The organism is Nonomuraea sp. NPDC050153, from assembly GCF_044460125.1.
Classification (GTDB): domain Bacteria; phylum Actinomycetota; class Actinomycetes; order Streptosporangiales; family Streptosporangiaceae; genus Nonomuraea.
The window spans coordinates 1-112,459 of the sequence record NZ_JBITJQ010000027.1; the positions used below are offsets into that span (position 1 = coordinate 1).

Genomic DNA, 112,459 nt, shown 5'->3' on the forward strand with positions numbered 1-112,459 from the left:
GGAGCCCGCTCCTGTCCGCAGGTGTGACACACCGGGAGAACCGCCGAGATCGCCCCAACTCGGCCGTACCGACCAAACCCTTTGTCAGCAGGCTCATAGAGGCGGTTACCAGCAGGGGTCACGGCGATCCCGTGCGGGACGGCGCTTCCGCCCAGATCGAGCTTTTCGCGGAAGGCGTGACTTCCGTTGCTCCTTCGCTCAATCACCGAGACGGTTCCGGCGAACGCGCTGGTCACGTAAATGCGCCCCTTGAAGGCAGCTATTCCGTACGGCCCGCTGGAGGGACCGCCGAGCGTGATGGTTTCGACGACATTGTTGGTGGACCGTTTGATGACCGAGACGGTGTTGCCGCCGGTGTCGGCCGCGTACGCGAATCCCACGCCGTCGAAAACGCTCAGGACGTTGTTGTAGAAGAGCCACCGGAAGAAGTCGAAAAACCCACTGCCGCGAACGAAGTCTCTGGGAGCCACGACGTTCTCCGGACTCGATCCGACGGAAATCGTCCGGACCAGAGGATCCGTGGACCAGTCGAACACCGCCACCGCCCCCGGCGCGCGGGCGTCGGTCACGTACAGGCGACCACCGGCGGGAGTGATCGCGATCCCGTGCGGGACGAAGCCCGGGGTGAGCGGAATCGGGCCCAACGCGAGATCGGAGGGCGTGATCGCGGTCAGAGAGCCGTCCAGCGCGTCGGTCACGTAGGCGCAGACCGGTATGTCTCTCGCCGCCCGTGGCAGGACAGCGTCTCGGCGGATGACCGGACGGAGGAAGGAAAATCCGCGCGGGCCCGGTGTCACCACTCCCCACGGGCCGTTGTTCTGGGCACCGCCCAGCGTGATTGTCGCTCTCGCGCCATGGGTGTCGGTGCTCGCGTTGCGCTGGATCACCGAAACGGTGCCGGCCAGTGAATTGGCCACGTAAATGCTGCCCTGCGGGTGCACGGCCAATCCGACCGGCCCTCGGCCGACCGGGATCTTTTCGACGACCGGCTGACTGGCCGATCCGTTCCTGATCACCACCAGGTTGCCGAACTGGTTCTCGGTGACGTAGACGAATCGTCCGTCCGGGCTCACCGCCACGCTTTCCGGCTGCGCACCCGTGTCGAGAGCGATCGTGTTGGTCACCGCCAGCGCCGGCTCGGCCCTCTCCATCTGCTGCTCGAATGTGCGATCGGCTTTCTGCTTCGTCCGCATGACCATCGCGATTTCCCCACTTCCGCGAGTTACTTCCAGGCTAAGGACAGGGAGCATGTGCCCGCATCCGGAGAGGCCTAGGAAACGCGCGAAGAACGACAAAAGAGCAACCCGGAAGATGAAAGAGGGAGTTGGGCCGGCGCAACAATTCAGCCAACGTGCGGGTGGCGGTGCCCCGCCGTACAAGGAAAGGGGGCTCTTCACGCTTGATCGGGGAAGCGGGGTACGGGTGAAGGCCAAGGCGCCCGCCCCGAGTCGCGCCGCCGCTGGGGCGGACACGAGGTCTCCGGTGCTCAGGTTCTTCTCGGTCGATGAACCCTTTACCGGAGACCTCAGTTACTTCACGATCACGACACGCCCGTCACACCGGACTTCAAAGCGGGCTGAGGCGGGCCTTGAGCAGGCAGAACTCATTGCCTTCCGGGTCGGCCAGGACATGCCACTGCTCCTGCCCTGTCTGACCGATGTCGGCCGGGCGAGCACCGAGCTTCAGAAGGCGTTCGAGCTCGGCGTCCTGATCGCGGTCGGTGGCGTTGACGTCGATGTGCAGCCGGGACTTCCCCTGCTCCGGCTCATCCCTGCGGCTGAGGATGATCGTCGGCTGCGGACCTCCGAACCCTTCGCGCGGCCCGATCTCCAGTGAGCCGTCGTCCTCGCGATCGAGCACGACGAAGTCCAGGACCTCGCACCAGAACCGCGCCAGCGCCTCAGGGTCACGGCAACCGAGCACGAGCTCACTGATACGACAGGCCATTGACGAAACCTACTCTCAGCCGGGGAGCCGCACGGGAGGCCACGCACGAACCTCATGGTTCCCAGCAGCGAAAACGATCTCGCGACCGTACCAAACGAGGCCGGCGCGGTCGAAATGATTTCCGGGCGGCCCTGTCCGGGCAGCCGGGCAAGGTCGGCCATGCAGTCGGGAGCCTGACTTTGAGACCTGACCTAACGCCGGCAGCGCCCATAGTCGACCACGAACGTCCCACCGCCCGCCGCGCCCGCGCCGGCCGGGTCCGCCGCTCCCGCCGCCGCGCCGATTCCCACGTCGGTCAGCGTCGGGCTCAGGACAATCTGGCGGTGGCCGTACGTGCTGACGTACACCCACCAATGGACGGCGGCCCGCGGCGTGCCCGACCCTCCCCAGCCGGTGTAGGTGGTCTCGGCGTAGGCCCAGGAGAGCGGGTTCGGGCAGTAGCCCGCGCCCGTGATTCGGCTGTACGGCGTCGAACCGGTCTGCGGGTTGGTGTGCGAGTCCGCGCCCGGCCGCCACCACTTCAGGGTCGCCGCGGCGCCGGCGTGCGCGGCCGCCGCGGTGTCGAGTTGGCTGTTGCGCGTGAGCGGGGCCAGCCCGGCCCTGGCGCGCTCAGCGTCGAGGAGACAGTGCACCGCCTGCCGCACCATCGTGAGGTTGCCGCTGGTGGGAGCCTGGTCGTAATACGCTGATGCGGCAGCGCAGTTCGGCGCGGCAGCGGCCGGGGCGCTCGCCATGGCGCTCAGCGTCGTGAGGCCGGCGGCGGCGGCACCGAGCAGGCGGACGGTGCGCGACAGGACGGCGGGGAGCTGGGGCCGCCGCCGGATGGATGGTGACAGATCGCTCATGAGAGGACTCCCTTCGTTGAGCCTCCAGTGAAACGGCAGCTCCCGGGCGGGCGCCTGAGTAAGCCCTACTCAGATGCCTGCGGGCCGGAGCCCGCCGGAGCGGTGTCGGCCGGCCCGCGCGATCGGGCCATGCGGTCATCGCAGGCCGCGATCACGCCGCAGCCCGCAGCGACGACGAGCAGAGTTTCCCGGCGACGGGTGGTGACCCCCGGTGCCCGAGACCGGCCCCGATGCTCCGGGGTACTGGACTCCTTCAAGCCGGGCGGCATCGAACTGCGCGACATCCCCTACGCGGGCCGGTCGCTGATCCTGGGGCGCGGGCGCAGCACCCCTATGTCCTCCCAGATTCCGAAAGTTTCGAGATTTATGCTCGCATATTCCCAGCTGAGCGACATATAAAAAGATCAGCTCTTGAAATATTTCGATCGTATATTGACATGTTTCGGGCGGATTCCCAGACTGATCGCCAACACGCCACCCGGAAGGGAGAGCTCTGGTGATCACCAGCTTGGCCCGCTCCAAGATCCGTTCGAGGGTCGTCGCGCTGACAGTGGCGGCGGCGCTGTCGATCGCCGGTGCGGTAACGGCAGGACCCCCCGAAGCCGTCGCGGCCGCCGGAGTCGAGGACGAGGGCGCCGACTGCGCGGTGACCGGCCTGCCCGACACCGGATCCCTGCCCACCGACGCCAAGCTTCCCGATCCCTTCAAGAAGCTGAACGCCACGCGCATCTCCGCCAAGTCCGAGTGGCGGTGCCGACGGCAAGAGATCAAGAAGCTGGCGGAGAAGTTCGTCTACGGCGAGAAACCCGGAAAGCCCGCGAGCGTCACAGGAACGGTTTCGAGAACCGGCATCACCGTGAACGTGAACCACAACGGCAGGAGCTCGAGTTTCTCGGCGGGCGTCGACCTGCCGAGCGGTTCGGGGCCTTTCCCGGCGGTCGTCGTCGTGGGCGGATTCGGCGCGGACACGGCCGCCATCAAAGCGGCCGGCGCCGCCGTCATCAATTACGACCCCTACGCGGTCGGGAAAGAGGGCACGCCGCGTAACAACAAACAAGGCGCCTTCTACAGCATCTACGGCTCCTCCAGCAGCACCGGGCTGCTCGTCGCCTGGGCCTGGGGCGTGAGCCGGATCATCGACGTCATCGAACAGTCCGGCGGCGGCATTCTCAAAGCGGATGCGACCGGCGTCACGGGATGCTCGCGGTTCGGGAAAGGCGCCTTCGTGATCGGCGCGTTCGACCAGCGCATCGCCTTGACCATGCCGATCGAGTCGGGCAGCGCCGGCGTCCCCATTTTCCGCGGGATTCCCGGGGAAGGCGCCCAGAGCCTGAGCAGTGCCTATGGTGAGCAGCCGTGGCTGGGTGACGCGTTCGGCTCCTTCACGGGCAGCCCGGCCAGACTGCCGGTGGACACCCACGAAATGGTGGCCATGGTCGCGCCGCGCGGGCTGTTCATCATGGACAATCCGCACATCGCCAATCTGGGCCCCAAGTCCGCGAGCGTGGCGGCCCTGGGCGGGGCGGAGGTCTACAAGGCGCTCGGCGCGGGAGACAACATCACGTACTGGTCCGACATCCAGGACGGCAACCACTGCGCCAACAGGGCTGAATGGCGGACCCCGTTGCAGCAGAACATCCAGAGGTTCCTGCTGAAGACGGGCAACGCGCCCGGCGCGATCAGGATCTCGGCCAAGGCGCTCGGCAACCTGGCCGAGTGGAGAGACTGGCAGACTCCCACCCTCGGCGATGCGACCGACACCATCCCGCCGAGCACGCCCGGCACCCCGGCCGCCGCCAACGTGACCGCCACCGGCGCCACGCTGACCTGGGCCGCGTCCACCGACCAGGGCGGCTCCGGCGTCGCCGGCTACGACGTCCTGCGCGCGCCCGGCGCGAGCGGCGGCACGTTCACCCAGGTCGGCACCTCGACCGCGACCTCGTTCAGCGACACGGGCCTGACCCCGAGCACCACCTACCGCTACCAGGTCAGGGCGCGCGACGGCGCGGGCAACACCTCGCCGGTCTCGAACACCGCGCAGGTCACCACCCAGCCCGGCACCTCCACCGGAACGTGCACGGCCGTCCCCACCGTACAGACCCAGTGGGCCACCGGGTACGTCATCCAGCCGCTGACCATCACCAACACCGGCACCTCGACGATCACCGGATGGACGGTCACCTTCACCCTGCCGGCCGGCCACACGCTGAGCGGCTCCTGGAACGGCACCGCCACCGTCAGCGGGCAGAGCGTGACCATCAAGAACGTCAGCCACAACGGCACCCTCGCCCCCGGAGCCGGCACCACCAGCGTCGGATTCCAGGCGATCCGCCCGAACGGCAACACCGCCCTCCCGTCCGGCTACACCTGCGCCTGACCACCGGCCACGCCCGGCCCGTCGGCAGGTGGGCCGGCGCGCCGGTGACCGGCGCGTCAGCGGCCTTCTCAGGCGGACCGGGCGGTGACCTCGCGGCCCGCCCAGTTGAGCGCGACCTCGCCGTTCGCCAGGAAGTCCAGCTCGACCTCGCCCTTCATCCGGGCGAAGAAGCGGGTCTCCGACATCGGGCGCAGCTCCGTCCTGACCAGCCCTTGCACCTCCACCATGAGCTGTTCGCCCTCCCGCGTGACGTCCATCGTGGAGGTGCGTCCCATGTACCGCATGGTGTAGCGGCCGGTGTACCGGTCGAGGAGGTCCGGGGCGAGGGTGACGAAGACGCGCCGGCTCGGCAGCTCGTACGGCTCGCCGCGGGCGATAGCCGCCAGCGCGGACTCGATCTCGGAGGAGGCAGCGTTCTCGATGTTGGACAGAACGGTCACGAACAAGTCGTCGTCCCCGTAGCGGGCTGAGACGCTGACGAATCCGATGGTGCCGCCCGCGCTCTCCACCCGGTCCGCGCTCACCGCGCAGCCGTAGCCGTACCCGGTGCCGTCGGCCTCGACGTGCGGCCTGAACAGCTCCGTCAGCGACTCGCGCCGCAGCAGCCGGGGCAAGCCGCGGTCCCAGCGGTGCAGGTCCTCGACCGTCGAGTGGAGCGCTCCGGCAGCGTCCTGGTTGGAGTTGTCCAGGTACGGGGTCCTGGCGAGCCGGCCGTCGACCGACATGTAGCCGACGGCGGTCCCGGCGCCGCCGGCCAGGCCGCTGCGCTCCATGGTCAAGGGGACGAAGACGTTCCGGCGCAGGTATTCGCCGTAGGTCAGGCCGGACAGCCGCTCGATCACCTCGCCCAGCAGGATCCAGCCCGAATTGCTGTAACTCATCCGCGCGCCCGGCTCGAACAGCAGGGGCCGGTCCTTGAAGCCGTCGATGAGTTGCCGCCGGGTGCGCGGCGTCCCCATGACGCGGGTGAAGTCGCCCGCCGTGACGTAGTCCGGGATGCCCGAGGTGTTGGTCAGCAGGTGGTGCAGGGTGATCTGCGCGCCGTGCGGGTAGCCGGGCAGGTGGCGGGCGATCGGGTCGGTGACGCGGAGCGTGCCCTGCTCCCGTAACCGCAGGATCGCGATCGCGGTGAACGTCTTGGTCTGCGATCCGATGCGGAACACCGTTGCCGGCGTGTTGGCCACGCCGTGCTCATGGTCGGCGTGGCCGTACCCCTTGGCGAACAGCCGCCGGTCGCCGCGGGCGACCAGCACCGCACCGCTGAACCTGCCCAGTTGCGCGTACGCGCTCACGAGCGCGTCCATCCGGCGCGAGAGGCGGGAGAACATGAGAACCTCCAATTTGATTAATCTAGTTTGACTATATGAGCATGGGGCGGCTGATATGGTCAACCTTGACTATCGTGTGGAGGTGTTGGGTGTCGTCGACCCGGATGCTCGTCCTGGGGCTGCTCAACGAGGGGCCGCGGCACGGATACGAGATCAACCAGCTCGTCACGGCCGGGGCGCTGGAGCGATGGACCGACGTGAAGCCAGGATCGGTCTACCACGCGCTGGCCAAGCTGGAGGCCGAGGGGCTGGCGGAGACCCATTCCGAGGAGCGCACCGGCGATCGGCTGCGCCGCGTCTACGCGATCACACCCGAGGGCCGGCGCACGCTCCGCGACCTGCTGCGCAAGGCGCTCGCCGCGCCTCCGCACTCCACGAGATCCGACTTCGCGCTGGCGCTGCGCTGGCACGCGCTCCTGGGGTCCGGCGAGGCACGGGACCTGGTGGCGGCCTCGTTCCGGGCGCTGGAGGCCCAACGGGTGGCGCTTGCCGCCGGGCGCGAGGCGAAAGCGGGGCTGTCACCGCTGGCCGACGCCCTGTTCGACAACGCCGAGGCGCATCTGGCGGCCGACGTGAAACTCCTGGAGGACGTCCAGCGTTTGCTGGACGGCTGAACGCCCGGCATGCCGGTGCGATGCTACTTGACGGCGCCGCTGGTGATGCCCGAGATGATCTTGCGTTGGGCGACGGCGAAGACCACGACCAGCGGCAGGCTCATCAGGATCACGTACGCGAAGATCAGATGCCAGTTGTTGAGATACAGCCCGGCGCTGGCCACCCGGAAGAGGTTGAGGGGAAGGGTGTCCAGGCGCCCGCCGATCACGAAGAAGGCGTAGAAGACGTCGTTCCACACGTACAGGCAGACCAGGATGGTGGCCGTGGCCAGCACCGGGCGCAGCAACGGCAGCACCACCAGCCAGAACACCCGCATCGGGCTCGCCCCGTCGAGCTGTGCCGCCTCCTCCAGGGAGGTGGGGATGGTGCGCACGAAGCCGGTGACGAAGAAGATCACCGTGGACATGTAGATGCCCATGTAGACGCCGATCATCCCGACCGCGCTCCCGGCCAGGCCGAGCTGGCGCAGCAGCAGCACGACGGTGACGACGGCGGGCGGGAGCACGATGCCGCTGATCGCCAGCGCGTACAGGACGGCGTTGAGGCGGGTGGTGCGGCGGGCCAGGATCCAGGCCGCCATCGAGCCGAACAGCAGCACCCCGATCACCGAGGGCACGACGACCAGCAGGCTGCCCAGCGACGCCCGCAGGACCTCGCCGTCGCCCCACACCTGCCCCAGGTTATCCAGCAGGTGCCACTCGGACGGCAGCGACAGGTCCGGCGTGAGCGCCTCGCCGCGGGACTTGGCGGCCGTGACCAGCACCAGCCACAGCGGGATGCCGATGGACAGCGCCACCAGCACGAACGTGACCAGGGGCTGGAGCCGGCGCCACACGGGCGCGTCGCTCACACCGCGACGGTCGGGCACGACGGGGGTCACAGGATCTCCTCCCGCTTGCGCAGCACGTAGATGACGGGGAAGGCCATGAGGGCCACCAGCAGGAACAGCACCAGGCTCATCGTCGTGGCCTGCGCGAACAACCCCTGGCCGAAGGTGCGGTAGATGAAGATGTTCAGGATCTCCGTGGTGCGGGCGGGCCCGCCGCCGGTGGTGGCCTGGGCGATGTCGAAGCCGTTCATCGAGCCCAGCAGCGCCGTGGCGACGTTGAACGTGATCGCGGGCGCGAGCAGCGGGAAGCGGACCGCCCAGAACGTACGCCACCGCGACGCGCCGTCGATGTGGGCGGCCTCCACGATGTCGTCCGGGATGGTCTTCAGCCCCGCCAGGTAGATCAGCATCGACAGCCCCATCCACTTCCACGCGTGGATCAGCGCGACGACCACGACCGTCCAGGTGGTGTCGCCCAGCCAGGCGTAGTCGATGCCGAGGAGTTGGTTGAGGCCGCCCGTCGGCTTGAGCAGGGCCTGGAAGATGTAGCCGACGGCCAGCGCGGACATCAGCACCGGGACGAGGAAGAAGACCCTGGCCATCCGGTTGAGCCAGGTGTCGCGTTCCAGCAGCACCGCCAGGCCGAAGCCGAACGCGTTCTGGAAGATCGCCACCAGCACCGCGTACACCACCGTGACCCGCAGCGACCGGAACAGCGTGCCGTTGGAGGCCAGGTCGGTGAAGTTGTCCAGCCCGACGGGCCGGATCGCGCTCTTGAAGCCCGACCAGTCGGTGAAGGCGTAGACGAAGTTGAACAGCGTCGGCAGGAAGAAGAACACCAGCAGGATGGCGAACGCCGGAGCCATGAACCACATGGGGTGCGTCCGCCTCCCGACGACCGGGCGCCCGCGGGTCGCGGTCGTGGCGCGGGAGGCGGCCTGCCGTGAGGTCGTGATCAGCACGTCAGAAACCGCTCGCCCCGGCGGCCTTGGCGAGCTGGGCGAACTGGTCCTGCGTGGCCGAGGCGACCTTCTCCGGCGTCATGGTCCCGGTGATCATGTCGGCCAGGTTCAGGTACAGGTCCGGGTTGGCCACCGCCAGCGCCTGCATCGACCCGACCGCGGTGGGCAGCGCGGCGTGCACGTCCAGCAGGGCCTGCGGCACGCCCGCCGGGCTGGGCACCGACGGCTCCAGGGAGACGGTGTTGCGGTCGGTGACGAAGTCCTTGTAACCGGGCCCCATCCAGTACGCCAGCAGCTGCCGCGCCGCGGCCTCCCGCTTGGCGTCACCGGTCTTGAACGCCACCAGCGCGTTCGACTGGTCGGGGATGAACGTGCCGACGTTCCCCGACGGAGAGATCGGGAAGAAGCCGATCTTCTTGTTCAGCGTGGCCGTGTCGGCCGTGGCCTGCAGCTGCCCGAAGAACGAGTTCACCTGCACGACCATGGCCGCCTTGCCGGACAGCAGCGCCGCGCCCTGGTCCTCGAACTTCGCGGTCTTGATGTCGGAGTTGAACAGCCCCTCGTCGATCAGCGACTTGTACGTCTTGATCGCCCCGACGACGGTCGGGCTGTTGAACGTCTCCTTGCCCGTGTTGATCCGCTCCCACAGGCCGTCCTTGGCCGCGTCCGCGAGCTGGACCTGCACCCACCACTGGGTCGCCCACTTGTCGCCGGCCATCTCGAAGAACGGCGTGACGCCCTTGCCCTTCAGCGTGCGCCCCAGCTTCACCATCTCGTCGAAGCTCTTCGGCGTACCGGTGATCTTGTTGGCGGCGAAGACCTCCTTGTTGTAGTAGACGCCCTCGACCGCGGGGCTCGTGACGAGGGCCGCGTACCGGGTGCCGTCCAGGATGCCGGTGATGTCCTTCAGGTCCGGCGACAGCTGCGCCAGCCACGGCGCGTCGTTCAGCGGCTGGAGGTTGGCCTTGGCGTTGATCGCGGTCAGCATGGACGCGGTCGGCTGCCAGAACGCCAGGTCGGGCTTGTCGCCGGTGGCGACCTTGGTCTGGATGCCCTGCTCGTACGGGTCCGGGATCGTCACGACCTCGACCGTCGCACCCGTCGCCCGCTGGAACCCGGCGATGACCGCCTTGGGCACGGTGTTGCTGTTCTGGGCGGCCCAGATCGTCAGCTTGACCCCGTCGAGCTTGGTGGCCGGGTCGGGCCAGGCCGCGGCGGTGGCGGGCGCGGCGGAGGAGGTCTCGACGGAGGGGTCGCTGCACGCGGTCAGGCCGAGCGTGAGCGCCGCCGCGGCGGCGACGGCCGTCCATGTGGTTTTCATGGTGGTCTCTTTCATGAGGCGGTGCGGATGCGGAGGATCCGGGCGGAATGGGGCTCGTCGCAGCATGGGGTGAGCGTCAACACGCCGGAGCCGGGCTGCCAGTCGCGAGCCCAGTCCGGCAGGTGCCGCGGGTAGAGCACGTCGATCTCGACCGCGCGGCCCGCCAGGTGTGGCAGGTCCAGCCGCACGGGCTTCGCCCCGTCGCGTCGCCATACGCCAAGGTATGTGACGTCAGCCGTCCGCAGACCCAGGGCGAGGTGGCGGGCGTCCCAGCGCGGCAACCCGAGCGGCCACACGGGCGTGGCGCGGGCGAGGTCCGCGCGGATCTCCTTGTGGACGCGTACGGCGTCGCGGACCGAGTCGAGCTGGGCATCGCTCATCCCGTCCAGATGGCCGGACAGGTAGAGCCGCCCCAGCATGCCGGTGCACAGCGCGAAGGCGATCTCCTCGTCCGACATGTCGGGCTGCGGGTACGCCCAGCTCGCCGACTGCTCGGGCAGCACGGACATCGGCGCCGACGCCGCGATCGGCGGGTAGAGGCGGAAGTCCTGCTGGTCGCTGGTGGACTGCAGGTGCAGCCGGGACAGCATGGCGTAGTCCATGCGCATGGCGCCCGACGCGCAGTTCTCCAGGGTGAGCCCCGGATGGCGGGCCAGCACGCCGTCCAGCCAGGCCAGGTGGGCCCGGTTGCAGGCCAGCAGCCCGTCCCCGGCGCTGTCGGCGTCCAGGTCGGTGCCCGCGCCCGGGTCGATGTTGTAGTCGAGCTTGAAGTAACCGACGCCGAGCTCCTCCACCAGCCGGTCCACGACCTGGTCCAGGTGCGCGATCGCGCGGGGATGTCGCAGGTCGAGGTGGTAGCGGCCGTGCTCGACCAGGCGCATGCCGCCACGCTGCAGGAACGCCTCGGGGGGCAGCTTGTCGGCCATGGGGCTGCGGACGCCGATCACCTCGGGTTCGAGCCACAGCCCCGGCACCATGCCGTGATCCCTGATGCGGCCGAGGACCTCCTCGATGCCGCGCGGGAAGCGCGTCTGCGACGGCTGCCATTCGCCGACGCTGTCCCACCAGGTGCCGCCGTCGTCGTACCAGCCCGCGTCCACGCAGAACACCTCGGCCCCGGCGGAGGCGGCGGCGTCGATCAGCGGCAGGAGCTTGGCCGTGGTCGGGTCGCCCGACAGCGTGTTCATGTAGTCGTTGAAGACCACCGGCAGCCGCTCCCGGTCGGGATGCGGCCGGACGATCATCCGCCGGTGCGCGGTGAGCGCCGCGGCCGCCCCCTCCAGGCCCGCGCCGGACACCGCGACCGACACCGGCACCGTGGTGAACGACTCGCCGGGCCGGAGCAGGTGCTGCCACTGGTGGTCGATGTCGGTCGGGCCGAGCAGCGCGACGTACGGGTCGTCCAGCCGCTCGCCGACCTCCCAGCGCCAGGCGCCGTTGTGCTCGATCTGCCACAACCACGCCTGCCCGCCGGCGCGGTCGATCAGGCCGCCGGTGGGCAGGTGGGAGCCGGTCGACCAGGTGCCCTTGCTGACGACCGCGAGCCGCCCGCGGCCGTCCTGCCCGTGCGCGCCCAGACGCAGATCGGGTACGGCGTGCGCGCGCAGGGCCTCCCGGACCCAGCGGCCCTCGCCCAGCCACTCGCTGTCGGCCCGTACGACGTCGATGTCGTCCACCGAGCCCGCGAAGGCGGCGGCGAACGACGTGACGCCCAGCAGCAGCCGGGGGTTCTGGCCGCGGTTGGTCACCCGCGTCCAGACCTGGAACGCGCTGACACCCTCCGCCGAGCGCACGAACACCTCGGCGTCCAGCCCGCTCTCCGCGTCGTGCAGGTCGAGCTGCAGCACGTGCCACACTCCCTCCCTGCGCTGCTCGCAGCCCCGGTAGGCCAGGCGCAGGCCGACGGCCGTCCGGGAGAAGCGGTGCGAGGCCCGCGCCCGCCCCGCCTCCGGGACCAGCAGCTCCACCAGCGGCTGCGTCGCCCTGGGCAGGTGCGCCGTGGCGGCGTCGCCGCCGGACAGCGACCGGACGCCGACCGGGCCGTCGGGTGAGACGTCGAGCACGACCCGCAGGCTCGGGTGGCCCCAGACGACGCTGGTGTTCATGGATCTCCTCTGCTGCTTTTCGCGGGTGCTGCTTCTTGCCGACCGGCGCGGCTCAGCCGACCGGCCTGGCGATCTGGATGCGATCGATGTCGGGCGCGTAGCCGGCGGAGGCGTTGCCGAACGTGATCGTGTTCGCTCCGGCGGTCAGGGTGACGTCCACGACGGTGGTGCGGTAGTTCGACCAGCCCAGCGTGTTGCGGAAGTAGTGCCGCTGGGCCGCGCCGCCGTTGACCGAGATGTCGGCGTAGCGGTCGACGATGTTGCTGTTGTAGTTGGTGGCGCCCTCGCCCAGCTCGCCGTTGGCGTACGTGACGATCAGGCGGTGGCGGCCGGCCGCGTCGGCGGTGACGTTGTTGAAGCGCAGCGTGTTGGCCGCGCCGGCGCCGACGTAGCCGACGTACTTCCCGCCCGAGGCGGCGGAGTTGGCCGAGACCCTGGCGGCGCCGCCGAGGGTGTTGGCGCTGGACTCGGCCTCGTACGCGTTGATCGTGCCCGACGTCGCCGACACCTCGAGGTAGTCGAGGTTGACGCCGGTGGCGGCGACGTCCAGGCGGTTGATCCCGGCGGTCAGGAACACCTTGGCGGTGGCGGTGCTCCAGCCCGGGGCGGCCGGCAGCGCGACGTCGGTCAGGTCGGAGCCGTTGAGCCGCAGCCTGGCCGTGCGGGCGGCGGCGGCCGAGTAACGCAGGCCCACCGTGTAGTAGCCGTCCGTGGGGGCCGTGACCACGAACCTGGCGCCGCCGTCGGCGAAGGAGACCGGGCCGTAGGTGATCGTGCCCGGCGCGGCGGCGTACTCGGCCTCGTAGCGGGCGCCGGTGGTCGCGCCCTTGTCCGGCGACACGATCACGTGGTACGCGGACGACCCCTTCAGCCCGGTGAGCGGGATCGTGATCTGGCCGCCGGACGGCGTGAAGCCCGCCTCGGTGACCTTGTACGGGCCGGGGGAGGGGTTCAGCCCGGTGTCGTCCACGCCCCAGACGGTGGCGTGGACCGTGGTGCCCAGGGCGGCCGGGATGCCCTTGACGACCAGGTTCGTGTCATAGGTGCCGGCAGCCGGGTTGTTGCCGCCGAAGATCACCCTGGCCTGCTTCTTGCCCTGGTCGAGCGCGGCCAGGCCCTGGAGGGAACCGCCCGGCGCAGGTGGGGTGACGGTCACGGTGTTGCCGGTCAGCTCGCCGTACCACTTGTACAGCCACCAGCCGCCGGTCGCCTGGTTGTTCCTGGTGACCAGGTCGTTGAGCCCGCCGGCCGTCGTCCAGTACGCCAGGCAGCCGTCTACCTTGCTGTTCTCGAACTTCGCGACGAACTGCACCAGGTTGCCCGGCACGCCCAGGTCCCCGGAGAAGCGCCCGTACTCGTTGATCGTGATCGGCCTGGGGGAGATGCCCAGGCCGGACTCGATCGCCCGGTAGTCGGCGTAGTGGGTGTGCCAGCTGGTGAAGAAGTCGTCGCCCAGCTCGTGCCAGGTGGTGACGTCGGGCAGCACGGCGTTGTCGCGGGCGAACTGCATGAACGTCCGGATGTCGGCCGAGCGGTAGCTCGCGAAGTTCGGGCCCGCGATGCGGGCGCCGGGGTCGAGGGAGCGGATCCGGCGGTAGACGGTCCGGTAGTCGTTCATGAACCCGGTGAGGTTGCCGCTGTACCAGATCTGGTCGGGCTCGTTGAAGGGGACGTAGACGTACGAGGTGCGGTACGGGTCGGCGACGACCTTCCTGACCATCGTGTCCACCTTGGCCAGGTAGTCGTTGAGGCCGAGGTTCTCGTACGGCCACTGCTTGTAGACGTCCTGCATGTAGATCTGGATCTCGCGGCCGCCGGCGCGCTTGAACATGGGGGCGATCTTGAGCGCGTCGCCGTTCGGGTGCTGCAGGCCGTCGGGCGCCTTCTGGGCGGTGACCTGGGGTTTGAGGGCGGCGAGCATGGTCTCGTTCGGGATGCCCTCGTCGCCGAGCCCGTACAGGAAGCCGGTGGCTCCGTACCTGAGCGCGCCGGTCGAGCTGCCGAGATCGACGACGAGCTGAGACGCGGCCTGGGCGGGTGCGGCATGCAGGGCACCCGTCACCATGACCACCGCCAGCATCGCTGACCAGGCATGTTTCCTCCTCATGGTGGGACAACCTCCTTGCGTGCTTCGGGCGTTCGAGCCCTTGGGGGACGTGGAGGTGCGCAGATGTGACCGGTCACATTTTCTTGATGCTTGAGTGTGACCGCTCACATTACGGAGGAAAAGACCCTGTTACCAGGTTGTTACCGGCAAATATCGGGGCTCGGCGCCATCCGCTCCGGGGTTGCAGTCCCGGGAGGTCGTGGTGGTGGCGTCGGACGTGCGCCGCGAAGGGCGAACCTGGTGACGCGGACCTTGGTCGCGACCGCCGGACAACGACGATGGTCGCAGTCCTCAAGGCCGGGTCCGTCGCGAAAAATCGGATGAGCGGCAGACGGCCTAAGCCTCCCCGTCTGCGGGATAGGCGAGCCGGGTGAGCAGATCCCTCAGTCGCTCGGGCTCGCCGGGTCCCAAGGCGGCGGTCAGACGCTCGGCCATCGGCTCCGCCGCCACATGCGCTGCGTCGAAAAGCTCGACACCCTGAGGCGTGATCTCCACTGCCCGCACGCGCCGGTCGCCCGGAACGGTCTTGCGTACGGCCAGCCCCTTGCGCTCCAGGTCGTCGACGACGCGCATGATCCCCGCCTTGTCCGACCCCGTCTCCGCCGCCAGGTCCCGCTGCACGGTGGGCCCACGGTTGACCAGCACGATCAGCACGGCAAAATGCCGTAGCTCGATGCCGAGCGGACGAAGTGCCTCTGTCATCACCGCGGCTGCTCGCCAGTGTGCCTGGCGCAGCAGCAGGCCAAGGGCGAAAGGCGAGGTGTCCCCGGGCCGGTCGGTCGCGCGGGAGGCGGCGTTTCTGCGGGGAGCGTTGCCGGTCATGAGGCCATACTACCGCTACCCTTTTATTCGATACGGTTTCATGTGAAATCAAACCGCCCCTCTGTAGGCACCTGCGTAGCGGGTGCTATTTCCCGTGTAGCGCCTCTCGGTCGAACCTTTGGACGAGAGGAAACCATGACGATTCTCGTGACCGGTGCCACCGGTACGGTCGGCCGCCAGATCGTGGCGCAGCTTGTCGCGCGGGGCGAGCGAGTACGGGCCCTGACCAGGAACCCGGCGGCGGCGCGGCTGCCCGAGTCCGTGGAGGTGGCCTATGGCGACCTGACCGCGCCGCAGTCCCTGGGGCCCGCGCTGGAGGGTGTGACCGGGCTGCACCTGATCACGGTCGCCGGTGACGACCAGGCGGGGCTCCAGACCGGGCCCGAGCTCGTCGAGCTGGCCGCGAAGGCGGGCGTGGCCCGGGTCAGCGTGCTGAGCAGCTGGGACGAGTGCTCGGTCGAGGAGGCGCTGCGGGCCGGGGGACTCGGCTGGACGCAGTTGCTCTGCGTAGAGTTCATGACCAACGCGCTCGAATGGGCCGAATCGATCCGCCAGGAAGGCGTGGTCCGGGTTTTCGGCAACCATCCGGGTGCCGTGGTCCACGAGGCGGACATCGCCGCCGTCGCCGTGGCGGCGCTGGTCGAGGAGGGGCATGCCGGGCAGTCGTACCTGCTCACCGGGCCGGAGGCGCTGACCCCCGAGCGGCGGGCCCGCATGATCGGCGAGGCCGTCGGGCGGGAGGTCCGGTTCGAGGAGCTGAGCGAGGCGCAGTACCGGGCGTCGATGGAGGCGTGGGGGGCGGGGGAGGAGCTGATCGAGTTCGCGGTCCAGCTCGGCGCCAACCCGCCGGAGGCCGCCTCCGTCGCGCTGCCGACCGTCGAGCAGGTGACCGGCCGCCCCGCGCACACGTTCGCCCAGTGGGCCGCGGAGCACGCCTCCGCCTTCCGTTCTTAGTCGATTATCAGGAGAAATATCATGACAATTCGGCCTTTTCGCATTGAAGTTCCTCAGCAGGACCTGGACGACCTTCGTACCCGTCTGGCGATGACCCGCTGGCAGGATCAGCTGCCCGGCACCGGGTGGGAGCGCGGCGTCCCCCTCGACTACCTCAAGGACCTGGCCGAATACTGGCGCACCGGCTACGACTGGCGCGCCCACGAGGCCAGGCTCAACGAGATCCCCCAGTTCACCGCCACGATCGACGGGCAGAACATCCACTTCGCCCACATCCGCTCCGAGAACCCGTCCGCCCTGCCCCTCATGCTCCTGCACGGCTGGCCGGGCACGTTCGTGATGTTCCTGGACGTCATCGAGCCCCTCTCGCGGGACTTCCACCTGGTCATCCCCTCCTTGCCGGGCTTCGGTTTCTCCACCCCGCTGTCCGGTCCGGGCTGGGACCCCGCCCGCACCGCCAAGGCATTCACGCAGCTGATGGCGATGCTCGGTTATGACCGGTACGGGGTGCAGGGCGGGGACAGCGGCTCCTTCGTCGCGCCGGAGATGGGCAAACACGAGCCCGACCACGTCGTCGGCGTCCACCTCAACGCCGCCCTCACCTTCCCCATCGGCCAGGAAGGGGAGATGGACGGGCTGACGGAGGAGGATCGGCGGCGTTGGGACACGATGCAGAACTTCAACGACGGCTACCTCCAGACGCAGTCGAAGCGGCCGCAGACGGTCTCGTACGGGCTGCACGACTCGCCGGTGGGGCAGCTCGCCTGGATCATGGAGAAGTTCAAGGAACTGACGGATCCGGTGGACGGGCTGCCTGAGGACTCGCTCGACCGCGACCTGATGCTGACCGACGTCACCATCTACTGGCTGACGGGCACGGCGGGCTCGTCGGCGCAGTTCTACTACGAGAGCATGGGCGCCGCCGACTGGAGCGAAGCCGGCGCAGACGACTGGGCCGCCACCTCGGGCGACGATCCCGTCTCGAGCGGCGCGCCCGATGGGGACGGCGCTTCCGATTGGGGTGCGACCGATTCGGACCCGTCCGGTTCGGGTGGCGCGGGTGACTGGGGCGCGGCGGTGCGGGGCACCGTGCCGACGGGCGTGCTCGTGTCGAAGACCTGCGACGTCACCATCCGCCCATGGGCCGAACGCGACCACAACATCGTGCACTGGGCCGAATACGACAAGGGCGGCCACTTCTTCGCGACTGAGCAGCCGGCCCTCTTCGCCGAGGACGTCACCACGTTCTTCGCCAAGCTCCGCTGATCACGCCCGGCGCCGAGCACACAGGACGCGGGGACGCCGCCCGGGCGGCCCCGGTCCGGCGGGACGGTCAGCGGCCGGCCGGCCGAACTGATCGAGGCGGTGGAGGTTCGCGCGGCCCGGCCGCCGCCGGCGAGGACGATGTGCGGTGAGGCCGGCTCAGCCCGTGGCCAGGGCGGGTTCGGGGAAGACGACGCCGCTCAGTTCCTCCGACTGGACGCCGCGGCCCGCGCCTATGTGGGCTTCGCCGTGGCCAACGCCGCGCTGCTCGACCTGATGTTCTCGGCCAAACACAGCCCGGAGGCGTCGCAGGCGCTGGGCGCGACCGCCCACCGCTGGTCCGAACAGCTCCTGGGGCTGATCGGCGATGGGCAGCGCCGGGGCGAGGTACGGAAGGGCCCGCTGGAACAGGTCGCCCTGCCGGTCTTCGCGGCGCTGCACGGTTTCGCCGACCTGACAGTGAGCGGCATGCTCCCGGAAAGCGCGGCCGAGCACGGACTGGACGACGTGATCGCGTCCGTCCTGCGTCAATGCAAGCCGGAGTAGGGCCACGCCGGGACGCTGGTGGGCGAGCCGATCAGCCGGGGCTGGAGCGGCCGTGCCGCCAGTAGCCGAGGAACGCGATGTCGCCCTTGGGCGTGCCGCGGTCGTTCACCAGGTGCCGGCGCAGCCCGGTGGGCAGGCGGGACTCGCCCGCGGCCCAGGTGTAGAAGCGGCCGGCGGGCAGGGCCGCGCGCCTGACGGTTTCGAGGGCCAGCTCGCCGGGAATGGTGCCGGCGCCGTCGCGGGGGAGCCAGTGGATCCGTACGCCCGGCGGGTGCCTCACGTCCCCGCGGATGTCCGCGCTTTCGGGGACCTCCAGGAAGACCTCGGCGACGAGCGAGGCCGGCGCGTGCTCCAGGATCGCCATGATGGCGGGCAGCGCGCTCTCGTCGCCGACGAGCAGGTGCCAGGAGGCGCCGGACGGCGGCAGGTAGCTGATGCCCATGTCGAAGATGCCCGCCGGCTCGCCGGGCTTGGCCCGCGTCGCCCACGCCGAGGCCGGGCTGGTGTCGCCGTGCAGGACGAATTCGATGTCCACCTCGTGCGCTTCGGGGCGGACCCGCCGGATCGTGTAATTACGCACCCACGGCCGCCGTGACTTGGGCAGGAGCAGCACCTGCGCCATCCAGGCCTCGTTGGAGAGGGTCGGCATCCTGAGACCCGTCTGGCCCTCCCGGGGGAAGAACAGGCGAACCGTCTGGTCGAAGCCCATCGGCCGCAGGCTCTCCAGTTCGGGGCCGCCGAGGGTGACGGTGGTGAAGTGAGGGCTCAGCCTGGTGTTCCCGACGACCTCCAGGGTGATCATTCGTCGTGTTTCGGGCAGGCGTACCTTCGGCAGCACCTTGTTTCTCTCCTCACAGGTCGATGACGAGGCGGGCCGACAGCGAGCGGGACACGCAGGCGTACATGCGGCCGGGTGCGGCGCCGATGTCGTCGCGATGCTCGGGCTCGCCCTCCAGAACGGTGAGCTCGCAGCTGCCGCAGACGCCTTCCCGGCAGCCGGAGGGCACGGGGAGGCCGGCGTGCGTCAGCGCGGCCAGCAGCGACTCGTCCGCGGGCACCGGCACGGTACGTCCTGACCGTGCGCACACGACCTCGAACGCGGTATTGGGCGCGAACGTCCTGGGCGTCGGCCGGAAGCGCTCGATGTGCAGCCGCTCGGCCGGGAAGGCGGCCTCGCAGGCGGCGAGCAGGGACGCGGGCCCGCAGCAGTACACGACGGTCTCGGGTCCGAGACCGGCACCGAGCGCGGCGAGGTCGGGGCGCCCGTCGTGCTCGGTGGCGACGATCGTCACCCGGTCGCCGTACGCGGAGCGCAGGTCGCCGGCGAAGGGCATGGTGGCGTACGTGCGTCCCGTGTAGACCATCGAGCCCGACGCGCCCTCGTCGATGGCCGCCCGCAACATCGGCAGGATGGCGGTGACGCCGATCCCGCCCGCCAGGAAGAGGTAGTCAGGAGCCGCGACGAGCGGGAAGTTGTTGCGTGGCAGGGACACCTCCAGCGTGCGGCCCTGCCGGAGATAGCGATGGATGTAGTCGGAGCCGCCTCGGCTGAGCCGTTCGTGGCGTACTGCGATGCGGTAGCGCCCGGGGTCGGCCGGGTCGCCGCACAGGGAGTACTGCCTGGTCAGCCAGTTCGGCAGGGCGAGGTCGATGTGCGCGCCCGGCTCCCAGGGCGCCAGCGGGCCGGCCGCGCCGCGCAGGGTGAGGGCGACGACGTCCTCGGCGACGCGGTCGACGCGGTCGAGAATGGTGAGCTGCATGAGGTGATCACGTCGGGTTTCGGTCAGTAGAGTTTCCGGTAGCCCTCTTCGAGGCCGGCTTCGATGAGTCGCGGGTCGAGGTCGAGCCCGAACTGCGCGGCGGCGACTTCACCGAGCGTCGGAAGCTCGTCGGCGAGTGCCTGGCTGGCGGGGTCCCACAGGCGGGAGCGGATGAGCGCGCGGCCGCAGTGGAAGTAGGCCTCCTCGACGTCGACGACGAGGGCCAGTTCGGGCTCGCTGGCCTCGATCTGCATCCGGGCCAGCACGTCGGGCTCGTCGGTGGGATAGGCGCGGCCGTTGACGCGCAGGCTCTCCCGCGAGCCGGGGATGAGGAACAGCAGCCCGATCCCGTCGTTCTCGGCGAGGTTGCGGAAAGAGTCGGCGATCTTGTTGCCGGGCCGGTCGGGGATCGCGAGCGTGTGTTCGTCGAGGACCTTCACGAAGCCCGGATAGTCGCCGCGGGGCGAGCAGTCGGCCCGTCCCGACGCGTCCGCGGTGGCCATCGCCAGGAAGGGCGAGTGCGCGATGAAGTAGCGGATGTGCTCGTCGATGTGGTCCTGGATCTTGTTCGCGATCATCGCGTCGGGCTCGCCGAGCCGGGCGCGGACCTCTTCCATGGACACCTCGCGGGGCTGCCGAGAGGCTGGACGAAGCTCTGCGAGTGGCGCATTTTGCCTGCTCATGGCGCTATTATGAGCAATCCTTCGGTTCTTGCGCTACTCGCTTTCACGCTCCTCGACAGGAGGTCCGCGGTGTCGGAGAAGCAACGGCTTCACCCGCGTAAACAGCCCCGGCAGGCCCGCGCCGAGCTCACCCGCCGGCGCATCCTCAAGGCGGCTGCTCACGTTTTCACCGAGTACGGCTACGCCGCCGGCACCACCAACCGGATCGCCGAACGGGCCCGCGTGTCGATCGGATCGCTGTATCAGTACTATCCGAACAAGGACGCCATCCTCCTGGAGCTGATGGCCGGCCACCTCGACAGCGGCGCGGCCGAGGTCAGCCGCCGCCAGGCCGAGGAGCTGCCCGACACCATCGAAGGCGTCATGCGCGTCTTCGTACAGGCCGCCATCGCGAACCACCTGGACGACCCGCAGTTGCTGCGCATCATGGTGGAGCAGGCGCCGCGCTCCCAGGACCTGGTGAAGAAGGTCAACCAGTACAAGGACGCGCGGATCGCCTACACCCGCGACCTGCTGCGCCGCTATCCCGAGGTGCGGGTCTCCGACATCGACACCGCCGCCCGGATCCTCAACGCCACGATCGAACTGGTCGTCCACCAGGTCATCGCGGAGCACGAGCCCATTGACCTGAAGCGTCTGGAGGACGAGCTCGTCGCGATGTTCACCCGCTACCTGACCTCGATGTGATCGGGGCCTTCCGGTAGCGGCCCCGGGCGACGACGGGCGCGACGTCGATCTCGGGCGGCTCCGCCGGTCGTCACGATGACCAATGCACTTCGGAGCTGGGGTGATATCGGCATGTGGCACCCGTGGAGATCGAGGATCTCAGGTGGGCGGCCAGCTCCGGGTGGCGGTGGTCGAGTTGGCGCAGGGTGTTGCGGATCCGGTTGGTGACCGCCTTGCGGGCACGTTCGGCCTCGTCGCCGAGGCGGCGCGGGCGGCCGCCCAGCCCGGCGGCCGTGCGCAGTTCGTCCAGCAGCGCCGTGCGCTCGGCGTCGAGCTCGGCCGCCCGGCGGTCGTCGCCCAGGTCGGCGGCCCGGTCGATCTCGTCGTCGAGCAGCTCCAGGCGCCTGCGGTAGCGGGTCCTGGCCTCCTCGTCCAGCATGTCGTCACCGCCCATGCTCCGCGCGGCGAGGACGATCTCGCCGCCCGCCGGGTTGAGCAGCTCGACCGCGGGGACGTCGCTCCCGGGGCGGTCGAGCAGGACGCGCAGGTCGGCCAGGCCCTTGGAGTCGGGCAGGTGCACGGTCCGGCCGGCGAAGGTCAGGGTCCAGACCCCGCCGTCGAGGCGGAAGGCGTCGGCTTCGGGGCGTGGCAGGCGTACGAGCATGCCGATGGCCGCGGCGTCCCGCTCGACCCGCGCAACGAGCGCGGAGGCGTCGTCGCCGCGCGCCTGCAGCGCCTCGGCCAGGCGGGCGCGGGACTCGATCGACCAGGGGCGGGCGCCCAGCAGGTCGGCCGCGCGACAGGCGGCGGTGAACCCGTCGACGGCCTCGTCCCAGCGCCCCTGGGCGGCGTCGAGCACCGCCGCCCAATGCGCGAACGGCCCCTCGACGGCGACGGTGGCCGTCACGCCCCACTGGCCGACGTACGGGGTGATCGCGGCCCGCGCTTGCTCGCAGAGCACCGGATCCTTCGACAGGGCGGCCGCCTGCGCCTGGAGTCTCAGCCACAGCGGCGCCATCCACCGCTGGTGCCGCCGGCCCGTTGCCATGACCTCCGCCAGGTGGCGAGCGGCATCCGCGTCGCCTCGTCGCGCCGCTGTGGCGGCGCGGTAGAGCGGGAAGTGACGGCTGCCCGCGAGCTCCATCTCCGCCAGGACACCGTCGGCCTGCTCGAAACGGCCGCTGAGCGTCGCGACCGACCACCGCTGCATCCAGCGCAGGTCACGTCGGCCGATGCCCGGCTGCTCGCCCAGCTCGTAAGCGGCGTCGATGTGCGTCCCCGCCTCGTCGAAGCGGCCGGCGAGCGTGGCGAACATGGCCTGGAGCACCGTGGCCTCGTGCTGGAACAACGACAGCTCGGCCCCCTCGGCGTGCGTGGCGAAGGCCCGCTGCTCGGTCAGGCACCGCGGATCGCCCAGCTCCAGCAGCGCGCCGACGCGCCAGGACCGCGCGGTCAGCTCCAGCCGGGGATCCCGGCTCCGCCGCGCCACGGCCGCCAGCTCCTCGGTGACGGCCAGTCGTTCGCGCGCGGTGCCCGGCTCCCAGATCGCGCCCAGCCTGGCGAGCAGGCTGAACCCGAGCGTCTCGTCATCCGCACCCTGCCTGGCCAGCTCCGCCGCCACCTCGCTCAACTCCCGGGCCACGACATCCCGCCTCCGGCCGTAGCCGCCGGGCCCTGACGCGCTCTCGCTCGTCTCGCGGGAGGCGTCGGTGGACGTGCGCGTGGTGTCGTCACGCTGGTGTCCTGAGATGTCGGCCTTGCCCGCTTCCTTGCCCGCCTCGGGGGAGACGATGGTGGACGCGCTCTTGCCCCGTACGGGTGCCGTGGTTTCGGGGGCGGGCGGGTGGATCAGGCGGTGGTGGGCCTCGTGGACGAAGTCGCTCCAGCGGCCCTGGCCGGTGTGGCCGAGGTCGTGCAGCTTCAGGGCGGTCAGGGCCAGCAGGTCGGGGTCGTCGAGATGGCGGGTGACGGCGATGGCCGACTCCAGCGTGCGTGTGCCGGTGGCGGTGTCACCCACCCGGTGTTGTGCCACGCCGAGATCCACGCCGATCGTGGCCCGCCTGCGTGCCGCCCACACGGGGGTCAGCTCCAGGGCGCGCCGGTAGTGCCCGACGGCCTCCTCGTCGGCCATCCGTGCTTCGGCGTCTCGCGCCGCGGTGAGGAGGAGGCCGGGGGCGTCGGGCACGCCGGCGAGGTAGGCGTGGTGGGCGCGGGTCGCGGGCAGTGCTTGGTCGAGGGCGTGGAGCGCGGCGGCGTGCCGGGCGCGGGCTTCGTCCTCGCTCAGCTCGGCGTAGAGGGTCTCGCGTACGAGGTCGTGCACGAAGGCGTGGCGGCCGGAGCCCAGTGAGGTGATGAGCTTGGCAGACACGGCCTGGTCGAGCGCCCGCCGCACCGAGGCCTCGCCGACGAGCCTCTGACCGGTCGCACGCGAGGCGAGCGAGAAGCCGAGAGCGGTGCGCAGGGTGGGCTCGGTGAACTCGCGGCCCAGGACCGCCGCCATGCGCAGCAGCTCCATCACCTCCTCCGGCAGTCGCGACAACCGCCGCCGGACCGCCGCCCCGACCCCCGGCGGGATCGTCGCCAGAGGTGTCCCGCCCTGCCACAGGCGGGCGGTCTGCTCCACGAAGAACGGGTTGCCGCCCGTGCGCCGGTGGATCTCCGTCACCAGCTCCGCGCCGGGCTCCACGCCCGTCGTGTGGGCCACCAGCCGGCCGACCTCCTCCCGGTCCAGGCCCGTCAACGTGAGGACGGTGGCCTTGGCCTCCAACGGCAGGCTCAGCGGCCCGTCGACCTCGGCGTCGCGATAGGTGCCGATCACCAGCAGCCGCTCGAACCAGGCGTGCCGCACCACGAACTCCAGCAGCCTCAGCGAGGCCGCGTCCGCCCAGTGGAGGTCTTCGAGCACGACCACGACGGGCTGCTCGCGGGAGGCGTCCACCAGCAGGCCGGTCACCGCGTCGTACAGCTCGAACCCGTCCGGCCCGGCCAGGCCCGCGAGAGGGCTCCGCGGCGTCGCTCCGGGGACGAGCCGGCGGACCACCTGCACCCACGGCCAGTAGCCCGGCGCGCCCTCGCCCTCCCAGCAGGCCCCGCTGAGCAGCCGGGCGCCCCCGCGCACGGCCTCCTCCGCCGCGCCCGCCACCAGGGCGCTCTTGCCGATCCCCGCCTCGCCGGTGACCAGCACCAGGGCGCCGTGGCTGACGAGCGCGCGCTCGACCTCGCCGCGGAGCGCGGCCGCGGGTCGCTCCCTCCCGATGAGCATCGCCATGCGGGCACTCTACGCGGCCCCGCCGACAATTCCGGGGCTCCGGCCGAGATGAAACTTTCAGCGGGAACCCGCAGGTCGGAGAGCATACCCCCGTCTCCGGTTTGACGTGGACCCGCGCCCGTGCGATCAAAGCAGGCGCGGTTCAGTCCCGTTGGGAAAGCGCTTACCGAAAGGGAGAGCGACCTTGACATTCCGATCTCGTTCCACAGTGGTGGCCACAGCGATGGCCGCCGGGCTGCTGGCCGCCGTCACCGCGGCGCCTCCCGCGCAGGCCGCGACAGACGGCAGCGGCCCCTGGCCGAGCGACACCGGCAGCGTGCACATCACCACGACCCGCAACGCCGGCACGTTCTTCGACGGCGGCATGAAGCGCTACTACGGCATCGGCGACGGCGGCCAGGGCGAGAGCCAGGACCCGATGTTCGTGGTGGCCAACGGCGGCACCATCCAGAACGTCATCATCGACGCCCCGGCCGGCGACGGCATCCACTGCGAGGGCTCCTGCACCATCCGCAACGTCTGGTGGAACGACGTGGGCGAGGACGCCGCGACGTTCAAGTCGTCCAGCTCGTCGGCGACCTACCTGGTGGACGGCGGCGGCGCCAAGTCCGGCTCCGACAAGGTGTTCCAGCACAACGGCGCCGGCACGCTGACCATCAGGAACTTCCAGGTGCACGGCTCCGGCAAGCTCTACCGCGCCTGCGGCAACTGCTCCACCTCCTACCGGCGCAACGTGGTCATGGACGGCGTCACCGTCCGCACCACCAAGGTCCTGGCCGGCATCAACACGAACTGGGGCGACACGGCCAGGTTCAGCCGGATCACCGTGTACGGCAGCGCCACCATCTGCGAGAAGTACCGGGGCGTCCCCAAGGGCCAGGAGCCGGTGAAGATCGGATCCGGGGCCGACGGCGTGAACTGCATCTACTCTTCATCCGACATCACGTATCGGTGATCCACTGAATGTTAGCGCTACCACAATCAGAGGTGCCCGAATGAAACGCCTGGCCGTCCTGCCCCTCCTGGTGATCGTCACCTTCTTCTTACCCATCCAGAACGCCCTGGCCGACACGAACGTGGCCAGGAACGCGACCCCGTCCGCCTCCTACACCTCCCCGTGGGAGAGCGTGGCGGCGATCAACGACGGCATCGACCCGCCCAGCTCGAACGACACCGTCAACCGCCGCTGGGGCACCTGGCCCAACACCGGCACCCAGTGGGCCGAGCTCACCTGGACCTCGGCCCAGACCCTCAAAGGCGCCGACGTCTACTTCTTCGACGACGGCGGCGGCGTCCGGGTGCCCGCCTCCTGGAAGCTCCAGTACTGGACCGGCAGCGCGTACGCCGACATCTCCGCCACGTACCCGACCGCGGTCAACGCCTACAACAAGGTGAGCTTCACGCAGGTCAGCACCACGCGCCTGCGCGTCCAGCTGCAGAGCGGCGCGGGCTCGGTCGGCCTGCTGGAGGTCAAGGCGTGGACCCCCGACTCCGGCGGCGGCACCACGACCTGGAACCCGCCCGCCAACCTCGTCACCCCGCTCAACGAGGTCTGGCAGCACGTCGAGAGCACATACCCCAACCTGTACGGGTTCCGCAACTACGGCTGGGACCAGGTCATGGCCAACGGCGGCTCGATCAACTACTGCGTGCGCTGGGACACCACCGCCACGGTGACGGCGGCGCAGCGCGACCAGATCCACGCGGCGCTGGCCCGCCAGTTCAAGAAGTGGATGGACGTCATGGCCGGCCACAACGGCTGGCCGTACGCGAACGTGCCGGTCAAGGTCGTGGGCTGGGCCGTACGGGACCGGGCGCAGCTGCAGTGGAGCGACAACTCCGTGGACATCTACGTCAACAACATCCGCGAGAACGCGCCCCAGTGCGCCGAGCCCTGCGGCCGGTTCTTCAACCAGAGCGGCCAGTACCCCAACTGCCCGGGCGGCGCGTCGCACCACTACGACATGTCGCTCTGGCTGACCGCCGGGTTCGGCGGGGGAGCCGGGGGCGACTGGGGGCAGCGGATCGGCAGCGAGTACTACATGTCGAACCTCAACGCCGACAACATCCACATCCTGCTGCATGAGATGGGCCACTCGTTCGGCCTGGACGACTTCTACGACTGGACTCCGACGGGCCAGTGCTGCTTCCTGATGAAGGCGGGCAGCGCGGCGCAGATCACGGAGTTCGACAAGTGGATGTTCCGGGACTGGTGGCGGCACCTGAAGAGCCGCTACGGCCTCTGACAAAAGGGGAGGGCGGCGGGGTCTCCGCCGCCCTCCTTCGTGCTATCCGACGGTGAGCTGGTAGTCACGCGTGACGGGGGCGCTCAGCTTGTCGTAGTCCCTGAGCTGGACGGTGAACTCGTACGACCCGGCCTTGGCGGGCTTGCCGGTGATCGCCCCGGTGAACCTGTCCAGGGTGAGCCCCTCCGGCAGCGCGCCGCCGGTGACCTGCCAGTCGTAGAACGGGACGCCGCCCTTGGCCTGGAGCCGCTGCTCGTAGGCGGCCCCGGCCTTCGCCGCCGGGACGGCGGAGGTCTCGATCGAGGGCTTCAGGAACGGGGTCAGGCTCCTGTTCAGCTTCCAGCCGGCGTTCTCCGCGATCAGCAGCGTGAGCTTGGTCAGCTCCCACCTGCGGGTCGGGAAGACGTGCCGCCAGCCGCCGCTCTGCCCGCTGATCCGGTCCCAGTACGGGTCGTCGCCGGGCACGTGGTAGCTGGTGTCGAGCGGGACCGGGTAGCCCTGGTAGTCGATGACCTCCTGGTCGTCCTTGCCCTTGGAGCCGACGTAGTCGGCCATGCCCTGCCAGTCGCTGTGGAAGGCGACCGCGTGGCCGTACTCGTGCATGACCAACCCCTGGACGTCGATCACCTGGCCCAGGTCGGTCTTGTACCAGTCCTCGTCCTTGAGCGAGGTGAACAGCTTCATCAGCTGCTCGTCGTACTCGAGGATCATGCTGGTCGAGCGGTGGTAGGGGGTGGGCTTGCCGTTCTGGGTGTGGAACTTGCCGTTGATGGTGGGGTAGCCGGTCGAGTACGGGGTCTGGATGCCGCGGAAGAACACGTACATGCCGTTGTACGGCTTGGCGTTGGAGACCTCGACCTCGTTCTGCCAGTCGTCGCCCGGCAGCCGGTTGACCTCGTCGCCCGCCGGGACCGTGTCGAACGGCCGCAGGTCGAAGAACGCGAACCAGTTCCGCACCGCGGCCTCGGCGGCCTTGCGCACCCCGGGGTCCTTGAAGTAGCCGGTGATGTCGTCGTAGCGGTAGTCGAAGTCGATGGGGATCGTCGGCTTGAGCGGGGTCTTCTCGTCCTGCTGCACCCGGATCGGCATGGTCTGGGTGCCGGTGGCGCCGGCCGCGTCCGTGGTCTTCATGATCCACTGGTGCAGTTCGTCCCGGCCGCCGCTCTGCTTGGAGTGGATGGCCAGCCGCACGACCTCGCGGTCGGCGGGGCCGGTGAGCGTGAAGGACTTGGTCGCCCCGGCGGCCGTCAGCTCGCTCGGCATGTTGAACATCAGCCGGGACGTGCCCTTGGCCTGCAGATCCACCTTCAGCGGATACTGGATGCCGGGGACCTTCGGCGCGCGCACGGTCAGCTCGATGTAGGGGTTGGCGAGGTAGCCCTGCCAGTCCACGAGCTGGACGCCGAAGTCGTTGACTTTGCGGTAGAAGATGTCGAACACGTCCAGCGCGGGAGCCGGCTGGCGCGCGGCGAGGCTGGGAGAGGGGACCGACAGCGCGCCGGCCAGGGCAGCCAGCGCGCTGAAGATGGCGATCTTCCGCATTGAACCCTTCTAGGTGTAGGCCTTCACTTCGAGCAGTCCCACCGAGGCCTGACCGCTCTGCAGGACCACGCGCAGGCGTGTGGTGCTGATCGGGTTGAACGTGACCTTGTTGTAGGCGTTGATGGCGATCGGGTACGTGCCGGGGACGTCGGCGTAGGCGCTGCCGGTCCAGTACTGGAGCTTCCAGGAGGCGGGCAGGCGGACGCCGTCGGCGTCGTCGAAGAAGTAGACGTCGGCTGATCTGAGGGTCTGGGCGGCCGGCCAGGTGAGCTCGGCCCACTGGCTGCCGGTGTTGGGCCAGGTGCCCCAGCGGCGGTTGACGGTGTCGTTCGAGCTGGGCGGGTCGATGCCGTCGTTGATCGCCGCCACGCTCTCCCACGGGGAGGTGTAGGAGGCGGAGGGGGTGGCGCTGCCGGCCACGTTGGTGGAGGTGCCGCCGCCACTGCCGACCGTGAGCTGGAAGGTCCTGGTCAGCGGCGTGCTGAGCTTGTCGTAGTCGCGCAGCTGGACGGTGAAGCCGGCCGTCCCCGCCGTGGTGGGGGTGCCGCTGACCGTTCCGGTGAACCGGTCGAGCGTGAGCCCCGCGGGCAGGGAGCCGCTGGTGACCTGCCAGTCGTAGAACGGCACGCCGCCCTTGGCCTGGAGGGTCTGGCTGTAGGCCGTGCCCGGCGTGGCCGACGGCAGGGAGGTCGTGACGATGGAGGGCGGCAGGAACGGGGTGAGGTTGCGGTTGAGCTTCCACCCGGCGTTCTCGGCGACCAGCAGGGCCAGCTTGGTCAGCATCCACCGGCGGGTGGGGAACATGTGGGTCCAGCCGCCGCTCTGGCCGCTGAGCCGGTCCCAGTACTTCTGGTCGCCGGGGATGTGGTAGCTGCTGTCCAGGGGGACCGGGTAGCCCTCGTAGGCGACGACGTCCGGGTCGTTGCCGCCTGACTGGACGTAGGAGCGCATCCCGGCCCAGTCGCTGTGGTAGGCGACGGCGTGGCCGTACTCGTGCATGACCAGGCCGTGCACGTCGAGCACCGAGCCCGCGATCTCCGTCTTGTACCAGTCCTCGTCGGCCAGGGAGGTGAACAGCTGCTTGCCGGCCTCGTCGTACTCGAAGATCATCGCGGTCGAGCGGTGCAGCGGGCCCGCGAGCTGCTGGCCGCCCCGGGTGCTGTACTTGCCGTTGGCGGCGGGGTAGCCGGTCGAGTACGGGGTCTGGATGCCGCGGAAGAACACGTACATGCCGTTGTAGGCGGCGTTGTTGGTGACGTTGATGGTGTTCTGCCAGTCGTTGCCCGGCAGGTGGTTGTTCTCCGCCCCGGCCGCCACGGTGTCGAACGGCTGCATGTCGAAGAACCTGAACCAGTCCTTGACCGCCTCCTCGGCGGCGTTCCTGAAGTTCGGCTCGTTGAAGTAGCCGGTGATGTTGTCGTAGCGGTAGTCGAAGGTGGTGGGCAGGCTGGGCTGCAGCGCGGTCTTCTCGTCCTGCTGCACCCGGATCGGCAGCTGCTGCTGGGTGGTGGTGCCGGACGCGTCCCGGATGTTCAGCCTGAGCGTGTAACTTTCATCCTGGCCCGGGCCCCGCTTGGAGTGGATCGCGAGGCGGAACACCTTCTGGTCACTCGCGCTCGCGAACGTCAGCGTCTTGGTGGCGCCGGTGGCGGTGAGCTGGCTGGGCAGGTCCATCATGAGCCTGGAGGTGCCCTCTGCCTTGAGGTCGACGGTGACGGGGTAGCGGGCGTCGGACGGGGGTTTGACGGTGAGCTCGACGTACGGGTTGGCCAGGTAGCCCTGCCAGTCGACGAGCTTGACGCCGTAGTCGTTGACGGTCCTGCCGAACATGTCGACGACCGTCGCGGTCGTCGCGGCGTGCGCTGGTTGCGACACGCCGGTGAATAAGGAGGCGATCAAGACTGCCGCTGCGGTGATTCGCCTTGCGCCCTTAGCGGCTTTCGGGGCGGTGCGGCATCCTCGGTCCATCCGGACTCCTCTAAGGATGGGAATAGGTTTTCCCTGGCGCACAGTAAGGTGTTACACAGCACCGGTCAACCCCATCCGCCCATCCTTGCAACTCCTTGCACCACCCCGTCCCCCTCCGGCGCACAGGCCCGCCACCCGGGCCCCGGCCGCGACCCGCCGACGGGCGCGTGCCCATTGCCGCTCGGCGTGACGCGCGTGGCGGGTGTCATGGGGCGGCGCGGCGGGTGGATTCGCGGAGGACCAGGCTGGCCGGGACGATCGTGACCCCGCCCGTGGTCGGCAGGCCCGCGATCGAGTCCAGCAGGTGCCGGGCCGCCATCCGCCCGATCTCCCCAAGGTTCATGTCCACGGTCGTCAACGGCGGCCGGCACCCCAGCGCCATCGGCTCCCAGTTGTCGAACCCCACCAGCGCCACGTCCTCGGGAACCCGCCGCCCCCGCTCGCGCAGCGTCTCGGCCACCCCCCGGGCGATCTGGTCGCTCCCGCAGAAGATGGCGTCCACGTCGGGCGCCGCGTGCAGCAGCACGTCGGCCCCCTGCCGCCCCCACTCCTCGCTCCACTGCCCGTAAAGGATCTCGCCCGCGGGCGACAGCCCGGCCGAGGCCAGGGCGGTGGTCAGGCCCTGGGCGCGGCGCCGCGCGGCCTGGAAGCGCTGCGGCCCGGTGACGTGGCCGATGCGGGTGCGCCCCGTCGCCATGAGGTGGCGGGCGGCCAGCGCCCCGCCGCCCTCGTCGTCCGGGATGATCGACACGTCCGAGTCGTCGGTCGACTGCGTCATCGCGTACACGACGGGAACGGGCAGGTCGCGGCCGATGCCGGCGCGCGGCTCGGTGCGCCGGCCCGTGACGATGATGCCCTCGACGCGCCTGGCCAGCAGGCGCTCGACGTAGTGCCGCTCCCTGATCGGGTCGTCGCGCGTGTCGCACATGAACACCGAGATCTGCCCCGCGCCCAGCGCGTCCTCGGCGCCCAGCATCACCGGGATGCTGAAGCGGCCGAAGCTGTCGCCCGTGACCAGGCCCACCGTGTACGTGCGGCCCGCCAGCAGCCCCTGGGCGAGCGGATTGGGCCGGAAGCCGAGCCGCTCGGCGGCGGCGAGCACCCGGCCGCGGGTCTCGTCGCGCATCCGGCCGCGGCCGTTGAGCGCCTTGGACGCGGTGCCGATCGACACGTCGGCCGCCGCCGCGACGTCCCTGATCGTGACGGTCTTCGCTGTCCCATCCGAAGGACTGGTCAACCGAGTCCCCTTTCCGCGGTCACACCCTCATACGCACAAGCATCCCCTTGACCTGTGATGTATCACACCTTACCCTCCGTTTGAGAAAACCTATTCCCAAGGTTTTCTCAGCGAGGCCGACGCCGAGGTTGAGGTCAGGTAGAGGTTTTGAGGTTGAGGAGCTCGATGCATCAGAGTCCTGTCGTTCCGTCCAGCCGGGCACTGTGGCGGCCGATCGGCATCCACGACGTCGCCATCACCGGCGGCCCGTTCGCGCGATGGCAGCGGACCAATCACGAGGCCAGTATCCCGCTGGGCCTGGAGCAGATGGAGCGGTCGGGCGTGCTGCCCAATCTCCGCCGCGCCGGAGGCGAAGGCGAAGGGCCCTTCCAGGGCTACCGCTTCCAGGACTCCGACCTCTACAAGCAGCTGGAGGCGATTGCGTGGGAGTACGTCCGCGCCCCTGAGCCGGAGTACGCCGAGTTCGCCGACCAGGCGGCGGCAGTCCTGAAGAAGGCCCAGCGCGACAACGGGTACCTCAACTCGCACTATCAGGTCGTCAAACCGGACAAGATCTACGCCGAGCTCGAGTACAGCCACGAGATGTACTGCGCGGGCCACCTGTTCCAGGCGGCGGTGGCGGCCGCCCGCGCCGGGATCGGCGACGGGGTGGTCGAGGTCGCCAGGCGCTTCGCCGACCACCTGGTCGAGGTGTTCCTGACCGGCGGGAACGACGGCATCGACGGCCACGCCGAGGTCGAGACCGCGCTGGTCGAGCTGTACCGGCTGACGGGCGAGCGCACGTACCTGGAGCTGGCGTCCAAGCTGATCGACAACCGCGGCAAGGGCCTGATCAAGGACAGCGGCATGGGCATGCTGTACGCCCAGGACCACCTGCCGGTACGCGAGGCCGACACCGCGGTCGGGCACGCCGTGCGCCAGCTCTACCTGGAGGCCGGCATCGTCGACGTCTACCTGGAGACCGGGGACGAGTCGCTGCTGGAGTGCTCGCTGCGCCGCTGGGAGGACATGGTCGCCACCAAGACGTACATCACCGGCGGCCACGGCTCCCGCCACGACGGCGAGGCGTTCGGCGAGCGGTACGAGCTGCCGTCCGACCGCGCCTACAGCGAGAGCTGCGCCGCCATCGCGAGCATCCACTGGAACTGGCGGCTGCTCCTGGCCACCGGCCACGGCCGTCACGCCGACCTGATCGAGCGCACGCTCTACAACGCCTTCGCCGCCTCCACGTCGGCGGAGGGCGTGCGCTTCTTCTACGTCAACCCGCTGCAGCGCCGCGCCGACCTCGTCGAGGACGCCTACCTCGGGCGGCGCAGGGAGTGGTTCGCGTGCGCCTGCTGCCCGCCGAACATCATGCGCCTGGTGGCCTCGCTCGGCTCCTACGTGGCCACGACCACCGAGGCCGGTCTCCAGCTGCACCAGTACGTCCCCGGGACCGTGAACGGCCGGGTCCGGATCGAGACCGACTACCCGTGGGACGGGCTCGTCCGCATCACGATCGAGGAGGAGGGCGAGTGGGAGCTCGCCCTGCGCATTCCCGCCTGGAGCGAGGACACGTACATCGATGACCGCCCTGCCCATGCCGACGAAGACGGATATTTCAGGATCCGTCGTCACTGGCGGCAGGGCGACACGGTCGAGCTCCGGCTCGACCTGACGCCCAGGATCACCTACCCCCACCGCAGGATCGACGCGGTCAGGGGCAGCGTGGCCCTGGAGCGCGGACCGCTCGTCTACTGCTTCGAGCAGGCCGACCAGCCCGAGGGCGTCGAGGTGGACGACCTCGCCCTGAGCCCGCAGGCCCCCCTGCGCCTCAAGCCCGTGGACGACCTCCCGGGCGTCGGGCGCACCGTACTGATCGAAACCGACGCCGTCGCCGTGGACCAGCCGCGCGGCGGCCTTCCGTACACCACGAAACCCCTGGCGACCAGCACCAGCGCGACCGCGACCGCCGTCCCCTACTTCCAGTGGGACAACCGGGACGGCGGCCCGATGCGGGTCTGGCTCCCCCTCGCGTAAGGAAAGACGCGGATGAGAAGACGCGACCTGTTGAAGCTGGGCGGGCTCGCCGCCCTCGGCACCGCGGCGGCGGCCTGCGGCGGCGGCTCGGGCTCCGGCTCGGGCGGAAAGAACGTGCAGCTCCAGTTCATGTACTGGGGCTCGACGTTCGAGAAGGCGGCCGTCGAGCGGATGCTCAAGCAGTACGAGCAGAAGCACGCGGGGGTGGCGGTCAAGGCGCTCTACACGCCCGACGAGTACGACGTGAAGCTCAACACGCTCGTGGCCAGCAACCGGCTCCCGGACGCCGGGTACGTGCCGCTGGCGATGTCGTACCGGCTGGGCCAGCAGGGCAAGCTGGTCAACCTGTTCCCCTATTTGAAGAAATATCCGCAGCTGGCCGGTTACCTGCCGGACGCGTACCTGTGGAGCGGCCAGGACAACCTGCACGGCGTCGCGACCGCGAACGAGATCGAGCTGCTGTGGTTCAGCAAGTCCGCCGTCGCCGCCGCGGGCGTGACGCCGCCGGCCGACGCTGCCTCCGCGTGGACGTGGGACCAGCTCGTCGAGAACGCCTACAAGCTGACCGTCGACCAGAACGGCAAGCATCCGGACGAGTCCGGCTTCGACCCCAAGCAGATCAAGCAGTTCGGGATCTCCAGCAGCATCACCTACGGCGCCGCCTGGTACGGGTTCCTGCGCAGCAACGGCGTCGACTTCGCCGACGAGACCGGCAAGAAGTGCCTGCTCGACACCCCCGAGGCGATCCAGGTGTTCCAGAACCTGCAGGACCTCATCTACAAGCACCGCGTCGCGCCCGGCCCGGGCCAGCTGGCCTCGACCGGCGACGATGCGCCCGGCACCAACATCCTGCTCAAGACCAAGCGGGTGGCGATGGTGGTGGACGGCCACTGGAGCCTGCTCGACATGAACGAGAGCAAGGTCGACTACGGCATCGGCGTGCTGCCCAAGTACAAGGAGCCGTTCACCGCCTCCCAGGTGGCGGGGGCCTCGGCGGTGTTCGCGGGGTCCAAGCACGAGCAGGAGGCGGTCGAGCTGTTCGCCTTCCACAACGACCCGCGCTACGTCGACCTGTTCGCCAAGGGCCTGTGGATGCCCCAGGAGAAGAAGTACTACGAGGAGCAGGCGTCCATCGACTCCTGGACCAAGAACGAGCTCCACCCGGCGGAGTTCCGCACGGCCGTGGTGGACTACGCCCGCGACCACGGCGTGCCCACGTTCGGCAACCGCGTCAAGAACATGTCCACCATCAGCAGCGACGTGCTGGCCCCGGCACTGCAGGAGATCGAGACCGGCAAGCGCCCGGCCGGCGAGATCCTCAAGGAGGTCACGCCGAAGATCACCAGCATGCTCCAGGGCTGGCAGCACACCCAGGAGATCTGATGCGCCGCCTCGAAGCACGATGGGGCATCCTGATGGCGCTGCCCGCCATCCTCGGGTTCGTCATCTTCACGATCGGGCCCATGGTGGCCTCGGCGTACTTCAGCCTGACCGACTGGACGATCGGCGCCAGCCCGAACTTCATCGGCCTGGACAACTACGCCACCATGGTCCAGGACGAGCTGTTCTGGAAGTCGCTGTCCACCACCACGTACTACACGCTCGGCGCGGTGCCGCTGGTGCTGATCGTCAGCTTCGCCGTGGCCATGCTGCTCAACCAGAAGGTGCGCGGCCTGGCCGTCTGGCGGACGATCTTCTACCTGCCCACGCTCGTCCCCGCCATCGCCAACGTCGTCCTGTGGATCTGGATCTTCAACCCGGACTTCGGCCTGCTCAACTCCCTGCTCCGGCAGGGCGGCCTGCCGGGCTCCCAGTGGATCTACGCCGAGTCGACCGCGGTGCCCTCGATGATCATCATGAGCACGTGGGGCTTCGGCAACACCATGGTGATCTTCCTGGCGGGGCTGCAGGGCGTGCCGAGGCACCTGTACGAGGCCGTGTCGATCGACGGCGGCGGCGCGTGGCGGCGCTTCTGGCACGTGACGCTGCCGATGATGACGCCGACCATCTTCTACAACCTGGTGGTCGGCGTGGTCGGCACCTTCCAGGTGTTCAACCAGGCGTACGTGATGACCGAGGGCGGCCCCAACCACGCCACGCTCTTCTACGTCTACTACCTGTTCCGCAAGGCGTTCACCGAGAGCGAGATGGGCTACGCCAGCGCCCTCGCCTGGACGCTGTTCATGGTCATTATGGTGATCACGTTCCTGATGTTCAGAAACGCCCGCCGCTGGGTCTACTACGAGATGGCAGGCGCACGATGACCGCCCTGGCGACACCCGACAATGCCACCGCGCGCGGCGTGGCCCCGACCCAGGGCCTGCGCAAACCGCGCAGATACGGCCGGGTCCTGCTGTACGCGGCGCTGGTGGCCGGGTCGATCCCGACCCTGCTGCCGTTCGTCTGGCTGGTGCGCAGCGCGCTCATGCAGGACGCGCAGATGTTCATCTCGCCGCCCGAGTGGATCCCCTCGCCCTTCCAGTGGTCGAACTTCTCCGAGTCCCTCACCACCCAGCCGTTCGGCCGCTACTTCCTCAACACGCTGGTGATCGCCGTCGTCAGCGTGCTGGGCACCGTGCTGACCTGCGCGGTGGCGGCCTTCAGCTTCTCCCGGCTGCGCTGGCGCGGGCGCAACGTGGTGTTCGCGCTGCTGCTGAGCGGCGTGATGCTGCCGTACGCGGTGACGCTCATCCCGACGTTCGTCATGTGGCAGGAGCTGGACGCGATCGACACCATCGCCCCGCTCACGGTCCCGAGCTGGTTCGCGGGGGCGGGCGGGGGAGTGTTCAACATCTTCCTGCTGCGGCAGTTCTTCCTGACGATCCCGTTCGAGCTGGACGAGGCCGCCTACATCGACGGGGCCTCGCCGTGGCGGGTGTTCTGGACGATCGTCATGCCGCTGTCCAAACCCGCGATCATCGTGGTGACCATCTTCACGTTCATCGGCACCTGGAACGACTTCCTCGGGCCGCTGCTGTACCTGCAGAGCGAGGAGAACTACACGCTGTCGCTGGGCCTGGCGTCGTTCCAGAGCATGTACATCACCCAGTGGGGCTACCTCATGGCGGCCTCGGCGGCCATCATCGCGCCGATCATCGCGCTCTTCTTCTTCATGCAGCGCTACTTCATCGAGGGGGTCACCCTGACGGGCATCAAGAACTAGGCGCGGCGCGACCGATGATCGCCCGTGTGGTGGCTCCGCGCCACGTCGCGCGCCCTCCCCAGCATGACGAGGGCGCGGGGGGAGCCGGGAAGGCGGTCGGCCAGCGCCTCCAGGACAGGGAGCAGCACGCGCGCCGGGATGCCGCCGTGCGCCGTGAGGACTTCCGCCATCCAGCTCACGAAGGAGGAGAACAACTCGGGGTCGTCGACGTACAGGGCCGCCCGCAGGTGGTCGACGATGGACGCGACGTCCTCGGCGGGGTGTCCGAGCCTGCGCTCCGCGTAGGCCGGCGCCAGCTCGGGGACGCGCCGGGTCAGCTCTTCCGCGACGCCTCTCACCAGGACCGCGGCGGACTCGGTGAGGGCGGCGTACTCGGGGCCGGCCAGGTGCGGCGGCCGGCCGGGCGCAGGCCGGCGCGGCGGCGGCCCGGCGGCCAGGAGGTCGGCGGCGGCACCCGCGTCGGGAGCCCAGGCGTCGGCACCGAGCAGCCGGGCATAGCGGCCGTCCGGGCCGAAGGCGGCGCCACCGGCCAGCACCGGCGTGCCCACCGCCTGGCACGACGTGATCGCCGCGTGCGCGGCGGGCAGCCGGGGCGCGAGCGAGCCGGACAGCGCCGCCGCGTCCGGGTTCGTCCGGTGCAGGTGGGCGACCAGGTGTGGCGTGGGCACCTGCGCCCCCAGGTAGTCGACGTGCCAGCCGCGCAGGCGCAGCACCTCGGCCAGCAGCCGCGCAGGGAACGCATGCCACTCGCCGTGGACGCAGGCCACCGTGATGCGGCCCCTGCCCGGCTCCGGATTCCCCCGCACGGAGGGCTGGTGGGCCAGCGCCGCGAGCACGCGCTCGTTGACGGCCGTGGCGGTGTGCTCCTGGGCGACCGTGAGGCGGTTGGCCGCCCACTCCAGGCCGACGCGCGACTGCACCGCGGCGACGACGTCCAGCAGCAGGGTCTCCACCGGCATCCCGGCGTCGAGCGCGGCCAGCGCCACGTCGGCGGCGGAGTACTCGTCCCCGGCCGTCGCCGCCGCCCACAACGTCTCGACGCGTTCCTCGACCTCGTGTCTCATGGCAGCCGATGTTCGGCCACGCGGCGAGACGGCTCGCGGGGCGCGGTGATGGCGACGATCGCCATGTCGTCGTGCTCGCCACCGCCGACCCACTGGCAGGCCAGCATCTGGACGCGATCGGCCAGGGCTTCTGGGGGCATGCCGGCGCACTGCCGGAGCTGCTCGCACAGCCGCTCCTCGCCGAAGAACTCGTCGCCGAGCGGCCCGCCCCTGGCCTCGACGATGCCGTCGCTGTAAAGCAGGCACGTCTCGCCGGGCTCCAGCAGCACCGACTCGGTGACGCTGGTGATGTGCTCCACCAGGCCGATCAGCGTGCCGGCGGCGCGGACCGGCTCCACGCGGCCGTCGTTCCGCACGATCAGCGGCGGCGGGTGCCCGGCGCTGGTCAGCCGCAACATGACCTGGTCCGCGCGGCGCTCGATCGAGGCCAGGACGAGCGTGACGAAGCGCGTCGGGTCGCCGTGCGTGAGCAGCACGCAGTTCAGCAGTTCGAGCACCCGATGGTGGTCGTCGGCCAGTGGCACCAGGGCGCGCAGGATGTTGCGGATCTTGCCGGTGAGCACAGCGGCCTCGAGGCCCTTGCCGGACACGTCGCCGAGCACCACCAGCGACTCCCGTCCGGAGCCGCCCACGGGATGCACGTCGTAGAAGTCGCCGCCGACGCGTTCGCTGTCGCCCGCGGGCCGGTAGCGGGCCGCCAGCTCCACGCCCTCCAGCGGCGGAGCCGCGGGCGGCAGCAGCTCGGCCATCAGGGTCTCGGCGATGGCCGCCTGCTCGGCGTACAGCCGCGCGACCGAGATCGCCGCGCCGGCCCACGCGGTGAACAGCGGCGCGAACACCTTCTCGGCGTCCGAGAAACCGGCCTGAGGGGTACGGCGCAGCAGCACCAACGCGCCCGCGGGCAGGCCATGGCCGGGCAGCGCGGTCACCGCCACCGAGCCCACCTCGCCACCTCGGTCTCCCAGCACCCAGGCGGGCGCCTCGGCCGGATCGCTCCACCGGGTGGGCGCCGGTGGAAAGCCCTGCAGCGCCTCTGCGAGCCCCGGGACCGTACGGGGATCGATGGACGCGCGCTCGCGGGACACCTCACCCCGCGGGTCGCAGTGGACGATCGTGTACTGACGTGGGGCCAGCGGCATGACGACCAGCGCGGCGTCGGCGAGCCGCCGGGCGGCCAGGCGCGCGGTCGCCTCCAGACAACGCTCCAGGTTGAGCGACGACAGCAGCTCGACGGACGCCTCCACCATGAACGCGGTCCACTCCCGCTCGGCCCGCAGTTCCTCGACGGCCCGCTGGTGATCGTCGACGTCGACGAGCCACCACATGACACGGTCGCGGTCGGCGTGCACGGGATGCGCCTCGAACACCTGTCCACCGACTGGCCCGCGGGCCCTGTGATCGACATGGAGCCCGGCGCAGACCTCGCGGTGGGCCTGTGACAGCCAGACCGGGGCGGCCCGCGCCAGCGGTACGCCGACGGCCGCGCCCACGAGCAGCCGCCGGGCCGCCCCGTTCGCCTGCTCGATGATGCCGGCGGTATCGACCGCCAGCATCGGGTACGGCGCGTCTTCCCACACCATCCCGATCGTGCCTCGCCCCAGACTCCTCTCCAGATCCGCCACTCTACGGGCTGTGGGCTGTGGCTTTCGTCACGTCATGTGGTTCTTTGGAGTATCTTTCACCCCCCTCGTATGCCGCCTTTGCGAAGCGTGCGGCTATGTTGACAAATCGATTGCTCGCCCTCCGGAGGGACGCCGAAGGTCCTCGTCGCCTCCTGGCGCACTGACCATCGAGGCGAGAAGTGCAAGTTTGTCGGCGTTGTCAGTGCCGGGGTCCGGGTGGTAGACGACGAGCGTCTGGCCTGACGTGCCGCCGATGCCGGTCCGGCTGGACAACCCGGCGGTGAACGCGATCCCGCGGGCGCACATCCACTGCACTGTCGGCGTGCCGGACGGCATCGCCCGTCGCCCCGTCCCGGAGACGCAGCCCAACGGCACCCCGGCACAGGTGTGGGAACTGGCGACCGGCCACGACTGCATGATCACCATGCCGGTCGAGCTCTCCGAGCTGCTGCTCAAGCTCGGCTGACCACGGGGGCCGCGCCGAGGCACGGCCCCCGTGGCGCGTCACAGCGCGATCGGCACCCGCGTGCCCGTACGGGCCGACTCCAGGGCCGCGGTGACCATGGCCAGGCTGCGGATGTTGTCGTGGCACTCGCCCTGCGGCGGCGCCCCCGTACGCAGCCCCGTCACGAACTCCTCCAGCCCCTCGGCCAGCCCCTGGAAGCGCGGGCGGCCGGGGAACGCGTCGGCCTCCGGCGGGTGCGGCCGCACCACGTGCCCCTCGGCCGCCTCGGCCGTCGGGTCGCCCTTGCCGTCCCAGCGAGCCGTGCCGTGGGGGCCGGCGGCCCGCCAGCTGCCCGTCCACGACGTCGCCTGGCCCGGCGCCGACCAGCTCCCGGCGAACGTGTAGCGCAGCCCGCCGGTCATCTCGAAGATCGCGGTGGCCGAGCACGCCCCCGGATACCACGTCCAGGAGGGCCGGAACGACTCGCAGTAGACGGACACGGGATCCGCCCCCGACACCGCCCGCGCCGCGTCGAACAGGTGGATCGCCATGTCCTGTAACAGCGGGTGCTCCAGCGTCCCCAGGTAGGCTGGCCCGCGGTACGGCATGAAGAACTCCGAGGTCAGCACCCCCAGCGGCCCCAGGTCGGCGGCCGTGCGCCGGAAGGCCACCAGGGTCTGCATGAAGCGGCGGTTCTGGTTGACCGCGAACAGCCGCCCCGCCTCGTCGGCCGCCCGGACCATGGAGCGGGCCTCGTCCAGGGTGACCGCCATGGGCTTCTCGCTCAGCACCGACACCCCGCGCCGCAGCGCCGTGACCGTCACGTCGTGGTGGGCCTGGGGGACGGTGCAGTTGACGATGAAGTCGGGCTCCTCGCCGTCGAGCACGGCGGTCAGCGAGGCGCTGACGGGCAGGTCGTCGAGGCCGAGCCCGGCGGCGGACTCGCGGGCCCGCTCCTCGGCCACGTCCACCCAGCCCACCAGTTCGGTGCCGGGGTGAGCGAGCAGCTCGGGCGCCCACTGTCCGCCGATGTAGCCCGCGCCGACCACCACGCCGCGCAGCGGCCTGTCCTCCTTGACGGTTTCGAAGCTCACGCGGCCTCCTACCACTGGATGGGGGTGTGGACGTTCTGGAGCGGCTCGCGCACGCCGTCCGGCGGGGCGGCCCACAGGACGGCGTTGGCCAGCACCCGCCGCACGTCGGGGTGGTAGAAGACGGGATATTCCTGGTCGCCGGGGCTGAAGTAGAAGATCTTGCCCAGGCCCCTGCGGAAGCAGCAGCCGCTGCGGAACACCTCGCCGCCGCTGAAGTTGCTGATGAACACCAGCTCGTCGGGCTCCGGGATGCCGAACGGCTCGCCGTAGGTCTCCTGCCGCTCGATGACCAGCGGCTGGGGCACGCCCTGCGCGATCGGGTGGCCGGGCGCGGCCGTCCAGACCAGCTCGCGCTCGCCGGCGTCGCGCCAGTTGATCGTGCAGGTGGTGCCCATCAGCGCGCGGAAGATCTTGGAGTAGTGGGCCGAGTGCAGCACCAGCAGCCCCATGCCGCCCAGCACGCGCCGCCGCACGCGCTCGACGACCTTGTCGTCGACCTCCTCGTGCGCCATGTGGCCCCACCAGGTCAGCACGTCGGTGCTCGCCAGAACCTCGTCGGTCAGGCCGTGCTCGGGCTCGGCGAGCACGGCGGTGCGGGTGCGCACCCGGTCGCCCAGCAGCTCGGTCAGCCCCTCCGCGATGGCGCCGTGCATGCCGTCGGGATAGATGCGGCGTACCGCCTCCTCGCGTGGCTCGTGGTAGTTCTCGCTCCAGACAGTGACGTTGACCGCCATGCGTTTCCTTCCTGGCCGTACGGGCGCAAGATCAGCGTACGTCGCCGCCCGCCGTCTCCGACAGCACCCGCACGTCCCACGGCCCCAGCGGCAACTCGGCGCCGGCCTCGTGGGCGGAGCCGTCGAGCACATCCCGTACCGGGACCGGTACCCGCACCGCCGCCGGCTCCCACGCCCAGTTGTGCAGGAAACGAATCCGCCGCCCGTCGCGCGCGGTGGCGCCGGTCGAGGTGACGCCGGGCGGCAGGTCCGACCAGGGGCCGGGCGACGGCACGAGCCGGCGGAACAGGGCCTCGGCCAGCGCCGCGTTGGGGACGGTGCCGACATAGGTGATCCGGCCCTGCCCGTGCGCGCGAGTGGTGATCGCCGCGAACCGCCCGAAGTGCGGGTGTTCGTAACCGGCCAGCACCTCCGCGCCGTCCGCCTGCAGGCCGTCCGCCCACCGGGTGCCCGCCGCGCCTTCCGGGAACCCCGTCCCCCTGACCGGCACGTCCTCGCTCAGGTTGCTGAACTCGTCGTACCAGGCGCCCGCGGCGTCGGCGAACCTGCCCGGCTGGACGTCCCTGCGGGCCCGGGCCTCGGCGTCGGCGTAGCCGGTGCGCGGGCCGAGCACCAGATGGCCGCCCGCCGCCGCGTACGCCGTCAGCCGGTCCAGCGTGGCGTCGTCGGCCGCGTACAGCCCGGCGGCCACCAGCACCGGGTGCCGCGCGGCCAGCGCGGCCGGCTCCTCCGCGACCGCCTGGGCGGCGTGCACCACCCGCACCTGGCAGCCGGCGTCGAACGCGCCACGATAGAACGGCTCGAAGATGCCCTGGTAGGAGCGCTCGTCCGCCCCGCCGTCGGGCCGCCCCAGCGCGGGCTGGGCGCTCAGCGCCCACTTGCTCGGCGTGGAGTAGAGCAGCGCGACGTCCGCGTCCGGGATCAGCCCCTCGACCAACTCGCCCGCCGTCTCCAGCTCGGCCCCGATCCTGGCGATCTCCCGGTACGCCCGCCCCGGCCGCCCGCTGTGCGGCAGCACCCCGCCCCAGTACGTCTCCGTGCCGAACACCAGCGTCCGCCACTGCCAGTACTCGATCATGGAGGCGCCCCGGGACACGAGCGCCCACGCGGCCTGCCGCCACTGGCCGTCATAGGCGGGCAGGTTCACCCAGGACGGCCCGATGGCCTGCGCGTTCGTCTCGGTCACCAGGAACGGCTCCTGGCGCGAGGAGAACATCCGGTCCGCGCTGAGGTACAGCGCCCAGGTGCTCCTGGTCATCCAGCTCTGCGGCCCGTCCTGCGGCGCGGGATGCGCGAGGCCGTCCTGCATCGTGTAGTACGGGTTGCCCGCGGTGACGTCGAGCCGCCGGGTCAGCTCGTCGTCGGCCACCCCCGGCCGGTCATAGGCGATGCACGTGGTCACGAACTGCTCCGGCCGGGCGTACTCGCGCACGATGTCCGCCTGCCAGGCGATGAACTCGGTCACCTGGTCGGCCTGGAAACGCCGCCACGCCTGCGTGTACTGCGGCTGGGCGTTGCCGTCCGGCCGCCACAGGTCGGCCCAGTCCGACAGCCGGTGCGACCAGTAGACCAGGCCCCATTCCCGGTTGAGCGTCTCCACGTCGCCGTACCGGCCGCGCAGCCAGTCGACGAACCGCTGGAACACGCCGTGGTTGTGCAGCAGGTGCAGCCCCGGCTCGTTGTCGACCTGGAAGCCGATGACCGACGGGTGGCCGGCGTAGCGCTCGACGACCTTGCGGGTGATCCGCTCGGCGTGGAAGCGGAACGCCGGATGCGTGAAGTCCATCTCCTGGCGGGCGCCCCAGCCGATGCGCTGCCCGGTGCCCCGCTCACCGGCGATCTCCGGGTAGAGCCGGGCCAGCCACGGCGGCAGCGCGTACGTCGGCGTGCCCAGGATGACCCCGATGCCGCGCTCGTGCGCGCCGTCCAGCGCCGGCTGCAGCCAGTCGAGGTCGAAGCGGCCGTTCTCGGGCTCCCAGGTGGACCAGACCGACTCGCCGACCCGGATCACCGAGAAGCGCGCCTCCGCCATCAGGTCCAGGTCGGTCTTCAGCAGGTCGGCGGGGTGGTATTCGGGGTAGTAGGCGGCGCCGAAGAGTACTCGCGGCACGGATGTTCCCTTCCTTGTCACGGCTGCGTGGGAGGTGCGGTCGATCGGCGCACCACGAGGTGCGCGGGCAGGTCGCCGGGGGCGGGCCCGCCGGGGGAGCGCTCGATCTCGGCGGCGAGCAGCGCGAGGCCGTGGCGGGCGAGGGCCTCGAAGTCCTGGCGGACGGTGGTCAGCGGCGGCGACAGGTACGCCGCGGCCGGGATGTCGTCCATGCCGACCACGCTCACCTCCTCGGGCACCGCGCGACCGGCCTCGGCCAGGGCGCGCAGCACGCCGATCGCCATGTCGTCGTTGGCCGCGAACACCGCCGTGACCTCCGGGTCCGCCGCCAGCACCCGGCCCGCCGCGTACCCGGACGCCGGGGACCAGTCGCCCTCCAGCACCGGCGGCTCGGGGGCCCCGGCGGCGGCCAGCGCCTCCCGCCAGCCGCGCGCCCGGTCGCGCGCCGCCCACCACCGGTGCGGCCCCGCGACGTGCCGGACGGTGGCGTGGCCCAGCCGGAGCAGGTGCTCGGTCGCCTGCCTGCCCGCGTCCACGCCGGACGCGCCGGTGACCACCACGCGCGGCCCGTCGAGCCCGGGGATCGGCCGGAAGGTCAGCACGGGCACGTCCGGGTCGACGCGCAGCTCCTGGCCCCCATCGACGGGCCCGTCCATCGGGTCGGAGACCACGACCGCGTCCACGCCCTGGGCCAGCAGGGATTCGACCGCGTTCGAGACGCCGTCGCCCTCGCCCGTGAAAGCCACGGTGAACGCGTACCCGATCTGCCTGGCCCGCCGCTCCAACGCGACGAGCAGGGACGACGGGCCGTAGAGCGAGCTGCCGATGGAGGCCACCCCGATGCGGTGGAAGCGGCCCAGGTGGAGCGCCCGGGCGGCGGCGTTGCGGCGGTAGCCGAGCTCGCGCGCCGCCGCCAGCACCCGTTCGCGGACCTCGTCGCTGACGTACGGCTCGCCGTTGAGCACCCGCGAGACCGTCTTCTGCGACACGCCCGCCAGGGCGGCGACGTCGGTGCTGCTCGGGGGCCTGCGCTTGGCGTCGGACATCGGCGAGCTCCTTATGACTACGTAGTCAGACTCGTCGGCGGGGGCGCCGATGTCAAGAGCGGGCGCTATCCTTTCGGATGATGTGAACATCTGAATGGCGGGAGCGTGCTTCGATGGTCAGGCTGACCCGGGCGCAACAGCAGGAACGCACCCGAGCGGCCGTGCTGGCGGCGGCGAGGGAGGAGTTCGCCGAGCGCGGATACGCCGAGGCCAAGGTCGACCGGATCGCGGAGCGGGCCGAGCTGACCCGCGGCGCGGTCTACTCGAACTTCCCCGGCAAGCGCGCCCTCTACCTGGCGGTCCTGGTCGACTCGCTCGGTCCCGCCGAGCCGGCCGAAGGCCCGCCGCCGCCGGGCGTGGCCGAGGCGCTGGGCACGTTCGCCCGCGGGTGGCTCGAACGGCTGCCCTTGACCGGCGACACCCCCGCAGGGGGCAAGCTGCAGCTGCGCTCGCTGGCCGGCGTGTTCGACGACGAACCCGGCCGCGGCGCGCTGGCGCAGATCGCCGCTCTGGAGGCGCGGCTGCTCGCGTTCGCGCTGGAGCCGTGCGCACCGCGCCACGCGCGGCGGGTACGGCTGGCCGAGCTGGTCCTCACGCTGCTGAGCGGGGCCGCCCACCTGGCCGACACGGCGCCGGGCTTCGGCGACCCCTTCGACGTGGCCCACGCCTGCCGCCACCTGGCCGCCCTCGACCTCGCCGACACGTGGGCCCCGCCGCACCTGCCCTTCGTCGCCCCCGCGCGACCCGTCCAGGAATCCTGGGAGCCGCCCGCGGAGCCGCTCGATGAGCTCACCGGCCGCCCGGCCGGGCTGGACGCCGACGGGGTGATCGCCGTCCTGGGGACCAGCCGGTTGGAGGCGGCCGAGGAGGCCGTGCGCGCCGCCCGCCCGGGGGATCGGATCACCATCGCGGTGGTGACGGGCGATCCCGCCGAAACGGGGCGTCTCGTCCGGCTCAGGCTCGGCGACGTCGCCGGGGGCCTGCGACGGGTGTTCGGCGCGGATCCCCTGCCTGGGCTGCGCCTGGTCATCGACGAGCACGCCGCCGTGGCGGCGGCCGCCGGGGTCCCGGACGCGGGCGACGCCACCGAGGCCGCGGTACGCGTACGGGCAGGCAAGATCGTCGCCCGCGCCGGCGGCCGGGGCGCCGCCCACGCCGCGGCGAGCGCGGGCGACCCGACCACCACGAGACCCTGAACGGACCGGGGGCGCCCGCCGGCAGGCCGAGCGCCCCAGGACGCGGGCCGTCAGCGAACGTAGATGTTCGGCCTGGGCGGGGTCGGCATGCCGTCGCCGATGAAGAAGCTCGTGTGCGGCGGCTGGTTGTAGGCGGTGTTCTGCCACGCGACCGACACCCGGTACAGCGGGTCGTGCATCAGGGTGTAGATGCGGCGGTCGGTGGGCGTGGTCGTGGCGTGGACGCGCAGCGCGCGGTTGTCGCTGGTGGGCCAGATGACCTCTTCGCGCCAGTCGCCGAACAGGTCGGCCGACAGCGACGGGGTGGCCTTGGTGCCGTTGTTGGAGTGCACGCCGGAGGCGGTCAGCAGGCGGGTGTCGGCGCTGGTGCCGTACTTGTCGATCCTGGTCTGGTCGAGCAGCTCCCGGAGCGGGTCGGCGTCCCACCACACGAGGAAGTTGACCGAGGACGGCTTGCGGCCGGCGTTGTTGCCGGTGACGCTGCGCAGGTTGGCGTCGGCGGCGGACCAGAACTCACCGGCGATCCTGACCGTCGAGATGTCGCCGGCCACGCCGCGGCCGTTGTCGGCGTTGGCGGGGGTGGACCAGAGGATCTGGCCGGTGCGCGGGTCGATGTAGAGCGAGGACGGCTGGGAGCCCGACTCGCTCACCTTGAAGTACTCCAGGCCCGCCCTGGCCGGGTCGAAGTCGCCGAGGTGCTGGGCGTCGCCGTGGCCGGTACCGGTGGTCCACATGCCGGTGCCGTTGTCGTTGACGGCCATGGCGCCGTACACGATCTCGTCCCTGCCGTCCTGGTCGACGTCGCCGACGGACAGGCTGTGGCTGCCCTGGCCGGTCCACTGGGAGCCCGCCGAGTTGCTGTCGAACGTCCAGCGCTTGGTGAGCGTGCCGTTGCGGAAGTCCCAGGCGGCGATGACCGAACGGGTGTAGTAGCCGCGGGCCATGATCAGGGAGGGGCGTTCGCCGTCCAGGTACGCCGTCCCGGCCAGGAAGCGGTCCACCCGGTTGCCGTAGGAGTCGCCCCAGCTCGACACGGTGCCGCGCGGCGGGTCGTAGGAGACCGTGGACCTGGCCGCGCCGCTCTGCCCGTCGAACATCGTCAGGAACTCGGGGCCGGACAGGACGTAGCCGCTGGAGTTGCGGTAGTCGGCCGAGGAGTTGCCGATGACCGTGCCGGCCCCGTCCCTGGTGCCGTCGGCGGTCTTCATCGCGACCTCGGCCCGGCCGTCGCCGTCGTAGTCGTACACCTGGAACTGGGTGTAGTGGGCGCCCGCGCGGATGTTGCGGCCCAGGTCGATGCGCCACAGGCGGGTGCCGTCCAGCCGGTACGCGTCCACGTACACGTTGCCGGTGTAGCCCGACTGGGAGTTGTCCTTGGCGTTGGACGGGTCCCACTTGAGCACGATCTCGTACCGGCCGTCGCCGTCCATGTCGCCCACGCCGGCGTCGTTGGCGCTGTAGGTGTAGGCGACGCCGTCCGGGGTCGTGCCGCCCGACGGCGGCTGGATCGGCACGTCGAGGTAAGAGCCGCCGGTGAAGCGGAGCGAGGCGGGCGAGGCGGCCTGCTCGCTCCCGCCGGCCACGGCCCTGACCGTGTACGAGGCGTCGGCGGCGGCGCCGTTGTCGAGGTGGTTGGTGGAGGCGGTGAGGTTCGTGGCGACCCTGGTGGAGCCCCGGTAGACGTTGAACGCGACGCCGTCGGGGTCGGTGCCGAGCAGCCGCCAGGACACGAGGTTGCCCGATCCGGACCGGACGCTGATCAGGCCGCGGTCGAGGTCCTCCATCTGCTTGGTGGGCGGGGCGGCCTGGGCGGGGTTGATCGCCGTGGTAGCCAGGGCGAGGACCGCCGCCGCGCCGGCCAGTCGTAAGCGCATTCGCTTCTTTCCCTTCTTGGTAAGCGCTTTCCCGATGGGCGAAAAAAGAAAGTTTCATCGGGGTGTTAGCGTTAACGGACGCAGGCCGGGGTCGCGGATGTCAGGGACGAATGTCAGACCTGCGGAAATGGCCACAATGTCTCCTCGTCGGCGAACGGGGGCGCCGCGCCCGCGGCCCGGCGTATTAAAGCGGCCCCGTCTCGGCGCCGCAAGGGCCCGTTGTCATGAGGCCACGTCAGGTGAGGGCGTCCAGCGCGCGGTCGACGTCGTCGGCGGTGGTGTAGACGTGGAAGCCGGCCCGCACCTTGCCCGCCCGTACGGCCGCGCGGATGCCGGCCGCCTCCAGGCGCTCGCCAGGGGCGTCCACGGAGACGATGGCCGAGTCGGACGGTTCGAGGCCGAGCCCGGCCCTGAAACGGTTGGCCAGGGCGACGTCGTGGTCGCGGATCCGCTCGATGCCGAGCTCGTTGAGCAGCTCGATGGCCGGGGCGGCGCCGACGTACGAGAACCAGGCCGGCGACAGGTCGAACGCGCGGGCGTCCGGCGCGAGCCGCAGCGGCGGGCCGTAGTAGGAGCCGCCCTCGTCGGCCCCGGCGTACCAGCCGGCGGCCAGCGGGCGCATGCGCTCGCGCAGGCGGGGCGACAGGTAGCCGAACGCGGCCCCGCGCGGCGCCATCAGCCACTTGTACGCGGCGCAGGCCAGCGCGTCGATGCCTTCGACGCCGACCGGCAGCCAGCCGCAGGCCTGCGAGGCGTCGGCGATGACCAGCGCGTCATGATCGCGGGCGGCGGCCACGATGTCCTGGAGCGGGGCGACGTACCCGGTGGCGGACTGGACGAGGCTGAAGGCGACGGCGGCGGTGGAGCCGTCGACGGCGTCGGCCAGCCGGTCGGCGGGCACGGTCTCGACCTCGGCGGCCACTGCCCACGGGAACAGGTTGCTGGTGAACTCGATCTCCGGCACCAGGACGCGCGCCCCCGGCGGCAGCGCGGTGGCGACCGTGGACATGATCTGGGAGACGGTGGAGCTGATCGTGACGTCGGCGGCGGGCGCGCCGACGAGCCGGGCGAAGGCCGCGCGGGAACGGCCCACGAAGGCGTCCCATGGTTTCCAGTCGCTGCTGCCGTGCCGCCATTCGGACAGGACGGCCTGGAGCTCTTCGAAGGCGCGGCGAGGAGGCAGGCCGTAGGAGGCGGTGTTGAGCCAGCCCGGGTCGGCGTCCCAGAGCTTGCCCGCCGAGGAGATGTCCATGGAGCCAGCCTAAGTTCGCCGTCCGCTGGCGGCGCGCTGCGCGCGAGCACGTCAGCCGGGACGTTTCAGCAGGCGGTCGATGACCAGGCGGGTGACCTTCTCGGCGTTCCCGGCGATGGAGCCGTCCGGGTCCACACCCACCGAGCGGCCGTACTCGACCGTTCCGTGGAGGTTGCTCAGCCGGAACTCGTACGTCACCCGGTACCGTCTGAAGCCCCTCGTCGTGCCGTCGACATAGGTGAACGCGTCGTGCGCCAGGCCCTCGACCTCGCGATAGCCCGTGTGCAGCCGGGACGCCACCCGCTTCGAGAGATCGAACGTGCCGTCCGACATCGCCACGCTGTCCAGAGTGTCCAGCGTGATGGACAGCTCACCGCGCCTGGCCTCCGGGATCGCGTAGTCGCTCTTCCACGAGCACGAGGTGAAGCCGCCTTTCTCGTACGTGAACGGCTTGCCCGCCGAGGGTGTGAGCTCGAGAACGAGTTCCTCGGAGACCAGCGTGCACGGTTTGAGTGGTTTGGTGAACGGCGGGATGTCGTCCGGCACGGGCACGGCGGCCTGCGTGCCCGAGGCGGCGGCCGAGGGAGCCGCGGTCGAGCCGACCGGGACGAGCAGCGCGAGGCCCGCACCCAGGGCCGCGGCGGCGGCCACGGCGGGGACCAGCGAGGTCGGCTTGAAACGCCGTGAGCGCTCGGGCGGGGCCGGGAGAGGGGCGGGGTCGTCGGCGGGGACGGGGTGGCCGACGATCTCGACGCCACCGACCGTGACGGTCGCGACCTCGAAGGCGGGTCGCGCGGCGGCGCCCTGCAGAACCGCGCGGACGGTGGCGGCGTCCGGGCGGCGGGCCGGGCCGGGGGCGAGCAGGTCGCGCAGGAGGGCGGTGAAGGGGTCCTTCGCCTCGATCGCGATCCCCTGCCGCACGGCCTCCGTGGTGGCCGCCGGGGTGGCCCGGACGAACGGCGGCCTGCCGAGCGCCGCCGTATAGAGGATCGCGCCGAGAGCCCACAGATCGGCGGCCGGTCCCGGCACGGTCCTGTCGCGGGCGGGTCCTCGCACGGGTCCGGCGGCATCGCCGTCAGCGGGCCCGGGCGCGGCCTCCTCCCGGGCGGGCTCTGACGTGGATTCGGGGGCTGGGCCGCCGGTGGCCTCCGGTGCGGTGAAGCCCGGCAGCCTGCCGGCCGTCTCCCCGGCGAGGGCGGGGATGGCGAAGTCGTTCAGCACCACGTGGCCGCCCGGGGCCAGCAGGACGTTGCCCGGGTGCAGGTTGCCGTGGGTGACGCCGTGCCGGTGCGCGTACGACAGGGCGTCCAGCACCCGCAGGCCGATCGCGGCGGCCGCGGCGGGGCCGAGGGCGGCGCGCTGATGGAGTTCGGCGCGCAGGGACCAGCCGTTGACGACCGGGGAGAGGACCCACACCTGGCCGCCCTCGCCGACGACCTCGTAGACCGGGTGGATCGACGGGTGCCGCAGGCCCCCTGCGGCCATGGCCTGCCGGCGTACCTCGTCGAGCAGGCCCTGCGGGAGCGGCAGGCGCTTGGCCGCCACCTCCATGCCGGTGCGGCGGTCGAACACCCGCAGGGCGCGGCCGGGGGCGCCCGGGGCGAGGGGGCCGATGGGGTGGAAGCGCTCGCCGGTCATGAGCTTCCCTGGAGTCTGGCCGCGGTCGTGCGTGCCGCGCGCATGGCGGTGTCCCGCATCTCCGAGGTGACCTCGGGACCGTTCTCCATCACGGACACCTCGATCACCATCGTACGGACGCGCAGCCAGACGTGGCTGCTCACGCTGGACAGGATGCCCACGGTGGAGTCCTGGGAGAAGCACTCGTCACCGAGGCCGGGGACGTTCTTGACGGGGGTGGTGACCGCGCGCTCCACCTTCGAAGTGCCCGTCTGCGACTGCCGGCGCTTGCGGAGGGCGTCGAACACCTTGCGGGCGGTGGCCACGTCCGGCTGGGTCTTGATCGTCACGGCGGCGCCGTCGACGGTGACGGAGCACGTGGACGACTTGCTCGGGAGCACCCGGTCCGTGGGGACGACCGTCGCGCACGGGTCGGGGGAAGGGGCCGCCGCCGGGGTTCGCGACGGGCTCGGGGCCGCGATGGTGGTGGTGGCGGCGGTCGGGCCGCGCGTCGTGGTGCCGGGCCTGGCCATGGCGAGGGTCACCACGGTGACGATCAGCGCGGTCGCGGCGGCGACGGACAGCCAGAGCGTACGGTTCGTGCCGGTGGAGCTGACCTTGGTGGGTGCGGTGGGCGCCTCGGCCGCCATGGCCGCCGCGCGGGCCGCCGCCTGCGTCAGGACGGCACGGATCTCCGCCCCGTCGCGCGCCCCGGCGAGTGCGGCCCGGAACGCGGCCGCCTCCCGCAGCCTGGGAAGGAGGGCTGAGGAGGCGGCCACGTCGTCCGGCCGGGGCGTGGCGCCCCCGTCCAGGGCGAACATGAGCGTGGCGACGAGCATGCGCATGTCCGCGGCGGTGGTGGAAGCGGCGGTGATCGAGGGGGCGGCGGTGGTGCCGAGGCCGGTGAGCACGGTCTCGCCGGTGGCGGCGACGAGGACGTTGCCCGGCGTGACCGCGCCGTGCACGTGCCCGCGCGCGTGGACGACGGCCAGCGCGTCGAGCAGCCGCAGCCCCATCGCGGCGACCCGGCCGGGCTCCAGCGGCCCTTCGGCGGCGGAGACCCGGTCGAGCGAGCCGCCCCGGATGAGGTCCATGACGACCCAGAGCTGAGGTCCGGTGGCGATGACGTCGTGCACGGTGACGAGCCCGGGGTGGCTCAGCGACGCCGCGAACCTGGCCGCCGCCAGCACGCGCTCCCGCTCCCGCTCACCCGACCCGGACCCCGACCCCGGGCCGGGGTCCGGCCGCTCGCCCGTCGTCGCGTCCCGTCCGGAGCGGGCCGGGGTGGCGGTGAGGGGGATGCGCTTTACGGCCACGTCGCGGTGCAGCACCGCGTCCCTGGCCAGCCAGGTGCCGCCGCCCGGCCCGAGCGGCTCGACCAGGTTGTAGCGTCCCGCCAGGAGTACGGTGCCCTTCATCGCGTCAACGCCTCGACGATCGAGCGGGCCGCGGCGCCCGCCTGCCCGGACAGCGCGGGGTCCGTGGCGACCTCGTGCTCCAGCGTGAGCTCGGCCACCAGGTTGCTCACCCGGAAGACGATCACGGCCTTGGACTCCGGACGGCGATCGTCGGTGACGGTCCAGGTCATCGCCTCATCGCCGATCCCCTTGAGTTCGGTGATCTCGGAGGTCTTGCCCAGGACGGAGGACTTCCTGCTCCGTTCGGCCTCGTCCCGCCGCGAGTCGAAGTCGTCGGCGGCCAGCGCGACCTCCGCATGGGTGTCCGTCGGCTCCTGCACCTCCAGTTCGAGCCGCAGCGAGCGCGATTCCTTGGCCAGGCTCCGATGCCAGGTGCACTCCGCGTCCTCCCTGGGCATGATCAACGCCTTCGGGACGGCTGTGGCGGCCTGCTCCGGGGTGAGGAGGCCGCACGCGCGGGGCAGGGCGGCGAACCTCCCCGCCGCGGCCGTCGCCGACGCCCCGGCGGCGACGGATGCGGGGGCCGGGGAGGTCCTTCCGAGCTGGGGCACGACGACGGCACCCGCGCCCACCAGGGCCGCGACGACGAGGGCGCCCAGCGCGACCGGCAGCCGCACGCCGCCGGGTGGGGTGGCCCGCGGTGGTTCGGGGAGTACGGCTGTGGCGGCCGGCCCCTGCGCGACCGCCTCCAGCCAGCCCCGGAGCCGTTCGGCATCGGGACGCTCGTGCGGGTCCTTGTCCAGCGCGGCGGCCAGCACCGGCCACAGCACGCTTCGCGAGGGGGCGGGCGGCTCGGTGAGGACGGCGCCCAGCGTGGCGACGGCGCTCTCCCTGGCGAACGGGCCGCGCCCTTCGACGGCGGTGTAGAGGGTGGCGGCCAGCGACCAGAGATCCGAGGCCGGTCCCGCAGCCTCCGACCAGGCATCCGAACCGGGCCCACCGGGCCGGGACGACGTCGGGCCGGTGGGCCGGATCCCGGCAGGGTCCGTGGCGGCAGGGCCGACCGGGGCCGTGGGTTGGCTGGCGGTGCGGCCCGCCGGGTTCGTGGGTGGGACGGCGGTGCGGTCCGTGGCGTCCGGTGCGGCGGCGTACAGGCATTCGGGGGCCGTGTAGCCCGGCGTGCCGACCGGCGTGCCGGGCAGGCCGCCCACCAGGGTGGCGATGCCGAAGTCCGACAGCACCACGCGCCCGTCCCCCGCCAGCAGCACGTTGGCCGGCTTGACGTCCCGATGCAGCACCCCCGCCGCGTGCGTGGCCGCCAGCGCCGACAGCACCCGCAGCCCGATCTCGGCCGCGCGGCGCGCGGGCAGCGGCCCGTTCTCGCGGATGACCTGCTCCAGGGAGGCCCCGTGGACCAGCTCCATCACGATCGCCGGATCCCCGTCCTCGACGATCAGGTCGTGCACGGCCACGATCGAGGGATGCCGCAGCGCGGCGGCGGTCCTCGCCTCGGACAGCGCGCGCTCGCACAGGGCCGCCCGCGCCTCGGGGTCCAGGCCGGGCGCCAGCCGCACCCGCTTGACCGCCACCTCCCGTCCGAGGCTCTCGTCGAGGCCACGCCAGACGACGCCCATCCCGCCCTCGCCGACGCGCTCGATGAGCCGGTACCTGCCTCCGATCAGCGACGTCATGTCACCCCCGTCTGCTCAGCGCGGCGGCGGTCAGCTTGGCGGCCCGCAGCGCGGCCGAGCGCACCCGCGCCGCCTCCGTGCCGTCGAAGTCGGCGTACTGCACCTCCACGACCATGTTGCTGACCCGGAACATGACGTTCGACCTGACCATGGTCCCCGACCGCCGGTCGGAGACGTCGTACTGGAACGCCTCCTCACCGACCCCGGCCACCGGGGCGGCGGCGGTGGACGTGGTCCCGATCGGCCACTGCATCCCGACGTCGCCCCACTGCCACACCCCTCCGCTGGACGCGTCGGCGTGGATGGTGCGCTTGTTGAGGAACTCCTCGTGCGCCTCCACGGGCAGGGCCTCCCAGTAGTCCTTGTTCTGGGCCTTGGTGGGCTCGACGGAGAGCCCGACCTTCCGCTTCGTCCAGGCGCAGCCGTCCTCCGAATGGCTCCGCTTCAGCGCGCGCCCGTACGTCGTCTGCTTGACCTGCGCGTCGGTGAGCAGCGTGCAGAAGTCGACCGGCACCGTGAACCTGCCCTTCGACGGCGTGGCGGCGGTCGGGGGCGCGGCGGCGGACGCGAGCGGGGCGCTCGCGCTCGGCGGTGGCGGGTCGGGGGTGTTGCGGGCGACGCCGTACCAGGCGAGGACTCCGACGACGGCGAGCCCAGTGATGGCGGCCACCACCGGGACGGCCCGGCCGGGCCGCGCGAGCGGACGCCGGGGACGGTCCACGGGCGCCGGTACGCCGGAGGCGGCGGCCTCCAGCCACCGACCGGCCGAAGCGGGCTCCGGCCGGTCGGCGGCCTCGCGCGACAGCATGCGCAGCAGCACCGGCCCCAGCACGGGACCGGCCCGCCCGGACGCCGGCGGATCCTCGGTGAGCACCCGGTGCAGCGTCACGAGCGGCGACGCGGAGTGGAAGGGCGAGGTGCCCTCCACCGCCGTGTACAGCGTGGCGGCCAGCGACCACAGGTCCGACAGCGGCCCGCCGCGCTCGCCCCGTAACCGCTCGGGCGCGATGAACCCGGGCGAGCCGATCAGCAGCCCCGACTGCGTGATGGTGACCTGCCCGTCGATCCTGGCGATGCCGAAGTCCGTCAGCACCGCCCGGCCGTCGTCGCAGAGGAACACGTTGCCGGGTTTGACGTCGCGGTGCTGGATGCCCTGCCGGTGCGCGACCGACAGGGCCGTCAGCAGGTCGGCGCCGAGCCGGGCCACCCGCTCGGGCGCCCACGGGCCGTCGTCGCGGATCGCCTCCTGCAGGGTGCGCCCGCGAAGCAGCTCCATGACGATCCATGGACGGCCGTCCTCGGAGAACACGTCGTGAACGGCGGCGATCCCCGGATGGCTCAGCCGCGCCGCCGCGTACGCCTCGCGCACCGTGCGCTCGCACAGCTCGGCGCGATCCTCCGCGCCGAGGTCGGGCGAGAGCAGCACCTCCTTGACCGCGACCTCGCGGTCGAGGCTCTCGTCACGGGCCAGCCAGACGGTGCCCATGCCGCCTCGGCCGAGCGCACGGATCAGCCGGTAGCGCTCGGACAACAGGGATCCGGGGGGATTGTCGATCATCGTTGGTCACATGGTCGTCGTTGGTACGATGCGTCGGCCAGACCCTTTGCAGCCTAGTGAAAACAAGCTGCTCGCGGCGTCGGGAAGAGGGTTCGTGGGGCTGCTGCGCATTCATTTCACGGCGGACGACCTGGCGCGGACGACGGTCGCCGCGGGCGCGGACCCGTTGTGGGAGACCGTGCTCAGCCGCTTCCGGCTGCAGGACAGGGACAAGGCGCCGGCCTTCCGGCCCTGGGAGCGGGGGCTGCGCGAGAGCCCGGCCAGGCTGTCCAGGATGGCCTCCGGGTTGCGCTGGCTGACCGCGCTGGCGCCCGAGGCGCCGTACTTCCCCGACTTCCTCACGCCGGCGGCGGCACGTGACGGGCTGGAGGCCGGGCTGGAGGCCCTGCGCGCCACCCCGCGCCGCCGGTTCCGCCACGAGCTGGAGCTGCTCGCCCGGTACGCGCCCATTCCCGGCTGGCTGGGCGCGCTGGCCGAGCGCCCGTCCGCGCCCATGTCCGAGCTGGCCACCGCCCTGGCCGACTACCACGCCGCGGCCATCGCCCCGCACCGCGACCTCATCGAGCCCGCGGTGGAGGGCGACCGGGCCTGGCGCGTCGGCCACCTGGTCGGCTCCGGCGTCGAGGGGCTGCTGGGCAGCATGAAGCCGATGATGCGCTGGCGTTTCCCGGTGCTGGAGGTCGACTACAGCGTGGACCGGGAGCTGCACCTGCGCGGCCGGGGGCTGACGCTGGTGCCGTCCTATTTCTGCCGCCGCGTGCCGGTCTCGCTGGCCGATCCCGAACTGCCGCCGGTGCTGATCTACCCGATCGACGCCGGGTTCCGGTGGACGCCGGTCGCGCGGGTGTCCGGCTCGGTGGAGGCGCTGATCGGCGCCACCCGCGCGGCCGTCCTGCAGGCCGCCGGCGGCGGGGCCACCACCAGTGAGCTGGCCCGGCGGGCGGGGGTGTCGCTGGCGGCGGCCAGCCGGCACGCGAAGGTGCTGCGGGAGGCGGGCCTGATCAGGAGCGTGCGCCAGGGCCCCGCCGTGCTCAACCTGCTGACCCCGCTGGGCAGCGGCCTGCTTGAACGCCCCGGCCGTCACCTCGACCATTGAGTCAGGTCCGGTCGCGGTCAGCGATCAGGAGCGGAAGGAGTCAGCGTGCGAGTCGTCGTCATCGGCGCCGGAGTGGTCGGAGCGGCGGTCGCGGCCGGGCTCACCCGTCGCGGCGCGCAGGTCACCGTCCTGGAGGCGCGTACCCCGGGGTCCGGCACGACGTCCACGTCCCTCGCGTGGGTCAACGCCAACAACAAGACGCCCAAGGAGTACTTCGACCTCAACCACGCCGCCGTCTGGGCGCACCACCAGCTCCCCGGCGACTGGTTCTTCCCCACGGGCAACCTCGAGGTCGCGGTCTCCGACGAGCACAAGGAGCTCCTTGAGGCCCGCGTGGGGCGGCTGGCCGGCATGGGCTACCCGGTCGAACGGGTCACCGCCGGGCGCGCCCTCGCCCTGGAGCCCGACCTGGTCCCGCCGCCTCCCGGCGCCGAGTGCGTGTTCTTCCCCATGGAGGCGCACGTGCAGCCGCTGCGGCTGGTCGGGGGCCTGCTCGGCGAGGCCCGCGACGCCGGGGCCGTGGTCGCGTGCGGGGCGGAGGTGACCGCGATCGAGACCTCGCCGTCGGGGGTCAAGGTGACGGCGGCCGGCGGGCGGGCCTTCGGCGCCGACGTGGTGGTCACCTGCACGGGGCGCTGGACGCAGGGGGTGGCGGCGCTGGCCGGGGCCGAGGTGCCCATGCTCGACCCGGCCGTGTCCGGTGCGGTCACCAACGGTTTCCTCGTCACCACGGCCCCGGTGCCCGCCCGCCTGTCCCGCGTGCTCCACACCGGCGGGCTCAATCTGCGGCCGGACGGGGGCGGGCGGCTGGTGCTGCAGTCGCTGCCGCTGGACGGGCGGGCGGACCCGGCCGTCCCGGTGTCCGGCGACGTCCTCGACTCGATCATGGCCCTGCTGCCGGGCGTGCTGCGGGCGACGGACGGGGCCACGGTGGAGCGGGCGGTGGTCGGCCGGCGGGCGATGCCGGGGGACGGGCTCACGGTGGCGGGCTTCGCGGACGCCGAGCGGCGCGTGTACACGGTGGCCACGCACAGCGGGGTCACGCTGGCGCCGCTGCTGCTGGGGGAGGTGGCGGGGGAGCTGTACGGCGAGGAGTCGCCGCTGCTGGCGCCCTTCCGCCCGTCCCGCTTCGCCGGTGGCACCGCCGGGCCCGCCCCGGCTCCGGCGCGGCGGCCGGGGGAGCAGTGACCGGGGATCACCCGGCGGGGGCGACGTCCTTGATGAAGACGATCCCGTCCGTCTTGTCCAGGTGGTCGGGGTCGAGGCCGAAGTAGCTGCGGTTGGTGGAGGTGTCCGTCCGGAGGGTGAGCTTCGTCCCGGTGAGCGCTGAGGTCAGGCGCGCGGAGTCCACCAGGGAGTGGTTGTCCGGGAGGGTGTGGAGAACGCCTTCCACGGTGCCGGGCGGGGGGACGGCGAGGCCGTGGTGGGGCGCGGCGCCGAGGGCGGAGGCGAGGAAGGCGTACCCGCCGCCCAGGTGCGCGCTCACGATCGCCCCCGCGCTCCACCATTCCAGCAACAGGTCGACCGGCTGCCAGCCGGTCTGCCACGTGCTCAGGTGCCGCTGCAGGTGCGCGTTCCCGGCGAAGACCAGCGTCGGGCCGTACGGCGGCGCGATGGCCAGGAGGTTCTCGGCCATCATCCCGTCACGCAGCGACATCAGGCGTGCGACCCGGGCGGGCGACGGGTCGGCCATGCCCGCGTGGTAGCGGAGCAGGCCCGTGGCCGTGCGCCCGTGCAGGGCGGCCCGCCACCACGCCTCGCGCGAGGTCGCCGAGATCAGGCGCGGCGACTCGGTCATGAGCACGGCCATGAGGTCGTCGGCGATCAGGCGCAGTTCGGCGGCCTCGGCGCGGCGGCCGACGGACTGGGCGGGGTCCATGACGGCGGCGGGGTTCGTCCAGCGGGAGTCGTCGCCGAGCAGCCGGTCGACGGTATCGGAGGGCAGGACGTCCAGGTGCGCGGCGAGGTAGCCGTGCAGCCCGGTGAGCGCCTGACGGGGGCTGCCCGGGCCGGACATCTCCAGTGGGCCGTCGAAGCCGAAGAAGCGGATCCGCTCGGGCGCGGGCCGGCCCCGGTTGTGGGCCCGCATCCACTCCAGGAGCTCCCGGTTGGCGGCCGACGCGCCGAAACCGTGGCTGAAGCCGTGCCGCATGACGTCGTCGAGCGTCCCCACGCCCTCCGCGACGTACGCGTCCACGGCCAGCCCCATGAGACAGTCGCTCTCGATCGCGATCGAGCGGTACCCCTCGTGCTCGACGAGATGGCGGAAGACCTCGTTGCGCAGCCGGATCAGCGCCTCCTCGCCGTGCATGGCCTCGCCGAGCCCGAGCAGCCGGGGCGGCTCGGGCAACGAGCGGAGCAGCCGCGAGAGCGCGGCGCCCCCGAAGGGCAGGGTGGCGGGACGGATCGGTGAAGACATACCTTCAACCGTATCGTTGAACCTTCTGTGTAAACTTTTCCCATGCCCCGCGAGCGACTCAGACCCGTGGACCTGGCGCGTGAGCACGGCCTGTCCACGCAGGCGATCCGGAACTACGAAGAGGCGGGCATCCTCCCGCCGGCCGCGCGCACGCCTCACGGCTACCGCACCTACACCCCGGTCCACCGGGAGGCCCTGCGCGCCTTCCTCGCGCTGATCCCCGGCCATGGCCACCAGACGGCCACCTCGATCATGCAGGAGGTGAACAGGGGCGCGGACGAGCAGGCCCTGCGGCTCATCGACGAGAGCCACGCCCAGCTGCTCGACGACCGCCGGACGCTGGTGGCCGTGGAGCGGGCGCTGCGCGACCTGACGTCGGAGGAGGCGCCCGGACCGGCGACGCCGCCGGAGCGCCCCGGGCCCGGCGGCGCCACCTTCATCGGCCCGCTGGCCAGGCAGCTCGGGATCAGGCCCGCGACCCTGCGCAAGTGGGAGCGCGCCGGGCTGGTCGGCCCGCGCCGCGACCCTCAAACCGGCTACCGCGTCTACACCGCCGCCGACGTACGCGACGCCCGGCTGGCCCACCAGCTCAGGCGGGGTGGCTACCTGCTGGAGCAGATCGCGCCGCTGCTCGCCCAGGTGCGCTCCGCCGGCGGGATCGCGCCCCTGGAGGCGACCTTGCGCGACTGGCGGGCCCGGCTGACGGCCCGCGGGCGCGCCATGCTGACCGGCGCCGCCGGGCTCGACGCGTACCTGAGCCACCCCGCCCGTGCCGACGCGACCCCGAAAGATTAGGATACGGAGCAGCTCTGTATCTTAATTAGCCATGACAGGCAGACGGGAACACGCCATGGGTGCCTACGTGCTCGGCTTCCACGACATCGACAAGACCCTGCTCCCCCTGGTCGGCGGCAAGGGGGCCAACCTCGGCGAGCTGTCCGCCGTCGACGGGGTACGGGTGCCGCCGGGCTTCTGCGTCACCACCGAGGCCTACCGCGCGGTCGTCGAGCCGGACGCGACGATCGCCACGCTGATCGACGGGCTCTGCGGGCTGCGCGCGGACGACCGTGCCGGGATCGCCGAGGCGTGCGCCCGGCTCCGGGAGGCCGTCGAGACGCTGCCGGTGCCGGCCGGGATCGAGGACGACATCCTGCGCCGGCTCGGGGAGCTCGGCGACGTGCCCTGCGCGGTGCGTTCCAGCGCCACCGCCGAGGACCTGCCCTCCAGCTCGTTCGCCGGCCAGCAGGACACGTACCTGAACGTCAGGGGAGCCCCGGCGGTGCTCGCGAGCGTGCGGCGCTGCTGGGCGTCGCTGTTCACCGACCGGGCGGTGGCCTACCGGATCAAGAGCGGCTTCGGGCACCGCGCGGTCCGCGTGTCCGTGGTCGTGCAGGAGATGGTCTTCCCCGAGGCGGCGGGCATCATGTTCACCGCCGACCCGGTGACGTGCAACCGGAAGGTGGTCTCGATCGACGCCGGGTTCGGCCTCGGCGAGGCGTTTGTGTCGGGCGTGGCCAACGCCGACAACTACCGCGTCCGCGCGGGCGAGATCATCACGCGCAACGTCGTCACCCAGACCGTCGAGCTGCGCCCCGCGCCGGACGGCGGCACGGAGGAGCGGGAGATCGAGCCCGCCCGCCGGCACGTCCAGACCCTGAGCGACGAGCAGATCGTCCGCCTCGAACGCCTCGGCCGCCGCGTCGAGAGCCACTTCGGCCGCCCGCAGGACATCGAGTGGGGCCTGGTCGGCGGCGAGTTCCAGGTCCTGCAGAGCCGCCCGATCACCACGCTCTACCCGGTGCCCGAGACGGGCGACGGCAAGAACCACGTCTTCATGTCGTACGGCCACCGGCAGATGATGACCGACGCCTTCAAGCCCCTCGGCCTGTCGGTGTTCGCGCTCCTGCACGACCGGCTGGGCCGCTCGGCCGGCACGGTGTCCGGCGGCCGGTTCTACAAGGACGTCTCGCCCGAGCTGTCCTCGACATGGGCCCGCGCGGTCACGCTCAAGAGCCTCGGCCAGGTGGACGTCCTCATGGCCAACGCCCTGCGCCAGGTCCTGACCAGGAAGGACTTCGTACGCGACCTGGCCCACGGCAAGACCTCGATGCTGGACTTCGGCGAGGGCGGGCTGCTGCCGATGGCCCGCCAATATCTGAAGATGTCCGGCAAGGACGACGCCGCGGCCGTGCCCGAGCTGATCGCCGAGAACGAGCGGACGGTTGAGGAGCTGCGGCGCGGCATCGCGGGCAAGGCGGGGGACGAGCTGTTCGCGTACATTCTGGACGACCACGACGTGCTGGCCCGGCTCACGTTCGACCCGCGCAGCGTGGCGGCGGCCTTCGTCGGCATCCAGGCGGTGAACTGGGTCAACAAGCGCATGAAAGCCTGGCTCGGCGTGCGGAACGCCGCCGACGCCATCGCCCAGTCCGCCGACCACAACGTGGTGGCCGCCATGGGCCTCGACCTGCTGGACGTCGCGGACGCCGTCCGCCCCTGCCCGGCGGTGGTCGAGCACCTCGAACGCGCCGGACGGGACACGATCCTGACCGGGCTCGACGGCCTGGAGGGCGGCCCCGAGGCCCGCCGCGCCCTGGAGGGTTACCTGCGCACGTACGGGATGCACTGCTCGGGCGACATCGACATCACCAGGACCCGGTGGAGCGAGGACCCCACCCAGCTCGTCCCGCTCCTGCTGAGCAACGTCAGGAACTTCGCGCCCGGCGAGCGCGCCCGCAAGGTGGAACGGGGCCGCGCCGAGGCCGAGCGCACCGTCGCCGGCCTGCTCGAACGGCTCAGGGCGCTGCCGGGCGGCGAGCGCAAGGCCAAGAAGGCGGCCCGGCAGATGAGCCTCATCCGCCACTTCATCGGCTACCGCGAGTACTCCAAGCACGCCCTGCTCCAGAGGTACGAGCTGTACAAGCGGGCGCTGCTCGCCGAGGCCGCGCGGCTCGTCGCCCGCGGGGCGATCAGGGACCCGCAGGACGTGTACTTCCTGTCGCTGGAGGAGTTCCGGCAGGCCGCGCGGACCGGGCGGCTCGACTACCCCCTCGTCGAGGAGCGCCGGGAGGCGTTCGAGGAGTACCGCAAGCTGACGCCGCCGCGCGTCATCACCTCCGAGGGCGAGGTGATCTCCGGCGAGTACGACACCGGCGCCCTGCCCGAGGGCGCGCTGGCGGGCATCGCCGTGTCGTCGGGCGTCGTCGAGGGGCGCGCCCGCATCGTGCTGAACATGGACGAGGCGGCGGTCGAGGAGGGCGACATCCTCGTCACCGTCTACACCGACCCGAGCTGGTCGCCGCTGTTCGTCTCGGTCAAGGGCGTGGTGATGGAGGTCGGCGGAGTGATGACCCACGGCGCGGTGGTCGCCAGGGAGTACGGGCTGCCCGCGGTCGTCGGCGTGGAGAACGCCACCCGGCGCATCGAGGACGGCCGGATGATCCGGGTCAACGGCACCGAGGGGTACGTCGAACTGCTCTGACCAGGCCGGCGCTGTACCGAGCGGTGGCGGCCAGGCTGATCGGCCCGGCCCCGGCCCCCGTGAGGGTCAGGGGCCCGGGCGGAACGGCCCGGCGTGCTTGAGGGTCTGCAGGACGGGAGCGGTCTCGATGGTGCGGATCTCGGCCAGCGCTCCCAGGCGGTGGGTGATGTAGCGGTGCAGGTGATCGGTGCCCGAGCACAGCGCGTGGGCCAGCAGGTTGGTGGGGCCGGTGGTGTGGGCGACGGCGGCGAGCTCGTCGTGGCCCGCCAGAGCGGTCGCCACGTGGTCGAGGTGCGCCGGCGCGATCGCCATCCAGAGCACGGCCTGCGTCGCGACGCCGAGGAGGACGGGGTCGATCTCGACGTCGAAGAAGATCGTGCCGTGGGCGCGCAGGTCGGTCAGGCGCCGCGCCACTGTGGCCTCGGACCAGCCGGTGGCCCTGGCCAGGTCGGCGTAACTGGCGCGGCCGTCGTGGCGCAGGGCGTCGAGCAGGTCCTGGTCGGCGCGGTCCGGTGACAGCCGGCCGGGCGGCGTGGCGTGGGCCGGCGCGAGCTGCTGCCGCTGCCGGTCGTCGAGGGTCTGGGCGATGCCTCGCCACGCGGTGGGCCCGCCCCGGTAGGGGTGGAGCAGGTACTGGGCGGAGACCGCGGTGATCCCCGCCTTCCTGGGCAGGTCGTGCAGCAGCATCGAGGGCGGGTCGTCCACGCCGTGCGGGACGTGGATCATGGCGAAGATCTCGGTGCCGCCGGACAGCAGCTTGATCCAGGACGTGTCGGGCCGCCGGGCCAGCGCGTGGGCGAGCGTACGGGTGGTGGCCGGGCTGGTGGTCAGGCGGACCACCCACTGGCTGCTCCCCACCCGGCGAGGGTCGGGGAGCCCGACGACCCGCAGGGAGGCGTTCGCGCGCAGCCGCTGGTAGCGGCGGGCCACGGTCTGGGTGGACACGCCGAGGACCCGGCCGATGCCGCTGAACGGCGCCCGCCCGTCGATGTGCAGGGCATGGATCACACTGCGGTCCAGATCGTCGAGCATGGATAAATCATGCACGAGAAGGGGCAAGCCGGAAAAATAGCTCGAACATCGCCGGCATTGCGGAATCGCCGGTGCCGCCGGCGGCAGCCTTGGTCGCGGAGGTCATCCGTACGACTGAGGGGGAATGAGACATGCCGGTTCGGGAAGATCCGAAAGCGGCCTACCGGTGGCGATGGCTCGTGCTGGGCGCGCTGCTGACCGCCGAGGCGATGAACGTGCTGGACGCGACGATCGTGCAGGTCGCGGCGCCGGTGATCCGGGCCGGGCTCGGCGGTTCCGAGTCGGCCATCCAATGGTTCAGCTCGGCCTACACGCTGCCGTTCGCGGCGTTCCTGATCCTGGGCGGCCGGTTGGGAGACCTGTTCGGGCGCAGGCGCGTGTTCCTGATCGGGGTCGCGGGGTTCGCGACGGCATCGTCGTGCTGCGCGCTGGCGCCCACCGCCGGGGCGCTGATCGGCGCGCGGACGGTCCAGGGCACGGCCGCCGCCCTGATCATCCCGCAGACGATCGGGTTGATCCGCTCCATGTTCGACGGCTCCGAACTGGCCAAGGCGATGGGCGCCATCGGGCCCGTCATGGGCCTGTCGGTGGTCTTCGGGCCGATGCTCGGCGCCGTGCTCACCCACGCCGACCTGTTCGGCTCCTCGTGGCGGTCGGCGTTCCTGGTCAACGTGCCCCTCGCCGTCGCCGTGCTCGCGGCCGGCCCCGTGGCGCGCGAGGACAGGGCCGCGCGGGCGTCCCGGCTGGACCTGCCCGGGACCGGCCTGGTGGTGCTGGGGGCGGGGCTGGTCGTCTACCCGCTCATCGAGGGCGGCGACGCCCTGCGGCCGGGGTGGAGCGCGGCCCTGCTCGTCGCCGGCGCCCTCGTCCTGGTGGCGTTCGGGCTCCATCAGCGCCGCCGTGCCCGGCGCGGGCGCGTTCCCCTGATCGAGCCGAGCCTGTTCGGCGACCGGGTCTTCCCGGCCGCGCTGGCGACCTCGACGCTGCTCTTCGCGGTGACCACCGGGCTGATGCTGGTCGTCGTGCTGCAGGTGCAGCTCGGCCTGGGCCGCGACGTCCTGACCGCCGGGCTGACCCTGCTCCCGTGGTCGGTCGGGATGGCGATCTCCTCCGCGGTCGTGGGCACGCGGATGACGCCCGGCAACCAGTGGCGGATCATGTTCGCCGGGCTCGCGACGCTGTTCGCCGGGCTGCTCGGCGCCCTCGCCGCCTACCTGGCCGCGTACCCGTGGCTGCTGGTGGCGGCGCTCCTGGTGAGCGGGGCCGGGAACGGCATGGCCACCGTGCCGTTCTTCACCGCCGCCCTGGCGCGCCTGCGCCCCCATCAGGTCGGGTCGGCGGCCGGGCTGCTGAATGCCGTCCAGCAGTTCGGCGGCACGCTGGGGATCGCCCTCCTCGGCAGCGTCTTCCTCCACCGCCTGGTCGGCGGCCCGGACGCGAACGCCGCGGCGGCGCTCGCGTTCGGGCTCGCCCTCGTGCTGCTGGCCGCGACGGCCGTCGCGGCGGCGTTCATGCGGACCCCTGCGGGGCGCTCGCCGGAACAGGAGCATGCGACCACGGGCGAGCCGTCCCGGCTCTGACCCCTCAGGCGGTGCCGCGGGGATTGCCGATGACCTAGCGGCATCGGGCGGGGCTCCGAGATTGTCGGGGGTGATCGCTAGGGTCACCGTCATGGTTGACGCAGCGGAGGTGGGGGCATGCGCCGGTTCTTCCCGGCCCGCTTCGGAGGTGGCCGGATGAGCGCCTGGGAGCGCCTGGTCAAGCCGGCCAAGGGCGGTGACGTGGCGCGGGTCTTCCGCCTGCTGCTGGAGCTGGACGCCGACGAGCGCAAGGCGGTGGCGGCGCGGCTGCCCGACCACATGGCGGCGGTGCGGGAGGACAGGTGGTCCTCCTGGCGCCGGCAGCTCAGGCCGTTGCGGCTGGTGGGCGTGGCATGCCTGGGCGGTGCCGCGGCCGTCACGGCGTGGCTGTTCAAGCGCGAGTTCCTGTGGGCCGAGAGCGAGGACGACGAGCGGATCGTCCTGCTGCTGCGCCATCGGCCGGCCGAGTGGCGGGCGGACGTGGCGCGCCGCGTCGCCGGGCGTCTGCGCCTCAACGACATGCGGCACTGGGCGGTGGCCGCGGCGCTGGTGCGCGAGACCGGGATCGAGCCGCCCGACGGCGACGTGTTCATGGTGGGCTGGTTACGCGCGCTCCACCCGGGGACGGCGGTCACCGATCCGCTGTTCACGGCGTTCGCGCCGCGGCTGTTCGAGATCGACGGCCTGGCCGAGGCCCTGCCCGGGCAGGTGGGCACGATCGCCCGGCTGGTCGAGGACGGCCGGCTGGAGCGCAAGCGGGTCATCGACGGCATCGTGGGGCGGCTGCTGCGTGACGGGCCGTCGGCGGCGAGCGCCCTGGCCGTCCTGCACGATCGGCTCGACCTCGACATCGACGAGGCCGCCGAGCGGGCCAGAGACTACACCCGGCTGCTGCCCGCCGGGCCGGTGGCGGTGGCCGATCTGGCGCTGGCGCAGCTGCGGCGGCTGGAGGAGGCGGGGCGGCTGGAGGAGGATTTGTTCGCCGAGGCGGTGGAGGCGCTGGCGTTCCGGCCGGAGAAGAAGCTGCTGCGCGCGGCCCTGTCGTGGGCCGGCGACGCCGTGCTGCGCGACGCGCGCCGGGCGGACGTCGTGCTGGCCGCCATGTCCCTGATCTTCGCGCAGGACACCCTGGCGCTGCAGGAGCGCGCCGTGCGGCTGGCCGTCAAACTGGCGCCGCGGGCGGGGGAGGCCGGCCGCGAGGCGGTGCGGCAGGCGGCGCCCGGGCTGCCCGAGGAGCTGCGCGAGCGGGTCTCCGCGGCCTACGGGGGCGGCATCGCCGCCGAGGACATGCACGTCACGCCGCTGCCGGCGGTGGGGGAAGGGCCGGCGTTGCCGCCGCCGTACGCCTCGCCGGACCAGCTCGTCCGCGCGGCGGCCGCCGACAACGTGGACCCGCACACGTTCGAACGGCTCCTGGCCGGGCTGGTCGAGTGGTCGCGGCGGGCGCCCGACGCCCTGCGTGAGGAGCTGCGCCCCTGGTGGCAGCCGCTCGATCCGTGGTTCTTCGGCCACTACGAGCACGGGAGCCTCGACGGGGAGATCCATGCCGTGCGGCGGGCCTTCCTGGCGTTCGCCTCCCCCGAGACCAGTGCTTCGCTGCCGAAGCCCGACGTCCGGCAGCCGCCGACCCTGGGCGGGTTCAAGCAGCTCTACCTCGGCCGCGCCCACGAGCTCGCGCTGTCGTTCCTGGCGGGCGACGGCTGTCCGGTCCTGCTGGCCACGCCCACGGCGGGCAGCGGCCACGTCGACCCCGAGGTGCTGCTCGACCGCTTCGAGCGGCTGGAGGCCGCCGGGGCGCGGGCGCTGCCCGCCGACCTGATCCAGGCCCTGCTGCGGCTGCCCCGCGACATCCCGGACGCGTGCGTGCGGCGGGCGGAGCAGCTGACCTCGGAGGCGGGCCGGGCGTGCGCCGACTGGATGCGCGGCGGCGGGCCCGCCGATCCGCGGGTCAAAGTCTACCTGCGCGAGCAGCGCACGAGTCTTTACCTGTCGTTCTCGCACGTCCTGCACCCCGTGCTGGACGTGCCGGACGACCTTCCCGAGGAGCTGCGCCCGCTGTGGCGGCCGGAGGCCGGTTACGCGTTCTCACTGGCCTGGTGGCCGCTCGCCATGCCCTCCCATCGGGAGGTCGTGGCCGCGCACATGGTCTGGATGTTGTCGATCGGCATGGAGTCCGGCGACCAGCAGACGCACGCGCTGGGCGCGCTGGCCCACGGCGACGGGCCGCTCGGCAGCGGCGTGGCGCACGCGCTCGCCTGCGGCATGGGCCACGCCCACGCCGCCAACCGGGCCGCCGCCACCGATGCCCTCCTGACCCTGGCCGCGCGCGGCCAGGTGCCCGCGCAGGTGCTGGGCGAGACGCTGACGGCGCTGGTCGTGAAGGGGTTCGTCAAGCTCAACCGGGTGGTGTCGGTGCTCGACGACGCCACCCAGGCGGGGGCGCACGAGGCGGTGTGGGAGGTGGTGGTGCGGCTGCTGCCCGGGCTCCTGCCCCAGGACGGCGAGCGGCCCCGCGCGGGGCTGGCCGACCTGCTGGCGGCGGGGGCTCGGGCGGCCAGGATCGCCGGTGTGCGCGCCGAGCTGCCGGAGGTGGCGGCGGTGGCGGCCCGCAAGGGGTCGAGCAGGCTGGTCCAGGAGGCGCGGCGGCTGCAGCAGCTGGTCACCACGCCTAAGAAATCTACTTTGTAAAGGCGCCGGGCTTGTGGTCGACCTCGATCTCCCACAGAACACCCTTGTCGACAAGGTCGAAAGGCTGCTGGCGCCGGCCACCGTCGCCGGGTGGCGGCGATTGGAGCCCTGGGCGGTCGCACGGGCGGAGCTGAGCCGTCCGCCCGGCGCGGTGATCGTGAAGTGGATGCGGCCCCATCGGCCCGGTCCGGATCGTTCGCAGTCGTGGCGGCTGCGGAGCGAGGTGGCCGCCTTGCGGTTCCTGTCCGACGACCTCGGCGTGCGGCTGGCTCCACGGGTGGTGGCCGCGGACCTGGAGGCGGGGGTGGTGGTGCTGGAGGATCTGGGGCCGCGGGTGGCGTTGGACGGCCTGCTGCGGGCCGACGGCGCGGCTGCGCACGGGGAGCGGTTGGCGGCGTTCGCCCGGGTGCGCGGCGAGCTCAACGCCGTGACGGCCGGGCGGGCGGAGGACTATTACGCGCGCAGGGCGGCGCTGGGCGCGGTGGATCGGGCGGAGGATTGCGCGGGGAGGTTCGCCGGGTTCCGGGAGGAGGGCCGGCTGCAGGTCGCGGCCCTGGGGCTGGAGGTGGCGGGCGGGGCCGAGCGGGAGCTGGCGGTGGTGCTGGAGGAGCTGGGGGATCCGGGGCCGTTCCTGGCGTTGAGCAACGGTGACGCCGAGGCGAACAACGTGCTCGTGCGGTCGTCGGGGGCGCCGGACGCGCGGGTGATCGATTTCGAGTTCGCGGGGTTCACGCACGCGCTGCACGATGCGGTCTGCCTGTACGTTCCGGGCCCCGCGTGGTTGTCGGTGGACGGCGGGATGGGGGAGGCGTACCGGCGGGCGCTGGCCGCGGGGGTGCCGGAGGCGGAGGACGATCGGCGGTTCGGTTTCGGGCTGGCGGCAGCGTGTTTCGCGTACGCGTTGCTGCGGTTGCAGCGGTTGTCCCTGCTGGACGGGCGGGCGGCGGGTGACGACAGCCGGGTGCAGCTGGTGGCGACGGTGGAGGCGGCTTCGCGGGTGGCGGAGTCGTTCGGGGTGCTGCCGGGGCTGGCCGGGTGGGGGTGGCGGGTGGCCGAGGCGCTGCGGCGGCGGTGGCCGGACGCGGATGTGGACGTGGCGGGGTTACCGGCGTTCGTGCCGCGTCGCCACTGAAGGAGGCAGGGGTGCTGCTCCTGCGCGGGCCGCGGGTGGCTGGAGGCGGCCTGCGCGCCGAACATGACATCGACCAGCTCAGGGGGATGCAACACCATCCCGACCTCATCGAGGCCGCGCCGTCAGCTGTATAAGCATGGCTGATACGCCAGTCAGAAATCATCGTTGGCCTTCACGGGGGTGGCTGAGCAAGGATTTTCGCATGTCTGATACCACCAGCAACCCAGGCAACCCTGACTCCGCCGCAGGCAACGCGACCGCGCCTGCCCCGGCGGCCTTCCGCCGCGCCCGAGCGGAAGGCAACGAGCGGTTGCGTGCCTTTGGTTCCGTGTTCGAGTCGTTCTTCGCGTTGGATGGCCTGGCCTATCGGCATGGCGTCCTTCCTGCCGCCACCAAGGAACTACTCGGTCTGGTCATCTCGGTGGTGAAGGACTGCGAGGAGTGTGTCTACTACCACCTCGAACGCTGCGACGAGGAGCAGGTCAGTCGTGGTCAGGTGATCGAAGCTTTGCAGATCGCGCTCGTGGGGGCTGGGTCGGTGACCGTCCCGCTGCTGCGCCGGGCGGTCAGTTTCATGTCCCAGCTCCCCCGGCTGGGAGAGCCCGGGGCCGTAGTCCGGTCCCATGAAGACTAGGAATTGCTCCACAAGAACGCCAAAGGGTGGAAATCCTCCAACTCCGCGACCGGATGGCTGACGCACAACCGCTACGAACACGTTTGTGTGGGCCCATGGGCTCGCGGCGGAGACGTGCGGGCACACGGAGCATTCCGGCTCACGCGTCATGAGCCCACTTTCGGAGGCGGCCGATTCAGTGCCCCGGAACGACAAGATCCCATCTGGTCTCGATGATGAGGTAGGGACCGATCTGCTTCAGTTCGGCTGTCTCACGAACAGCCTGGGATGCTGAGAGGCGGGAGCTCGGGGCGCGTTCAGCAGTTATCTGGGGTTCTTGAGCGAAGTAGCTGGTCAGCCGCTTGAAGGTCGGTAAGGCATGTCAGGCAAGTAGGCTGGCCGCGGCTGCCGCTGGTGGATCAACGAGCGGCCAGATCGCGAAAGGGAGTTCGGGTGTCCTTGCAGCCGCTGCGGAAGATTCTCCAGGCCAACCGCTATCCCGGTCGGAGCGTGGTGTGGGCCAGGACTCTCGATGGTGTGATGTGTGGCGGCTATGTCCTGACCGGCCGTAGCCAGGCGTCGAAGGCGCGTGCTTTGCGCCTGGTCGGTCACGAACTCGTCGTCGGCCCAACCGATCCAACCCCGAACGATCCGCTGCGACACTACGTTGCCGCCACGCAACGTGATGGCTGGCTTGTGTTCGGGAACGGGGAGCAGGTAGCCGCCGTGGCCGATCACCTGCAGGCGGGACGGCCGCCGGCGCTCGCGCTGGACGGCCTGGACTATGAACCTGATCCGCCGATCTTCACGCCGCGAATCACGGTGATCGTGAATCTGGCCTCCCCTGCGGATGCCTGGTTCGGCGCTGCCCGTCGCAGCCTCAGCGACCGAACCACGACCAATCTGCTGACTCTCTCCATCCGGGATCTGGCTCCCGGTGATGCCGTGCTGATGACCACCTATGTATCCGATGGCCAGTTCCTGGTCACCGGAGAGCCGTTCCTCGAAGCCCTGACCGAAGCAGCCGATCAGCATGAGTTCCTGGAGGAGTTGTGGGAAGCACTTGTTCCGCAATTCCGGGTGGCGGCCGCGACCTTCACGCCCCAAGACCTTGATGGGACGGCTCTGCGCCACCAAGGTCCGTAGCTGGGTGCGTCCGCAGGATGGCTGCCATAGCGCGAAGGCGGCCCTGGTCAGCCTGCCGCCGGCTCGGTGAGCCGGGTTTCCAGGTCGGCGATCATCTGCGTGAGCAGGCTGGTGTTCTCGTGCCGGACTGCCTGCGGGCCGACCTTGTCGATGCCGGCGACTTTCGTGATGCACTCGTCGGCGGCTTGGGCCATCGTGGCGAACTCCTTGCGCGCGATCGAGTGGGGGTTGCCGGCCTCGAAGGTGGTGGCGCGGTGCATGTCCTTGACCGATGTCATCGCCGCTCGTGCGGCGGACATCGCGTCGCGGGCGCTGAACTCATCGCCGTGTCCGTGGCGCATGTAGCGGGTGACCCAGACCCGGCACCGGGGGCCGGGTCGGTCGAGGGCATCGGGGTCGAGGAACCGGTGGACAGCCGTTGGCGCTGAGAAGGATCTTGCCTGCAGCGAGAGACCTCGAACTGCTCCACGGGGGCGGCCGTGTCGTACATGTGCGTTGCCTGTGGCCACGCCGGGCGCGTGCCCGACCACCAGCCTGCCCGCCGGTTATTCACATGAGCGTCCTGCGGTCAGGGCGACATCCTTGCGTCCATGGACACAGATCCGGCTTCGAACCCGAACCCACCGCAACCCCGCATCGACGACGCCTTCGGCCGCATCCTGGCCCGCTGCTGGGACGCCGGCGCCGCGCCGTGGTCAGCGGTTGAGGTGATCGAGCGCGACGACGGCCTGATCTCCGCCAACGATGCGTCGCGGTACTTCGCTGAGCCGGAGCATTGGCCGGACCTGGAGCGCTGGGGCTGGGAGCAGGCCGCTGGCCGGATCCTGGACGTGGGGTGCGGCGGCGGGCGGCACGCCGTCCCGTGGTCGGCTCTCGGCCATGAGGTGGTCGGGTTGGAGCCGTCGCCCGAGGCGGTGCGCGTCTCACGCGAACGAGGGGTCGAGGCGGTCCTCGGCTCGGTGCCGTCCCTGCCCGAAGGGCTCGGAGAGTTCGACACGATCGCCCTCTTTGGCAACAACCTTGCCCTGCTGGGCGGCCCGGCGCAGGCGCCCGAGGTCCTGGCGGCACTTGCCGCGGTGGCCCGCCCCGGCGCACAGCTGATCGGCTCGGGCATGGATCCCGGCGACGGCGGCGCCCACGCCGACTACCACGCCTGGAATCTCCGCCGCGGGCGGGCCCGCGGACAGCTGCGTATCCGGGTACGGGACGGCGCGACGACGACTCCATGGTTCGATTACTGGCTCGCGACGCCGGACGAATTGGCGGCCGCCGTCGCCGAGTCGACGTGGACCTTGGAGGCCCTGGAGCGCGATCCGGCAGGCCCCGGCTACATCGCTCGCCTGCGCTGCTGAATGCTCCGCAGACGGCGGATGCCCCGCTCGGAGGCGTTCCTGGCCTGAGAGCATCGCCACACGACAAGACCTCGCAGGCGTGTCCGGCGGGATCTTGTCGTGCGGCTTGGCTCGTTGCCCGGTCCCGGCGTCGGCGTGCGGCGCGGATCTCGGCGTCGGCGACCTTGTCGTCCAGCAGCGCGTACAGCTGGGTGGTCTCGGTGGAGGCGTGGCCGAGGCGGCGGCGGACGGCCTCGATGACGCGCGGGCTCTTCGCCTGTCAGCCCGTCCGGCGCCGGAAGGTGGTGCGGTAGTCGCGCGGGCGTCGTCCGGTGTGCCGGGCGAAGAGGGCTGCGAAGGTGCCGGAGTCCCGGTAGCCGACCGTGGCGGCGATGGCTCCGACGGTGCCGTCCGTGGTCTCCAGGAGGTGGCGGGCGCGGCGGACGCGGGAGGTCTGCAGGTACTCCAGCGGGCTCTGTCCGGTCTCCTGCGCGAAGCGGCGCAGCAGCGTCCGGGTGCTGACGTTGAAGGTCTCCGACAGTGCAGCGAGGTCGTATCGGGCGGCGAGGTTCTGGTCGAGCCACCGCATGACCCTGCGGGAGAACCCGTTCCCCGGCTGCGGGAGAAGCCCGGCGTCGACGTAGGGGGCCTGGGACGATCGTGCGTCGTCGACGAGCGCCACCCGCGCGGTCCTCCGCGCCACGCCGGCGCCGCTGTGGCGGCGGATCAGCTCCAGTGCGAAGTCGTACATGGCGCTGAAGGCGGCGGTCGTCGTCACTCCCGTGTCGGTGACGACCATCTGTTCGGGCCGGACGTCGGCGTCCGGGCAGCGCCGTGCCAGTTCGTCCGCGAAGAGCCACGCCGTCGTCGCCCGCCGTCGCTCGAGCAGGCCCGCCTCGGCCAGCAGGAACGCCCCGACGCAGATCGCGACGACGGCCTCGCCCGTGGCGGCGTGGGAGCGGATCGCCGCGATCTCGGGGGCCAGCGACGCCAGTTTCACGTCCACATCAAGGCCGGGCGCGAGTTCAAAGCCGGGCACGACCAGGACATCGACGTCGCGCAGCGGAGAAACGGCCAGCACAGCGCCACCGGATGCGGCGACGCGACGGCGGGGCGAGACGATCGACACCTCGTAGCCGTCGCGGTCCGGGCCGGCGATGTGCGCGGCCATCGTCAGGAGATCGGGGACGCCGAACACCTCGGACGCGAAGCACCCCGGATAGGCCAGCACCCCGACCCGCAACGCGCTCATATCCGCCTCCTCGTCCGTGGCGAGATTACCTTGATAAATGGCGATCCGGCCTATCCCGGTGCAAGGGAGCGGCAGTCCAGGCTTGTCCCCATGAACGCAGCCAACGGGCGTCTTGACGACGCGATCACGGACTTCTCCCGCCGGCGGGTGGACGTTGACGGGGTGGTGAAGACCGTGTACGTCTCGGGGGCCGGACCTGGTGTCGTACTGATGCCGGAGATGCCCGGCATCAGCCCGGACGTCCTCCGGCTGGCGCGGTGGGTGCGGGACGCGGGGTTCACCGTGTACGTCCCCTCGCTGTTCGGCGTCGACGGGGCCTACCCCACGGCCGAGGACGGGGAGAAGGTCGTCCGCCGCGCGTGCGTCAGCGCCGAGTTCCGTGCGTTCGCCGGGGGCGGCACCAGCCCCGTCACCGCGTGGCTGCGCGGCCTCGCGCGGCAGGCGCACGGCGAGTGCGGCGGTCCGGGAGTCGGCGCGATCGGTCTGTGCTTCACCGGCAACTTCGCCCTGACCATGACGCTTGAGCCGTCCGTCGTCGCGCCGGTGGTCAACCACCCGTCGCTGCCACTGGACGACCCCGCGGGGCTTGAGCTCAGCGACGAGGACGCCCGCGCCGTCCAGGATCGCGTCGAGCGCGACGGGCTCACGGTCCTTGCCTACCGGTTCGACAACGACCGCTGGTGCACCGGCCAGCGCTTCGCCGCCTACCGGGCGCTGCTCGGCGATGCCTTCGACGGCCGCGTCCTACCGGGCGGCGCCGCCAACACCGACCCGCCCCCGTTCTTCCGTGACGTCGTCGGAACCCCCCACAGCGTCACCACCGCCCACCTGGTCGACGAGGACGGCCACCCCACCCTGAAGGCAAGGGACGAGATCCTCGCCCACCTGACCGCCCGCCTGCACCCCTAGCTCGCCGCACTCTTGATCAGGCGGCGGTCCGGAGCAGGCGGTCCTTGGTGCCCCAGGCGATGGTGACCGGGACGTCCGCGCACGAGCCGGAAGCGGGCGGTGCGGCCGGCACGGAGGAAGTTGCTCAGCAGTCATTGGTGATGCTGGTCACTGTGCGCATGAGAGGAGGCCGGCGAAGCAGGCACGTCGTCAAACCCGGCGCTGAGGCCATCACCAAGGTCGCCGAAGTCTTGGCACCCCGTCGCCGTACCCACTGATCAGCGACTTTCCCAGGTGGGGTGGGACACGGCCCCTTCAGCCGTACTTGGTCTGCCCCCCAAGGAGGGGCTCGGTGACCACCCGACCAAGGCGGTGCAGAAAATGTCGGGCGATCGGGGCCGGTGTCGCCGCACGATGGGGGCATGGATGACACGACCTTGGTATCCCGCTTTCTTCGTGACGGCTTCGTGAAGTTGGAGGGCGCCGTCGCGCCGCGCGTGGCCGCGGACTGCGCGCGGCTGCTATGGCGAGAGACGGGCTGCGAACCGGACGATCCAGCGACGTGGACGCAGCCCGTGCACTGGGTGGCCGGCATGGCGCAGGGGCCGTTCGCCGCCGCACCCAACTCCCCGTTCCTCCATCGCGCGTACGACCTGCTCGTCGGCGCGGGATGCTGGGAGCCGCGCTACTCGCTGGGCACGTTCCCGCTGCGCTTCCCGCACGAAAAGGAGCCGGACGACGCGGGCTGGCACATCGAGGGGAGCTATCTGCCGGAGGGCGAGAGCTGGTACTTCACAAATTTGCGCTCCCGGGGCCGGGCGCTGCTGATGTTGTTCCTGTTCAGCGAGGTCGGTGAGGAGGACGCCCCGACCCGGATCCGGGTCGGCTCACACCTCGATGTGCCGAAGGTGCTGGAGAAGTACGGGGAGGACGGGGCGAGCGGGCTGGCCCTGGCGCCCGATCTGGTGGCGGCGTCCGACCACCGGCCACTCGCCCTCGCCACCGGGTCCCCGGGCGACGTCTTCCTGTGCCATCCATTCCTGGTGCACGCGGCGCAACCGCACCATGGGATGCGGCCGCGCTTCATGGCCCAACCGCCGCTGATGCCGGCCGCGCCGTACGAACTGGAGCGGGCCGACGGCGCGTACTCACCCGTAGAGATCGCGATCCGTCGGGGCCTCGGACAGGACACCCCCGGTCCAGACGGGGACGGCACCGACTGCGGCGCCGGGTAGACATGCTTCATCCGTCGTCCTGGAACGCCGACCGCACCTCTTCAAGCCGGGCGCCGGTCGGCCGCGGTAGCGGCCTTCGGCTTCGGCGGTGGCGATCCCTTCGGCGGTCAGCTCGTTTTGCGGGTCGCGTTGGAACTGCCCGACGGCGCTGATGACGTTGATGAGCAGCGCTGTCGTGGCGTCGTTGGCCGCGAGGTCGTGGAAGTTCGACAAGGGGCCCCGACAGGACGCGCAGGGCGACGCCGCGGGCCTGGCACCAGCCGCGTGCGGCGTGGCTGTCGACCAGGTCGCGGCACAGCCGGAACAGCTCCGAGACGATCAGGATGTCCCCGGGGTGCGCAGCGGCGGCGACCTTCGCGAACGCGGGCCGCTCCAGCGCCGGGATCTTCGACGTCGTCGCCGGGTCCTCGAACGGCAGCACCCCCTCGGCGGGGCGGAATCCCTCGGCGACGCCTTCGGTTCGCACCAGTAGTCCGGCCTCGGTGAGGATGTGCCGTACCAGCATCGATGACATGGGGCGATGCTTTTCTTCCGGTGAGGTTCGAGCATCGCGGCCCGGCGTGGCGGTGTCGTCGTCCCGGCGACGGCACCGCCAGATACTCCCTGGGGGTATCGGGCGGTGTGGCTACGGCGGGTGGAGTGCGGGGCAGGAGATGCGGGCCGGGGCGCGACATCGTCCCTGCGCTCGAAGTGTTCAAGAGAGCCCCGGACGTGCGTTCATGTAAGGATCGTGGGTGGACGCCGTTGTCTCCCTTGAAGGACGTGGTCGGATGCGCCGTTACAGGAACGGCCTGGTCGCGGCGGTTCTCGCCCTTGTCTACGCCGCGCTCGTGCTGGCTCTCGGCGTGATCTCGCTGGTGATCCTGTTGACGGTGCAGGATCCGATCCTGCTGACCGGCGTCGCGCTCATCGGCGTCACCTTCCCCCTCGGCTGGCTGATCTGGTGGGGATGGGACCTGGTGCCGCCGCAGATCGCGAACCCGGTGCTGCTCACCGTGGTCCTGTGCGGCGCCGGTCTGCTGCAGGCGTGGCTGATCTGGCGGATCTTCCGGGGACGTCCGACCGCCGGGGCGGGAGCGGGGTGACTGTCAGATCGTCGCCGCGATCTCGTCGCGGTGCTCGCTCAGCCAGCTGTCGAGGGAGCGCAGCCGGGGGTTGAGCTCGCGCACCAGGCCCAGGTCGCGTACGCCGGTGAAGTAGGCGGACGCCTCGGAGTAGAACTCGAACATGTTGCCGATCTCGACGGCCCCCGGGAAGCCGGCGGCCCGCATCTCCTCGTAGGTGAGCGGCAGGTACGTCACCGGCTCGCCGAGCAGCGTGGTGAACTTCTCCGCCAGCTCCTTGCCGCCGGCGTGCTCACCGGCGATGCTCACGGTGCGGCCGACGAACTCCGGGCCCCGCTTGAAGACGCCCAGCGCGGTGCGGCCGATGTCCTCGGCGGCGATCATGGACATCGGGTTGCCCGCCATGGGCAGCGTCAGCACGAGTCGGCCGCTCGTGTCGCGGCGCGGACCCTGTCCCTGGAGGAAGGCCTCGTAGTAGAAGGTGGTCTGCAGGAACGTGGTCGGCACGCCCAGGCCGGTGAAGGCCGCGTTGGCCTCGGCCTTGGCGTCGAAGTGCGGCACCGCGTAATCCCCGAGCAGCCGCGGCACCTGGCGGCCCAGGTGGGCGAAGTGCGGCCGGGTGTCCTCAAGTGTCGACCACACGACGTGCCGCAGCGCGTTGGCCTTGGCGGCGCGGGCGGCCACGTGCGCCTGGTCGATCTCCATGCGGGCGGCGTCGCGCGCGGCCTCCTGCTCGGGGGTGCGCCGGGCCCAGAAGTTGGTCACGACGTAGGCGCCCCAGGCCCCGGCGAAGGCGCGATGGACGCTGTCCTCGTCGTCGAGGTCGGCGGAGACGACCTCCGCTCCCTGGCCGGCCAGGGAGCGGGCCTGCGGGGAGCCGGCGTCGCGGGTGAGGGCGCGGACGGTGAACGGCCCGTCGGGGTCGGCCAGGACGGCGCGCACCAGGCCGCCGCCCTGCGCTCCGGTCGCCCCGACCACGGCAATGATCTTCTTTTCGCTCATGCCTCCACCCTGGCGGCGTTCTCGCGGCGGCGCCTGCCCCTGTCCTGGGTACCCATGCCAGGGGATGGGAGCGGCCCGCGCGGGCGGCGACAATGGGGGCATGGGAGAGCAGTTGGGGGAGTTCCTGCGGGCCCGCCGTGCCGCGCTGACGCCCGAGGCGGGCGGCGTGCCGACGTACGGGACGCCGCGCCGCGTGCCGGGGCTGCGCCGCGACGAGGTGGCGCAGCTGGCGGGCATCAGCGTGAACTACTACACGCGCCTGGAGCAGGGTGAGAGCCATCAGATGTCGGACTCGGTGCTGGAGGCGCTGGGCAACGCCTTCCAGCTCACCGCCGATGAGCGTATGCATCTGCTGCGGCTGGCCCGGCCCGAACAGGTGCAGGCGGTACGCCGCCCCTACGGCCCCGAGTTGCTGCGCCCGTCGGTGCTGGCGCTGGTGGAGGGGGTCGCCGACCAGGCGGCGATCATCGTCGGCAGGTATTTCGACCTGCTCGGCGGCAACCGGCTCGGCTACGCGCTGTACGGACTCAATCCCGGTCAGCAGGTCAACCTGGCGAAGATGGTGTTCCTCGACCCGGCGACGCGCGATCTGTATCCCGACTGGGAGGCGCAGGCGGACGACGTCGCCGCCTACCTGCGCATGGCCACCGGGGACATGCCGGACGATCCCATGCTGGCCGAGCTGATCGGCGAACTGAGCATCAAGAGCCCGGACTTCACCCGCGCCTGGGGCGCCCAGCGGGTCGCCGAGTGCACCTACTCGGTCAAGCGGATCGACCACCCTCTCGTGGGGCCGCTGGAGCTCAACGAGGAGACCATGCGCCTGCCCGACGACCCCGGCCAGCGGATCATCTTCCTCGGCGCGGCCCCCGGGACCGACTCGGCCGACCGTCTCCGGCTGCTCGACTCGCTGAGCTCCTCCTGACCGGTGCGTGCGCGGCCGTGGCCGTAGGGCAGTGGATGGCGCCGAGGCATCTCCGCCTCCAACAGCATGATCGCTTGACATGGCGGCGACTCTGCAAGTTAATGTCAACATGAAGTCGAGCGAGTTCATGCGGATCGGAGAGCTGGCCGAGCGGTTCGATCTCGCGCCGCACGTCCTGCGCCACTGGGAGGCGATGGGCCTGCTGAGTCCGGCCGCCCGGGTGAGCGGCCGCCGCCGCTACACCCCCGACCACGTCGTCCGCGTTCTGACGATCATCCGGGCCAAGGCGGCGGGGATGAGCCTGGAGCAGATCCGCGAGATGCTCGGCGCCTGCGGCCAGGCCGAACGTCAGGCGCTCCTCCAGCGCCACCACGCGGCGCTGGAGGAGCGCCTGCGGGAGATCGCGGCATCCAAGGCGCTGATCGAGCACCTCATGCGATGCACGGCGGACGACTTCACCCAGTGCCCCGACTACCGGCGCATCGTGGAAGGCGCGGTCGGGCTCCACGACCACGGCGGGAACGGGTGCCTGGCCTGAGCGGAGGGAAACCCGGCGGGCCGCGGGGGCCCGCCGCTACTCTCTTGATCAACACCTCCTCAGCCAGGAAGGAAGCACCTCGTGCGCACGTTCAAGCTCCAGGTCCAGATGACCGTCGACGGCTACATGGCCGGCCCGGACGGGGAGATGGACTGGCTGAGGTTCCCCTGGACCGACGACATCAACGCCTACATCGACGCGTTCACCGACCCCGTCGACTGCATCGTGCTGGGCCGCAGGCTCGCCGAGGGGTTCATCCCGGCGTGGGCGGCCGGGCCCGAGGGCGAGGACAAGGAGTCCATCGACAAGATGAACAACACGCCCAAAGTGGTCATCTCCAACACCCTCACCGAGTCGCCCTGGGACAACGCCGTGGTCGTGGGCGGCGATCTCGCCGAGATCGTCAACGGGCTCAAGGCCCGGCCGGGCGGCGACATGATCGCTTACGGCGGTGGCACGCTCGTGTCGAGCCTGATCGCCCAGGACCTGCTCGACGAGCTCCACCTGTTCGTCAACCCGGTCGCGATCGGCGCCGGGATGCCGGTGTTCGGCGAGAGCGGCGGCTACAAGCGGCTGCGCCTGGTCACGGCCCGGCCGTTCGACTGCGGGATCACCGCGCTGCGCTACGAGCCGAAGCGCGCCTGAGCCAAGGGCCTGCCGGGGGCGGGTCGGGGCCGCGACGGCGATTCGAGAAGGGTGGACATGGTCGGGACGTTGGGATCGGCGCGCGCCGGTGCCGTGAACGTGGGCTCGCAGGCGCCGTTCGGGTGGGCGCCGCTGGTGGTCCTGTTCATCGTCGGGCTCGTGGACCGGATCGAGCACAACCTGCTCTCCGGCGTGCTCCCGGCCGTTCAGGGCGAATGGGGCTTCAGCGACACGGCCGCCGGCTCGATCCCGACGGCCGCCGCCCTGGCCGCGGCACTCGTGGCCCTGCCCGCCGGGTATCTCGCGGACCGGCTCAGCCGTACCCGGATCATCGCGGTCGTCGTCCTCGTCTGGGCGGTCGCCACGCTCGGCTCCGGCCTGGCCACGGGCTTCGTGATGTTCTACCTGATGCGGGTGCTCCTGGCCGCGGCCGAGAACATCGACAACCCCGCCTCCGGCAGCCTGCTCGCCGACTACTACCCGCCGGTCAGCCGGGCGAAGGCGTACGGGCTCACGCGGGTCACCACACACCTCGGCGGCCTCGGGACGCTGCTCGGCGCGGTGCTGGCGGAGGCGTTCTCGTGGCGTACGGCGTTCCTCGTCATGGTCGTCCCCGGGGTGCTGACGGCCCTGCTCGTCTGGTTGCTCCGCGAGCCGCCCCGCGGCCAGTTGGACCGGCTGATGGCCGAAGGCGCGGGGATGCCCGCGGTCTCCGCGGCGCGCGCCGCCCAGGTCCCTCCCACGTACGCTTCCGCCGCGTCCATGCCTGCGACCGCGGCGCGGTTGCCGTTCTGGTGGCAGTTGCGGCAGGTCCTCGCCATCCCCACCCTGGCTTTCGTCTGCGCCGGCCTCTGCCTCCTGACGTTCGGTCTGTCCGGGATCTTCTACTGGCTGCCCACGTTCATGGTGCGCAGCCTCGGCGTCAGCACGGGCCTGGCAGGCTCGCTGACCGGGTTGATCCCGGTCGTGGGCACGCTGACCGGCACCCTGGTGGGCTCGTGGCTGGGCCGCAGGTGGCACGGCACGCGCAAGGGCGGCCGGCTGCTGGCCGGTGGCAGCGGCCTCACGGCCGGCTCACTGGTCCTGGCCGTGGCGCTGTCGACGGAGTCGATCGGCGTGCTGGCCGTGCTGGTCCTGCTGGCCTGCTCGCTGCTGGCGATCGCGATGCCCAACCTGACGGCATGCCTGGCGGACGTGGTGCCGGCCACCTCGCGCGGGCTCGGCTTCGCCGTCCTGCAACTGCTCACCACGGGCGGCGGCGCTTTCGGCTCCCTGGTCGTCGGCATCTCCTCGGACCAGTTCGGGTCGTTGCTGGCTGGAATGTACGTTCTGGTGCCTCCGATGGTCGCGGGCGGGCTTCTCACCCTCAAGGCCCGGACGTCGTTCGAACGCGACGCGCGCAAGGTCATGAGCGAGGCCGCCCGGCTCTGAGCCGCCCCGCAGTCCCGCTCCGCCCCGCGCTGCCGCGCCCCGCCACACCAGACCGCGCCGCCCCGCCGGCCTGCCCGTCGCCCCCGCCTCTCCTGGCCGCCGCGCACGCCGCAGGCGCCCGACACGCACCGTCGGGTGCCCGGCCCACGCATCCCACGCATCCCGGGCACCCGACGCTCGGCGACGTTTCATGGGTGCCCGCGGCCCGTGTTCTGGCGATGCGCCGTGACAGAGGACACCGGTGGTGGCGAGAACGATCAGTCCTAACCGACCAGCCGTTTGCGCCAGTCCAGCGGTGTGACGGTGATCGCCCGCAGAGGGTCGCCGTTCCACTCCACCGACAGCCCGCACTCCTGCAGCGCCGTCACGACCTCCCCGCCGATGGAGGTCGTCGTGGCCGCTGATCCTTCGAAAGCGCCGTACAAGAGCGTCAGCCCGTGGCCTCGCGCGGCCGCGTCCGTGCACTGCGAGTGGAAGTAGACGAAGCCGCGGGCGTCCGCCGAGCCGGCCCCGCCGATCTCCGCGTCACCGCATGAACGGCAGCAGGCGAAGTCTTCCCGGGCCGTGATGCCCGCCTGCCCCAGTGCGGCGAAGGCCCGGGCGAGCCGCTCGGGATCCGTCTCGCCCTCCCAAGCGGCCTGTTCGCCGACGCGCTCCAGCCACATGCGGTCGACCAGCTGCCCTGCCTGCTCGCGTGACACCGGCCGGTGGTCGCCGCAGACGAGATAGTCCTGCGCGACCTCCGTCAGCTGCGCTCGCGTGGCGTAACCGCCGGTCAGCACCTCGCGCAGGCGCGTTTCGAGCCGCTCCCGCGAATCGTCGTCAAGGTCGAGCGGGGGAGCGGGGTCCGGGGCCGGCCCGAGGTCCAGCGACGCCCACTCCAGCCCGGACCCCCAGTCCTGGTCCTGGCGTGCCCAGCCGGTCATGGCCGCGATCACCGGCTCCGGCCCGGCGAGCGTCACCTGGAAATGCCGCTCGGGGCCGCCGTCGCGGTGTTCGAGCGTGTAGTCGCCGCCCGCTTCGTGCCACACCTGGATGAAGGCGTCAGGCAGATCCGGGATGCGCTGGACGACCAGGAACCTGTCATCGCCTCCGCCGATCCGGTGGACCAGCTCGGCCAGCTCCTGCGTGGTGACGCGGGTGTGCCGCTGCCCGTTCTCCGTCTGCACCGTGATCGCAAGCATGCCGCCCACTCTGGCACAGGCCACCGACACTCGACGGGAAAGGGTGGTCAGGCGCCGGCCTGGACGCACTCGATGACGGTGTGGCGCGGCGGGACGTCGTGCACGGCGGACAGGCGCAGCCCGGAGCTCGCGGCCAGCGCCCGGTAGTCGTCGACGGTCCGTTCCCGGCCGCCGGTCAGGACCAGCATCCGCAGGTTCATCTCCGCGAACGCGGCCGGATCGGCTTGCGGGCCGCTGAGCGACTCGAGGATCAGCACCCGGCCGCTCGGGCCCGCCGCCGCGGCGCAGCGGCGCAGGATGGCGCTCGCCTCGGCGTCGGCCCAGTCGTGCAGCACCCGGTTGAGCACGTACGCGTCGGCTCCGCCGGGCAGCTCGTCGAAGAAGCTGCAGCCGATCGTCTGGCACCGGTCCGCCAGCCCGCGTCCGGCCAGGTACCGCCGCCCGCGTGCGGCGGTGTCCGGCAGGTCGATCAGCACGCCGCGCAGGCCGTCGTGGCGCAGCAGCAGCTCGGCCAGCAGCACCCCGGTGCCGCCGCCGACGTCGGCCACCCGGGTCAGCGCCGGCCAGTCGTAGCCCTCCGCCAGCTCGCGGTATCCGTCGTCGGCCGCCATCGTCGCGTCGAAGGACGCGCTGAGCTCGGGGTTCGCGTCGAGGTAGGGCCACAACGGCGCCCCGAACACCGCCGGCCAGGCCGGTCGGCCGGTCCGTACCGTGTCCGCCAGGCCGGTGAAGGCCAGGTCCATCCGGCCGCCGAACCCGTCCAGGTCCAGCCACCGCCACGTCTCGGACGGGTGGTCGCGCCGCAGTTGGGCGGCCGTGTCGTTCACCGCGAACGTGCCGGGCCGGGGTTCGGTGAACACGCCGCGGCTGATCAGATGGCGCAGCAGCCGGGCCAGCGCGTCCGGGTCGGCGCCGGCCGCGGCCGCCAGGTCGTCGATGTCCGAGCCGTTGTCGTCGATGAGATCGGGCAGCCGCAGGGTGATGGCCACCCGGAGCGCCATGGGGGTCACCAGGTCCATCAGCGGCGTCAGGGCCTGCCACGCGGCGACCCTGTCCAGGGCCCCGCCGCCGGTCGTCTCGTCGTTGCTCGCCATGTCCATATGGTGGGCCTTCGAGGAGGCTGAGTGCGGAAATCGGCGACAGCGATGTGGGACTTCTTCGCTCTGTTGGTGAGGGTTTCCAGGGCAGTGGCTTGTCGGCGCCGGTGGGCAGGGCGGAGCGGCGGGTGGCGCCGGGGGTGGGGTATTGCGGTCGTGAGCGTGTGGCGATCGTGGTGGTGCATCGAGGAGGTGTCTGCGCAGCTCGTGATGTTCCGCTAATCAACAGTGGTCAATGTCCTCCTCTGGTTGATCAACAGGCCAGGCCGTAAGCAGAGATCCAGTCACACGTACTGGCTCTCACCGTAGGAGGAGGGACCATGAGCCAAGAGGCCCGGCCGAAGGGCCGCCGCGGGGTCCTGGCGGTCGCCGCTGCGCTCGCCGTCGTGGTCGGCGGCGGTTACGCGGCCGTTCACCCTGCCGTTGCCGATTCATGCGATCCGGAAATCGAGTTCTTCTGCCCCGAGGACGGCGCCGCGCTGGATCTGATGCCGGCACAAGAGGACGAGCTCCAGCCCGAGACGACCGAAGTGGAGGAAGAACTCGCTCCCGAAATGACCGATGAGGCCGAAGGCGATTGGGAAGCGTCTGCGGACGCGGCCTATGACGCTGCGCTGAAGAAGTTCAAAGAGGGCTACGACGGCGCGCACGCCCGCCTGGCGAAGTCCGACAAGAAGTGCATGAACCTGATCAGCGGATCGCTGAAGCCGGGCGAGCCCGACGCCAGAAAGGTGCTGGACCTCGTATTCACCAAGCAGAACATCACGATGGAATATCTGCGGAGCCCGAAGCACCCGGTCTCAGGAAAAGCGGTCTATGCGATATCGGAAGGCGCCGGAGCGGACGGAAAGATCACTCTCTACAAGCCGTACTTCGACAGCGCATCGCCTCCCGAGAACTACCAGAACCCCCCTGGCGCGCCTGAGCTCGACGGTCCCGACGGGCGCGTCCTCATCATGCTCCACGAACTCGCGCACCTCATGGGCACGGTGGTGGGGGATGAGGACAATCCGTACGCTGTCAAGACATTCGTCTTTCCGTTCAACGCGCAAATCGTGAAGGACTGCGTGCGCAACCGCTGAGACCGGCCGGCCGGGCGCCTTCGCCCAGAAGATGCCCGGCCGGCGAGGTGGAAGCCGCAGCGATGGCACCGGATGCCGGTGGGAAGCCGCTGGGTGTGTCGGCTGCGGTCATGACGGCAGGCCGGTCGGATTGTCGGCGAGCACACAGGCGACAGGCGGGTCGAGTTCGAGGGTCTCGACCCGGAGACGGGTGAAGCCGGCCTGGGTGAGCAGGTCCTGGAGCTCTTGGGCTGCTCGGGTCGTGGTGTCCCGGGTGGCACCGGGGCAGCGGGGCTGGCTGACGAGCGCGATGCGTCCTGCGGGGCGGAGCAGGCGGCGCAGCTCGCGAAGCCGCTCCACCGGGTCGGGCCAGAACCCCACGGAGTTGACGGCGAGCATGGCATCGAGCGGATCGCCGAAGCTCGGCAGCCGCTCCACGGAGGCGTGCGTGAGGTGTACGCGGTGGGCGCGGACGGCGGCGGCGTTGCGACGGGTGGCCTGCCGGACCATGGCTTGTGAGTGGTCGATGCCGAAGACGTGGCCCCCGGCGGCGCGCCCGGCGAGCTCGGCGATGGCGAGGCCGGGACCGAAGCCGATCTCGAGCACCCGGTCGGTGGGCTGCACGTCCAGCAACGACACCGCCCAGATGTTGCGCTGCCGGTTGGAGGGGCGATGAGCGAACATCCGGCCGACCGCCCATCCGACGATGCCCTGCGGGTGGTGCGCCTGGCGTACCAATTTTCTGAGCACGCGTTGCTTGAGGGAGGTGCCTGCTGTCTGCATGATCGCCAGTCAACGGCTTCAAGTATGCTTGAAGTCAAATGGGTGAGCAGTTGACGATCGGCGAGCTGGCGAGCCGTACGGGTGTCGCCACCTCCGCGCTGCGCTACTGGGAAGAGCTCGGCCTGCTGCCGGCGCCGGCCCGGGTCTCAGGCCAACGGCGTTATCCGCCGTCGGCGGTCGGGCTGGTCGGTGTGGTCTTGTTGCTGCGAGATGTCGGCTTCACGTTGCGGGAGGTCAAGGCGTTCATCGCCTCTCGTTCGCCGGCCGGCGACGGTTGGCGGGAGCTGTACCAACGTAAGCTCGCCGAGCTGGATCAACGGATCGCCCAGGCTCAGGTGGCACGCACCGCCATCGCCCATGGCTTGGCCTGCCCGCACGAGGACATCTTCGAGTGCTCCAACTTCACCGGCGGGGTCGCGGCGTTCCTGGCGGGATCTTCTCTCGAAGAGGCTCACGACGAGGTGCATGCGCACTGACGTCGAGGCCGCGCGGTAGCCCGATCTGCGGCGACCGGCTCGTGCTGAACCTCTGGCCTGGCCACACTCCGGGAGACGACCGTGATCGACACCTCACCCTCGGCCCTGTGCTGCCGGGATGGTCAGAGCATGGCATCCCAGTGTCCCGCTGAGGGATCGATCGGGCTGGTCCCGTGGAACGGGCTCTCACCGAACAGCTTGGCGAGGCAGGCGTCCACCGTGTGCGAGCTCGGCGTGTACGCGTTGACGGCCGTGCGGACCATGGGCAGGTCCTGCAGCAGGTAAGGGTCGGCGATCGAGACGAGCGCCGTCGAGGTCGTCTTCATCGTCACGAGGACAAGGCGCCGGCCTCGGCGCCTGGGCGAACCTCTGGCTCGTGCCCGTCGCCGTCGCGATCCCCGTCACTCTGATCTTCCTCACCTTCTTCAAGCGCCACGAGCCGGACCAGGCCGACGAAGGGCAGACGGCCCCCGCGGTCGCGTGAGAGATCGCAACACCCCTGATCGCCGCCCGGCCGGACACCCGTCACCTATGAGTTTACTTTGTAAAGGACGTGGGCGTTTTTCCAACCTCCTGCTGGAAACAGTCAAAACCTCACTTGCCGAGGGGCTGGGTGAAGCGCAGCAGGTTGCCGGCCGGGTCGCGGAAGGCGCAGTCGCGAACGCCGTAGAACTGGTCCATCGGCTCCTGCAGGACGTCGCCGCCCGCGGCGCTGATGCGTTCGAAGGTGGCGTCGCAGTCGTCGGTCGCGAAGATGATGCCGCGGAGCAGGCCTTTGGCCATCAGCTCGGCCATGGCCTGCCTGTCGGCCGGTGAGGCGTTGGGGTCGGCGAGGGGTGGTTCGAGGACGATGTTCACGTCCGGCTGCGAGGGTGATCCGACGGTCACCCAGCGCATTCCCTCGAATCCGACGTCGTTGCGTACCTCCAGGCCGAGTACGTCGCGGTAGAAGGCGATCGCCTTGTCGTGGTCGTCGACGGCGATGAAGCATTGGGCGAGCTTGATGTCCATGCCGTTCACATTACGGGGGCGTGGTGGGGCTCGCTTCTCCGTTCCTGACGGGTCGCGTGTGGATCTTGGCCATGCAGGCCGGGATGGCGGCGCCGTCGTCGTGGTCGCGGGCGCGGTAGGTGCTCGGGCTCTCGCCGACGAGCTGGGTGAAGCGGGTGCTGAAGGAGCCCAGTGACGTACAGCCGACCGCGAAGCAGACCTCGGTGACCGAGAGGTCGCCGCGTCGCAGCAGGGCTTTGGCCCGTTCGATGCGGCGGGTCATCAGGTAGCTGTAGGGGGTTTCGCCGAAGGCGGCGCGGAAGCTGCGGGAGAAGTGGCCCGGTGACATCAGGGCGTCACGCGCGAGCGCCGGGACGTCGAGCGGCTCGGCGTAGTCGCGGTCCATCCGGTCGCGGGCGCGCCGAAGCCGGACGAGGTCGTCGAGGTCCTGCCGTCTCACCTGACCAGTTTCGCACAGCGCCTGAAGCCGGCGGGAACGGTCAGGATCGGAGAAGCGCGGGCCGGCGGGCCGCGGCTAGCGTGAGGGTGACCGGCGTCGAGGTCATCGGCGACGGTGACCGGCCTCGACAGTCGCCTTTCACGGTCTCAGGAGTGATCATGGGCGGTTCTTCCACGCAGGAGATCAAGACCGTGCTGCATCCGGTGTCCGATCTGGCCAGGGCCAAGGCGGTGTACGCCGCGTTGCTCGGCGTCGAGCCGCAGGCCGACGGGCCGTACTACGTCGGGTTCGAGGCCGGGGGTCAGCACATCGGGCTGGTGCCGGGCGGTGGGCCGCAGGGCATGGCCGGGCCGGTGGCGTACTGGCATGTCGCGGACATCGAGGCGAAGCCGGCCGAGGTGACCGCTGCCGGTGCGACGGTGAAGGACCCCGTGCGCGACGTGGGGGGCGGGCGCCTGGTGGCCACGGTGACCGATCCCGATGGCAACGTCCTCGGGCTGCTTCAGGACCGATGAGGGCCGATCCCCGTACGCGCTGCAAAAACCGACATAATGCTCGGAACTGGTCAGATCACGCCAGGCGGCGCCGACGGAGACCGCGCAGGCGGCCCCACCCGACAGATGGAGACACGATGAGCAAGGCCACGCCGACGGACCCGCAGTCGCCTGCGCCGCACGCCGCCGACAGCCACGATCTGATCCGCGTGCACGGCGCGCGCGAGAACAACCTCAAGGACGTCAGCATCGAGATCCCCAAGCGCCGGCTGACGGTGTTCACCGGGGTCTCCGGCTCGGGCAAGAGCTCGCTGGTGTTCAACACGATCGCCGCGGAGTCGCAGCGGATGATCAACGAGACGTACAGCACGTTCGTGCAGGGCTTCATGCCGACGCTGGCGCGGCCCGAGGTCGACGTGCTCGACGGGCTGACGACCGCGATCATCGTCGACCAGCAGCGCCTGGGCGCCGATCCGCGCTCGACCGTCGGCACCGCCACCGACGCCAACGCGATGCTGCGCATCCTGTTCAGCCGGCTCGGGCAGCCGCACATCGGCTCGCCCAACGCCTTCTCCTTCAACGTCCCCTCGGTCCGGGCCAGCGGGGCGATCACCGTCGAGCGCGGCGCCAAGAAGACGCAGGTGCAGACCTTCACCCGCACGGGTGGCATGTGTACGCGCTGCGAGGGCCGGGGCGCGGTCTCCGACATCGACCTCACCCAGCTCTACGACGACTCCAAGTCGCTGGCCGAGGGCGCGTTCACCATCCCGGGCTGGAAGTCCGACAGCTTCTTCACCGTACGGGTCTACGCCGAGTCGGGCCTGCTCGACCCGGACAAGCCGATCCGCGACTTCACCAGGAAGGAGATGCAGGACTTCCTGTACCGGGAGCCGATCAAGGTCAAGGTCGAGGGCGTGAACCTCACCTACGAGGGGCTGATCCCCAAGTTCCAGAAGTCGTTCCTGTCCAAGGAGCGGGAGGCGATGCAGCCGCACATCCGGGAGTTCGTGGACCGGGCGGTCACCTTCACCGCCTGCCCCGAGTGCGGCGGCACCCGGCTCAGCGAGGCGGCGCGCTCGTCGCGGATCAAGGGCGTCAACATCGCCGAGGCGTGCGCGATGCAGATCAGCGACCTGGCCGAATGGGTCCGCGGCCTGGACGAGCCGTCGGTGGCGCCGCTGCTGGCCACGCTGCTGCGGACGCTGGAGTCGTTCGTGGAGATCGGGCTGGGCTACCTGTCGCTGGAGCGGCCGTCGGGCACGCTGTCGGGCGGCGAGGCGCAGCGGGTCAAGATGATCCGCCACCTCGGCTCCTCGCTGACCGACACCACCTACGTCTTCGACGAGCCCACCATCGGCCTGCACCCCCATGACATCCAGCGGATGAACACCCTGCTGCGGCGGCTGCGGGACAAGGGCAACACGGTGCTCGTGGTGGAGCACAAGCCGGAGATGATCGCCATCGCCGACCACGTCGTCGACCTCGGCCCGGGCGCCGGTACGGCGGGCGGCAGCGTCTGCTTCGAGGGCACCGTCGAGGGGCTGCGGGCCAGCGGCACCGTCACCGGCCGCCATCTGGACGACCGGGCGGCCCTGAAGGAGACGGTCCGCACGCCCACCGGCAGGCTGGAGATCCGCGGCGCGAGGGCGAACAACCTGCGCGACGTCGACGTCGACGTCCCCCTCGGGGTGCTGACGGTCGTCACCGGCGTCGCCGGCTCCGGCAAGAGCTCGCTGGTGCACGGGTCGATCCCCAAGGGCGCGGGGGTGGTCTCGATCGACCAGAGCGGGATCCGCGGCTCGCGCCGGAGCAACCCGGCGACCTACACCGGGCTGCTCGACCCGATCCGCAAGGCGTTCGCGAAGGCCAACGGGGTCAAGCCGGCGCTGTTCAGCGCCAACTCCGAGGGCGCCTGCCCCTCCTGCAACGGCGCCGGCGTCATCTACACCGACCTGGGGATGATGGCCGGCGTGGCGGCCCCGTGCGAGGAGTGCGACGGCAAGCGGTTCCAGGCCTCGGTGCTGGAGCACCGCTTCGGCGGCCGTGACATCAGCGAGGTGCTGGCGATGTCGGTGTCGGAGGCCGGGGAGTTCTTCGGCGCCGGTGAGGCGCGCACGCCGGCCGCGCACGCCGTCCTCGGTCGGCTCGCCGACGTCGGGCTCGGCTACCTCAGCCTGGGCCAGCCGCTGACGACGCTGTCCGGCGGCGAGCGGCAGCGGCTCAAGCTGGCCACCCACATGGCCGACCAGGGCGGCGTCTACGTCCTGGACGAGCCGACGACCGGCCTGCACCTGGCGGACGTCGAGCAGTTGCTCGGCCTGCTCGACCGGCTGGTCGACTCCGGCAAGTCGGTCATCGTGATCGAGCATCACCAGGCGGTCATGGCGCACGCCGACTGGATCATCGACCTCGGTCCCGGGGCGGGTCACGACGGCGGGCGGATCGTCTTCGAGGGCACCCCGGCCGATCTGGTGGCCGCGCGTTCCACTGTCACCGGTGAGCATCTGGCGGGGTACGTGAGCGCCTGACGCCGGCCTGCGTCGTCGGCGGCCGGGCGGTGCGGCCGGGCGGTGTGGCCTGGTGCCGTGCGGGTGCGGGCGGGTGAATAGACTTGTCCGACGTGACGTCCAAGCCGCGTATCCCGAATGTCCTGGCCTCCCGTTATGCCTCGCCGGAGCTGGCCCGCCTGTGGTCCCCCGAGTACAAGATCATCGCTGAGCGGCGGTTGTGGCTGGCGGTGTTGCGGGCGCAGGCCGAGCTGGGGGTGGCGGTCCCGCAGGGCGCGGTCGACGACTACGAGAAGGTGGTCGAGCAGGTCGACGTCGACTCGATCGCGGCGCGTGAGCGCGTGACGCGTCACGACGTGAAGGCGCGCATCGAGGAGTTCAACGCGCTGGCCGGTCACGAGCAGGTGCACAAGGGGATGACCTCGCGCGACCTGACCGAGAACGTCGAGCAGTTGCAGATCCGCGACAGCCTGCTGCTGGTGCGCGACCGGGTGGTGGCGCTGCTGGCGCGCCTGGCGAGCCTGGCCGAGGAGCACGAGGCCACGGTGGTCGCCGGGCGTTCGCACAACGTGGCGGCGCAGGCGACCACGCTGGGCAAGCGGTTCGCGTCGGCGGCCGATGAGCTGCTGGTGGCCTACCGGCGGCTGGAGGAGCTGATCGGCCGTTACCCGCTGCGCGGGATCAAGGGTCCGGTGGGCACGGCGCAGGACATGCTCGACCTTCTGGGCGGGGATCGGGGCAAGCTGGCCGAGCTGGAGGAGCGGGTGGCCGCGCACCTGGGGTTCGCGCACCGCTTCACCAGCGTGGGGCAGGTCTATCCGCGTTCGCTGGACTTCGAGGTGGTGACGGGGCTGGTGCAGCTGGCGGCGGCGCCGTCGTCGCTGGCCAAGACGATCCGGCTGATGGCCGGGCACGAGCTGGTCACCGAGGGGTTCAAGGAGGGGCAGGTCGGCTCCTCGGCGATGCCGCACAAGATGAACACCCGCTCCTGCGAGCGCGTCAACGGCCTGGCCGTGGTGCTGCGCGGTTACGCCTCGATGGTGGGCGAGCTGGCGGGCGACCAGTGGAACGAGGGTGACGTGTCGTGCTCGGTGGTGCGGCGGGTGGCGCTGCCGGACGCGTTCTTCGCCTTCGACGGGCTGGTGGAGACGATGCTGACGGTGCTGGACGAGTTCGGCGCCTTCCCGGCGGTCATCGCGGCCGAGCTGGACCGCTACCTGCCGTTCCTGGCCACGACGAAGATGCTGATGGCGGCGGTGCGCGCCGGGGTGGGCCGGGAGACGGCGCACGAGCTGATCAAGGAGCACGCGGTGGGGGCGGCGCTGGCGATGCGCTCGCGCGGCGCCGGGAACGAGCTGCTCGACCTGCTGGCGGCCGACACCCGCTTCCCGCTGGACCGCGCCCACCTGGAGGTGCTGCTGGCCGATCGGGTGTCGTTCACCGGGGCGGCGGCCGACCAGGTGGAGGCGCTCTCCCAGCGGGTGGGCGAGGTCGTGGCGGCGCACCCGGAGGCGGCGGCGTACCGGCCCGGCGCGATCTTGTGAACGGGCTGTGACGATCCGGGAGTTACGCCACGACGCCGAGGTGCGCGCCGCGTGCGGGGACGACGACCTGCTGGTGTGGGCGGCGCAGGGGCTGCGCGGCGGGGCGCGGGCGTGGGCGCTGGGCGGGGCGGTGGTGGCCGCCGGCCCCGGGGCCTCGCGCCGGGACCGGCTGGGCGTGTGGGGCGAGCCCGCCGACGCCGTTGAGCTGGTCCGGTACGCGCTGGCCGAGCTGGGGTCCTCCTACCGGCCGTTCGGAGAGCTGGAGCTGATGCGCCAGGTGACGGCCAAGCTCGAGGTCCTGCGGGAGTCCGGGACGTTCTCCTGGATGAGCCTGCCGGCGCTGGACGGCCCGGCCGCCGGCCCAGCCGTCAGCGGGGTGGGCTGGCTGGAGCCGCAGGCCGAGACCGAGGTCGCGGCGCTGCTGGCGGCCGCAGCGCCCGAGTCGTACGCGGTGCCCGGTCTGGCCGGGGTGCGGCGCTGGGCCGGGGTGCGGGTCGGCGGCGAGCTGGCGGCGGTGGCGGCCGACGCCTGGTCGGCGCCGAGCGTGGGGCTGCTGGCCGGGGTGGCCACCAGGGCGGCCCTGCGGGGGCGGGGCCTGGCCGATCGGGTGTGCCGGTGGGCCTCGCGGGAGTTGCTGGCCGGCTACGGGCGGGCGGCGCTGATGGTGGACGACGCCAACGTGGCGGCCGTCACGGTCTACGAGCGGATCGGCTACCGGCGCCGGCGGGTGCTGGCCTGCCGCGTGGCCGGGTGAGGGGCGCGCCGGCGGGCGGAAAATTCGGGTGAGGTTCGGGCGGCGCTGGGGCAGAGTTGACGGCGTGATGTCCGATTTTGTACCTGGTATTGAGTTGTCCCGCGCCTTCTACGGCGAGGTGGTGGCGCCTTTGGTGTCCGGGGTCGCGCACAGTGCGGCGTTGATCGGGCCGGGGTCGGAGGTGCTGGAGTTCGACACGGCCCGCTCGGCCGACCATGACTGGGGGCCGCGGGTGCTGGTGTTCGTGGCGGCCGGGACCGCGCCCGAGGTGCGGGCGAGGGTGGAGGCGGGCCTGCCGGAGCGTTTCGGCGGTTTTCCGACCGTGTTCGGCTACCACGGCAGTGTGCAGCCCGGGGTGGCGGTGACGGAGCTGGGGTCGTGGCTGGTGGGGCGGCTGGGGTTCGATCCGCGTGCGGGGGTGTCGCTGCTGGACTGGTTGTCGGCGCCGTGGCAGAGCCTGGCCGAGGTGACGCGGGGCGAGGTGTTCCATGACGGGCTGGAGGCCGCCGTTCCGGGGGGCGGGTTGGAGACGGCCCGGGCGGCGTTGCGCTGGTATCCGGAAGATGTGTGGCGGTATGTGCTGGCGTGTCAGTGGCGGCGGATCGCGCAGGAGGAGCCGTTTCCGGGCCGGAGCGGCGAGGTGGGCGATGAGCTGGGCTCGGCCGTGGTGGGGGCGCGGCTGGCGCGGGAGGTGATGCGGCTGGCGCTGCTGTTGCGGCGCCGTTACCCGCCGTACGCGAAATGGCTCGGCAGCGCGCTGGCGCGCATGCCGGGCTCGACGGAGCTGGGGGAGTGCCTGGGGACGGCGGTGGCGGCGCGCTCCTGGCGGGAGCGGCAGGAGGGGCTGTCGGGGGCGTACGCGCGGGTGGCGGCGCTGCAGAACCGGATGGCGCTGGCCGAACGGCTGGATGAGCGGGTACGGGGGTTCTTCGACCGGCCGTTCGAGGTGATCGGCGGGGACCGGTTCGCGCAGGCGTTGCTGGAGTCGGTGTCGGACCCGGTGATCAAGGGCCTGCCGGTGGTGGGGTGCGTGGATCAGCTGTCGGATTCGACGGACCTGCTGATGGTGCCGGGGCGGGCGCGGGCGCTGACAGCGGCGACCCTCGGCCTCGAAGCTTACTGATCTACATTGTAAAGGGCGAGGGTGGTTGCATGATCATCCTCACCCCGGACAATCACAAACCGACGAGGGCCGCGGCCAGTTCCTCGACGCGGATGCGCCAGGCGTCGAGGGTGGTGGTGTCGCCGGTGTGGGTGACGATGAGCCGTGCGCCCTGGCCGGTGCCCTGGGTGAGCTCCCAGCGGACGGGGCCGGTGGGTGTGTCGTATTCGAGGAGTTTGGCGGTTTCGGCCCGGGTGACCGGCCCGGGCTGGAGGCCGGGTGCGGTGAAGGGGGCGGGCGGGGGGTCGCCGATGGTGGCGTCCTGGCCGCCCAGCAGGTGCCAGACGTCTTCGGCGGGGCGGGTGAGCTGGCGTTCGACGCGTACGTCGCCGTTGTGGGTGGTGGCGGGGACCAGGCCGAGGATGGCGACGTAGTCCTCGTGGAGGCGGGCGGATTCGGCGGGTTGGTTGTCGGCGGGTTGCTGGACGGGGCGTTGGTCGAGGACGTTGAGCAGGGCCATGAGGCAGGTGTGCCAGCCGGAGGCGAAGCTGGCGGCGCCGTGGTGGTCGGTGAAGGTGTGGGTGAAGGTGAGGATGCTGGCGTGGGGGCCGTCGGGGTGGATCTCCCAGCGGAGTTCGTCGTCGCCCCAGGTGTGGGCGTAGAGGTGGGGTGGGTTGTTCTCGGTGATGCGGCCGTCGGGTCCGAAGCCGTAGCTGATGTGGTCGCCGTCGATGGTGATGTCGGCGGGGAACCAGTGGGCGAGGTGTTCGGGTCGGGTGATGGCGCGCCAGACCTTTTCGGGTGGGTGGGGCAGGCGGCGTTGCATGCGCAGGGTGGTGCGGCCGTCGGGGTGGATGGTGAGGTTTTCGTTCATTGGTCGTCTTCCATGGTGTCGAGGTGGTGTTCGAGGCGGTCGAGGCTGTGGTTCCAGAGTTTGCGGTAGGGGGTGAGCCAGGCGTCGATTTCGGCGAGGGGAGCGGGGCGGAGTTCGTACCAGCGGCGTTGGGCGTCTTTGCGGACGGTGACGAGGCCGGCTTCGCGGAGGACTCGCAGGTGTTTGGAGGTGCCGGGTTGGGTGAGGCCGAGGTGGGTGGTGAGTTCGCTGACGAGGCGGGGGCGTTGGAGGAGGAGGTCGAGGATGTGGCGGCGGGTGGGTTCTGCCAGCACGTCGAAGCGCATGGTTCGTTAACATACCTGTTCGGCTATATACCTGCAAGGGCATGTATGGGGGTGGACTCTCCCTCGGTGGGAGGGTCCATGCTGGTGGGCGTGGATGAGGAGTTGCTGCCGATCGGGCAGTTCGCCAGGTTGGGGCGGTTGAGTGTGAAGCAGTTGCGTCACTATGACGAGCTGGGGTTGTTGCCGCCGGCGTATGTGGATGCGGTGACGGGTTATCGCTATTACCGGGCGTCGCAGGCTCGGGTGGCGTTGTCGATCGGGTTGTTGCGGTCGCTGGATGTGCCGCTGGCGGTGGTGGGTGAGGTGTTGTCGGGCGGGGCGCAGGCGCTTGAGGGGGTTCGGGAGGATCTGGAGGCGGAGTTGGCGCGGCGTCGTCGGACGCTCGCGTCGCTGGAGCGGGTGATGGCGCAGGGGTTGCCGTCGGCGCCGGTGCGGGTGGTGGAGGAGCCTGCGGTGCGGGTGGCGGTGGTGGCCGAGCGGGCGGCGGGTCCTGAGGATGTGGGGCGGGCGACGTCGCTGGCGGTGGCGCGGCTGGTGGGGCTGGTGGGTGGGGGTCCTGTTCGGCTGGTCGGGTTGTTCCCGGTGGACTTCGGCGAGGTGTTCGATGTGGAGGTGGCCGCGGTGCTGGGGGTGGGGGAGTCCGGTGGGGGTGCGCAGGTGCGGGTGCTGCCGGGGGGCAGGTTCGCGTGTGCGACGCATGTGGGGCCTTATGACCAGATGTCGCTGACGGCGCATGCGGTGCTGGCCTGGTGTGCCGAGCGCCGGTGTGCGGTGCGGGGGCCGATGCGGGAGGTGTACGTGTCGGATCCGGCGGTGACCTCGCCTGAGCTTCTTGTCACGCATCTGATGGTCTGTTTGGAGGAGTCATGAATTCTGGGCCGGCTGCGTACGGTCGGGGTGGGCGTCGAGGTGTGGTGAGCCGGGGGGCCGGGGTTAGCATGGCTGTGGCGGCCGTCCGCGCCCAACCTCCGGCGACTCGCCCCGGCCGGGTCACTTTCAGGAGGTAAAGGGAGGTTCACCTCTCGGACGGAGGATCTGCCGGTTGGTCGTGCGCCCGCCGTGCTGGTCGCCGGGGGACGCGCGGTTGGGGCGCGGGAGATGTTCATGACCAGGCAGGCGGATTTCAAGCGGCGGGTGCGTGCCCGTATGGCCAGGACCGGTGAGTCGTACGCGGTCGCGCGCCTGCGGTTGCTGGGCGGGCAGGGTGTCCCGGCTGAGGAGTGGATGGCGCAGGCGCTGCACATCAGCAACGGTGACTGCACCGATCTGGCGGGGACGGGGCTGGCCCGGCGGGTGGTGTACTGGCGGGATGTGCTGCATGAGGGGCCGGTGCCCGCGGTGGGGCCTGCTGAGCTGCGGCGGGTGCGGGCGGCGTTCCTGGCCGGTGCGGGCGCGGATGACCGCGGGGAGGGGTTGCGCATGTTCCTGGAGCGCGACGCCGCGGTGGAGGCCAACCGGGGTGGTGAGTATGTGCTGTGGTTCGAGGCCGATCTGTATGACCAGTTGCAGATCGTGGAGGTTCTGGCCCGGCTGGCCGGGCTGGGGGTGCCGGCCGAGCGTGTCACGTTGATCTGCATCGGGGAGCATCCTGGGATCGCCCGGTTCGGTGGGCTGGGGCAGTTGCGTGCCGAGCAGTTGCGGGAGTTGCCGGCGACGCGGGCGTGTGCGCGGCTGACTCCGGCGGCGTTGGAGTTGGCGACGCGGGCGTGGGCGGCTTTCCGGGCGCCGACGCCGCGGGGGTTGCCGGCGGTGGCGGCCGCGCGTTCGGGTGAGTTGCGTTTTGTGGGGGAGGCTTTCGAGCGTCTGAGCCGGGAGTATCCGTCCACGCGTGACGGGTTGTCGCTGACCGAGCGGCGGGTGCTGGCCGCGGTCGCCGCCGCGGAGTCGGAGGAGGAGGCGGGTGCCGGGGAGGTGTTCGTGCGGGCTTCGGCCCGCGAGGCGCGCCCGTTTCAGGGGGATACGTGGTGTTTCTCGGTGATGGAGCGGCTGGCGCGGGCCGAGTGCCCGCTGCTGGAACTGCGGCCCGCGGAGGGCCCGGTGGGGCCGGGGACCGTGCTGCGGCTGACCGGTGCGGGTGCCCGGGTGCTGGCGGGTGAGGAGGATCATGTGCGGCTGAACGGGGTCGATCGCTGGATCGGCGGGGTGCGGCTGAGCGGGCGGGATGTGCGGTGGCGGTGGGACGAGGGCCGGGAGGCTCTGACGGTCTGACGTCTCCCTGGGGGCTACGCACGTGCCGGACATAAGTACCTATATAGGTATTTTTCACCTCTTCTTGGGGTGTGATGTACGGCACGTTGGAAGCGTACGGAAAAGCAGCTGGATGCCAGGAACGGAGGAACCGGCACCATGTGCACGCACCAGCCTCCCTGTCCTCCGGCGGACTCCACCGCCCACCAGGCCGCGCGCCTGATCGCCTACCACCCCGAACAGGGATGGGGACTGCTGTGCAACGGGGTGGTCTTCTTCGACGACACGGGCGAACTGCTGCCCGACGGCCGCAGCGTCGTCCCCGCCCTGGAGCACGCGGCATGAGCGCCCTGGCGTCGTGGACGTTCACGCCCCAGGAACGCTCGGCGGGCCGGGCCGCGGCGCGCATCCAGCTCGCCGAGTGGGGGCTGCAGGACGCCTGCGACAAGGTCGTCCGGTTCGAGCTGCCCGTGCCGGCCCTGGTCCATGCGTGAACACCCGCCGGCGCGGCTACCGCGGCGAGTACAGCCACGGCTCGCGCAGCTCGAAGAAGTCCGGGTCCCCGGCGAACAGCTGTCCCATCGCGGGCGGCCGCGCCGCTGCCGCACCGGTGAAGTACACGGTCTCCAGGTAGCCGCCGTCCCCGTACAGCGCGGCGGTGCCGCCGATGAGGTCCGGCCGCGACGCCGCCAGCTCCTCCTGCCTGAGCCGGACGAGCTCGCGCACCCGCCCGGGGTCGCGCACCCTGCCCTGCGTCACCTGGACGAACCCTGCCGCGTCCGACCCTCCACCCAGGTATTCGAACACCTCGTCGCAGTCGAGGAAGGTCACCTCGCCGGCGAACAGCTTCGCGGTCTCGATCCACCACTGCCCGTGCTCGGGCCGGTCGCTGTTGCGGTGGGCCGCCGACCGCGTGGCGAAGCGGGTGACGCCGACGAACAGGCCGTCGCCGGTGACGCCGGCCGTGGTGCCCAGCCAGCCTTCGGCCCGGGGCGAAAGCTCGCGCGCCCACCACTGCAACGCCTCGCGCACGTCGCCGGCGTCGATCGCCCGGCCCTCGATGACCTGGATGAACATGGCTCGCCCCTCTCCTTTCCTCCACGCTAGGAGCGTTCTCCCGTCAAGGTCGAGACGCCGTTGCACCATGCGATGGCCAAAACTTGTTGTGGGTTCTTGACCGTGCTCGTCTGGGATAACGGCCGGGACATAACCTGGGGGCGACGACGTGGGATGCGGGCCGACGGCAGCGCCGGCCGCGTCGCGGAAGGCGCCAATGACAGCGGTGACTGCCAGCACCTACGGAGGGCGGCCCAACGGCGGGTTGCCGGCCGAGGTGACGAGTTTCGTGGGGCGTCGGCACGAGGTGGCCGAGGTCAAACAGCTGCTGTCCGCCTCCAGGGCGGTCACGCTGACCGGCATGGGCGGCGTCGGCAAGACCCGGCTGGCGATACGGGTCGGCCAGGACGTGCGGCGGGCCTTTCGCGACGGGGTGTGGCTGGTGGAGCTGGCCGAGCTGGACGGCCCCGCCCTGCTGGCGCAGGCCGTGGCCGAGGCGCTGGAGATCCGCGACCACACCGGCGGCACCCCGATGCGGGTGCTGACCCGTCACCTGCGCGACAAGCAGGCGCTGCTGATCCTGGACAACTGCGAGCACCTGATCGCCGAGTGCGCCGTGCTGAGCGAGGCGCTGCTGCGGGCGGCGCCCGATCTGCGGGTGTTGGCCACCAGCCGGCAGGCGATGGGCATCGCCGGCGAGCAGGCGGTGCCGGTGGCGCCGCTGCCGCTGCCGGACGCGCAGGTGCCGCTGGACAGGCTGGTCCGGCAGGACGCGGTACGGCTGTTCGCCGAACGCGCCCGCGCGGTCCTGCCGTCCTTCTCCGTCGTGGAGGACAACCGGGAGGTCGTCACCCGCATCGTGCGCCTGCTGGACGGGCTGCCGCTGGCGATCGAGCTGGCGGCGGTGCGCATGCGGGCCCTGTCGGCCGGGCAGCTGCTCGACCGGCTCGACGACCGTTTCCGCCTGCTGACCGGCGGGTCCAGGGCGGTGCTGCCCCGCCATCAGACGCTGCGGGCGCTGATCGATTGGAGTTACGCGCTATGTTCGCAAGAAGAACGCCTGCTGTGGGAGCGGGCCTCGGTGTTCGCGGGGGGCCTGGACCTGGAGGCGGCCGAGGCGGTGTGCGGCCAGGACGGGATCGACCCGCAGGACGTGGTCGATCTGGTGATCGGCCTGGTGGACAAGTCCGTGCTGATGCGAGAAGACCATCCGGGCGGCGTGCGCTACCGGATGCTGGAGACGCTGCGGCAGTACGGTCGCGAACGGCTCACGGACTCCGGCTGCGAGCCCGGCCTGCAGCGAGCGCACCGCAGTTATTACCGCGATCTTGCGGCGCGGGCCAGGGCGGAGCTGTTCGGGCCCGGCCAGGTGGCCTGGTTCGCCCGGCTCCAGCGCGAGCATGCCAACCTGCGGGCCGCCCTGGACAGCTGGATGAGCACCCCGGGCGAGGCCCGCGAGGGGCTGAGCATGGCGGGCGACCTGCTGTATCACTGGATCACCAGTTATTACCTGGCTGAGGGGCGCGGCTGGCTGGAGCAGGCGCTGGCCGCCGACACCGAGCCCAGCCGGGTACGGGCCCGCGCGCTGTGGGCCGGCGGCTGGCTGGCGATCATCCAGGCCGACATCCCGGCCGCCACCGCCATGCTGGAGGAGAGCCGCCGGCTCGGCGACAGACTCGACGACGAGCCGGTCCTGGCCTACGTGGCCCTGTTCTGCGGAATGGTGGCCATGTACGAGGGGCGAACGGAAGCCGCGATCGAGCTATACAGGGACGCCCTTGCCCGCCACCGCCGTACCGGCGACCCGGTCGGGATCGCGCTGTCGCTCATCCGGCTGACGCTCGCCCACTCGTTCCTGGGTGACTCCTCGGCCGCCATCGCGGCGGGCGAGGAGTGCCTGGCCGAGTGCGAGGCCAGCGGGGAGGGCTGGCACAGGGCGTACACGATGATGGCGCTGGGCGTGCAGGTGTGGCGGCAGGGGGACCTGGAGCGGGCCACCGAGCTGGAGAAGCAGAGCCTGGGCTTCAACCGGGCGCTGGGCGACCCGCTGGGCGTCGGCGTCAACATCGAGGTGCTGGCCTGGATCGCCGCCGGCCAGGGCCGCCACCAGCGGGCCGCGCGCCTGCTGGGCGTCCTGGAGACCATGTGGAACTGCGCCGGGGCGCCGCTGTCGGGGTTCGGGCACCTTGCCCGCTACCACCAGGAGTGCGAGGCGGCGATGCGCGAGGCGCTGGGGGAGGCGGCGTTCGAGACGGCCGTGCGGCGCGGGGCCCGCATGCCGCTGGAGGAGGCCCTGGCCTGCGCGCTGGAGGAGGACAGGCCTGAGCAGGCGGCCGAGCGGCAGGGGCAGGCGGCGCCGCTGACGCGCCGGGAGAGGGAGATCGCCGAACTGGTCGCCCAGGGGATGACGAACAAGGAGATCGCGGCGTCTCTGGTGATCGCGCAGCGGACCGCGGAGGGGCACATCGAGCACATCTTGGCCAAGCTGGGGTTCAGCTCGCGGGCGCAGATCGCGGTGTGGGTGGGGGAGCGGGCCCGCGCTGACGGGCACTTGGGGGGCTGAGGGGGCCGGGAACCGGCTTCAGGGGCAAGGCCGGTTCACGGCCGTCTTGAGCGTGTCAGTACGGCAGCGGCCGCCCTGACGGGGTCCGCAGGTCCACACCCTGGGCAGGGCGGCACGTGGGGCGCTTGGAGACGCGGATCCTTGTCTGGCGCACGATGCGTCATTCCTTTCCGTCGACGCCGTACGGGCTTTCCGGTACGGCCTTTCCGGTGGCTGCGGCCCTTTCAGGCGGTGGCTACGGCGGTGTTGCGGCGCTTGCGGGGCGCTTTGGGCGCTTTTAGTTAGGTACGGGCGCCCGGGCCGGTCAGGCGTGCTGCTCGCAGGAGCGCTCGCCGGTGACGAGCTCGAACCACACGACCTTGCCGGCGACCCCCCAGCAGCAGGCCAGCCGGGCCAGCACCGGGTCGTGCGCGCGCTGTGCGGCCGCGCGGCAGCGGGCGACGGCGGCCGGCAGCGGGCTGTCGTCCTCGACCTCGCAGCGCAGCAGCCCGTCCTCGACCCACAGCGAGAGCCTGATCCGCGTGCCCGCGTGCCGCAGGGCGTTGGCGACCAGCGCGCCGACCAGCAGATCGGCGGTCTCGGCCTGCTCGTGCAGCCCCCAGTCGGCCAGCCGGACGGCGGTCATGCGCCGCGCTCCCGGAACCGCCGACGGGCGCGCCGACAGCAGCCACGACACGGCGCGGTCCTGTCCCGCCCACCCGGCGCGGACGGCCAGGCCGTCCCCCATGGCCAGGAGCCCGTTCCAGGACAGCAGCCGCAGCGCGGGTTGCTGCTCCGTTGTGCCGCGCTCGATGCGCGGCTGCAACATGGCTGGCACGTGTATCGTCTCCTCCCCGTGTCGGCGCATGTGTGTTCTATGACACGTTTAGCTTCGCTCCGACCCCCCAGCCGGGGAGAGGGGGTAAATCCCCATATAGGTACCTATTCACCCGTATGTCGGTACCGGGAGGTCCGGAAAACACGGCAAACCGGGCGTCAGCCCCGTGGCGCGTACATGATCACCAAGACGCCCGCCAGGCACACCAGCGACCCGATGACATCCCACCGGTCCGGCCGGAACCCGTCGGCCACCACACCCCACAGCAGCGACCCGGCCACGAACACCCCGCCGTACGCGGCCAGAATCCGCCCGAAATGCGCATCAGGCTGCAACGTGGCCACGAAACCGTACAGGCCCAGCGCGATCACCCCCGCGCCCGCCCACACCAGCCCACGCTGCTCCCGCACCCCCTGCCACACCAGCCACGCCCCGCCGATCTCGAACAGGGCCGCCAACGCGAACAACACCAGCGAACGCACTACCGTCATGCCCGCCATTGCACCAGCCCCCACCGGCGCCGCGCACACCGGCCCCGCTCGCCTCCCCCAGCAGCGAGCCCGCCCACGCGCCGACCCGCTCACCCCGACGGACCAACCGCTTACGCAGCGTGCCCTCCATGACGAACCCGGCCTTCCGCGCGACGCGCCGCGAGGCCTCATCGTTGAGGCCGAACGGCCTCAAACGTCAACCGGCCCGCGTCGATGCCCACCCGCCCCATAACCAAGATCGTGACAGATCCGCCCCGCCGTTGACATGATCGGCAGCATGACAGCCGGCAAACGCTTCGACGAGGGCGCCACGGCGGTGCGCCGCCACGTCTGGAACGGCAAGGTGTGGTCGGCCACGCCGTACCGGGTCCTGCAGGACACCGACGAGTACCTCGTGGTGGCCGGCTGGCCGGGGCTGCGCAGCCTCGCCTGCACCACCTGGATCACCTCCATCCTGAACGGCGGCAGCAACCGGGACCGCACCATCGCCCAGCTGGCCTCGGGCCGGTGGGAACTCGGCTGGTGGACCTGGCGGGACACCACCACGCGCAGCTGGTACGGCATCGGCAAACACTTCACCGTCCGCCAGTTCTTCGACGCCGAGCATCGGCCCCTGACCTGGTACATCGACTTCGACCTGCCCAAAGCGCGCACCCGCCTGGGCATCGACACCTTCGACCTGCTGCTCGACCTGATCGTCGAACCCGACCTGTCGCGCCGCCACTGGAAGGACGAGGACGAATACCGGCACGGCAGACGGCTCGGGCTCATCGACGACCACGTACACCGCCACGTCAACGCCGCCCGCGAGGAGGTCGTCGCGCTCATCGAGACCCGCCAGGGCCCCTTCGCCTCCGACTGGTCACCGCCCGCGCACACGCTGTGGCAGACGCCGACCCTTCCCGAGGACGCCCTCGAGATGCCCTGAGCGGTGGGTCCGGGCCCGGGCTGGTCACCGGCGAGCGCGGTCAGACTCCCGACGAGACCGGCGACCACAGGTGAGGCCGGCCGGTAACGGACGACACGCCCTTGACGCCGGTAGGTGACCAGCCCAGCCGGGCACGAGGAGGCGATCATCGCCGTTTCCCTGCCCACCGTCTTGGGCCCGTCCCACATCACCGAACCACGCGAGATCGCCGCCGTGGTGCTGTTCCCGGCCTCCGGGAAGGCGCCCGACATCAACGGCTCCGAACTCGTCATCGACGGCAGCGTGCGCGAAGAGCTCTGACCACGACACCCGGCCCCCGAAGACGCGGCCGGACAAAAGGTCAAGGGTGTTAGATTGTCGGGCGATTGATGTTGATCTGACAGTAGAGGCGTGACTCACGTGGCAGGGTTTGAGATCTACTTCGACACGCTCGAGGAGTGCGCCACCAAGGCCAAGGGAGTCGCGAACCAGTTCAAGGGCGCGGCCGAGGATGGTCCCACGAGCGTCAGCACCTCCTGCTTCGGCGACCTGGAGGACCTTTCCAGCAAGCTCACCAAGGCCGTCAACGACTTCGAGGTGAAGATCGACGCCGAGATACGCCATGCCCAGCAGAACCTGATCAAGGTCGAGGCGGCCATCCACCGGGTCGTCGACAACGTCCGCAAGGCCGACCTCCCCACCGTTCCCCGGACGGAGCAGGTGTGACGGACATCTGGGACCAGTACCTCAACCCCATCCAGCGCGTCATCGACAGCCTGAGCGGCGACCAGGCCCAGATCTCCAAGATCTCGGGACAATGGCGAACCCTGGCCGGCGACCTGACCACGGAGAGCGGCGTCATCAAACGCGCGGCCAACAGGGTCGACAGCGCCTGGAGCGGCGTCGCCGCCGAGAACTTCGCCAAGTACATGGCCAGATATCCCGAGTCCGGTACGGCCCTGAGCGAGGCCCTGACCAGCTGCGCCGGCAAGCTGGATGCCGCCGGTACGGCCCTTGAGACGGCCAAGGGCGAGGTCCAGGCCCTCTACCGGGAAAAACGCGCCTGGCTGGACGAGCAGCGCGGCGACCCAGACAGCACGACGATCTCGATGACGAGCATCAGGTCCCAGGTGTCCAACGCCCTCGAACGGGCCAAGGTGCACACGGACAAGGCGGGCGAGGCCCTCGGCCAGGCCACGAATGAGATCGGCAAGCACCTCGGCGATGTGCGGTTCTTCACCGGCATCCCCGCTCCCGGCGATCAGGACTTCGTCCCGGGCAACAAGTCCGGGACGAGCTGGATCCCCGACCCGGACTTCCGGCCCCACACCCCGAAGACACAACTGGCGTCCTACAACGGCGACGGCGCGCCGACCACCAGCGGCGGCATCGGGAACGGCAGCAACGGGGCAGGCGGCGGCAGCGCAGGCGGGGGCGGGGGCGCGCCTTCGCTGGCCGTCCCGCCGAACGCCCACAGCCTGGCGCCCAATCCTCGCGCCCAGTCCGTCATCGACTACGCCCTCAAGCAGCTCGGCGACCCTTACGTGTGGGGAGCGACAGGGCCCGGCTCCTTCGACTGCTCCGGGCTGACCCTGCGCGCGTACGAGTCCGCGGGGACCTCCATCCCCCGTGTCGCCCACGACCAGTGGCTGCGCGGGCCGCGCATTCCCGAGGGCAATGTGCAGGCCGGGGACCTGGTCTTCTTCGACAACAACGGCGACGGCACCGCTGACCATGTGGGCATCGTGCTCGACCCCGAGAAGGGCACGATGATCCACGCGCCCAGACCGGGCTCCGAGGTCAAGATCGCCCCCTACAGCCGCACCCCCATGGGCTTCACCCGGCCGGGAACGAGCTGACCCCGAAGTCGCACCTGACCTGACCGTACGCCCCTCGCTCGCTGCGCCACCTGCTGGACTTGGCGGCGCAGCTTCGCGAGGGCCGGAGCGCGCGAAGGTTTTCCGGCGGTTCGGGGTGGCTCGGCCTTCGGGGTGGCTCGGCGGCTCAGCTATGGGGGAGCGCGTCAGGCGTTACCGGCAGGGTCGGGGGTGTCCAGTCCCACAGGGGGCCGAGTGTGCGGGGAGCCAGGCGCGCCCACAGCGTTGAGGGGGTGAGCCGGAGGGCGAGAGCGGTCAGGGCGTGGGTGGTCGACCCGGCGTTGATCACTTGAAGGCCGGCCTGGCGGGCGTTGCGGGCGGTGGCCTGGGTGCGGGGCCGGCGCTGGGTATCGTAGGCGTCCAGCGCCGCGGGTACGGGAGCGTTGCCGGCGAGGGTGGCGGCCAGGACGACGGCGTCTTCGATCGATTGGCCGGCGCCTTGTCCGCGATCAGGGCTCATGGCGTGGGCGGCGTCGCCGAGCAGGGCGATCCGGCCGCTGGTGTAGGCCGGCAGATCGGGCAGATCGTGGATGTCGAGGTGGGCGACCTGTTCGGGCGGCGTGGCTTCCAGGAGGGCGGGGATCGGGTCGTGCCAGCCGGCGACGCGCCGGCGCACTTGTTCCAGTTCGTCGTCGAAGCGGACGCCGCTCTGGTCGGCGGTGGTGCCCAGCGCCCAGTAGACCTGGCCCGGCGCGACGGGGTGGATGAGGAAGTAGCAGCCACGGCCCAGGGTCATGCTGCCGTTCACCGGGACGGAGGTGTCGGCCAGACCGAGCCAGGCGGTGTAGCCGAGGAAACGCGGGCCGGGGGCCTGCGGCCACAGCAGGCGGCGGGTGAGGCTGTGGATGCCGTCGGCGCCGATGGCCAGGTCGGCGTCCTGCCGGCCGGCGGTGTGGGTGACGGTCACCTTCTCGCAGTTCTGGGCCAGGCCGGTGACCTCGACGCCGGTGTGCACCACGTCTTCGGGCAGTGCCTGGCGGAGCAGCCGATGCAGGGCGGCGCGGCGGAAGGCGCGCAGCGGCGGGTTCTGGCCGGTGGGGGCGCGCATCAGGTGGCGGCCTGACGGCAGGCGCATGGCGTGGGTGGCCCAGGTCGGCATGCTCGCGGCTTCGGCCTGTTCGGCCAGGCCGAGTTCGGCCAGGGCGCGCATCGCGTTGGGCGATTGCGACAAGCCGGCGCCCACCTCGCCGAAGGCGGGCACGCGCTCCAGCACATCCACCTGCCAGCCGATGCGGCGCAGGGCGACGGCGGCGGCCAGACCGCCGATGCCGCCCCCGATCACGATCGCGTGGCCGGTCATGAATCCTCCTTGTCCAGCGGTGGGGCCTGTTCGAACACCTTGGCCATCCACGCGAAGGTGGCGTGCGCCTGGCGGACGCGTGCGGCCCGTTCGTCGTCGGGGCCGAGCAGATCGAGGCCCTGGCGGGTGATGTCGAGGAACGAGGCGATCCCCGCCACCTGCTGTCGCACCACCGCCTGCCAGGCGTCGTCGGCCATCCGGTAGTACATGGTGCGATCGCCCGGCCGGGTCCTCCAGGTGAGGAAGCCCATGCCGGTCAGCAGCCGCAGGTTCATGGTCAAAGACGCGCGGCTGGCGCCGATGGCGGCGCTGATCTGGCCGGCCGACTGCTCCGGCGGGTCGCAGACCATCAGCCAGCCCAGGATCCGCCCGGCGATCGGTGGCACGCCATCGCGTGCCAGGTGCATGGCGACCTGCTCGGCCCATTCCAGCAGTTGTTCGTCATCGGCCACACGAACCCCCTCTTTTCTCGAGTTTCAGTATGAGCTAAAGTCCGTGTATCCAACAAGATGGTGAGCCGGGAAGTCTGGTCGGCCCGCGACGCACGTCGCGGAGAACAAGGAGGGCTTCCCTATGTCCACCCCATGGCTGCTGCGCTGCGGCCTGGCCGCCGGTGTCCTGGTTCCGGTAGTGCTGTGGGCCGACGGCGCCACCCGCCCCGGCTACAGCCTGTGGCACCACGGCGCCAGCCAGCTCGGCACGGGCGAGCGCGCCTGGCTGCAGACCGCCAACTTCCTGCTCGGCGCCCTGCTTCTGGGCCTGTTCGCCATCGGCCTGCGACGGGCCCTGCGCGTCGGCCGCGGCGCCACCTGGGGACCCGCCCTCATCGCCACCGCAGCCGTCGGCCTGGCCGTGGCCGGGTTGGTGCCCACCGACCCCGCCCTCGGCTACCCGCCCGGACAGCCGGAAGGCATCACCCCCGCCGGAGGCGTCCACCAGGCGGCCGGGCTCGCCCTGTTCGCGGGCCTCAGCGGCGCCGCCTTCGTCCTCGCCCGACGCTTGGGCGCCTCCAGCCGCGCCTGGGCCCGCTACCTGCGCACCTCAGGTTCTCTCGTCATCATCTTCGCCTTCGCCGCCGGCATCGCCTACCGCCTCGACACGCTCGGCATCTGGCGACCCGCTCCGGCTGGTCTGCTCGAGCACCTCGCCCTGCTGGCAGGGTTCTGCTGGATCATCGCCGTCGCCACAGAGCCGCTGCGCCGCCCAACCGACACGTTTCCTACCGGCACCCCACATCGGCCCGGCGCGCCCCGAGCTTAAGGAGGCGTTCGAGTTCGGCGTCCTGATCGCGGTCGGTGGCGTTGACGTCGATGTGCGGCCGCAGCTTGCCCGCCTTGGGCTCGGTGGTGGGGCTGAAGACCAGAGCCGGCTGCGATCCGCCGGACCTTCCCACGGTCCGATCTCCACCGCGCCGTCGTCGTCGGTGCCGAGCACGACGAAACCCAGCACCTCGCACCAGAACGCCGCCAGCCGTTGCGGATCCCGGCAATCGATCACGAGCTCGGAAATGCGGCAGGCCATGATCGGCACCCCACCGGGCACCAACCGCACGCAACCAATCCTCAACCGGCCCGGGCCGCGACACGGCGGCCGACACGGCGAAGGGCCCGAACCCCGCTCCGGGGCCGGGGCCCATCCCGGGCGGAAGGTGCGCGATCCCCGGCCCAGGCCAAGTAAAGCCGGGCCGGGGATCGCCTGCCGATCAGCTCGACAGGTTCGCGAACATGCCGGGCTCGTAGGAGCCTCCCGGGTTGCCTACGATCACGCCGAGCCGGTTGGCCGCGTTGATCATGGCGACCAGGTAGACCAGCGCGGCCACCTGGTCGTCGTCGTAGTGCTCACGCACCCGGGCCCAGGTATCATCCGACACGCCGGTGTGGGCGTCGGCCAGCCGGGTGCCCTCCTCGGCGAACGCCAGCACGGCCCGCTCGGCATCGGTGAACACGGTCGACTCACGCCAGGCGGCCACCAGGTTGACGCGCACCGCGCTCTCCCCGGCGACCGCGAGCTCCTTGGTGTGGAAGTCCACGCAGAAACCGCAGCCGTTGATCTGGCTGACGCGCAGGTTCACCAGCTCCACCGTGCTCTTGGACAGCGACGACTGCTCGATCGCCAGGCTCACACCGGCGAACCGCTTGCCGATCTTGGCGCCGAGCTCGTTGGCGAACAGGTCGAAACGGGGTCCCATGACTTCGTCCTCACTCACGGAACAACGTGCCGCGCGGATCGTCCGCGCGGCCTTTGACGACCATGAAGATGCCGGCGACCCGGGCCCTGTGACAGCGCGCGGATGTGACGTGCGCCACCCGCCACAGGTGTCACAGGGCGCAGGGGAGCGGCATCTCGTGCGTGTGACACGGTGGGAGCCGCCGGACAGGACCCGACGATGGACACACCCGAGGCGCGCTGGCGGTGGAGGCCTGGACGCGTGCACCGCAACCTGGTGTTCATCCTCGCCGACCGGCAGGCGCCGGCGATGTCGTCGCAGAAGATCAGGGTGTCGGAGTGGTCGGGGCCGCCCATCATTGGCGTCGTCGGATGGTCGGTATCCAGCCAGTCGCTCGCGGGGGCGCGAGCGTGGCCTCGTACACCTCCGGCGGCGCGGCCGCGATCAGTAGTAGCCGTGGATGGTGGTGGAGTTGAAGGTGCGCTTCTGGCCGTTGGGCTTGGTCAGCACGATGCGGCCGAACAGGTCGTCGATGTAGCCGTCGTCCTCATTGAGCTGGCTCCAGGTCGCCACCATGTCGAACTCGGCCGAGAGTCCGTTGTCCCCTGCGGTACTCCAGGTGACCGGCACCGACACCAGGCTGTTGTCGAAGGCGGGGTCCTGGCCGATGACCTTGGCGGAGAACTCCTCGCCGGGATGATCGATGATGGCCTGGGCCTCCTCGCGGCTCATGGCCACGTCGATGCCGAGGTGGACGTTGATGTCCCCGCCGAGTTGTATCCGGTCGAGGCTGAACCACATGACGAAGCCGCTGCCGCTGTTGCACACGTTGACGGGATTCGGCTCGGCCGAGGCGGGATTCGCCAGGAAGACGGCGGTGGTGGCCGCGGCCGATAAGACAATCGCCAGCCTGCGGATCGGGGAACGGTTGATAGCGCTCATGGGATGGCTCCTTCAGCCGGGGCGGCCCGGAGTTGCTGATAGTTCTTCCCTTTCTGCGTTCCATCGCGTTCCACGCGGTTGTCTCTCAAGGCCCGCCCGATCGTCGACGGCAGGCCCTATCCTCAACCCATGGAGGGTAGAAAGGTCCATCTCGATCTCGAGGCGGAGGCGGCCCTGCCTGTACGCCGCCGCACAGACCCTTCCTCTTTCCGCAGTCCGCGCTGGCCGGCGCCGTGGCCACGCAGGCGGTGGGCATGCTCGGCCTGTACGCGTTCGGCGCTCATCCGGTGGCGGCGGTGCTGTTCCTGGTGTTGATGGGCGGCGCTCTCGACCCGGTGTTCATGACCACGCAGAACGCGATGCTGCACTGCGCCCCGGGCCGCACGGACATCGCCCTCGCAGCGAACTCCGGCGCCTACAACGCCGGCATCGCGGCCGGCGCCGCGCTTGGGGGACTGGTCCTGCCGCTCGCCGGTGTACGGAGCACCTTCCTCGCCGGCGGGCTGCTGACCGTCGGGTCCTGCGCGGTCCTGCTCGGCGGCCGACTGCTGCGCGGGCGCCGAGGCCCCGAACGCTCAGCACGCCGATGAAGGACACCGGCTCGGATCCGCCAACCGCAACCGGGCGTGCCTGAAGACTGCAGGTACGCACTTCGGACGGTCAGACCGCTGCTGCGGTCGCGGGCGGCAGGGCTCCGATGATCCGGCCGCCCCGGTCGGCCGTCGAGTCGGGCGATCCGCGACGCCTGCTCGGCATCCTCGCCCCTGACGTCCTCTCCTGGGCGAGGCCGGGGGAGTCGTGCAGGCCGCGCTCGCGCCCATCGTGGGAGCCGAGACGGTGGCCCCTGGCCGCCGGGCCCGAGCAGGTTCGGCGCCGCGGCCTCGCTGGAGCCGGCCCAGGGCAACGGCTGCCCGGCGCTGATCGTCCGGCTCGAGGGCGAGCGCGATGGCGAGCGCGACGCCGTCATCGCCGCACGCCTCGACGGCGGATCGGTCACCGGCCTGTACGCCGTGCGCGACCCCGGGGAGGCGCATGAAGGGGCAGACCGCCCTACACCACTGAACCCCCCGGCTCAGGTGGCGGCGGGGGTGGAGCGCGTGGCCAGGTGGTCGAGCGGGATGCCGAGCACGTCGGCCAGAGCGGCGATCGTGAAGAACGCCGGTGTGGCGATCCTGCCGGTCTCGATCTTGCGCAGGGTCTCGGCCGACATCCCCGCCGCGGCGGCGACCTCGACGATGCTGCGCTCGCCACGGGCCCGGCGCAGCACCAAGCCGAGCTGCTCGCCACGCAGCCGCTCCTCGGGGGTCAGCGGAGGTCTTACCATGACACCCACTCTATACCCAGGGATACAAATACCGGTATTGTTATCCCGCCAGAAGGTGGGCCCCCGCCCTCACCGGCCACGCAACAGCGGATGAGCACGCATCGCCACCTCCAGCTCACCCGGCAGCTCATCTCGATACCGCCCGAGCGTCGACAGATCACTGTGCCCCAGCACCCGCCGCACCGCATCCATGTCCACCGCATCGGCCAGCAGATGCGTCGCCGTCGTATGCCGCAACCCGTGCGGCGTCACCGAACGCCGCTGATCGGGATCCACCCGCTGCTGCACCCGATCGATCACCGCCTGCACATCCCCCCGCGCCAGCCGCCGCCCCCGCCACGACAACAGCAACGCCTTGTCGGCCACCGCCGGCCGCCCCTGCGCCAGATACTCCTGCAACACCCTGGCCACGTCATCCGGCAACGGCACATCCCGCGTCCGCCCGCCCTTGCCGAAGATCCGCCAATAGCGCACCCCGTCGTTGGTGAAGAAATCCTCCACATTCGCCCGCACCAACTCCGACACCCGCGGCCCCACCGTCGACAACAACAGCACGATCACCGCATCACGCAACTCCGTACGCTGATCCCGCCGCTTACCCTCCGGCGGGGGAGCATCCCCCAGCGTGCGCGCCGCCCCGATCAACCCCTGCGCCTGCTCCCGCGTCAACGCCCGCCGCTGCGGACGCAACCCCCCACGCTCCTTCGACGTCACCGTCGAGGCCGTCATCGGATTGAGCTGCACCCACCCCGCCAGCGTCGCATGCTTGAACAACGCCGAGATCGAGCGCCGAAACCGCGCCTGCGACGACGGCGACTGCCCCCCGCTCGGAGCACGCAGCCGCCCATCAGGCCGCCGGGCGAACGCCAACAACAGCGCATCCACATCAGCGCCCGTCAGATCGTCCAGCACCACATCCCCGCCGGCCAACTCCACCAGCGTCGCCACATCCCGCGCATACACCTCGGCCGTCGACGGCGACAACGCCCCCGTCACCGTCCTGGCCCGCACCAGCTCCACATAGCGGTCACCCGCCTCCGCCACCGTCAACCGGTCGAGCTCCGCAGGCCGCACCGGCCACCCCTTCCCTCGCGCCACGAACACCCAAGCACGACGGTAGCGGCCCCCACCGACAGAAACACCCGCCGCAGAGCAGCGCACCCGGACACGAGCCCGGGAGGCCGGGCCCGTGGGCCTAGATGTCGCGGAAGGTCTCGATACGCGCCCCCAACGCGTTCAACCGCTCAGCCAGATCCTCATACCCGCGGTTGATCACGTACACGTTCCGCAGCACCGACGTGCCCTCCGCCGCCATCATCGCCAGCAGCACCACCACCGCCGGCCGCAACGCCGGCGGGCACATCATCTCCGCGCTACGCCACCGCGTCGGCCCCTCCACCAGCACCCGATGCGGATCCAGCAGCTTCACCGACGCCCCCAGCCGCGTCAGCTCCGTCAGATAGATCGCCCGGTTGTCGTAGACCCAGTCATGGATCAACGTCGAACCCTGCGCCGAGGCCGCGATGGCCGCGAAGAACGGCACATTGTCGATGTTCAGCCCCGGGAACGGCATCGGATGGATCTTGTCGATGGGGGAGACCAGCTTCGAGGGCCGCACCGTCAGATCCACCAGCCGCGTACGACCGTTGGCCGCCGCGTACTCCCCGCCCCGATCACAGTCGAGGCCCATCTCCTCCAGCACCGCCAGCTCGATCTCCAGGAACTCCACCGGCACCCGGCAGATCGTCAGCTCCGACGACGTCACCACCGCCGCCGCCAGCAGGCTCATCGCCTCCACCGGATCCTCAGAGGGGGAGTAGTCGACATCCCGCTCGATGTCCGCCAGACCGTGCACCGTCAACGTCGTCGTCCCCACCCCCTCCACCCGCACCCCGAGCTCCTCCAGGAAGAAGCACAGATCCTGCACCATGTAGTTGGAGGAGGCGTTACGGATCACCGTCACCCCGTCGTGCCGCGCCGCCGCCAGCAGCGCGTTCTCCGTCACCGTGTCACCCCGCTCGGTCAACACGATCGGCCGCGACGGCGCCGCCCCCCGATCCACCCGCGCGTGATAGAACCCGCCCGTCGCCGTGATGTCCAGCCCGAAATGCTTCAGCGCCGACATGTGCGGCTGCACCGTACGCGTCCCCAGATCACAACCCCCCGCATAGGGGATCTGGAACTGCTCCGTACGATGCATCAACGGCCCCAGGAACATGATCACGCTCCTGGTACGGCGCGCCGCCTCCGTGTCCATCGCCTCCAGCTCCAGCCGGGCCGGAGGAACGATCTCCAGATCGCTGCCCTCGTTGATCCACCGCGCCCGCACCCCGATCGAGGCCAGCACCTCCAGGATCCGGTAGACCTCCTCGATCCGCGCCACCTTGCGCAGGATCGTCCGCCCCGAGTTCAGCAACGACGCGCACAACAACGCCACACACGCGTTCTTCGAGGTCTTGACATCG

General features: G+C 71.2%; 102 protein-coding genes and 1 pseudogene (1 of these 103 cut by a window edge). 49 read left to right on the plus strand and 54 right to left on the minus strand.

Annotation, left to right across the window (positions count from 1 at the left end; all coding sequences use genetic code 11):
• The 3 genes from ACIBQ1_RS43560 to ACIBQ1_RS43570 form a co-directional block, all read right to left on the minus strand.
• A partial coding sequence (locus ACIBQ1_RS43560) for a YncE family protein (protein WP_397286602.1) occupies positions 1-1,193 on the minus strand: 1,193 nt, incomplete at its 3' end.
• A 373-nt stretch (positions 1,194-1,566) separates the two neighbouring features.
• Entirely contained in the window at positions 1,567-1,947 is a 381-nt protein-coding gene (locus tag ACIBQ1_RS43565; RefSeq protein ID WP_397286604.1) for a VOC family protein, read from the minus strand.
• 191 nt (positions 1,948-2,138) lie between these two features.
• Positions 2,139-2,792, minus strand: a complete 654-nt coding sequence (locus tag ACIBQ1_RS43570; RefSeq protein WP_397286606.1) for a CAP domain-containing protein — start codon at positions 2,790-2,792, stop codon at positions 2,139-2,141.
• A gap of 496 nt (positions 2,793-3,288) precedes the next feature.
• On the opposite strand from ACIBQ1_RS43570, the gene ACIBQ1_RS43575 reads away from it, so the two are divergent.
• Positions 3,289-5,169 carry a cellulose binding domain-containing protein gene (locus ACIBQ1_RS43575; RefSeq protein WP_397286608.1) on the plus strand — a complete coding sequence of 627 codons (1,881 nt, stop codon included), beginning with the start codon at positions 3,289-3,291 and terminating at the stop codon, positions 5,167-5,169.
• 68 nt (positions 5,170-5,237) lie between these two features.
• Here ACIBQ1_RS43575 and ACIBQ1_RS43580 read toward each other — a convergent pair whose 3' ends face one another.
• Positions 5,238-6,497 carry a serine hydrolase gene (locus ACIBQ1_RS43580; protein ID WP_397286610.1) on the minus strand — a complete coding sequence of 420 codons (1,260 nt, stop codon included), beginning with the start codon at positions 6,495-6,497 and terminating at the stop codon, positions 5,238-5,240.
• A gap of 89 nt (positions 6,498-6,586) precedes the next feature.
• Here ACIBQ1_RS43580 and ACIBQ1_RS43585 point away from each other — a divergent pair, with 89 nt between their 5' ends.
• Positions 6,587-7,111: a PadR family transcriptional regulator gene (locus ACIBQ1_RS43585; protein ID WP_397286612.1), complete on the plus strand. Its 525-nt coding sequence runs from the start codon at positions 6,587-6,589 to the stop codon at positions 7,109-7,111.
• A 23-nt stretch (positions 7,112-7,134) separates the two neighbouring features.
• Here ACIBQ1_RS43585 and ACIBQ1_RS43590 read toward each other — a convergent pair whose 3' ends face one another.
• The 6 genes from ACIBQ1_RS43590 to ACIBQ1_RS43615 form a co-directional block, all read right to left on the minus strand.
• Positions 7,135-7,992: a carbohydrate ABC transporter permease gene (locus ACIBQ1_RS43590; protein ID WP_397286614.1), complete on the minus strand. Its 858-nt coding sequence runs from the start codon at positions 7,990-7,992 to the stop codon at positions 7,135-7,137.
• Positions 7,989-8,903 carry a carbohydrate ABC transporter permease gene (locus ACIBQ1_RS43595; RefSeq protein ID WP_397286616.1) on the minus strand — a complete coding sequence of 305 codons (915 nt, stop codon included), beginning with the start codon at positions 8,901-8,903 and terminating at the stop codon, positions 7,989-7,991. Before ACIBQ1_RS43595 ends, ACIBQ1_RS43590 begins: the two co-directional genes overlap by 4 nt.
• 1 nt (position 8,904) lies before the next feature.
• Positions 8,905-10,224: an ABC transporter substrate-binding protein gene (locus ACIBQ1_RS43600; RefSeq protein ID WP_397286618.1), complete on the minus strand. Its 1,320-nt coding sequence runs from the start codon at positions 10,222-10,224 to the stop codon at positions 8,905-8,907.
• A gap of 11 nt (positions 10,225-10,235) precedes the next feature.
• Positions 10,236-12,329, minus strand: coding sequence for an alpha-galactosidase (locus ACIBQ1_RS43605; protein WP_397286620.1), 2,094 nt, complete (start codon positions 12,327-12,329; stop codon positions 10,236-10,238).
• A gap of 52 nt (positions 12,330-12,381) precedes the next feature.
• Entirely contained in the window at positions 12,382-14,436 is a 2,055-nt protein-coding gene (locus ACIBQ1_RS43610; protein WP_397286622.1) for a hypothetical protein, read from the minus strand.
• 336 nt (positions 14,437-14,772) lie between these two features.
• Positions 14,773-15,258 (minus strand): MarR family winged helix-turn-helix transcriptional regulator, encoded by a 486-nt coding sequence (locus ACIBQ1_RS43615; RefSeq protein ID WP_397286624.1) that lies wholly within the window; start codon positions 15,256-15,258, stop codon positions 14,773-14,775.
• 135 nt (positions 15,259-15,393) lie between these two features.
• On the opposite strand from ACIBQ1_RS43615, the gene ACIBQ1_RS43620 reads away from it, so the two are divergent.
• The 3 genes from ACIBQ1_RS43620 to ACIBQ1_RS43630 all read left to right on the plus strand — a co-directional run bounded on the left by ACIBQ1_RS43620 (position 15,394) and on the right by ACIBQ1_RS43630 (position 18,021).
• Positions 15,394-16,212, plus strand: a complete 819-nt coding sequence (locus ACIBQ1_RS43620; protein ID WP_397286626.1) for an NmrA family NAD(P)-binding protein — start codon at positions 15,394-15,396, stop codon at positions 16,210-16,212.
• A 21-nt stretch (positions 16,213-16,233) separates the two neighbouring features.
• Positions 16,234-17,478 carry an epoxide hydrolase family protein gene (locus tag ACIBQ1_RS43625; RefSeq protein WP_397286628.1) on the plus strand — a complete coding sequence of 415 codons (1,245 nt, stop codon included), beginning with the start codon at positions 16,234-16,236 and terminating at the stop codon, positions 17,476-17,478.
• 99 nt (positions 17,479-17,577) lie between these two features.
• Complete coding sequence (locus tag ACIBQ1_RS43630) at positions 17,578-18,021, plus strand: TetR-like C-terminal domain-containing protein (protein WP_397286630.1); 444 nt, start codon at positions 17,578-17,580, stop codon at positions 18,019-18,021.
• A gap of 31 nt (positions 18,022-18,052) precedes the next feature.
• On the opposite strand, the gene ACIBQ1_RS43635 is transcribed toward ACIBQ1_RS43630, so the two are convergent.
• Genes ACIBQ1_RS43635 through ACIBQ1_RS43645 form a run of 3 tightly spaced genes read right to left on the minus strand, consistent with a single transcriptional unit; the run spans position 18,053 to position 20,398 of the window.
• Positions 18,053-18,823, minus strand: coding sequence for a siderophore-interacting protein (locus ACIBQ1_RS43635; RefSeq protein ID WP_397286632.1), 771 nt, complete (start codon positions 18,821-18,823; stop codon positions 18,053-18,055).
• A 49-nt stretch (positions 18,824-18,872) separates the two neighbouring features.
• Positions 18,873-19,781, minus strand: a complete 909-nt coding sequence (locus ACIBQ1_RS43640; RefSeq protein ID WP_397286634.1) for a PDR/VanB family oxidoreductase — start codon at positions 19,779-19,781, stop codon at positions 18,873-18,875.
• 23 nt (positions 19,782-19,804) lie between these two features.
• A complete protein-coding gene (locus ACIBQ1_RS43645; protein WP_397286636.1) occupies positions 19,805-20,398 on the minus strand; it encodes an MSMEG_1061 family FMN-dependent PPOX-type flavoprotein in 594 nt (197 codons plus the stop codon).
• 135 nt (positions 20,399-20,533) lie between these two features.
• Between ACIBQ1_RS43645 and ACIBQ1_RS43650 the strand changes: the two genes are divergently transcribed.
• A complete protein-coding gene (locus tag ACIBQ1_RS43650; RefSeq protein WP_397286638.1) occupies positions 20,534-21,151 on the plus strand; it encodes a TetR/AcrR family transcriptional regulator in 618 nt (205 codons plus the stop codon).
• Between the two features lie 70 nt (positions 21,152-21,221).
• Here ACIBQ1_RS43650 and ACIBQ1_RS43655 read toward each other — a convergent pair whose 3' ends face one another.
• Positions 21,222-24,398 (minus strand): ATP-binding protein, encoded by a 3,177-nt coding sequence (locus ACIBQ1_RS43655; RefSeq protein ID WP_397286640.1) that lies wholly within the window; start codon positions 24,396-24,398, stop codon positions 21,222-21,224.
• Between the two features lie 184 nt (positions 24,399-24,582).
• On the opposite strand from ACIBQ1_RS43655, the gene ACIBQ1_RS43660 reads away from it, so the two are divergent.
• Positions 24,583-25,353: a pectate lyase gene (locus ACIBQ1_RS43660; RefSeq protein WP_397286642.1), complete on the plus strand. Its 771-nt coding sequence runs from the start codon at positions 24,583-24,585 to the stop codon at positions 25,351-25,353.
• Between the two features lie 40 nt (positions 25,354-25,393).
• Positions 25,394-26,644, plus strand: a complete 1,251-nt coding sequence (locus ACIBQ1_RS43665) for a hypothetical protein (RefSeq protein WP_397286644.1) — start codon at positions 25,394-25,396, stop codon at positions 26,642-26,644.
• A 42-nt stretch (positions 26,645-26,686) separates the two neighbouring features.
• Here the strand turns inward: ACIBQ1_RS43665 and ACIBQ1_RS43670 are convergent, their stop codons facing one another.
• The 3 genes from ACIBQ1_RS43670 to ACIBQ1_RS43680 form a co-directional block, all read right to left on the minus strand.
• Entirely contained in the window at positions 26,687-28,186 is a 1,500-nt protein-coding gene (locus tag ACIBQ1_RS43670) for an Ig domain-containing protein (protein ID WP_397286646.1), read from the minus strand.
• A gap of 9 nt (positions 28,187-28,195) precedes the next feature.
• On the minus strand, positions 28,196-30,061 hold the full coding sequence (locus tag ACIBQ1_RS43675) for an Ig domain-containing protein (RefSeq protein WP_397286648.1): 1,866 nt from the start codon (positions 30,059-30,061) through the stop codon (positions 28,196-28,198).
• 298 nt (positions 30,062-30,359) lie between these two features.
• Positions 30,360-31,391, minus strand: a complete 1,032-nt coding sequence (locus ACIBQ1_RS43680; RefSeq protein WP_397286650.1) for a LacI family DNA-binding transcriptional regulator — start codon at positions 31,389-31,391, stop codon at positions 30,360-30,362.
• 165 nt (positions 31,392-31,556) lie between these two features.
• Here ACIBQ1_RS43680 and ACIBQ1_RS43685 point away from each other — a divergent pair, with 165 nt between their 5' ends.
• From ACIBQ1_RS43685 to ACIBQ1_RS43700, 4 genes are read left to right on the plus strand one after another with little or no spacing between them, the layout of a single operon-like run.
• The gene (locus ACIBQ1_RS43685) at positions 31,557-33,410 is read left to right on the plus strand and encodes a glycoside hydrolase family 127 protein (RefSeq protein ID WP_397286652.1); all 1,854 of its coding nucleotides are present in this window, start codon (positions 31,557-31,559) and stop codon (positions 33,408-33,410) included.
• Between the two features lie 12 nt (positions 33,411-33,422).
• Positions 33,423-34,793 carry an extracellular solute-binding protein gene (locus ACIBQ1_RS43690; protein WP_397286654.1) on the plus strand — a complete coding sequence of 457 codons (1,371 nt, stop codon included), beginning with the start codon at positions 33,423-33,425 and terminating at the stop codon, positions 34,791-34,793.
• Complete coding sequence (locus tag ACIBQ1_RS43695; protein WP_397286656.1) at positions 34,793-35,674, plus strand: carbohydrate ABC transporter permease; 882 nt, start codon at positions 34,793-34,795, stop codon at positions 35,672-35,674. Before ACIBQ1_RS43690 ends, ACIBQ1_RS43695 begins: the two co-directional genes overlap by 1 nt.
• Complete coding sequence (locus tag ACIBQ1_RS43700; protein ID WP_397286658.1) at positions 35,671-36,573, plus strand: carbohydrate ABC transporter permease; 903 nt, start codon at positions 35,671-35,673, stop codon at positions 36,571-36,573. The genes ACIBQ1_RS43695 and ACIBQ1_RS43700 overlap by 4 nt, the downstream gene beginning before the upstream one ends.
• Here ACIBQ1_RS43700 and ACIBQ1_RS43705 read toward each other — a convergent pair.
• Together ACIBQ1_RS43705 and ACIBQ1_RS43710 are read right to left on the minus strand one after the other, a co-directional pair.
• The gene (locus tag ACIBQ1_RS43705) at positions 36,570-37,637 is read right to left on the minus strand and encodes a B12-binding domain-containing protein (protein ID WP_397286660.1); all 1,068 of its coding nucleotides are present in this window, start codon (positions 37,635-37,637) and stop codon (positions 36,570-36,572) included. The two genes, ACIBQ1_RS43700 and ACIBQ1_RS43705, sit on opposite strands and share 4 nt — an antisense overlap.
• Complete coding sequence (locus tag ACIBQ1_RS43710; protein WP_397286662.1) at positions 37,634-39,259, minus strand: PP2C family protein-serine/threonine phosphatase; 1,626 nt, start codon at positions 39,257-39,259, stop codon at positions 37,634-37,636. Before ACIBQ1_RS43710 ends, ACIBQ1_RS43705 begins: the two co-directional genes overlap by 4 nt.
• Positions 39,260-39,512: 253 nt before the next feature.
• On the opposite strand from ACIBQ1_RS43710, the gene ACIBQ1_RS43715 reads away from it, so the two are divergent.
• Positions 39,513-39,725, plus strand: a complete 213-nt coding sequence (locus tag ACIBQ1_RS43715; RefSeq protein WP_397286664.1) for a hypothetical protein — start codon at positions 39,513-39,515, stop codon at positions 39,723-39,725.
• 38 nt (positions 39,726-39,763) lie between these two features.
• Here ACIBQ1_RS43715 and ACIBQ1_RS43720 read toward each other — a convergent pair whose 3' ends face one another.
• Genes ACIBQ1_RS43720 through ACIBQ1_RS43735 form a run of 4 tightly spaced genes read right to left on the minus strand, consistent with a single transcriptional unit; the run spans position 39,764 to position 44,688 of the window.
• Positions 39,764-40,798, minus strand: a complete 1,035-nt coding sequence (locus tag ACIBQ1_RS43720; RefSeq protein ID WP_397286666.1) for a Gfo/Idh/MocA family protein — start codon at positions 40,796-40,798, stop codon at positions 39,764-39,766.
• A gap of 8 nt (positions 40,799-40,806) precedes the next feature.
• Positions 40,807-41,532 carry a ThuA domain-containing protein gene (locus tag ACIBQ1_RS43725; protein WP_397286668.1) on the minus strand — a complete coding sequence of 242 codons (726 nt, stop codon included), beginning with the start codon at positions 41,530-41,532 and terminating at the stop codon, positions 40,807-40,809.
• A gap of 31 nt (positions 41,533-41,563) precedes the next feature.
• Positions 41,564-43,642 (minus strand): beta-galactosidase, encoded by a 2,079-nt coding sequence (locus tag ACIBQ1_RS43730; protein ID WP_397286670.1) that lies wholly within the window; start codon positions 43,640-43,642, stop codon positions 41,564-41,566.
• A 17-nt stretch (positions 43,643-43,659) separates the two neighbouring features.
• Positions 43,660-44,688, minus strand: coding sequence for a LacI family DNA-binding transcriptional regulator (locus tag ACIBQ1_RS43735; protein WP_397286672.1), 1,029 nt, complete (start codon positions 44,686-44,688; stop codon positions 43,660-43,662).
• A gap of 113 nt (positions 44,689-44,801) precedes the next feature.
• On the opposite strand from ACIBQ1_RS43735, the gene ACIBQ1_RS43740 reads away from it, so the two are divergent.
• Complete coding sequence (locus ACIBQ1_RS43740) at positions 44,802-45,884, plus strand: TetR/AcrR family transcriptional regulator (protein WP_397286674.1); 1,083 nt, start codon at positions 44,802-44,804, stop codon at positions 45,882-45,884.
• Positions 45,885-45,934: 50 nt separating this feature from the next.
• On the opposite strand, the gene ACIBQ1_RS43745 is transcribed toward ACIBQ1_RS43740, so the two are convergent.
• The 6 genes from ACIBQ1_RS43745 to ACIBQ1_RS43770 all read right to left on the minus strand — a co-directional run bounded on the left by ACIBQ1_RS43745 (position 45,935) and on the right by ACIBQ1_RS43770 (position 55,234).
• Complete coding sequence (locus ACIBQ1_RS43745; RefSeq protein ID WP_397286676.1) at positions 45,935-47,758, minus strand: rhamnogalacturonan lyase; 1,824 nt, start codon at positions 47,756-47,758, stop codon at positions 45,935-45,937.
• Between the two features lie 235 nt (positions 47,759-47,993).
• Complete coding sequence (locus ACIBQ1_RS43750) at positions 47,994-49,010, minus strand: aminotransferase class V-fold PLP-dependent enzyme (protein ID WP_397286678.1); 1,017 nt, start codon at positions 49,008-49,010, stop codon at positions 47,994-47,996.
• A 51-nt stretch (positions 49,011-49,061) separates the two neighbouring features.
• Positions 49,062-50,648, minus strand: a complete 1,587-nt coding sequence (locus tag ACIBQ1_RS43755) for a protein kinase (RefSeq protein WP_397286680.1) — start codon at positions 50,646-50,648, stop codon at positions 49,062-49,064.
• Entirely contained in the window at positions 50,645-52,045 is a 1,401-nt protein-coding gene (locus tag ACIBQ1_RS43760; RefSeq protein ID WP_397286682.1) for a protein kinase, read from the minus strand. Before ACIBQ1_RS43760 ends, ACIBQ1_RS43755 begins: the two co-directional genes overlap by 4 nt.
• Positions 52,042-53,676, minus strand: a complete 1,635-nt coding sequence (locus tag ACIBQ1_RS43765; RefSeq protein ID WP_397286684.1) for a protein kinase — start codon at positions 53,674-53,676, stop codon at positions 52,042-52,044. Before ACIBQ1_RS43765 ends, ACIBQ1_RS43760 begins: the two co-directional genes overlap by 4 nt.
• Position 53,677: 1 nt before the next feature.
• A complete protein-coding gene (locus ACIBQ1_RS43770; RefSeq protein WP_397286686.1) occupies positions 53,678-55,234 on the minus strand; it encodes a serine/threonine-protein kinase in 1,557 nt (518 codons plus the stop codon).
• Between the two features lie 94 nt (positions 55,235-55,328).
• On the opposite strand from ACIBQ1_RS43770, the gene ACIBQ1_RS43775 reads away from it, so the two are divergent.
• Both ACIBQ1_RS43775 and ACIBQ1_RS43780 read left to right on the plus strand, forming a co-directional pair.
• Positions 55,329-56,330: an ArsR/SmtB family transcription factor gene (locus ACIBQ1_RS43775; RefSeq protein ID WP_397286688.1), complete on the plus strand. Its 1,002-nt coding sequence runs from the start codon at positions 55,329-55,331 to the stop codon at positions 56,328-56,330.
• 45 nt (positions 56,331-56,375) lie between these two features.
• Positions 56,376-57,518 carry an NAD(P)/FAD-dependent oxidoreductase gene (locus tag ACIBQ1_RS43780; RefSeq protein ID WP_397286690.1) on the plus strand — a complete coding sequence of 381 codons (1,143 nt, stop codon included), beginning with the start codon at positions 56,376-56,378 and terminating at the stop codon, positions 57,516-57,518.
• Between the two features lie 7 nt (positions 57,519-57,525).
• Here the strand turns inward: ACIBQ1_RS43780 and ACIBQ1_RS43785 are convergent, their stop codons facing one another.
• Complete coding sequence (locus tag ACIBQ1_RS43785) at positions 57,526-58,749, minus strand: erythromycin esterase family protein (RefSeq protein WP_397286692.1); 1,224 nt, start codon at positions 58,747-58,749, stop codon at positions 57,526-57,528.
• Between the two features lie 42 nt (positions 58,750-58,791).
• Between ACIBQ1_RS43785 and ACIBQ1_RS43790 the strand changes: the two genes are divergently transcribed.
• Positions 58,792-59,544 (plus strand): TioE family transcriptional regulator, encoded by a 753-nt coding sequence (locus ACIBQ1_RS43790; RefSeq protein ID WP_397286694.1) that lies wholly within the window; start codon positions 58,792-58,794, stop codon positions 59,542-59,544.
• A gap of 31 nt (positions 59,545-59,575) precedes the next feature.
• Entirely contained in the window at positions 59,576-62,230 is a 2,655-nt protein-coding gene (gene rph, locus ACIBQ1_RS43795) for a rifamycin-inactivating phosphotransferase (RefSeq protein ID WP_397286696.1), read from the plus strand.
• A gap of 66 nt (positions 62,231-62,296) precedes the next feature.
• Here the strand turns inward: rph and ACIBQ1_RS43800 are convergent, their stop codons facing one another.
• Complete coding sequence (locus tag ACIBQ1_RS43800) at positions 62,297-63,262, minus strand: Lrp/AsnC family transcriptional regulator (protein WP_397286698.1); 966 nt, start codon at positions 63,260-63,262, stop codon at positions 62,297-62,299.
• A 131-nt stretch (positions 63,263-63,393) separates the two neighbouring features.
• On the opposite strand from ACIBQ1_RS43800, the gene ACIBQ1_RS43805 reads away from it, so the two are divergent.
• The 5 genes from ACIBQ1_RS43805 (at position 63,394) to ACIBQ1_RS43825 (ending at position 70,421) form a co-directional block, all read left to right on the plus strand.
• Entirely contained in the window at positions 63,394-64,842 is a 1,449-nt protein-coding gene (locus ACIBQ1_RS43805) for an MFS transporter (RefSeq protein ID WP_397286700.1), read from the plus strand.
• Positions 64,843-64,959: 117 nt separating this feature from the next.
• A complete protein-coding gene (locus ACIBQ1_RS43810; protein WP_397286702.1) occupies positions 64,960-67,530 on the plus strand; it encodes a DUF6493 family protein in 2,571 nt (856 codons plus the stop codon).
• A 13-nt stretch (positions 67,531-67,543) separates the two neighbouring features.
• A complete protein-coding gene (locus ACIBQ1_RS43815) occupies positions 67,544-68,662 on the plus strand; it encodes a hypothetical protein (RefSeq protein ID WP_397286704.1) in 1,119 nt (372 codons plus the stop codon).
• A 202-nt stretch (positions 68,663-68,864) separates the two neighbouring features.
• A complete protein-coding gene (locus ACIBQ1_RS43820; RefSeq protein ID WP_397286706.1) occupies positions 68,865-69,296 on the plus strand; it encodes a carboxymuconolactone decarboxylase family protein in 432 nt (143 codons plus the stop codon).
• 432 nt (positions 69,297-69,728) lie between these two features.
• Complete coding sequence (locus tag ACIBQ1_RS43825; RefSeq protein ID WP_397286708.1) at positions 69,729-70,421, plus strand: IMP cyclohydrolase; 693 nt, start codon at positions 69,729-69,731, stop codon at positions 70,419-70,421.
• Positions 70,422-70,468: 47 nt separating this feature from the next.
• Here ACIBQ1_RS43825 and ACIBQ1_RS43830 read toward each other — a convergent pair whose 3' ends face one another.
• Positions 70,469-70,699 (minus strand): hypothetical protein, encoded by a 231-nt coding sequence (locus ACIBQ1_RS43830; RefSeq protein WP_397286710.1) that lies wholly within the window; start codon positions 70,697-70,699, stop codon positions 70,469-70,471.
• A gap of 312 nt (positions 70,700-71,011) precedes the next feature.
• Between ACIBQ1_RS43830 and ACIBQ1_RS43835 the strand changes: the two genes are divergently transcribed.
• Positions 71,012-71,773 carry a class I SAM-dependent methyltransferase gene (locus tag ACIBQ1_RS43835; RefSeq protein WP_397286712.1) on the plus strand — a complete coding sequence of 254 codons (762 nt, stop codon included), beginning with the start codon at positions 71,012-71,014 and terminating at the stop codon, positions 71,771-71,773.
• A 259-nt stretch (positions 71,774-72,032) separates the two neighbouring features.
• On the opposite strand, the gene ACIBQ1_RS43840 is transcribed toward ACIBQ1_RS43835, so the two are convergent.
• Positions 72,033-73,004: a GlxA family transcriptional regulator gene (locus tag ACIBQ1_RS43840; protein ID WP_397286714.1), complete on the minus strand. Its 972-nt coding sequence runs from the start codon at positions 73,002-73,004 to the stop codon at positions 72,033-72,035.
• A gap of 90 nt (positions 73,005-73,094) precedes the next feature.
• On the opposite strand from ACIBQ1_RS43840, the gene ACIBQ1_RS43845 reads away from it, so the two are divergent.
• Positions 73,095-73,913 (plus strand): dienelactone hydrolase family protein, encoded by an 819-nt coding sequence (locus ACIBQ1_RS43845; RefSeq protein ID WP_397286716.1) that lies wholly within the window; start codon positions 73,095-73,097, stop codon positions 73,911-73,913.
• 401 nt (positions 73,914-74,314) lie between these two features.
• Complete coding sequence (locus tag ACIBQ1_RS43850; RefSeq protein ID WP_397286718.1) at positions 74,315-75,127, plus strand: phytanoyl-CoA dioxygenase family protein; 813 nt, start codon at positions 74,315-74,317, stop codon at positions 75,125-75,127.
• A 7-nt stretch (positions 75,128-75,134) separates the two neighbouring features.
• On the opposite strand, the gene ACIBQ1_RS43855 is transcribed toward ACIBQ1_RS43850, so the two are convergent.
• Positions 75,135-75,641, minus strand: coding sequence for a recombinase family protein (locus ACIBQ1_RS43855; RefSeq protein ID WP_397286720.1), 507 nt, complete (start codon positions 75,639-75,641; stop codon positions 75,135-75,137).
• Positions 75,642-75,897: 256 nt separating this feature from the next.
• On the opposite strand from ACIBQ1_RS43855, the gene ACIBQ1_RS43860 reads away from it, so the two are divergent.
• The gene (locus tag ACIBQ1_RS43860; RefSeq protein ID WP_397286722.1) at positions 75,898-76,212 is read left to right on the plus strand and encodes an SCO4225 family membrane protein; all 315 of its coding nucleotides are present in this window, start codon (positions 75,898-75,900) and stop codon (positions 76,210-76,212) included.
• A 3-nt stretch (positions 76,213-76,215) separates the two neighbouring features.
• On the opposite strand, the gene ACIBQ1_RS43865 is transcribed toward ACIBQ1_RS43860, so the two are convergent.
• Positions 76,216-77,193, minus strand: coding sequence for an NmrA/HSCARG family protein (locus ACIBQ1_RS43865; RefSeq protein ID WP_397286724.1), 978 nt, complete (start codon positions 77,191-77,193; stop codon positions 76,216-76,218).
• 100 nt (positions 77,194-77,293) lie between these two features.
• On the opposite strand from ACIBQ1_RS43865, the gene ACIBQ1_RS43870 reads away from it, so the two are divergent.
• From ACIBQ1_RS43870 to ACIBQ1_RS43885, 4 genes are all read left to right on the plus strand, one after another.
• Positions 77,294-78,118, plus strand: a complete 825-nt coding sequence (locus ACIBQ1_RS43870) for a helix-turn-helix transcriptional regulator (RefSeq protein ID WP_397286726.1) — start codon at positions 77,294-77,296, stop codon at positions 78,116-78,118.
• Between the two features lie 79 nt (positions 78,119-78,197).
• Positions 78,198-78,656, plus strand: coding sequence for a MerR family transcriptional regulator (locus tag ACIBQ1_RS43875; RefSeq protein ID WP_397286728.1), 459 nt, complete (start codon positions 78,198-78,200; stop codon positions 78,654-78,656).
• An 81-nt stretch (positions 78,657-78,737) separates the two neighbouring features.
• Positions 78,738-79,301, plus strand: coding sequence for a dihydrofolate reductase family protein (locus tag ACIBQ1_RS43880; protein WP_397286730.1), 564 nt, complete (start codon positions 78,738-78,740; stop codon positions 79,299-79,301).
• A gap of 57 nt (positions 79,302-79,358) precedes the next feature.
• Positions 79,359-80,732 (plus strand): MFS transporter, encoded by a 1,374-nt coding sequence (locus ACIBQ1_RS43885; protein WP_397286732.1) that lies wholly within the window; start codon positions 79,359-79,361, stop codon positions 80,730-80,732.
• 263 nt (positions 80,733-80,995) lie between these two features.
• Here the strand turns inward: ACIBQ1_RS43885 and ACIBQ1_RS43890 are convergent, their stop codons facing one another.
• Together ACIBQ1_RS43890 and ACIBQ1_RS43895 are read right to left on the minus strand one after the other, a co-directional pair.
• Positions 80,996-81,916 carry a DUF6891 domain-containing protein gene (locus tag ACIBQ1_RS43890; RefSeq protein ID WP_397286734.1) on the minus strand — a complete coding sequence of 307 codons (921 nt, stop codon included), beginning with the start codon at positions 81,914-81,916 and terminating at the stop codon, positions 80,996-80,998.
• Positions 81,917-81,963: 47 nt separating this feature from the next.
• The gene (locus ACIBQ1_RS43895; protein WP_397286736.1) at positions 81,964-83,010 is read right to left on the minus strand and encodes a methyltransferase; all 1,047 of its coding nucleotides are present in this window, start codon (positions 83,008-83,010) and stop codon (positions 81,964-81,966) included.
• A 323-nt stretch (positions 83,011-83,333) separates the two neighbouring features.
• Between ACIBQ1_RS43895 and ACIBQ1_RS43900 the strand changes: the two genes are divergently transcribed.
• Positions 83,334-84,095 carry a hypothetical protein gene (locus ACIBQ1_RS43900; protein WP_397286738.1) on the plus strand — a complete coding sequence of 254 codons (762 nt, stop codon included), beginning with the start codon at positions 83,334-83,336 and terminating at the stop codon, positions 84,093-84,095.
• A gap of 108 nt (positions 84,096-84,203) precedes the next feature.
• On the opposite strand, the gene ACIBQ1_RS43905 is transcribed toward ACIBQ1_RS43900, so the two are convergent.
• Positions 84,204-84,857, minus strand: coding sequence for a class I SAM-dependent methyltransferase (locus ACIBQ1_RS43905; protein ID WP_397286740.1), 654 nt, complete (start codon positions 84,855-84,857; stop codon positions 84,204-84,206).
• Positions 84,858-84,895: 38 nt separating this feature from the next.
• Here ACIBQ1_RS43905 and ACIBQ1_RS43910 point away from each other — a divergent pair, with 38 nt between their 5' ends.
• Positions 84,896-85,333, plus strand: a complete 438-nt coding sequence (locus ACIBQ1_RS43910; protein ID WP_397286742.1) for a MerR family transcriptional regulator — start codon at positions 84,896-84,898, stop codon at positions 85,331-85,333.
• Positions 85,334-85,455: 122 nt separating this feature from the next.
• Here the strand turns inward: ACIBQ1_RS43910 and ACIBQ1_RS43915 are convergent, their stop codons facing one another.
• From ACIBQ1_RS43915 to ACIBQ1_RS43925, 3 genes are all read right to left on the minus strand, one after another.
• Positions 85,456-85,659, minus strand: a complete 204-nt coding sequence (locus ACIBQ1_RS43915) for a hypothetical protein (RefSeq protein WP_397286744.1) — start codon at positions 85,657-85,659, stop codon at positions 85,456-85,458.
• A 268-nt stretch (positions 85,660-85,927) separates the two neighbouring features.
• On the minus strand, positions 85,928-86,344 hold the full coding sequence (locus tag ACIBQ1_RS43920; protein WP_397286746.1) for a VOC family protein: 417 nt from the start codon (positions 86,342-86,344) through the stop codon (positions 85,928-85,930).
• A 10-nt stretch (positions 86,345-86,354) separates the two neighbouring features.
• Positions 86,355-86,729 carry a helix-turn-helix transcriptional regulator gene (locus ACIBQ1_RS43925; protein WP_397286946.1) on the minus strand — a complete coding sequence of 125 codons (375 nt, stop codon included), beginning with the start codon at positions 86,727-86,729 and terminating at the stop codon, positions 86,355-86,357.
• 212 nt (positions 86,730-86,941) lie between these two features.
• Between ACIBQ1_RS43925 and ACIBQ1_RS43930 the strand changes: the two genes are divergently transcribed.
• From ACIBQ1_RS43930 to ACIBQ1_RS43950, 5 genes are all read left to right on the plus strand, one after another.
• Positions 86,942-87,298 carry a VOC family protein gene (locus ACIBQ1_RS43930; protein ID WP_397286748.1) on the plus strand — a complete coding sequence of 119 codons (357 nt, stop codon included), beginning with the start codon at positions 86,942-86,944 and terminating at the stop codon, positions 87,296-87,298.
• Between the two features lie 116 nt (positions 87,299-87,414).
• Positions 87,415-89,805, plus strand: a complete 2,391-nt coding sequence (locus ACIBQ1_RS43935; RefSeq protein ID WP_397286750.1) for an ATP-binding cassette domain-containing protein — start codon at positions 87,415-87,417, stop codon at positions 89,803-89,805.
• Positions 89,806-89,897: 92 nt separating this feature from the next.
• Positions 89,898-91,328, plus strand: coding sequence for an adenylosuccinate lyase (gene purB / locus ACIBQ1_RS43940; protein WP_397286752.1), 1,431 nt, complete (start codon positions 89,898-89,900; stop codon positions 91,326-91,328).
• A 7-nt stretch (positions 91,329-91,335) separates the two neighbouring features.
• Positions 91,336-92,082 (plus strand): GNAT family N-acetyltransferase, encoded by a 747-nt coding sequence (locus ACIBQ1_RS43945; RefSeq protein WP_397286754.1) that lies wholly within the window; start codon positions 91,336-91,338, stop codon positions 92,080-92,082.
• Positions 92,083-92,149: 67 nt separating this feature from the next.
• Positions 92,150-93,205 (plus strand): DUF4037 domain-containing protein, encoded by a 1,056-nt coding sequence (locus ACIBQ1_RS43950; protein ID WP_397286756.1) that lies wholly within the window; start codon positions 92,150-92,152, stop codon positions 93,203-93,205.
• A 52-nt stretch (positions 93,206-93,257) separates the two neighbouring features.
• On the opposite strand, the gene ACIBQ1_RS43955 is transcribed toward ACIBQ1_RS43950, so the two are convergent.
• Together ACIBQ1_RS43955 and ACIBQ1_RS43960 are read right to left on the minus strand one after the other, a co-directional pair.
• Positions 93,258-94,058: an SRPBCC family protein gene (locus ACIBQ1_RS43955; RefSeq protein WP_397286758.1), complete on the minus strand. Its 801-nt coding sequence runs from the start codon at positions 94,056-94,058 to the stop codon at positions 93,258-93,260.
• Positions 94,055-94,363 carry an ArsR/SmtB family transcription factor gene (locus tag ACIBQ1_RS43960; protein ID WP_397286760.1) on the minus strand — a complete coding sequence of 103 codons (309 nt, stop codon included), beginning with the start codon at positions 94,361-94,363 and terminating at the stop codon, positions 94,055-94,057. Before ACIBQ1_RS43960 ends, ACIBQ1_RS43955 begins: the two co-directional genes overlap by 4 nt.
• Positions 94,364-94,441: 78 nt before the next feature.
• Here ACIBQ1_RS43960 and ACIBQ1_RS43965 point away from each other — a divergent pair, with 78 nt between their 5' ends.
• The 4 genes from ACIBQ1_RS43965 to ACIBQ1_RS43980 all read left to right on the plus strand — a co-directional run bounded on the left by ACIBQ1_RS43965 (position 94,442) and on the right by ACIBQ1_RS43980 (position 97,044).
• Entirely contained in the window at positions 94,442-95,233 is a 792-nt protein-coding gene (locus ACIBQ1_RS43965) for a MerR family transcriptional regulator (protein WP_397286762.1), read from the plus strand.
• A 234-nt stretch (positions 95,234-95,467) separates the two neighbouring features.
• Positions 95,468-96,571: a hypothetical protein gene (locus ACIBQ1_RS43970; RefSeq protein ID WP_397286764.1), complete on the plus strand. Its 1,104-nt coding sequence runs from the start codon at positions 95,468-95,470 to the stop codon at positions 96,569-96,571.
• Positions 96,572-96,709: 138 nt separating this feature from the next.
• The gene (locus ACIBQ1_RS43975) at positions 96,710-96,895 is read left to right on the plus strand and encodes a DUF5999 family protein (RefSeq protein WP_397286766.1); all 186 of its coding nucleotides are present in this window, start codon (positions 96,710-96,712) and stop codon (positions 96,893-96,895) included.
• Positions 96,892-97,044, plus strand: a complete 153-nt coding sequence (locus ACIBQ1_RS43980; RefSeq protein WP_397286768.1) for a hypothetical protein — start codon at positions 96,892-96,894, stop codon at positions 97,042-97,044. Before ACIBQ1_RS43975 ends, ACIBQ1_RS43980 begins: the two co-directional genes overlap by 4 nt.
• Before the next feature lie 16 nt (positions 97,045-97,060).
• On the opposite strand, the gene ACIBQ1_RS43985 is transcribed toward ACIBQ1_RS43980, so the two are convergent.
• Positions 97,061-97,627, minus strand: a complete 567-nt coding sequence (locus ACIBQ1_RS43985) for a hypothetical protein (RefSeq protein ID WP_397286770.1) — start codon at positions 97,625-97,627, stop codon at positions 97,061-97,063.
• Positions 97,628-97,832: 205 nt separating this feature from the next.
• On the opposite strand from ACIBQ1_RS43985, the gene ACIBQ1_RS43990 reads away from it, so the two are divergent.
• Positions 97,833-100,169, plus strand: coding sequence for an ATP-binding protein (locus tag ACIBQ1_RS43990; protein ID WP_397286772.1), 2,337 nt, complete (start codon positions 97,833-97,835; stop codon positions 100,167-100,169).
• Positions 100,170-100,473: 304 nt separating this feature from the next.
• Here the strand turns inward: ACIBQ1_RS43990 and ACIBQ1_RS43995 are convergent, their stop codons facing one another.
• Both ACIBQ1_RS43995 and ACIBQ1_RS44000 read right to left on the minus strand, forming a co-directional pair.
• Complete coding sequence (locus tag ACIBQ1_RS43995; RefSeq protein ID WP_397286774.1) at positions 100,474-100,986, minus strand: ATP-binding protein; 513 nt, start codon at positions 100,984-100,986, stop codon at positions 100,474-100,476.
• A 158-nt stretch (positions 100,987-101,144) separates the two neighbouring features.
• Positions 101,145-101,477: a YnfA family protein gene (locus ACIBQ1_RS44000; RefSeq protein WP_397286776.1), complete on the minus strand. Its 333-nt coding sequence runs from the start codon at positions 101,475-101,477 to the stop codon at positions 101,145-101,147.
• 277 nt (positions 101,478-101,754) lie between these two features.
• On the opposite strand from ACIBQ1_RS44000, the gene ACIBQ1_RS44005 reads away from it, so the two are divergent.
• From ACIBQ1_RS44005 to ACIBQ1_RS44020, 4 genes are all read left to right on the plus strand, one after another.
• Complete coding sequence (locus ACIBQ1_RS44005; RefSeq protein WP_397286778.1) at positions 101,755-102,405, plus strand: DUF402 domain-containing protein; 651 nt, start codon at positions 101,755-101,757, stop codon at positions 102,403-102,405.
• Between the two features lie 114 nt (positions 102,406-102,519).
• Entirely contained in the window at positions 102,520-102,705 is a 186-nt protein-coding gene (locus ACIBQ1_RS44010; protein WP_397286780.1) for a hypothetical protein, read from the plus strand.
• A gap of 99 nt (positions 102,706-102,804) precedes the next feature.
• A complete protein-coding gene (locus tag ACIBQ1_RS44015; RefSeq protein ID WP_397286782.1) occupies positions 102,805-103,110 on the plus strand; it encodes a hypothetical protein in 306 nt (101 codons plus the stop codon).
• Positions 103,107-104,243 carry an NlpC/P60 family protein gene (locus ACIBQ1_RS44020; protein ID WP_397286784.1) on the plus strand — a complete coding sequence of 379 codons (1,137 nt, stop codon included), beginning with the start codon at positions 103,107-103,109 and terminating at the stop codon, positions 104,241-104,243. The genes ACIBQ1_RS44015 and ACIBQ1_RS44020 overlap by 4 nt, the downstream gene beginning before the upstream one ends.
• Before the next feature lie 145 nt (positions 104,244-104,388).
• Here ACIBQ1_RS44020 and ACIBQ1_RS44025 read toward each other — a convergent pair whose 3' ends face one another.
• Together ACIBQ1_RS44025 and ACIBQ1_RS44030 are read right to left on the minus strand one after the other, a co-directional pair.
• Positions 104,389-105,561 (minus strand): FAD-dependent monooxygenase, encoded by a 1,173-nt coding sequence (locus ACIBQ1_RS44025; RefSeq protein WP_397286786.1) that lies wholly within the window; start codon positions 105,559-105,561, stop codon positions 104,389-104,391.
• Positions 105,558-106,013 carry a GbsR/MarR family transcriptional regulator gene (locus ACIBQ1_RS44030; protein WP_397286788.1) on the minus strand — a complete coding sequence of 152 codons (456 nt, stop codon included), beginning with the start codon at positions 106,011-106,013 and terminating at the stop codon, positions 105,558-105,560. The genes ACIBQ1_RS44025 and ACIBQ1_RS44030 overlap by 4 nt, the downstream gene beginning before the upstream one ends.
• A gap of 121 nt (positions 106,014-106,134) precedes the next feature.
• Here ACIBQ1_RS44030 and ACIBQ1_RS44035 point away from each other — a divergent pair, with 121 nt between their 5' ends.
• The gene (locus tag ACIBQ1_RS44035) at positions 106,135-106,821 is read left to right on the plus strand and encodes a DUF998 domain-containing protein (RefSeq protein ID WP_397286790.1); all 687 of its coding nucleotides are present in this window, start codon (positions 106,135-106,137) and stop codon (positions 106,819-106,821) included.
• Here ACIBQ1_RS44035 and ACIBQ1_RS44040 read toward each other — a convergent pair.
• From ACIBQ1_RS44040 to ACIBQ1_RS44050, 3 genes and pseudogenes are all read right to left on the minus strand, one after another.
• Positions 106,790-107,082 (minus strand): annotated as a pseudogene (locus ACIBQ1_RS44040) (VOC family protein); the annotation flags it as partial. The gene ACIBQ1_RS44035 and the pseudogene ACIBQ1_RS44040 sit on opposite strands and share 32 nt — an antisense overlap.
• A gap of 181 nt (positions 107,083-107,263) precedes the next feature.
• On the minus strand, positions 107,264-107,749 hold the full coding sequence (locus ACIBQ1_RS44045; protein ID WP_397286792.1) for a carboxymuconolactone decarboxylase family protein: 486 nt from the start codon (positions 107,747-107,749) through the stop codon (positions 107,264-107,266).
• A 423-nt stretch (positions 107,750-108,172) separates the two neighbouring features.
• The gene (locus ACIBQ1_RS44050) at positions 108,173-108,670 is read right to left on the minus strand and encodes a hypothetical protein (protein ID WP_397286794.1); all 498 of its coding nucleotides are present in this window, start codon (positions 108,668-108,670) and stop codon (positions 108,173-108,175) included.
• A 233-nt stretch (positions 108,671-108,903) separates the two neighbouring features.
• Here ACIBQ1_RS44050 and ACIBQ1_RS44055 point away from each other — a divergent pair, with 233 nt between their 5' ends.
• Entirely contained in the window at positions 108,904-109,260 is a 357-nt protein-coding gene (locus tag ACIBQ1_RS44055; protein ID WP_397286796.1) for a hypothetical protein, read from the plus strand.
• Between the two features lie 482 nt (positions 109,261-109,742).
• On the opposite strand, the gene ACIBQ1_RS44060 is transcribed toward ACIBQ1_RS44055, so the two are convergent.
• From ACIBQ1_RS44060 to ACIBQ1_RS44070, 3 genes are all read right to left on the minus strand, one after another.
• Positions 109,743-109,994 (minus strand): helix-turn-helix transcriptional regulator, encoded by a 252-nt coding sequence (locus ACIBQ1_RS44060; RefSeq protein WP_355385063.1) that lies wholly within the window; start codon positions 109,992-109,994, stop codon positions 109,743-109,745.
• Positions 109,995-110,063: 69 nt separating this feature from the next.
• The gene (locus ACIBQ1_RS44065) at positions 110,064-111,068 is read right to left on the minus strand and encodes a tyrosine-type recombinase/integrase (RefSeq protein ID WP_397286798.1); all 1,005 of its coding nucleotides are present in this window, start codon (positions 111,066-111,068) and stop codon (positions 110,064-110,066) included.
• A 121-nt stretch (positions 111,069-111,189) separates the two neighbouring features.
• Positions 111,190-112,459 carry the 3' portion of a helix-turn-helix domain-containing protein gene (locus ACIBQ1_RS44070; protein WP_397286800.1) on the minus strand. The gene runs 260 nt beyond the window's last position, so only the last 1,270 of its 1,530 coding nucleotides appear in the window; its start codon lies beyond the right edge, outside the window; its stop codon occupies positions 111,190-111,192.

Coding starts and splice junctions, on each gene's coding strand:
- ACIBQ1_RS43790 (WP_397286694.1), top strand. CDS start 58,792: ATGCCCCGCGAGCGACTCAGACCCGTGGACCTGGCGCGTGAGCACGGC.
- ACIBQ1_RS44025 (WP_397286786.1), bottom strand. CDS start 105,561: ATGACCGGCCACGCGATCGTGATCGGGGGCGGCATCGGCGGTCTGGCC.
- ACIBQ1_RS43925 (WP_397286946.1), bottom strand. CDS start 86,729: ATGGACCGCGACTACGCCGAGCCGCTCGACGTCCCGGCGCTCGCGCGT.
- ACIBQ1_RS43640 (WP_397286634.1), bottom strand. CDS start 19,781: ATGCAGCTCACCATTCTCGACCGCGTCGACCGCGTCGCCGAGGACGTC.
- ACIBQ1_RS43860 (WP_397286722.1), top strand. CDS start 75,898: ATGCGCCGTTACAGGAACGGCCTGGTCGCGGCGGTTCTCGCCCTTGTC.
- ACIBQ1_RS43865 (WP_397286724.1), bottom strand. CDS start 77,193: ATGAGCGAAAAGAAGATCATTGCCGTGGTCGGGGCGACCGGAGCGCAG.
- ACIBQ1_RS43875 (WP_397286728.1), top strand. CDS start 78,198: ATGGCGGCGACTCTGCAAGTTAATGTCAACATGAAGTCGAGCGAGTTC.
- ACIBQ1_RS43655 (WP_397286640.1), bottom strand. CDS start 24,398: ATGGCGATGCTCATCGGGAGGGAGCGACCCGCGGCCGCGCTCCGCGGC.
- ACIBQ1_RS43670 (WP_397286646.1), bottom strand. CDS start 28,186: ATGCGGAAGATCGCCATCTTCAGCGCGCTGGCTGCCCTGGCCGGCGCG.
- ACIBQ1_RS43980 (WP_397286768.1), top strand. CDS start 96,892: ATGAGCGCCCTGGCGTCGTGGACGTTCACGCCCCAGGAACGCTCGGCG.
- ACIBQ1_RS43920 (WP_397286746.1), bottom strand. CDS start 86,344: ATGGACATCAAGCTCGCCCAATGCTTCATCGCCGTCGACGACCACGAC.
- ACIBQ1_RS43785 (WP_397286692.1), bottom strand. CDS start 58,749: ATGTCTTCACCGATCCGTCCCGCCACCCTGCCCTTCGGGGGCGCCGCG.
- ACIBQ1_RS43975 (WP_397286766.1), top strand. CDS start 96,710: ATGTGCACGCACCAGCCTCCCTGTCCTCCGGCGGACTCCACCGCCCAC.
- ACIBQ1_RS43955 (WP_397286758.1), bottom strand. CDS start 94,058: ATGAACGAAAACCTCACCATCCACCCCGACGGCCGCACCACCCTGCGC.
- ACIBQ1_RS43805 (WP_397286700.1), top strand. CDS start 63,394: ATGCCGGTTCGGGAAGATCCGAAAGCGGCCTACCGGTGGCGATGGCTC.
- ACIBQ1_RS43810 (WP_397286702.1), top strand. CDS start 64,960: ATGCGCCGGTTCTTCCCGGCCCGCTTCGGAGGTGGCCGGATGAGCGCC.
- ACIBQ1_RS43890 (WP_397286734.1), bottom strand. CDS start 81,916: ATGCTTGCGATCACGGTGCAGACGGAGAACGGGCAGCGGCACACCCGC.
- ACIBQ1_RS43910 (WP_397286742.1), top strand. CDS start 84,896: ATGGGTGAGCAGTTGACGATCGGCGAGCTGGCGAGCCGTACGGGTGTC.
- ACIBQ1_RS43610 (WP_397286622.1), bottom strand. CDS start 14,436: ATGAGGAGGAAACATGCCTGGTCAGCGATGCTGGCGGTGGTCATGGTG.
- ACIBQ1_RS43635 (WP_397286632.1), bottom strand. CDS start 18,823: ATGATCACCCTGGAGGTCGTCGGGAACACCAGGCTGAGCCCTCACTTC.
- ACIBQ1_RS43835 (WP_397286712.1), top strand. CDS start 71,012: ATGGACACAGATCCGGCTTCGAACCCGAACCCACCGCAACCCCGCATC.
- ACIBQ1_RS44000 (WP_397286776.1), bottom strand. CDS start 101,477: ATGACGGTAGTGCGTTCGCTGGTGTTGTTCGCGTTGGCGGCCCTGTTC.
- ACIBQ1_RS43885 (WP_397286732.1), top strand. CDS start 79,359: ATGGTCGGGACGTTGGGATCGGCGCGCGCCGGTGCCGTGAACGTGGGC.
- ACIBQ1_RS43745 (WP_397286676.1), bottom strand. CDS start 47,758: ATGCGCTTACGACTGGCCGGCGCGGCGGCGGTCCTCGCCCTGGCTACC.
- ACIBQ1_RS43820 (WP_397286706.1), top strand. CDS start 68,865: ATGTCTGATACCACCAGCAACCCAGGCAACCCTGACTCCGCCGCAGGC.
- ACIBQ1_RS43755 (WP_397286680.1), bottom strand. CDS start 50,648: ATGACCGGCGAGCGCTTCCACCCCATCGGCCCCCTCGCCCCGGGCGCC.
- ACIBQ1_RS44045 (WP_397286792.1), bottom strand. CDS start 107,749: ATGGGACCCCGTTTCGACCTGTTCGCCAACGAGCTCGGCGCCAAGATC.
- ACIBQ1_RS43705 (WP_397286660.1), bottom strand. CDS start 37,637: ATGAGACACGAGGTCGAGGAACGCGTCGAGACGTTGTGGGCGGCGGCG.
- ACIBQ1_RS43625 (WP_397286628.1), top strand. CDS start 16,234: ATGACAATTCGGCCTTTTCGCATTGAAGTTCCTCAGCAGGACCTGGAC.
- ACIBQ1_RS43985 (WP_397286770.1), bottom strand. CDS start 97,627: ATGTTCATCCAGGTCATCGAGGGCCGGGCGATCGACGCCGGCGACGTG.
- ACIBQ1_RS43900 (WP_397286738.1), top strand. CDS start 83,334: ATGAGCCAAGAGGCCCGGCCGAAGGGCCGCCGCGGGGTCCTGGCGGTC.
- ACIBQ1_RS43565 (WP_397286604.1), bottom strand. CDS start 1,947: ATGGCCTGTCGTATCAGTGAGCTCGTGCTCGGTTGCCGTGACCCTGAG.
- rph (WP_397286696.1), top strand. CDS start 59,576: ATGACAGGCAGACGGGAACACGCCATGGGTGCCTACGTGCTCGGCTTC.
- ACIBQ1_RS43850 (WP_397286718.1), top strand. CDS start 74,315: ATGGATGACACGACCTTGGTATCCCGCTTTCTTCGTGACGGCTTCGTG.
- ACIBQ1_RS43970 (WP_397286764.1), top strand. CDS start 95,468: ATGACCAGGCAGGCGGATTTCAAGCGGCGGGTGCGTGCCCGTATGGCC.
- ACIBQ1_RS43800 (WP_397286698.1), bottom strand. CDS start 63,262: ATGCTCGACGATCTGGACCGCAGTGTGATCCATGCCCTGCACATCGAC.
- ACIBQ1_RS43830 (WP_397286710.1), bottom strand. CDS start 70,699: ATGACATCGGTCAAGGACATGCACCGCGCCACCACCTTCGAGGCCGGC.
- ACIBQ1_RS43690 (WP_397286654.1), top strand. CDS start 33,423: ATGAGAAGACGCGACCTGTTGAAGCTGGGCGGGCTCGCCGCCCTCGGC.
- ACIBQ1_RS43665 (WP_397286644.1), top strand. CDS start 25,394: ATGAAACGCCTGGCCGTCCTGCCCCTCCTGGTGATCGTCACCTTCTTC.
- ACIBQ1_RS43685 (WP_397286652.1), top strand. CDS start 31,557: ATGCATCAGAGTCCTGTCGTTCCGTCCAGCCGGGCACTGTGGCGGCCG.
- ACIBQ1_RS43765 (WP_397286684.1), bottom strand. CDS start 53,676: ATGACGTCGCTGATCGGAGGCAGGTACCGGCTCATCGAGCGCGTCGGC.
- ACIBQ1_RS43845 (WP_397286716.1), top strand. CDS start 73,095: ATGAACGCAGCCAACGGGCGTCTTGACGACGCGATCACGGACTTCTCC.
- ACIBQ1_RS43605 (WP_397286620.1), bottom strand. CDS start 12,329: ATGAACACCAGCGTCGTCTGGGGCCACCCGAGCCTGCGGGTCGTGCTC.
- ACIBQ1_RS43770 (WP_397286686.1), bottom strand. CDS start 55,234: ATGATCGACAATCCCCCCGGATCCCTGTTGTCCGAGCGCTACCGGCTG.
- ACIBQ1_RS43600 (WP_397286618.1), bottom strand. CDS start 10,224: ATGAAAACCACATGGACGGCCGTCGCCGCCGCGGCGGCGCTCACGCTC.
- ACIBQ1_RS43645 (WP_397286636.1), bottom strand. CDS start 20,398: ATGGAAGAGGTCCGCGCCCGGCTCGGCGAGCCCGACGCGATGATCGCG.
- ACIBQ1_RS44005 (WP_397286778.1), top strand. CDS start 101,755: ATGACAGCCGGCAAACGCTTCGACGAGGGCGCCACGGCGGTGCGCCGC.
- ACIBQ1_RS43935 (WP_397286750.1), top strand. CDS start 87,415: ATGAGCAAGGCCACGCCGACGGACCCGCAGTCGCCTGCGCCGCACGCC.
- ACIBQ1_RS43840 (WP_397286714.1), bottom strand. CDS start 73,004: ATGAGCGCGTTGCGGGTCGGGGTGCTGGCCTATCCGGGGTGCTTCGCG.
- ACIBQ1_RS43740 (WP_397286674.1), top strand. CDS start 44,802: ATGGTCAGGCTGACCCGGGCGCAACAGCAGGAACGCACCCGAGCGGCC.
- ACIBQ1_RS43695 (WP_397286656.1), top strand. CDS start 34,793: ATGCGCCGCCTCGAAGCACGATGGGGCATCCTGATGGCGCTGCCCGCC.
- ACIBQ1_RS43760 (WP_397286682.1), bottom strand. CDS start 52,045: ATGAAGGGCACCGTACTCCTGGCGGGACGCTACAACCTGGTCGAGCCG.
- ACIBQ1_RS43580 (WP_397286610.1), bottom strand. CDS start 6,497: ATGTTCTCCCGCCTCTCGCGCCGGATGGACGCGCTCGTGAGCGCGTAC.
- ACIBQ1_RS43965 (WP_397286762.1), top strand. CDS start 94,442: ATGCTGGTGGGCGTGGATGAGGAGTTGCTGCCGATCGGGCAGTTCGCC.
- ACIBQ1_RS43915 (WP_397286744.1), bottom strand. CDS start 85,659: ATGAAGACGACCTCGACGGCGCTCGTCTCGATCGCCGACCCTTACCTG.
- ACIBQ1_RS43855 (WP_397286720.1), bottom strand. CDS start 75,641: ATGTCATCGATGCTGGTACGGCACATCCTCACCGAGGCCGGACTACTG.
- ACIBQ1_RS43725 (WP_397286668.1), bottom strand. CDS start 41,532: ATGGCGGTCAACGTCACTGTCTGGAGCGAGAACTACCACGAGCCACGC.
- ACIBQ1_RS43570 (WP_397286606.1), bottom strand. CDS start 2,792: ATGAGCGATCTGTCACCATCCATCCGGCGGCGGCCCCAGCTCCCCGCC.
- ACIBQ1_RS43960 (WP_397286760.1), bottom strand. CDS start 94,363: ATGCGCTTCGACGTGCTGGCAGAACCCACCCGCCGCCACATCCTCGAC.
- ACIBQ1_RS43715 (WP_397286664.1), top strand. CDS start 39,513: ATGCCGGTCCGGCTGGACAACCCGGCGGTGAACGCGATCCCGCGGGCG.
- ACIBQ1_RS43750 (WP_397286678.1), bottom strand. CDS start 49,010: ATGGACATCTCCTCGGCGGGCAAGCTCTGGGACGCCGACCCGGGCTGG.
- ACIBQ1_RS43735 (WP_397286672.1), bottom strand. CDS start 44,688: ATGTCCGACGCCAAGCGCAGGCCCCCGAGCAGCACCGACGTCGCCGCC.
- ACIBQ1_RS44050 (WP_397286794.1), bottom strand. CDS start 108,670: ATGAGCGCTATCAACCGTTCCCCGATCCGCAGGCTGGCGATTGTCTTA.
- ACIBQ1_RS43905 (WP_397286740.1), bottom strand. CDS start 84,857: ATGCAGACAGCAGGCACCTCCCTCAAGCAACGCGTGCTCAGAAAATTG.
- ACIBQ1_RS43700 (WP_397286658.1), top strand. CDS start 35,671: ATGACCGCCCTGGCGACACCCGACAATGCCACCGCGCGCGGCGTGGCC.
- ACIBQ1_RS43895 (WP_397286736.1), bottom strand. CDS start 83,010: ATGGCGAGCAACGACGAGACGACCGGCGGCGGGGCCCTGGACAGGGTC.
- ACIBQ1_RS43615 (WP_397286624.1), bottom strand. CDS start 15,258: ATGACCGGCAACGCTCCCCGCAGAAACGCCGCCTCCCGCGCGACCGAC.
- ACIBQ1_RS43950 (WP_397286756.1), top strand. CDS start 92,150: ATGTCCGATTTTGTACCTGGTATTGAGTTGTCCCGCGCCTTCTACGGC.
- ACIBQ1_RS43620 (WP_397286626.1), top strand. CDS start 15,394: ATGACGATTCTCGTGACCGGTGCCACCGGTACGGTCGGCCGCCAGATC.
- ACIBQ1_RS44060 (WP_355385063.1), bottom strand. CDS start 109,994: ATGGTAAGACCTCCGCTGACCCCCGAGGAGCGGCTGCGTGGCGAGCAG.
- ACIBQ1_RS43930 (WP_397286748.1), top strand. CDS start 86,942: ATGGGCGGTTCTTCCACGCAGGAGATCAAGACCGTGCTGCATCCGGTG.
- ACIBQ1_RS43870 (WP_397286726.1), top strand. CDS start 77,294: ATGGGAGAGCAGTTGGGGGAGTTCCTGCGGGCCCGCCGTGCCGCGCTG.
- ACIBQ1_RS44035 (WP_397286790.1), top strand. CDS start 106,135: ATGTCCACCCCATGGCTGCTGCGCTGCGGCCTGGCCGCCGGTGTCCTG.